Origin of the sequence: Pseudomonas sp. NPDC008258, from assembly GCF_042956345.1 — a bacterium.
In the GTDB taxonomy this organism is placed as follows: domain Bacteria; phylum Pseudomonadota; class Gammaproteobacteria; order Pseudomonadales; family Pseudomonadaceae; genus Aquipseudomonas.
Genome location: NZ_JBIBGE010000005.1, coordinates 1 through 115,343, shown reverse-complemented (window position 1 = coordinate 115,343; position 115,343 = coordinate 1). Strand labels below are relative to the sequence as shown.

Below are 115,343 nucleotides of genomic sequence, written 5' to 3'. Positions count from 1 at the left end.
GGGCAAGCCCGCGAAGAGGCCGGCACAGGCAACAACAAATCAGCTCAACACATACCCCACCGGCAACAACGCCGGCGGCAGTTGCACCTCACCCATCCCCGCCAGCACATCCCGCTCCACGGTCCGCACCATGGCGTCGGTCGGCAAATCGTTCTCATCCCGCCCGAACGGGTCTTCCAGTTCGTTGCCAATCGCATCCAGCCCGAAGAACGTGTACCCCACGATGGTGGTGAACAGCGGCGCCAGCCAACCCAACGGCTCGGCCAGGGCAAACGGCAGCAGCAGGCAGAAGATGTAGATGGTGCGGTGCAGCAACAGCGTGTAGGGGAACGGCAACGGCGTGAACTTGATTCGCTCACAGGTCGCCTGCACCTCGGTAAGGCCTACCAGCCGCTGCTCCAGCAAGCTGTAGCGCCAATCGCTGATCTGCTGCTGCTCTGCCAGCCGCGAGCACTGCTCGCCAATGACGCGCAGGATGCCGTCGCACACGTTGTGCGAGCTGATCGCCTCTGGCCGGGCCAGCCAGGGCCGTGCGGCCGCCAGGTCGTCCTCGTTGCGCAATCGCGCATTCAGCGCATGGGCATAGCCGCACAGGCTGCGCAGCAGTTCGGCGCGCAGGTTCTGGTCGGCAATCACTACGCTTTCGCGCACGAACGAGCGGGTTTCGATAATCAACTTGCCCCACGCCTTGCGGCCCTCCCACCAGCGGTCGTAACAGGCGTTGTTGCGAAAGCTCATGAAGATCGACAACGACAGGCCCAGCAAGGTGAACGGCGTGGCGCTGACCGGGTAGAAAAACGACGGGAAGTGGCGCTCGACCAGCACGATCAGTGCGGCCAGCAGGGTCACCATCAGGCAGCGCAGGGCAATGCGCTTTACGATCGACCCTTTGAGGGTGAACAGCACACGCAGCACATCGGGGTTTGGGTGGACGATCATGGAAATCCAGAGACGGCTGCTCAGCCGCCGGTCATGTTCATGAAGCGCAGGATCTGCACGTCGCCACCGACTTCGAAGTGATGGCGGTAAGGCTTGAGGTGCAATGAATCGCGGATGGCCTTTTCCAGCCGTTCGGCGTTGCCGGGGTGGGCACGCAGCATCTGTTTCAGGTCCACCGAATGTTCATTGCCAAGGCACAGCAGCAGGCGACCCTCCACCGTGAGGCGTACGCGGTTGCAGGTAGCGCAGAAGTTGTGGCTGTGCGGCGAAATGAAGCCGACCCGGGTATTGGCGGATTCAGCCAGGCGCCAGTAACGGGCTGGGCCTTGGGACGACTCGGTCGATTCGACCAAGGTAAATTGTTCAGCCAGCAGCGCGCGGACTTCATCGCTGGAGCAGAACGACTCGCCGCGCTCGTGTTCGCTGATGACGCCCAGCGGCATTTCTTCGATGAAGGTGATGTCCAGTTCCCGATCGATGGCAAAGCGCACCAGGTCGACCAGTTCGTGGTCGTTGCGGCCCTTCAGCACCACGCAGTTAAGCTTGATGCGCTTGAAACCGGCCCGGCGTGCGGCATCGATACCGGCGATGACCTGATGGAGGTCGCCGGTACGGGTCAGTTGCCTGAAGCGCTCGCTATCCAGGCTGTCGAGGCTGATGTTCAGGCGCGACAGCCCTGCGTCGAACAGCGGCTTGGCCAGGCGCCCGAGTTGCGAACCGTTGCTGGTCATGCACAGCTCGCGCAGGCCGGGCAGGGCGGCAATGCGCCCGCACAGGTCGACGATGCCCTGGCGCACCAGTGGTTCGCCGCCGGTCAGGCGGATCTTGCGGGTGCCCAGGGCGACGAAGCGCTCGGCCACCTGGAACAGTTCTTCGAGGCTGAGGATTTGCTGGCGCGGCAGGAACTGCATGTCTTCGGCCATGCAGTACACGCAACGGAAGTCACAGCGGTCGGTGACCGACATCCGCAGGTAGTCGATTTTCCGGTTGAAGCCGTCGATCAGGGCCCGGCTGTTCTGTTCCACGTTCGCGCTCGAATTTCGAAGGGTTGGGACACAACTCCAAGCTATAACCTGGGGGCAGGGGCGTCAAATTGCTTTGTCCGACCGGTTGATCGATAGCCTCTATCATGACTCAGGCCAGGCATTTCAAAGGCGACAGCGCGTCGCGCCATTCGCGGGCATGCCCGCTCCCACAGGTGCAGCACAAGGCTGAGGTTCAAGGTGATCCTGTGGGAGCGGGCGTGCCCGCGAAGGCTGCAACCCCAATTCCGGCCCATGATCGAAACCGCTTATCACGCCGTAAGATCTTTCGATTGGACGCCTCCACCCCACGCTCCATACGCTGGATAAAAGCACCGAAGCGTGAGGAACCATTGCATGAGCCAGGACGAACACATCAGGGACTACAAAGGCGCGGCCGCCGGCTGGGGGGCGCTCAAGAGCGTCACCAAAAGCTGGCTGGGCAGTGAAAACGCCTTCAAGAACCTGCGGGCCATGCTCAAGACCAACCAGAACGGCGGCTTCGACTGCCCCGGGTGCGCCTGGGGCGAGTCGCCGGAAAGCGACATGGTCAAGTTCTGCGAAAACGGCGCCAAGGCGGTCAACTGGGAAGCCACCGGCCGCTCGGTTGACCCGGCGTTCTTCGCTAAATACAGCGTCAGTGCGTTGAAGGACCAGACTGACTACTGGCTCGAATACCAGGGCCGCCTCACGCACCCGATGCGCTACGACGCGGCCACCGACCACTATGTCGAAACCACCTGGCAGGAGGCCTTCGAGCTGGTCGCCAGGCACCTGCGTGCGCTGCAGTCGCCAGACGAGGCCGAGTTCTACACCTCGGGCCGGGCCAGCAACGAGGCGGCGTTCCTCTATCAGCTGTTCGTGCGCGCCTACGGCACCAACAATTTCCCCGACTGCTCGAACATGTGCCACGAAGCCAGCGGCGCAGGCATGTCGGAAACCCTCGGGGTGGGTAAGGGCACGGTGGTGTTTCACGACCTGGAACTGGCCGACGCGATCTTTGTCATCGGCCAGAACCCAGGCACCAACCACCCGCGCATGCTCGAGCCGCTGCGTGAGGCGGTCAAGCGCGGGGCTCAGGTGGTGTGTTTCAACCCGCTGAAAGAGCGTGGCCTGGAGCGCTTCCAGCACCCGCAGCACCCGTTCGAAATGCTCAGCAACGGCTCCGAACCGACCTCCAGCGCCTACTTCCGCCCGGCCTTGGGCGGTGACATGGCGGCCATGCGCGGCATTGCCAAATACCTGTTGCAGTGGGAGCGCGAAGCCCAGGCCAATGGTGAGCCGGCGGTGTTCGACCATGCCTTTATCGCCGAGCACACCAGCGGTGTCGATGACTACCTGGCGGCAGTGGACGCCACCTCCTGGGAGCATATCGTCAAGCAGTCGGGCCTGACCCTGGCCGAAATCGAGCTGGCGGCACGCATGTACCGCAAGGCCGAGCGGGTGATCATGTGCTGGGCCATGGGCGTCACCCAGCACCGCCACTCGGTGCCTACCGTGCAGGAAATCGTCAACTTGCAGTTGCTGCGCGGCAACGTCGGCAAACCAGGCGCTGGCTTGTCGCCGGTACGCGGCCACAGCAACGTGCAGGGCGACCGTACCATGGGCATCGACGAAAAGCCCAAGCCGGCGCTGCTCGATGCCATCGAAAAACGCTTCCAGTTCCGTGTGCCGCGTGCCCATGGGCACAACGCGGTGCTGGCGATCAAGGCCATGGAAGAGGGCCGGGCCAAGGTGTTCGTTGCCTTGGGCGGCAACTTTGCCCAGGCCACCCCGGACACGCCGCGCACCCACGCGGCGCTGCAGAATTGCGCGTTGACCGTGCAGATATCCACCAAACTCAACCGCTCGCACCTGGTTACTGGCCGCGATGCGCTGATCCTGCCCTGCCTGGGCCGGACCGAAATCGACCTGCAGGCCGAAGGGCCGCAAGGCGTGACCGTGGAAGACACCTTCAGCATGGTGCACATCTCCAACGGCCAGCTGCGCCCGCGTTCGCCGCACATGCGCTCGGAGCCGTGGATCATCGCCGGCATGGCCAAGGCCACGCTGGGCAACCAGCCGATCGACTGGGAGTATGCGGTGGCCGACTACAACCGCATCCGTGACATGATTGCCGACGTGATCCCGGGTTTCACCGGTTTCAACGAACGCCTGCATAGCCCGGGCGGTTTCCACCTGGGCAACAATGCCGCCGATCGCAACTTCCGCACCGCCACGGGCAAGGCCCGGTTCATGCCCCACGCACTGCCGGAGGAGCTGATCAACGCCAAGGTGCTGGCGCGCGGCGACAAGCCCGACCTGATCCTGCAGACCTTGCGTTCGCACGACCAGTACAACACCACCCTGTATGGCCTGGACGACCGCTACCGCGGTGTGTTCGGCCTGCGGGAAGTGGTGTTCGTCAACGAGGCCGACATCCGCCGCCTGGGCTTTGAACCGGGTGAGCAGGTGGACCTGGTGTCGCTGTGGGAGGACGGTGTGGAACGGCGGGTTTCTGGGTTCCGCCTGGTGGCGTACGACGTGCCTGAAGGGCAGGCGGCGGCGTACTACCCGGAGACCAACCCGCTGGTGCCGCTGGAGAGTTATGGTGTGGGAACGTATACGCCGACGTCGAAGTTTGTGGCGATCAAGGTCGAGAAAGCCAAGGCGGGGAACCGGATTGCGGCGGTGCTGACTTCGGATTGACGGGTTGCCTGTACTGGCCTCTTCGCGGGCTTGCCCGCTCCCACAGGATCACCACAGCCCTGAAATCTGTGGTGATCCTGTGGGAGCGGGCAAGCCCGCGAAGAATCCAGCACCGATTCAGGAACGGTTCACCGGATAGGCCGTGGTGTATTTCATCTGCTCCATGGCAAAACTGGAGGTGATGTTCGACAGCCCGTCAGTACGGGTAATCAGCTTTTTGTAGAACCGGTCATACGCCGCAATATCCCCCACCACCACTCGCAACATGTAGTCCCAGTCCCCCGACATGCGGTAGAACTCCATCACTTCCTCGAACCCGGTCACGGTCGCGGCAAACTGCTCCAGCCAGGCGCTGTCGTGGCGCTGGGTCTTGAGCTGGACGAACACGGTAAGCCCCAGGCCCAGGCGTTCCGGGTCCAGCAGGGCGACACGGCCGAGGATGTAGCCTTCTTCTTCCAGGCGCTTGACCCGCTTCCAGCAGGGTGTGGTGGACAGGTTGACGGCCTCGGCCAAATCCTTGAGCGAGATCGAGGCATCGCGCTGAAGCAGGGTAAGAATGTGCTGGTCGAAACTGTCCATATCGCGCGCGGGCCGTGTAGAAAAATTTTTCACAGATTACCCCAAGGCCAGAACATTTGGGTTGTGCGATAGTTGCAGCCTTCACTCTGCCAATGGGCCTGACCATGTCCGACAAGCCACGCAATTTCGCCACCCGCACCATTCACGCCGGCGAGCAGTTCAGCGTCGCCGAAAACGCCATTTTCCCGGCCATCGTCACCGCCAGCTCGTTCACCAAGCGCAGCCTGGACGACAAGCCGGAATACTCCTACAGCCGCGTTGGCAACCCTACCCGGCATGCCTACGAAACCTGTGTCGCGGCCCTGGAAGAAGGCGTGGGCGCGGTGGCCTGTGCGTCGGGCGTAAACGCCACGGCAACCGTGCTGGAGTTGCTGCCCAAGGATGCCCATGTGGTGGTGATGAACGGCGTGTACGGTGGCACCTTCCGCATCCTGGAGGACTACCGCAGCCGCACCTCGGGCCTGACCACCACCTACGTCGACCTTAACGACCTTGAGGCGGTTGCCGCAGCTATCAAACCGGAAACCCAGCTGATCTGGATCGAGTCGCCCACCAACCCGTTGCTGCACCTGGTCGACATCAAGGCGGTGTGCGACCTGGCCAAGGCCCGGGGCATTCTCACCTGTATCGACAACACCTTCTGCTCGCCGTGGAACCAGCGCCCGATCACCCTGGGCGTGGACCTGGTGATGCATTCGGCCAGCAAGTACATCGGCGGCCATTCCGACCTGACCGGCGGCGTGGTAGTGGCGGCCAATGATGCCCTGTTGGCACGCTTGCGCCGCATCAGCATGGCGATTGGCGCGGTGCAGGGGCCGTTCGACTGCTACCTGGCCCTGCGCGGCCTGAAGACCCTGGATGTGCGCATGGAGCGCCAGTGTGCCAATGCCTTGCAGGTAGCGCGCTTCCTTGAAAGCCACCCGCAGATCGAACAGGTGTATTACCCAGGGCTGGAAAGCCACCCGCAGCATGAACTGTGCAAACGCCAGATGCGCAGCGGCGGGGCGGTGGTGGCGATGAAGGTCAAGGGCGACCGGGCCGCGCTCAACCGCCTGGTGGAGGCGCTGCAGATTTTTGTGCTGGCCGACTCGCTGGGCGGGGTGGAGAGCATGATCAACCACTCGTGGACCATGTCGCACTGCTCGCTGAGCCCGGAGCAGAAAGGGGTGATGGGGATCAGCGAAAACCTGCTGCGGCTTTCGATGGGGATCGAGGATTATCGTGACCTGATCGAGGATCTGGACGGGGCGTTGAACGCGTTGGTTGCTGTGTAAGGGCTGCTGGCCTCTTCGCGGGCTTGCCCGCTCCCACAGGTATTGCACAGGTCTTCAGGGCAGTGATGACCTGTGGGAGCGGGCAAGCCCGCGAAGAGGCCAGTGAATTCAATACATTTCCATCAGGATTTGGGCGGATGGATGATCCGTTCGATCTTGTCCTTGATCAGCAACCTTTCCTTGCGCAGGCGGTTGACGGCATCGTCGTTGGTGCCGTTGTTTTCGGCGGCAACCACCTCCTTGTCCTTGGCGTTGTATTCCTTGTGCAGCGAGTGCAGCGTCTGGTCCTTGTCAATGAGCGCCTGGAATGCATCAGCGGTAACGTGCAGGTCAGCGAGCAGATCATGCGGAACTGGCATTTCTTCACCTCTGTCAGGGTTGTCGGTAAGGTCCTGACCTCTGAGGATAGCCGTCTTTGCACAGGCTGGTGACGGCTGCCAGGCTGAATGGCAGCTGAACGGCTTTCACGTATTTGATAAAAGACGCCTCTTCACGAAATTGTTACCGTCTTTTTCACGAAAAATTGATGACGCGCTTTCTAGAGTTCGCCCAACTTTCCCACGGTGCCATCCGGCCTGGGGGTTGATAATCACTCTTGATTGCGAACGCTGATGCTCAACTTCAAATCCCTGCGGACTGAATGGGTCACGCTGCTGGCCAGCCTTTACCTGCTGATCGGCTTCAACATGTTCCTTTGGGAGCATCTGCAAGAGGTTGTGCCCCCCGGCCTGTCGGGGTTGTGGCTGAGCCTGGCGTTTGCCGTGCTGATGCTGTTTGCCTTCAACCTGGTCCTCACGTTGTTTGCCTTTCGCTATGTATTGAAACCGTTGCTCATTGTGTTGTTCATGAGTGGCGCGGGCGTGGCTTACTTCATGAACCAGTACGGTGTACTTATTGATGCCGGCATGTTCCGCAATATGGCCGAGACCAATGTTGCAGAAGTACGCGACCTGATGTCGTTCAAGTTTGCCGCGTATATCCTGCTGCTTGGTGTGCTGCCTTCGGTGCTGCTATGGAAGGCGCAGATCGCCTATCGCCGCTGGCACCGCGAGTTGCTCGGCAAGCTGGTGGTCAGTGGCGCCTGCGTGGTGGCACTGGGTTCGGTGGCGCTGGTCAATTACCAGGGCTTGTCGTCGTTGCTGCGCAACCACCACGAATTGCGCCTGATGCTCACCCCCAGCAATATCGTCGGCGCCTCCATCGGTTATGTGAGCGAGCGTGTCGGTACGGCATCGCGGCCGTTCCAGAACTACGGCGAAGATGCCAAACGCGATGTGGCCTGGCAGAAGCACGAGCGCAAATCACTGACGGTGCTGGTGGTGGGTGAAAGTGCGCGGGCAGACCACTTCGGTGTGCTGGGCTATGACCGCGATACCACGCCGAACCTGGCCAAGGAGCAGGGCCTGCTGGCGTTCTCCGATGTGCATTCGTGCGGTACGGAAACGGCCGTCTCGGTGCCGTGCATGTTCTCTGGCATGACGCGCAAGGAATACGATGCCCGTGTAGCGAAGAACCGCGAAGGGCTGCTGGACATCCTTCAGCGTGCCGGCCTGGCCGTGCAGTGGCGTGACAACCAGTCGGGCTGCAAAGGTACCTGCGACCGCGTGCAGTTCATCGATGTCAGCAACCTGAAGGACCCTCAGCTGTGCGCCAATGGCGAATGCCATGACCAGATCCTGTTGCAAGGCCTGGACGAGCTGATTGACAACCTCGACAAGGATACCGTGCTGGTGCTGCACCAGATGGGCAGCCATGGGCCGGAATACTTCAAGCGTTACCCCAGTGGCAGCGAGCGCTTCACCCCTGTGTGCCAGAGCAACGCGCTGAATCAATGCAGCGAGCAGGACATCATCAATGGCTACGACAACACCCTGGCCTACACCGACAAGGTGCTGGCTTCGCTGATCGACACCCTGCGCAGCAAGCAGGACAAGGTCGACACCGCCATGATCTACCTCTCCGACCATGGCGAGTCGCTGGGGGAGTACAACCTGTTCCTGCACGGCACGCCTTACGCGATTGCCCCGGAGCAGCAGAAACACGTGCCACTGCTGACCTGGTTCTCTGACAGCTACAAAGAGGACTTCGGCGTCGATACCGACTGCCTGGCCAAGCTCAGCGATGCCCCGCTGTCGCAGGACAACCTGTTCCACTCCATGCTCGGCCTGTTGCAGGTGCGCACCGAGGTGTACCAGCAGTCGCTGGACATGTTCGCCAGCTGCCGCCCGTGGCTGGCGGCCAAGCGCTGAAGCCAGTCGCGTGTCATCAAGCTTGCGCGGTCCATGTGGGAGCGGGCAAGCCCGCGAACACGGGCGAAGCCCGTGCCATACACCGTGTTGCCTTCTTCGCGGGCGCGCCCGCTCCCACAGGGGCCGCACGCGTATGCAAAACTGCACCACTGATCGATATCAAGGATGGCCCGGGTTTCACCAGCAGTGCCCGCGCCGTATATACTGCGCGCCAATGTTAGTGGGAGAGCCTTGTGGCCATCGAAATTCACTGGATCCGTGACGACCAGAGCCTGGCCGAACACTGCCGCGACTGGCACCAACTGCCCTTTGTCGCCGTCGACACCGAATTCATGCGGGTCGACACCTTCTACCCGAAAGCCGGGCTGATCCAGATCGGCGACGGCCAGCGGGCCTTCCTGATCGACCCGCTGCTGATTGGCAACTGGCAACCCTTGGCCGACTTGCTGGATGACAGCGCAGTGGTCAAGGTGCTGCACGCCTGCAGCGAAGACCTTGAAGTGCTGTTGCGCCTGACTGGCAAGCTGCCGCAGCCGTTGTTCGACACCCAGCTGGCCGCGGGTTACCTGAACCTGGGGTTCTCCATGGGCTATTCGCGGTTGGTGCAGGAGGTGCTGGGCATCGAACTGCCCAAGGGTGAAACCCGCTCCGACTGGCTGCAGCGCCCGCTGTCGGAAACCCAGGTCAGCTACGCCGCCGAGGATGCCGTGCACCTGGCCGAGCTGTTTACCGCCCTGCGCCCGCGCCTGAGCGACGACAAGTACGCCTGGGTGCTGGAAGACGGCGCCGAGCTGGTGGCCGCGTTGCGCCGTGAGGTCGAGCCCGAAACCCTCTACCGCGACGTCAAGCTCGCCTGGAAGCTGGGCCCTCAGCAACTGGCGGTGCTGCGAGCGCTGTGTGCCTGGCGCGAGCGCGAAGCGCGCAACCGCGATGTGCCGCGCAACCGTATCCTCAAGGAACACTCGCTGTGGCCCATGGCCAAGAGCCAGCCGAACAACCTGTCGGCGCTGGCCAAGATCGACGAGATGCACCCGCGCACCATTCGTCAGGACGGTGAATTCCTGATCCAGCTGATCCAGCGCGCTGGCAGCCAGCCTGCCGAGCAATGGCCTCAGGCGTTGCCCGAGCCGCTGCCGATCGAGGCTGCTGGCATCCTCAAGCAGCTGCGTGCCATCGGCCAGGCCGAAGGCGAGCGCCTGGGGATTGCCCCCGAGCTGATGCTGCGCAAGAAAGCCCTGGAAGCGCTGCTCAAGAGCGGCTACCCCAATGGCCCTTATCAACTGCCCGATTCGCTGCGCGGCTGGCGCCGTGAGCGTATGGGCCAGGCCCTGCTGGACAGCCTTGCAGGTGCCGGAGAGACCCGATGAAACGCATTTGCTCGATCTACAAGAGCCCCCGCAAGAACGAAATGTACCTGTACGTGCTCAAGGCTGACGGCCTGGAGCGCGTGCCCGAAGGCCTGCTGCCGTTCTTCGGTACCCCGCAGCATGCCTTCGACCTGGTGCTCACCCCTGAGCGCAAGCTGGCCCGCGAGGACATCACCAAGGTGCTGGAGAACCTCGACAGCCAGGGCTACCACCTGCAGATGCCGCCGGCGGAAGACGAGTACATCGAGCACCTGCCCGAAGAGCTGCTGCGCCGAAACGACCCGGTCTGATCATGCGAGTACTGATTGCAGAGCATGACCATGCCCGGTACGCCGGGCTTTTGCGCGAAGCGGCGCCTGAATTGGAAATCCTCACCAGCGGTGACTCTGCCGAACTGGCCCGTCAGGCAGCGCAGTGCCCGGTGTGGCTGGGCCAGCCGGACCTGTTGGCGAGCCTGCTGCGCCAAGGCCACAAGCCGGGCTGGATGCAGTCGACCTGGGCCGGTATCACGCCGTTGCTGGCCGATGGCCTGCCGCGGGACTATCGCCTGACCCGAGCGGTGGGCATCTTCGGCCAGGTGATGGCCGAGTACATGCTCACCTACATGCTCGGCCATGAGCGCGAGGTGCTGTCGCGCCTGGTCAGCCAGGTGGAGCGGCGCTGGGATGACCGCCCGGGGCGTACGCTGGAAGGGCGCAAGGTGCTGATTGTGGGCACCGGCGACATTGGCCAGCGGGTGGCCGAGTTCCTGCAGCCGTTCGGCGTGGTGCTGTACGGTGTGGCCAGTAGCGCCCGGGATCAGGCGCCGTTCGTCGAAGTGGCGGCGCTGGCCGACTTGCCGCGCATGGTTGGCCAGGTCGACTACGTGCTCAACCTGTTGCCGGATACTCCGGCCACGCATGATTTGTATGACGCTGCGCTGTTCAAGTGCTTCCAGCCGACCACGCTGTTCATCAATGCCGGGCGTGGCGCGGCGGTGGTCGATGCTGATCTGGTCGAGGCCCTGAAGGAAGGGCATCTGGCCGGGGCGGTGATCGATGTGTGCCGGCAGGAGCCATTGCCCCGCCAGCACCCGTTCTGGACCGCCTGGGGGCTGTTGCTCACCGGGCACAGCTCGGCACCCACCTCGCCGGCGGCGATGGTGCGTTTGTTTGTCGAGAATGTGCGGGCGTATGAAGCGGGGCAGGTGTTGCGGGGCGAAGTGGATTTCGCGAAGGGCTACTGATTTGTAGTGCCTGTACCGGCCTCTTCGCGGGCACGCCCGCTCCCACAGGTACCCCACATCCCTCAGGTACTGTGCAATCCCTGTGGGAGCGGGCGCGCCCGCGAAGAGGCCGGTACAAGCAACACAAGGCTTACAGGCTGAAATCACCCTCAGCCGCCAGCTCGCTCAACGGCTTGCGCGGGCTCGGCACTTCACGCGATTGCAGTGCTTCATCCAGGCTGGCCTTGTCACCCAGCTTGCCGATCGCCACCATGGCATGCAGTACATAGCCCTCGGGAATCTTCAGTTCCTGACGGGCCAGGTCCTGGTCGAAGCCGGCCATGCCATGGGTATGCCAGCCGCTGATGCTGGCCTGCAACGCCAGGTGCCCCCAGGCGGAGCCGGTGTCGAAGGTGTGCCACAGCGCGGGTTTTTCTTCCGTAGCACCCGGGGCGGCAAACGTAGTCTTGGAAATGACCAGCACCAATGCCGACGCCTGCTGCGCCCAGCTGCGGTTGAACGGCACCAGCAGGCTCAGGTAACGCTCCCAGCTCGGCGTGTCGCGGCGGGCATAGAGGAAGCGCCAAGGCTGTGAGTTGTACGCCGACGGTGCCCAGCGCGCGGCTTCCAGGAAGCTCAGCAGGGTTTCTTCGCTGATAGGCTCGGCGGTGAAAGCACGCGGGGACCAGCGGTTGATGAACTGCTCGTTGATGGCGTAATCGGCGATGCGGGGGTTGGCGCTCATGACTGCTCCTGCAAACGGACGGGAAACCCGCACGCTACTGCGTCCCGTCGCGACTGACAAGCGGTCTGGCTTTGCCGAAGGCCAGGCTCTAGACTGGCGCCGCCGCGCGCCGTGGCCCCAAGATGAATGCAGGAACCCCGTGTGATGATCGCTGAAAACGCGCCGTTCTGGCGGCGCAAGACCCTCGAACAACTCAGCCCGCAAGAGTGGGAGTCGCTGTGCGACGGTTGTGGCCTGTGCTGCCTGCAAAAGCTCGAGGACGAGGATGACAACAGCGTCTATTACACGCGCATCGCCTGCAAGCTGCTGGACATGCACACCTGCCAGTGCAGCGACTACCCCAATCGCTTCGCCCACGTGCCCGACTGCATTCAGCTTACCCCGGGCAAGGCCGACCAGTTCAAGTGGCTGCCAAGCACCTGCGGCTACCGCCTGGTCAGCGAGGGCAAGGACCTGCCCGACTGGCACCACCTGGTCTGCGGCGATCGCCAGCAGGTCCATGAACAGCGTATTTCCCAGTCGGGGCGTATGCTCAGTGAAGACGATGTGCACGAAGACGACTGGGAAGACCACCTGATCTTCCGTGCCAGCTGACCGGCGCGGCCCGCTGCCACGGGGAAACAAGGAGTTTCTGTATGCGTTGCCAGCTGTTTCTGTTATTGGGCCTGATGGCCAGTTCGCCGGCCTGGGCGAAAAAGGTCGACCTCGACTACCAGGTGCATCTGTTGCCAGCCAGTGGCCAGGCTGAAGTCCGCCTCACATTGGCAGACGGCAGTGCCGTACGCCGCCTCGACTTCGACCTGGGCAAGGCCGGGGCCTACAGCGGCTTCCAGGCTGATGGCCAATGGCAAGTGCAGGGGCAGCGCGGCGTGTGGCAGCCGTCGGCCGGCAAGACCAGCCTCAGTTACCGCGTGCAACTGGACCAGAAGCTCGCCAGCGGTGCCTATTCCTCGCGCATTACCCCACACTGGGCGCTGTTCCTTGGCGACCAGCTGGTACCGCCTGCGCGCCTTGACCAGCAGGATGGCACCGAGCTGGTGGCACGCCTGGCGTTTGATCTGCCTGAGGGCTGGAAGAGCATCGAGACCTCCTGGCCGCGTATTGGCAAGGACAAGTTCCGCATCGACAACGTTTCGCGCCTGTTCGACCGCCCGACTGGCTGGATGCTGGCTGGTGACCTGGGCAGCCGCCGCGCCCGCCTGGGCGATACCGAGGTCACCGTGGCTGCACCGGTGGGGCAGGGCATGCGACGCATGGACAGCCTGACCCTGCTGACGTTCGTGTGGCCGCAGTTGCAGGCCGTGTTCCCACGCAACCCGCCAAAACTGTTGCTGGTGGGTGCCCGTGATGGCATGTGGCGTGGGGCAATGGCTGCGCAGGGTTCGCTGTACCTGCACAGCGCCCGGCCGATGGTGAGCGAGAACGGCAGCAGCCCGTTGCTGCGCGAAGTGGTGCAGTTGTTTGCGCAAATTCGTGGGCGTGATGGCAGTGACTGGCTGGTGGAAAGCCTGACCGACTACTATGCCAGCGAACTGCTGCGCCGCGCCGGTGGGGTGAGTGACGACCGGTACCTGGCCTGGCAGGCACGTCTGAGCAAGCAGGGCGCCAAGGTCACCCGGCTCAAGGGCGACCGCGCAAGCTCCGCCCAGGTGGCACGTGGGGTGATGCTTCTACAGGCACTGGACAAGGAAATTCGTATCCATACCCAGGCCAAGCGTTCGCTGGACGATGTGGTACGCGGGTTGATGCGCCTGCCCAGCGTGAGTACCGAAGACTTCGTGCAGATCAGCGAGAACGTGCTTGGGCGCAAGTCCGAGGTGTTGCAGAGCAAGGCGCTGCGTTAGGTATCTCAATTGCCTGCACCTGCCTCTTCGCGGGCTTGCCCGCTCCCACAGGTACTGCACGGCCTTCCAGGGTTGCGAAATATCTGTGGGAGCGGGCAAGCCCGCGAAGAGGCCGGTACAGGCAATGCATTAGTCAACCGCCAGCCAGCGGATCCTTGCCAGTTACCGTAACCCCTCTGGTCGCCGCCCTGGCACTGGCCTTCAACGCCTCCAGCTCCGCCGCACTGCGTTCTATGTCCAACCGCAACCGGTGATATTCCTGCCGATGCCGCTGCCACCACGCCTTGGTCGAGCAATGCCCGCTGACCCCGCGAGCCACTGCAATCCCCCCCACCACCATCTGCAGCAAGCCGACCAGGCCACCATGGCGCAGCCCCTTGCTGAACATCAATGCGCCACCGGCGAGCGAGCCGACCCGTTCCAGGCCATGGACATTGTGCTGCGACGATTTCGCGTTATGGATATCGAGCATGGCAAGGCCTCCTTGTGAAGTGTATGCAGCTGACCTGCCAACCCCCGCCAGGGTTCAGTCGGTGCGCCGGGCGACATCCCGTGTCGCGCAGAAGGCTCTGCCACGCAGCTTTCAAGGCTGCCAATGTCATTTATGGTCAAGTCCGTGGCGGATCCAGGCAACTTGACCAGCCCCTCGCTGGCGTACCGTGACCGGGCGCGAAGCTCATCCACGCTGGGTTTCGATCCAGGAGCTTCACGTCCCCCCACAAAGAAAACAAAAGCAGGGATCAGGATGACAATGACAAGCGCGAGTGGCGCCGGCAATCAGCTGGCGCAAGGCTTCAAGCAACGCCATGTGACCATGCTCTCCATCGCCGGGGTGATCGGTGCCGGGTTGTTCATCGGCTCCGGGCACGCCATTGCGGCGGCCGGCCCCTCGGCCATCGTCGCCTATGCACTGGCCGGCGCGCTGGTGGTGCTGGTGATGCGCATGCTTGGGGAAATGGCCGTCGCCAGCCCCGATACCGGTTCGTTCTCCACGTATGCCGACCGCGCCATCGGCCGTTGGGCCGGCTTTACCATCGGCTGGCTGTACTGGTGGTTCTGGGTGCTGGTGATACCGATCGAAGCCATTGCCGCTGGCGTGGTACTCAATAACTGGTTCCCGCACATCGATGCCTGGTTCTTCGCCCTGAGCATGACCGTGCTGCTGACCGCTACCAACCTCTTCAGTGTGGCCAAGTACGGCGAGTTCGAGTTCTGGTTCGCCATGCTCAAGGTGATCGCCATCGTCGCGTTCATTGCCTTGGGCGCAGCGGCCCTGGCCGGTGTGTTGCCGGGGCGTGAAGTGAGCGGTCTGCCGCTGTTGCTGGAGCAGCAGGGCGGTTTCATGCCCAATGGCTGGACGGCGATCATCGGCGCCTTGCTGACCACCATGTTCAGTTACCTGGGTACCGAAGCGGTCACCATTGCCGCCTCCGAATCCAAGGACCCTGCGCGCAATATCGCCAAGGCTACCCGCTCGGTGATCTGGCGCATCAGCGTGTTCTACCTGCTGTCGATCTTCGTGATCATCTCGGTGGTGCCGTGGAACGACCCGCTGCTGCCGGTGCAGGGCTCCTATCAGCGGGCGCTGGAAATCATGAACATCCCCTACGCCAAGCAACTGGTAGACATCGTGGTGCTGGTGGCAGTGGCCAGCTGCCTGAACTCGTCCATCTACATTTCCTCGCGCATGCTCTACTCGCTGAGCAAGCGCGGCGATGCGCCGGGCTTCATCCAGCGCACCTCGAAGGTGGGCGTGCCGCGTGCGGCGGTGATCGGCAGCACGCTGATCGGCATGCTGGCGACCATCGTCAACTACTTCGCCCCGGCCGAGGTGTTTGCCTTCCTGCTGGCCAGCTCCGGGTCGATCGCCTTGCTGGTGTACCTGGCGATTGCCTTCTCGCAACTGCGCATGCGCGCCATCCTGCAACGGCAGAACGTGGAGATTGCCTTCAAGATGTGGCTGTACCCGTGGCTGACCTATGCAGTGATCGGCTTCATCATCTTTGCCCTGGGCACCATGTTTGTCATGCCCAAGCACCGCATGGAGGTGTCGCTGACCTTTGCACTGGCGTTGGTGATTTTGGTGTTGGGGGTGATTACCAGCAAGCGGCATGCACGGCGCGAGGCCTTGGCGACCGCGTAACTGGATTTGTGTGAATGAAAGAGAGCCACCTGCCTGCAGGTGGCTTTTTTGCTTGTGCCGGCCCCTTCGCGGGCTTGCCCGCTCCCACAGGTACAGCACAGCTTTCAGCGCCTGCGCCGGACCTGTGGGAGCGGGCAAGCCCGCGAAGTGGCCGGTACATTTTGCACATTTGTCTGATCTGGATAATTACCTGTCCGGTTTGGCAATGCAGCTCCAAGGGTGTTTAATCCCACCCTTGGACCCCGCTGAAACCCCTAAAAACAAAGGCCCAAACTGATTTCACCGTTCATCGAAAATGCTGTAGACACATTGTCTAACAGTGCCCTATAGTCGTTATACAAATAGTAGACATAGCTCTATGACAACAAAGAAGGCCGCCATGAAAGCCACCGTCCAACCACTCGCCGCAGAAGTGCCGCCGGACCGCAAAGCCGTCCTGGCCGAAGCGCTGCGCCGCCGGATCCTCAGCATGGAACTGGCCCCGGGTGCCGTGGTGGACGAACTGGCCCTGTGCGACGAATTTGGTCTGTCGCGCCCCCCTGTCCGTGAGCTGCTGCGCCAGATTGCCGCCGAAGGCTACATCGAGCTGGAAGCCAACCGCGCGCCACGCGTCGCCGCCATGAACCACGAGTCGCTGCACAGCTTCTACGTTGCCGCGCCGCTTATCTACGTGGCCACCACCCAGTTGGCCGCCACCTACGCCAGCACTGAAGAAATCGAAGTGCTCAAAGGCATCCAGGCCCAGTTCCGCCAGGCAATCGAAGAGCGCGACGTGGAAAACCGCGTGCTCTACAACGACGCCTTCCACCTGGAAATCGGCAAGATGGCACACAACGACTACCTGCTGCCGAGCCTGCGCCGCCTGCTGATCGACCACACCCGGCTGGGCAAGATCTTCTACCGCCACCCGACCACCGACGACATGCAGCGCGACCTCGAAATCGCCTGCGAGCAGCACGAGCAGATGATCCAGGCCATCGAACGCCGCGACCCGCAAGCTGCCGGCCAGCTGGTGCGCGAGCACTTCGAGCTGTCGCGCCGGCGCATGGCCGAGTACGCCGCACCGCAAGGGCTGGATGTACCGATCCAGATATGAATTACCAAGGTCAGGCCTCTGGCATTGACCGCCCGTCGACAACAAGATCCAGGTTAGTGAGATGACAAAAATAAGTTCGTTACCTGCCGATGATGCCACCTGTGGCTGGTACCACCTGAGCAAACCGCGTACGCCAAGGCCTGCCCACAGTGGCCACAGCCACGCGCGCTGGGTCGTGGTGGGTGCAGGCTTCACCGGCCTGGCTGCCGCACGCCAGCTGGCAACGAACTTTCCGCATGACGAGATCGTGCTGGTCGAGGCCCAGGAAGTCGGCTTCGGCACCTCCGGGCGCAACGCTGGCTTTGCCATCGACCTGCCGCACGACATCGGTGCCGAGGATTACATCGGCGACATCGACATCGCCAAGACCATCCTCAAGCTCAACCTGGGGGGCCAGCAGTACCTCAAGGACCTGATCGAGCGTTACGACATCGAGTGCCAGTTCCGCCACTGCGGCAAGTACCAGGCGGCCATCGAAGACCGCGGCATTGCCGTGCTGGACGCCTACCGCCGGGGCCTGGACAAGCTTGGCCAGCCCTACGAAGTGATTGAAGGCCGCGACTTGCCCGATCACATCGGCACGGACTTCTACCGCAAGGGCCTGTTCACCCCGGGCACTGCCTTGCTGCAACCTTCGGCATTGGTCAAAGGCCTGGCCGACAGCTTGCCGGCGAATGTTTCGCTGTACGAACACACGCCGATCACCGACGTCGAATACGGCGACAAGGTCGTGCTGCGCCATGCCAACGGCTCGATCACGGCCGACAAGCTGGTACTTACCACCAACGCCTTCGGCATGAGCTTCGGCTTCCTCAAGGGCCGCATGCTGCCGGTGTTCACCTACGGCAGCATCACCCGCCCGCTGACCGAGGAAGAGCAGGCGCGCCTGGGGGGCAAACCCTACTGGGGCGTCATTCCGGCCGACCCGTTCGGCACCACCATGCGCCGCACGGTCGACAACCGCCTGCTGATCCGCAACAGCTTCAGCTACAACCCCGACGGGCGCAGCAACCGCAAGTACCTGGAGCGCTTCGTGGAACGCCACCGCGAGTCGTTTGCCCGGCGCTTCCCGATGTTGCCTGCCGTGGACTTTGAATATACCTGGGGCGGTGCACTGGCACTGTCACGCAACCACATGGGCTTCTTCGGCAAGTTGGCGCCCAATGTGGTTGGCGCACTGTGCTGTAACGGCCTGGGTGTTACCCGTGGCACCGTCACCGGAAAGTTGCTGGCCGACTGGCTGGCCGGTGACAAGAACGAACTGATCGAGTTTCTGCTCAATGCCCCCGGGCCTTGTGCAAACCCACCACAGCCCCTGGTTTCCTTGGGTCTGAACGCCAACCTGATGTGGGGGCAGTTCCGCGCAGGCAAAGAGAGCTGATCGTTACCTGAGTTAGGCCATAGAACATTTTGCGTCGGCGTTAGTTGGCCGGCACGGGCACGGCTTGCCCGAATTTGATGATCGAGATGCGTAGTCCGGTCACCCGGGGCTGAGTGCGGTTTTCAGTTTCGCGGACGCGCTCGCCTTGAAAATGTGCAAGTAGCAGACGTGGTAGGAACAACAATGACAAATCCGAATGTTTCGATTGAAGATGTACCGATCAACAGCTTCCACCAGTTGCTGACCCTGCGTTCCGGTGGCGGCTCGTTCGTCGATGGCTATGTACTGAGCATTATCGGCGTGGCCATGGTGCAGATGTCTGCCGGCCTGGCACTCACCAGTTTCTGGCAGGGCATGATTGCTGCCTCGGCGCTGATCGGCATTTTCTTCGGTGGCTTCTTCGGCGGTTGGCTGACCGACCGTTTCGGCCGCAAGCGCGTGTTCTTCGTTGGCCCGACCCTGTTCATCCTGGCCTCGGTCGCGCAGCTTTGGGTGGAGTCGGCGCTTGCATTGTTCCTGCTGCGGTTCGCCATCGGTATCGCCGTGGGTATCGAATACCCGGTCGCCACCTCTCTACTGGTGGAGTTCCTGCCGAAGAAGAACCGCGGCCCGCGCCTGGCTACCCTGACCGTGTTGTGGTTTGCCGGCGCCGCTACCGCCTACCTGGCCGGTGAGGCCATCCTGCGCCACGGTGGCGACGACGCCTGGCGCCTGGTGCTGGCCAGCGCGGCGGTTATTGGTGCGTTGCTGTTCGCCATCCGCCTGGGTACACCGGAGTCGCCACGCTGGCTGATCAGCAAAGGCCGTTCGGCCGAGGCCGAGCAGGTGATCAAGCGCGTCTACGGCAACGGTTTTTCGCTGAAGAACCTGCCGGAAGAGCCCAAGACCCGCAAGCTGTCGTTCCTCAGCCTGCTGCACTCCGGTTACGGCAAGCGCATGCTGTTCGTCACCATGTTCTGGACCTGCTCGGTGATCCCGGTGTTTGCCGTGTATGCGTTCGCCCCGAAAGTGCTGGGCGCGCTGAACCTGAAAGGGGACTGGGCCTCGATTGGCTCCATCGCCATCACCTTCCTGTTCGTGGTCGGCTGCATCGTCGGCACCCGCCTGCTCAACACCATCGGCCGGCGCACCACGCTGCTGCACAGCTTCTTCTGGTCGGGGCTGGCGCTGCTGGGCCTGGGGGCCTTCAGCAATGGCAACGAGATGCTCATCCTGGTGCTGTTCGGGGCCTATGCGTTGTTCATCGGCGGCGCCCAGGTGCTGCAACTGGTGTACCCCAACGAACTGTTCCCCACCGAAATCCGCGCTGGCGCCGTGGGCGTGGGCACCTCCATGTCGCGGGTCGGTGCGGCAGTTGGCACCTGGCTGGTGCCCATCGCCCTCGACAGCTATGGCATCGGCGCTACCATGTATGCCGCTGCTGCCGTGACCTTCGTCGGCCTGGCCTTCTCGGTCGCCCTGGCCCCGGAAACCCGCTCGCTGAACCTGCAACAAGCTGCTTCGCTTGGCTGAAGCCTTACAACCCACCGCCGCGTGGTTGCGTGGCGGCCTTTACAACACTGAGCAACGCACTGGAGAACCTACCGTGAAATTCGAAGGCATCTACACCCCGGCAATCACTCCGCTGGCTGCGGACGGCTCGATCGACAAGGCAGCGTTTGCCGAGGTCCTCGAATACCTGGTCGAGTCGAAAATCCACGGCGTCATCATTGGTGGCTCCACCGGCGAGTACTACGCCCACACCACCCAGGAACGCATCGAACTGGCCGCCCAGGCCAAGGACGTGCTCAACGGCCGCCTGCCGCTGATCGTCGGCACCGGTGGCATCCGCACCGAAGACGCCGTGGCCTTTGCCCAGCACGCCAAGGAAATCAAGGCCGACGCGCTGCTGGTGGGCACCCCGCCGTATGCGCTGCCAACCCAGCAGGAAATCGCCCTGCACGTTAAAGCCGTCGACGCTGCCGCCGGCCTGCCGATCATGCTCTACAACTACCCGGGCCGCATGAGTGTGAGCATGGGTGAGGAGTTCTTCGACGCCGTGGCCGACGTGAAAAATATCGTCGCCATCAAGGAAAGCTCCGGTGACATGGCCCAGCTGCACCGCCTGGCCATCAAACGCCCGAACATCCAGCTGTCGTGCGGCTGGGACGACCAGGCCCTGGAATTCTTCGCCTGGGGCGCCAAGAGCTGGGTCTGCGCCGGCTCCAACTTCATCCCGCGCGAGCACGTGGCCCTGTACGAGGCCTGCGTGATCGAGAAAGACTTCGACAAGGGCCGCAAGATCATGGCTGCCATGATGCCGCTGATGGACTTCCTCGAAGGTGGCAAGTTCGTCCAGGCCATCAAGAATGGCGTGGCCCTGAATGGCCTGAGCACCGGTGGTGTGCGCAAGCCGCTGTACGACCTGGACGCTGCCGAGAAGCAAGAGCTGCAACGTGTGGTCACCGAACTGAAGGCCACCATCGCCCAGATCAAATAAGGAGGCTGGAAAAATGGCTGAATTGCTGAGCAAGGAACAATACGCGGCCATCGCCGCCGACCTGCAACTGCGCACGAAGGCGTTCATCGACGGGGAATTCCGCGATGCCATCTCCGGTCGCACCTTCGTCACCACCAACCCTGCCACCGGCAAGCAACTGGCTGAAGTGGCCGCTTGCGACGTCAACGACGTCAACGTCGCCGTGGCCGCGGCCAAGCGTGTGTTCGAAGAGGGCACCTGGTCGAAGATGCAGCCGAACGACCGCAAGCACGTGCTGCAGAAGTTCGCCCAGTTGCTGGAAGACAACGCCCACGAGCTGGCCGTGCTGGAAGCACTGGACAGCGGCAAGCCGGTCAGCGAATGCCAGACCGTCGACGTGCCGGAAACCATCCACACCATCCGCTGGCACGCCGAGCTGATCGACAAGATCTACGACGCTACCGCCCCGACCGGCAACGCGGCCGTGACCATGGTGGTGCGTGAAGCCATTGGCGTGGTCGGCCTGGTGCTGCCATGGAACTTCCCGCTGCTGATGCTGGCCTGGAAGATCGCCCCGTCGCTGGCCGCCGGTTGCTCGATCGTGGTCAAGCCGGCCAAGGAAACCACCCTCAGCGCCCTGCGCGTGGCCGAGCTGGCCCATGAGGCGGGCATTCCTGCTGGTGTATTCAACCTGGTGCCTGGCGGTGGCCGTGAAGTGGGCGAAGCCATCGGCCGCCACATGGACATCCCGATGGTCAGCTTCACCGGCTCCACCGACACCGGCCGCCTGTTCCTGAAATACGCCGCCGAGTCCAACCTCAAGCGCATCGTGCTGGAGCTGGGTGGCAAGAACCCGGCCGTGGTCATGAACGACTGCGAAGACCTGGATGAAGTGGCCCAGTTCGTCACCGCGGGTGCGTTCTGGAACATGGGCGAGAACTGCTCTGCCTCCTCGCGCCTGATCGTCCACAAGGACGTGAAGGACGAGCTGCTGAGCCTGATCGCCAAGCACCTGAAAGACTGGAAGCTGGGCGACCCGCTCGACCCGGAAAACCGCCTGGGCGCCATGGTCAGCAAGTCGCACTTCGAGAAGGTGAAGTCGTACCTGGAATACGCTGCCGAGCAGAAGCTCAGCATCGTTCAGGGTGGCGAAACCGAAGAAGGCGTGTTCGTGCAGCCGACCATCGTCGACAACGTCAGCCGCGACAACAAGCTGTTCGTCGAGGAAATCTTTGGCCCGGTGCTGAGCGTGACCAGCTTCGAAACCATCGACGAGGCGATCGAGCTGGCCAACGACACCGTTTATGGCCTGGCCGCCTCGGCCTACACCGGCAGCCTGCGCAACGCGCTGCGCCTGTCGCGGGAAATCCGCGCGGGCGTGGTGACCGTGAACTGCTTCGGCGAAGGTGATGTGACCACGCCGTTCGGTGGCTACAAGGAGTCTGGCTTTGGTGGGCGCGACAAGTCCATCTGGGCCCACGACCAATACACGGAGTTGAAGACCATCTGGATCAACGCTTCGTGATCTGAGCAAGACCGGTGCTGTTCTGACGGAGCTCAGCACCTGGCCGCCCTGCTTACGCAGTGGCGGCCTTTTGTATTACTTGAACTTGGGCCCCGACCGGGTATTCAGCCCCTTGGCCATACGGTCATACAGCACCACATTCACTGTCGCCGCCAGGTTCATGCAACCCTCGGTGGGGATGTAGATGGTCTCTTCACACCACCCCCGCACATCCTCGCTCAACGAGCCATCCTCAGGCCCGAAAATATAGATAGCCCGGTCCGGATGGGTGTATTCCGGCAACGGCCGCGCGCCCTCCACCAGCTCCACCGCCACCGGCGTGCAGCCCAGCGGGATGATGCGTTGCAGGTCATCGATGCCGATCAGTGGAATGTCGTAATGCACGCGCTTGGTGTCGGTGACGAAGTCACGTGCGCGTTCGTAGCGTTTGCCGGTGTAGAACACCGAATTGACGCCATAGCAGCCCGCCGCGCGCATCACCGAGCCGACGTTTTCTGCCGATTTGGGGTTGAACAGGCCGATGCAGCTGTATCGTTTGTTTGCCACGTACCGGGGCCCTTCGCGAAAAAAGCGCGATTATACGGGCTGCCCGGTAGCAGCGGGGGGCGAATCGATGGTCAGTCTTTTTTCAACATGCCCGCCAGTGCGGCGAACGGGTTGTGGGTGGCCTTGGCAATGCTCGGGGTGCTGGTGGAGCCTTCGCTGAAGTATTGCTGGTCGGTGTAACGCGAGTGCTCGTTGTCGTGGCAGTACAGGCACAGCAGTTCCCAGTTGGAGCCGTCCTGCGGGTTGTTGTCGTGGTTGTGGTCACGGTGGTGCACGGTCAGCTCGCTCAGGCGCTTGCCGGCGAACTCGCGGGCGCAGCGGCCGCAGACGTGTGGGTACATTCTCAGGGCCTTGTCGCGGTAGCCCATTTCCTTGTCACGCTTGGCATCGGCCAGGATGCGGTCGAGGCGCGCGGTGGCGGCGGCGGAAGAGGTGGAGCTCATGATGTTTCCTTGGTTCTGATCAGGCAAATGACGGTTATGTCATTGAGTCTAGCGCGCTTGCAGGGCAGGCGGACAGGCGAAAGGTTTGATTTAGGCGTAGCCTGTAGGAAGGTTCCCGACAGGAGGTTGCAGATGTTTCACGCGATCCTCACCGCGCTGTTGATGGCTGGCCTGCCCATGGCCGAAGCCGCAAGCACGCCACCCCGTCTCACTACCCCGGTGCCGGGTGCACCGGGTACGCCCACGCCCACGCCATACCCGCAGATAACCCCGAGTACACCGCCCAAGGCTTATGACAGCCAGCCGGGGGCGCCCTTGTTGCCGCCAATGCCCGTGCCCGGGCCGCCAAAGGACCAGCCATTGCCGGGGTTGCGGCCAGAGCCGCCGAAAGCGCCGGTGCAGGATGATTGAATCAACTCAGCCTGCACCGAATTCCTGTGGGAGCGGGCGAGCCCGCGAACACCGGCAAAGCCGGTGCCAATCACCGCGGTGAATTCTTCGCGGGCATGCCCGCTCCCACAGGAATCGTGCGGTTGCTCAATTCTGGGCTTTACGCCACACCCAGCTCACCAAACACGAACGCATACTCCAGGGCCACATCCTTCAAGCCCTGATACCGCCCGCTCATCCCGCCATGGCCAGCCCCCATCTCGGTCTTGAGCAGCAGCAGGTTGTTGTCGGTCTTGCGCGTACGCAACCGCGCCACCCACTTGGCTGCTTCCCAGTACTGCACGCGGCTGTCGTTGTAGCCCGCCACCACCAGCATGGCCGGATAGGCCTGCGCTTTCACGTTCTCATACGGCGCATACGCCTTGATCCGTTCATACACCTCGGGCTCCTCAGGGTTGCCCCATTCGTCGTACTCGGTCACGGTCAGTGGCAGCTCGGGGTCGAGCATGGTGTTGAGCACGTCGACGAACGGCACTTCGGCAATTGCACAACGGAACAGCTCGGGCCGCAGGTTGAGCACTGCGCCCATCAACAGGCCGCCGGCGCTGCCGCCGCTGATGGCCAGCCGGGCAGCAGTGGTCACGCCCTCGGCGATCAGGTGCTCGGCGCAGGCGATGAAGTCGTTGAAGGTGTTGGGCTTGTGCTCCTGCTTGCCGGCGCGGTACCAGGCTTCACCCAGTTCGCCGCCACCACGCACATGGGCGATGGCAAAGGCCACGCCGCGTTCCAGCAGGCTCAGGCGCGCATGGGAGAACCACGGGTCGAGGCTTTCGCCATAGGCGCCGTAGCCGTACAGGTAAAGCGGCACGGTCTTGCCCAGGTCCTGGCGACGACGCACCAGGCTGATCGGCACCCGAGTGCCGTCCGCTGCGGTTGCCCACAGGCGCTCGCTCACATAGTCATCGGCATTGAATGCCCCTAGCACCGGGGTTTGCTTGAGCACGGCCTGGGCACCTGTGGCCAGCTCCAGCTGACGCACCTGGGCCGGGCGATTGAGTGCTTCGTAGCGCAGGCGTATGCGGCTGCTGGCGAACTCCAGGCTGTCCTGCACGTACAGGCTGTAGGCGGCGTCCGGCAGCTCGACGCGATAAGGCGCCAGGCCTTGCGGGCGTACCTCGATAATTGGCAGGCCGCCTTCGCGCAGGCTCAGGGTCAGGGCGCTGGCATTCAGGCTGAGGCCTTCGAGCATGATCGCATCGCGGTGTGCCACCAGCACCTGCCATTGTTCACGGCTAGGCACCGGGGCAACCGGGGCGTGGTACAGGGCGAAGTTGATGCCGTCCTGGTTGGTGCGGATGAACCAGCGCCACTCGCCGTCCAGCTGGCCATGGTCGGGGAAGTACTCATGGCCTTCGACACGCGGCGCCAGGCAGGTGAACGGCGCCTGCGGGGTTTCGGCGTCCAGTACCCAGGCCTCGCTGGTGGTCTTGCTGTTCAGCAGCAGCACCAGTTGGCGCTCGGAACTGGAGCGGTAGCAATGCAGGAAGAAACGCCCGTCGGGTTCTTCGAAAACGGTCTGTGCAGCGTCGCTGCCCAGCGTGTGGCGGCGCAGGCGCCAGGGCCGGTGAGTGTCGTCCAGTTCGGCGAAGAACAGCGTCTGGCTGTCGTTGGCCCAGGTCAGGCTGCCGTCGCAATCGTCGAAGGGCAGGGCGGTGACATTGCCAGTGGCAAGGTCCTTGACGTACAGGGCGTAGATTTCGTCGCCGCTGGTGTCGAGGCTGTAGGCCAGCAGACGGTGGTCGGGGCTGACGTTGAACGCGCCCAGCGACAGGAAGCCGCCATTGGCCAGGGCGTTGGGGTCGAGCAACAGTTGCTCCCGGCTTTCATCGACGGTGTTGGAATCGTCGGCCGGGCGAGGGCAGCGGTAATGGCGTGGGTATTCGTCGCCAGCGGTGGTGCGGGTGTAGTAGAGGTAAGGGCCCCAAGGGGACGGCAGCGACAGGTCGGTTTCCTGGATGCGGCCCTTGATCTCTTCGAACAGTTGCTCGCGCAACGGCGCCTGGTCGGCCAGGCAGGCTTCCTGGTAGGCGTTTTCGGCCTGCAGGTAGGCGAGCACCTCGGGGGTGTCGCGTTGTTGCAGCCAGGCGTACGGGTCGGCGGCTTGATCGGCTTTGGCAATCGGGGGTTGGGGCTTGGTTGGCATTGAGGATCTCTTGATTGGGGTTGCCTGGGCCGGCCCCTTCGCGGGCTCGCCCGCTCCCACAGGATCACCACAGCCCTCGAGGGGTGCGCAGTACCTGTGGGAGCGGGCGAGCCCGCGAAGAGGCCGGTACAGGCAAACACTGTCTGCGCCCGGAAAAGTGTTTATCATAGGCATCTCTTTGCCTGGCTTGCACGAACACCATGACCGAGAACGACTACACCCTTCTCTGGGGCCTCTACGCTGTTGCCGCCCTGGGCTGCCTGTTGGTGGGCTTCAAGCTGACCGGCTGGATGTGGCGCTGGCTGCGCGAACCGCTGCGGGTGGTGCTGGCGGTGCTGCTGCTGACGCCGACCGTGGTCGACCCGGTCAAGGACAGCTTCGCCCCGGCCATCGCCATCACGGCCCTGGATGTTGCCTTCAAGGTCGGTAACAACGCCTGGCGCGCAGTGTCTGACTTTGCCATGTACGGCATGATTGCCTTTGGCCTGTACTTCCTCTTCGTGCTGCTGCGCTGGCCGCTGGAAAAACGCGCCCGCGAGCGCCGCGAGCAAGCCGAAGCCGCCGCCCAGCGCCAGGCCGCCGAAGATGACCAGCTCGCCGCCCATGCCCCCTTGGCCGCCGAGCGTGGCGACCGTTACCGCGACGACCCACGCCCTGCCGCACCGCGCGGCAATGGCCGGGTCGAGCCCCGTCTGTAAGCGCAGGAGACACGCCTATGTGCGAACTGCTGGGCATGAGTGCCAACGTCCCTACCGATATCGTTTTCAGCTTCACCGGCCTGATGCAGCGCGGCGGGCGGACTGGCCCGCACCGTGATGGCTGGGGCATCGGCTTTTACGAAGGCCGTGGCTTGCGCCTGTTCCAGGACCCGGCAGCAAGCAGCGAGTCGGAGGTCGCCAACCTGGTGCAGCGCTACCCGATCAAGAGCGAAGTGGTAATCGGCCATATCCGCCAGGCCAACGTCGGCAAGGTGTGCCTGTCCAACACCCACCCGTTCGTACGGGAAATGTGGGGCCGCAACTGGTGTTTTGCGCACAACGGCCAGTTGGGCGACTTCAAGGGCCTGGCCAGTTTCTACCGGCCGGTGGGCGACACCGACAGCGAAGCGGCCTTCTGCGACCTGCTCAACCGCATCCGCAGCGCCTTCCCCGAGCCAGTGCCGGTGGAACAGCTGCTGCCGGTGCTGGTCGAAGCTTGTGCCGGCTACCGTGGCCAGGGCGTGTTCAACTTCATGCTCAGTGACGGCGACTGGCTGTTCTGCTTCTGCTCGACCAAGCTGGTACACATTACCCGCCGTGCGCCGTTTGGTGCTGCGCGGTTGAAGGATGTCGACCTGATCGTCGATTTTCATACCGAAACCACCCCCAACGACGTGGTCACGGTGATTGCCACCGAGGCCCTGACCGAGAACGAAACCTGGCACCGCTACGAGCCGGGTCAATGGGCCCTGTGGCGGCACGGCGAATGCGTGGCGCACGGCCAGAGCTAAGGACGCTGCATGTTCAGAAGTTACCTGCGGTTGCTGCTGTTCACCTTTGGCCTGCTGGCCGGTATCCAGGTTCCGGGGCTGGTCAAGGACTATAGCCAGCGGGTCGAGGCGCACCTGTTCGAGTCGCGCGAGGCGCTGGATGGTTTCCGGCAAACGGCCGAGCGCTTTTTCAAGGGCGACTTGCAGGCGCTGCTGCAGCATTACCGCAGCAGTGACGACCCGGTGTTCAACAGTGATGCCAACAGCATCGAAAGCCTGATGATCCGCAACGAACTGCTGGAAAACGAATGGCAGGCGCTGCAAGGGCCGTGGGCGCAGCGAACCTGGCATGTGCTGGTACAGGCCGACCCACAGCTGCGCGAAGAGACGCTGAATGGCTACAGCTATCAGATTCTGCTGGTGCCCGAAGCCGTTGGCTGGGGCGTCGGTGCCGGTTTTGTGCTGGCATTCGTGGTTGAAAGCCTGTTGCTGGGGATTGGCTGGGTGATCCTCGGTGGGCGGCGCAGGGCTGTGAAAGAGAGCTGGCGCTGATTTCTGCGGTAGCTGTGCCGGCCTCTTCGCGGGCTCGCCCGCTCCCACAGGATCATCACAGCCCTTGAGAGCTGTGCAGTACCTGTGGGAGCGGGCAAGCCCGCGAAAGGGCCGGCACAGGCAAAAGCAATCTTTCAGACCAGCACGATCCGCTGCCCCCCCACATCACGCGCGTACCCCTCCAACACCTGCCGGCAAACCCCGACAACCTCATCGACCAACGCCACCCCGGTCTGCCAGGCCACCACCAGCTCCAGGCCCGGCGGCGGTTGCAGCCCTTGCAGCAGCACCAGTTCGCCCCGGCCCAACTCGGCATCCACCAGCGCCGGCGGCAGCGCACCAATGCCAAACCCGTCACGCAACAACCGGGTAATCGCCGCCACCGAGTTCACGCAGTTCAGCCGCGGCGCCTCAGCCCCCGCAGCTTGCAGCAAGCTCAGCACCTCCTGCTGTGGCCGCGAATTTTTCGAGAAAGTGATGATGCGCTCGCGCCCAAGCTCGGCCAGCGATGCGTAGTCCCGGTGCTGGTGCGAGCCGGCAGCCACTACCCAGCCCATCGGATAGCGCGCCAGGTCCAGGCTGCGGATCGACTGCTCACGCAGCAGGTCGGTCTGCAGGATCACATCGAGAAAACCCTTCTGCAGCTGCTCGCGCAGGTTCAGCGCGGTGTCGGCCACCAGTTCGATTTCCACCTGCGGGTAGCGCTCGGTCAGCTCCGCCACCAGCGCGCTCATCCAGGTATGGATCACCGTGTCCATCACGCCGATTCGAATGCGCCCGACCTTGGCCCGATCACTGTCCAGCGACTGCTTCATGGCTTTGGCGGTTTCCAGCATGCGCTCGGCGTATTCCAGTACCTTGCCGCCTTCCGGGGTCAGGCTGACCCCGCGGGAATCGCGCAGCAGTAGCTTCACACCCAGGTCCGCCTCCAGCGCGGCAATGCGGCTGGACACCGAGGCCTGGGTGGTGAACAGCTTTTCCGCCGTCAGGCGGAAGCTCTTGAGCCGGGCGACCCAGACGAATGTTTCGAGGAAACGAAGGTTCATGATCAGTTTTTCTTGTTCCAGACCGGCGGTTTTTCTCGTTGGACGCAAGCGATGCAGCCTCTGAACAATGGTGCCCAGGCCGCGACGCTTAATGTCGCCCATAAAACAATACCAACAAGCCGAGGCATCCATGAACCCCACCGGCGTGCAGCAGCAGGTCAGTTCCCCCCCTTCGTCCGGGCCTTTCGCCTGGTACCGCGATATCGACAAACAGCAACGGCGCACCTTCTGGAGCTGCAAGATCGGCTATGGCCTGGATGGCATGGACACGCAGATGCTCAGCTTCGTCATCCCCACACTGATCATGCTGTGGGGCATCACCACCACCGAAGCCGGGTTGATCCACACCAGCACACTGATCGCCTCGGCCGTGGGCGGCTGGGTAGCCGGCATCCTCTCCGACCGCATCGGCCGGGTGCGCACCCTGCAACTGACAGTGCTGTGGTTCGCCTTTTTCACCTTCCTGTGCGGCTTTGCCCAGAGCTACGAACAGTTGCTGATCGCCCGCACCCTGATGGGCTTTGGCTTCGGCGGTGAATGGACCGCTGGCGCGGTACTGATCGGCGAGGTGATCCGTGCCCAGGACCGCGGCAAGGCGGTGGGCATGGTGCAGTCTGGCTGGGCCATCGGCTGGGGCCTCACGGCAATCCTCTACGCGCTGTTGTTCTCCTGGCTGCCGCCAGAACAGGCCTGGCGCGCGCTGTTCCTGCTGGGCCTGGTGCCGGCGGTGTTCGTGATCTTCGTTCGCCGCCTGGTCAAGGACCCCGAGGTGTATCGCGAGGCCAAGGCAGAAGAAACTGCCGAGGCACCTTCGCACTTCTACGAAATCTTTGCCCCGGGCATGCTCTGGACCACTGTGCGGGCGTCCCTGCTGACCACCGGTGCGCTGGGTGGCTACTACGCCATCACGTCATGGCTGCCGACCTTCCTCAAGAACGAGCGCGGCCTGAGCGTGCTGGGCACGGGGGGCTACCTGGCCATGGTGATCGTTGGCTCGTACGTGGGGTATGTGGTCAGCGCCTACCTGTCCGACCTGCTGGGGCGCAAGAAGAACTTCATCCTGTTCGCCGTGGGCTCGTTCGTCATCGTGCTGCTGTACACGCAAATGCAGGTCAGCGATGGCGTGATGCTGTGGCTGGGCTTCCCGCTGGGCTTTTTTGCCTCGGGCATCTTCAGTGGCATGGGCGCGTTCCTCACCGAACTGTTCCCCACGCGCATTCGTGGCTCGGGGCAGGGCTTCTGCTACAACATCGGCAAGGTCATAGCCGCGTTGTTCCCGTTGATGATCGGCATGCTTGGCCAGAATGTACCGCTGGGCCTGGGTATTGGCGTGTTCTCTGCGGTGTCCTACGGGATTGTCATCGTGGCGGCCTTGAGCCTGCCGGAAACCCGCGGCAAACAGCTCAAGGCGCGGTAAGGTAGGCCTATGGACAACAACAAGGGAGACCACGTGGTGGAACGCCTGCTACTCAATTGCGACATGGGTGAGAGTTTTGGCAGCTGGCGCATGGGCCTGGACGCCGAGGTGATGCCCTACATCGACTGCGCCAACATCGCCTGTGGCTACCACGCGGGTGACCCCGGCATCATGCGCCGCACCGTGGCGCTGGCGCTGGAGCATGGGGTGGCCATCGGCGCGCACCCCGCTTACCCGGACCTGGTCGGCTTTGGCCGCCGCTCCATGGCTTGCAGCCCGGAGGAAATCCGCGACTTGCTGCACTACCAGATCGGCGCGCTGGAGGGTATCTGCAAGGTGCTGGGCGGCCGCGTGGCCTATGTGAAACCCCATGGCGCGTTGTACAACGACATGATGGCCGACCCGCTCAAGCTGCGCACGGTGCTGGAGGCCGTGGCGGCCTACGATAGCAACCTGCCGCTGATGCTCATGGCTACTGCCGACAACCGCGCCGCCCAGGCGCTGGGCGATGAAGTCGGCGTGCCGCTGTGGTTCGAGGCGTTCGCCGACCGCGCCTACACCGCCAGCGGTCATCTGGTGTCGCGACGCCTGCCCGGTGCGGTGCACCACGACCCGGCATTGGTGGTGGAGCAGGCCGTGCGCCTGGCCCGTGGCGATACTCTGGTCGCGGACGATGGCAGTGCCTTGCGCCTGCAGGCCAGTACCCTGTGTGTGCATGGCGACAACGACAGTTCGGTGGCGGCGGTGCGGCAGATACGCCAGGCCCTTGATGCGCTGGAGGCACGATGAAGCTGCGCATCGAAGTGGTGGCCATCGACAGCCTGATGGTGCGCCTGTTCGACCGTATCGACGAGGCCAACATGCCATGGATGCTCGCCGCCAGCCAACGCTTGAGCGCTGCGTTCGGCCAGCATCTGGTTGACCTGGTGCCGTCTTACACCACGCTGATGGTGCAGTTCGATCTGCCGCCAGGCGAGGCGAGGGCGCTGATCACCCAGGCGCTGGACGGTTTGCAGCCAGACACCGGCAGTGGTGGCCGGCGGCATGAGATTCCAGTCTGGTATGACGCCAGCGTCGGCCCGGAGCTGCCCGTTCTGGCGGCCCGCAGCGGCTTGAGTGAAGCCGATGTCATCCGCTTGCACAGCGGGCGCGACTACCCGGTATTCGCTTTGGGCTTCGCCCCCGGTTTCGGCTTCATGGGCCTGGTGGACGAGCGCCTGGCCAGCCCGCGCCTGAGCACACCGCGCAAGCGTGTGGCGGCGGGTAGCGTGGGCATTGCCGAGCGGCAGACGGCAGCGTATCCGGCGGTATCGCCGGGCGGCTGGAACCTGATTGGCCGTACCCCGGTGCGCCTGTTCGACCGGGATCGCGAGGGCTACAGCCTGTTGCAACCGGGTGACCGGGTGCGCTTCGTGCCGGTTTTGCGCAGCGAATTCCTGGCCTTGGGTGGTGATGTGGAGGCGCAGGGATGAAGCAGTTGAAGATCGAGGCCAGTACGCCGTTGTGCCAGTTGCAGGACGCCGGGCGCTTTGGCGTGCGCCACCTGGGCGTGACTCAGGGCGGGGCACTGGACTGGGTGGCGATGCACTGGGCGAACTGGTTGCTGGGCAACCCGTTGGGGGCGCCGGTGGTTGAGGTGGCGCTCGGTGGTTTCAGCGTGGTGGCGGAAGAGGATTGCGTGCTGGCGCTGGCGGGTGCCGACCTGGATGCGCGGATCGACGATAAGCCGATGGCACCTTGGCGCAGCTTTGCCTTGGGTAAAGGCCAGCGGTTGACCCTGAAGCAGCCAAAGCAGGGTGTGCGGGCTTATCTGGCGGCACCTGGCGGGTTTCAGGGCGATGATGTGCTAGGTAGCTGTGCCACGGTCGTTCGCGAAGGGCTGGGCGGGGTCGATGGCCGAGGTGCTGCGCTTGGCAGGGGCCAGATACTGGCTTTCGCGGGTGCATTAGCAAGTTTGCGTGAGGTGCCGGAAACGTTGCGGCCTACGTACGCACAAAAGCCTGTTCTCGACCTGGTGATGGGCGCGCAGATTGGTGATTTCAGCGGTACCAGCCTGTTTGAGGCGTTCAACAGTGACTGGACACTGGACAGCCGGGCCGACCGCATGGGCATCCGCCTGCTGGGGCCGCAACTGGTCTACCAGGGCGTGCCGATGATTTCCGAAGGTATCCCGCTGGGGGCGGTGCAGGTTCCGCCGGACGGGCAACCGATCGTGTTGCTCAATGACCGGCAGACCATTGGCGGGTATCCGCGGCTGGGGGCGTTGACGCCGTTGGCTTTGGCGCAACTGGCGCAGTGCATGCCGGGGGCTGCTGTGCGGTTCAGGGCTGTGGTGCAGGATGAGGCCTGGCGGGAGCAGCAGCACTACATGGACCGTTGGTTGTAAGGCCGCTGGCCCTTTCGCGGGCTCGCCCGCTCCCACAGGTACACCACCGCATTCCGAGTCTGTGGGGACCTGTGGGAGCGGGCGTGCCCGCGAAAGGGCCGGTGCAAACAACATCACTTGGACAAGTAACGCATCCCTTCCTCCAACCCCTGCAAGGTCAGCGGGTACATCTTGTCTTCGATCAGGTCCCGCACCAGATGGGTCGAAGCGGTGTAGTCCCAGGCCTGCTTCGGATACGGGTTGATCCAGATGATCTTCCTGAATTTCTCCATGAACCGCTGTATCCACACATACCCGGCCTCTTCGTTCCAATGCTCCACGCTGCCGCCCGGCTGGGTGATTTCGTAGGGCGCCATGGCTGCGTCGCCGACGAAAATCACTTTGTAGTCGTCACCATACTTGTGCAGCAGGTCGAAGGTGGAATACCGCTCCGAGGTGCGGCGCAGGTTGTTCTTCCACACCGACTCGTATACGCAGTTGTGGAAGTAGTAGTACTCCAGGTGCTTGAACTCGGTCTTGCAGGCCGAGAACAGCTCTTCGCAGACCTTGATGTGCGCGTCCATCGAGCCGCCGATGTCGAACAGTAGCAGCAGCTTCACCGTGTTGCGCCGCTCGGGGCGCATCTGGATGTTCAGCAAGCCTGCGTCACGTGCGGTGTGGTCGATGGTGCCATCGATGTCCAGCTCTTCGGCGGCGCCTTCTCGGGCAAACTTGCGCAGCCGGCGCAGGGCCAGCTTGATGTTGCGCGTGCCCAGTTCCACCTGGTCGTCCAGGTTCTTGTATTCGCGCTGGTCCCACACCTTCACCGCCTTGCCCTGGCGCTTGCCGGCTTCGCCTACGCGGATGCCCTCGGGGTTGAAACCACCCGAGCCAAACGGGCTGGTGCCGCCGGTGCCGATCCACTTGTTGCCGCCGGCATGGCGTTCCTTCTGCTCTTGGAGGCGCTGCTTGAATGCCTCGATCAACTTGTCCAGGCCACCCAGGGTCTGGATCTGTGCGCGCTCTTCATCGCTGAGCGAGCGCTCGAATTCCTTGCGCAGCCAGTCTTCGGGGATGAGAGCCTCGATGTGCCGGTCGAGGTTTTCCAGGCCCTTGAAGTAGGCAGCAAAAGCACGGTCGAACTTGTCGAAATGGCGTTCGTCCTTCACCAGGATGGCGCGGGCGAGGTAGTAGAACTCGTCCATGTCGGCGAACACCACGTGCTTTTGCAGGGCATGGTGCAGGTCCAGCAGCTCGCGCACCGACACCGGTACCTTGGCTGCACGCATTTCATTGAACAGGTTGAGCAGCATGGCCCGGCTCCTGTCAGCGGTTGCCGCGCCGGCTCATGAAGGCCAGGCGCTCCAGCAACTGCACGTCCTGCTCGTTTTTCACCAGGGCACCTGCCAGCGGCGGGATGGCCTTGGTCGGGTCGCGTTCGCGCAGCACGGCTTCACCGATGTTGTCGGCCATCAACAGCTTCAGCCAGTCGACCAGCTCGGAGGTGGACGGCTTTTTCTTCAGGCCCGGCACCTTGCGCACGTCGAAGAACACATCCAGTGCTTCGCTGACCAGCGACTGGCTGATGTTGGGGTAGTGCACGTCGACAATCTGTTGCAGCGTGGTGCGGTCCGGGAAGGCGATGTAGTGGAAGAAGCAGCGGCGCAGGAAGGCGTCGGGCAGCTCTTTTTCGTTGTTGGAGGTAATGATGATGATCGGGCGTTGTTTTGCCTTGATGGTCTCGTCGATTTCGTAGACGTAGAACTCCATCTTGTCGAGTTCTTGCAGCAGGTCGTTGGGGAACTCGATGTCGGCCTTGTCGATTTCGTCGATCAGCAGGATCACCCGCTCTTCGGCTTCGAAGGCTTCCCACAGCTTGCCCTTTTTCAGGTAGTTGCGCACATCGTGCACCTTGTCCACGCCCAGCTGCGAGTCGCGCAGGCGGCTGACCGCGTCGTACTCGTACAGGCCCTGATGGGCCTTGGTGGTGGACTTGATGTGCCAGGTGATCAGGCGCGCGCCGAAGGATGCCGCCAGTTGCTCGGCAAGCATGGTCTTGCCGGTGCCGGGCTCGCCCTTGACCAGCAGCGGGCGTTCGAGGGTGATAGCCGCGTTTACCGCCAGTTTCAGGTCGTCTGTGGCGACGTAGTCGCGGGTGCCTTCGAACTTCATGGGGCTGTCCTCTGTTGTAAGCCTGTGCCGGCCTCTTCGCGGGCATGCCCGCTCCCACAGGAGTTGCACGAACTTCTGGAGCTGTGGGGTACCTGTGGGAGCGGGCGTGCCCGCGAAAGGCCCAACACCTGTTTTCGATTTGTCACCGACTATAACGCGGGCTTAGGCAGCTGAAAACGCAGACCGGGTATTCAGTCCCTGAATGCCCCGTCACGCCCACTCAGTCGGCATCCGGCCCGGGCTGTTCATACCGCGCATTGAAGGCCTGGACAAAGCCGTTACGCAGTATCTGCAAGAACGCCTCGAAGGCGCTGATATCCTGCTTGTGCACGCTGCCGCTGAGCTCCACGCGGGTGGCAAACTGGTTTTTGCGCTGGTTCTTGAGCACGGTCTCGGTGGCCCCTATCAATGCCTCCCACACCGAGCGGAAAAAGCCTTTGTCCATTTCCTGCACATCCTGTTGCCAGTTGAACACGTCCACATCGCGCAGCAACGGTTTGATGTAGCCCGTGAGCCGGCCATTCTCGGCCTGCGCCTCGATCACCAGGTCACCATGGCCAGCATTGAAGTCGAACTTGCCATAGGCGCTTGAAAAGTCATTCAGCCTGCGCAACTCGATGCCCGTGGCGCGCAAGCGGAACTGGAAATCGTCGAAGTCGCTGAACGGGTCGAAGGTGGCACGGCTTTCGACCTTGGCATCGCCCAGCAGCAGGGCGCTGGCGTCCAGGCTGGCGTCGCGCCGGCCCTGTTTGTTGCGCACATTGGTCAGGTTGCGGATGCTGGCGTTCAGCTGGGTGGCCTTGAGGTCGACCGGTGGCTTGGCGTTGAAGTTGCGAAAGGCGAGCACGCCGTTTTCGATCCGCACCTCGTCAAGGGTGATGGGCAGCAGTTTTTCCAGTTGTTGGCGCCAGTCGGTGCCGCGGCCGGTTTGCGATGCCTGCTTGCTACCACCGTCGACGAAGTTCAGTTGCGGGTGCACGAAGGTTACTTCGGCCACCACCGCCTGGTCGTACCACAGCGAACTCCAGCTTACCGAAAGGTCGATCAGCGGTGCGTCGAGCAGTGGCACTGGCACCTTGCCGCTGGTCTTGACGATTTTCAGGCCGTTGATCTGGTACGCGCCGCGCCACCAGGCCAGGTCCACATCGGCCACCTGGCCCCGGTACTCGCCCATGTCGGCCAGTTTGTCGTTCAGGTAGTCGCGCACCAGGTAGGGCAGGGCCAGGTGCAGGGCTACCAGCAGCGCGACCAGGCTGGCCAGGCCTGCAAGCGGCCAGCGGTAACGGGCTCTCATCGGGGCGTCTCCCAAGCAGGTTGTGCGGTTGACCGCAACCTGCCCGGCCGAGTTCGAACAGGCTTTACGGGCCACCGGCCGGGGCTTACCCTTGAGGTCTTTCCCCGCTCTTTTTCATGCCAAGGACCCCTGCCATGAGCCGTATCTTTGCAGACAACGCCCACTCCATCGGTAACACGCCGCTGGTGCAGATCAACCGCATCGCTCCGCGCGGCGTGACCATCCTGGCCAAGATCGAAGGGCGTAACCCGGGCTACTCGGTCAAGTGCCGCATTGGCGCGAACATGGTCTGGGACGCCGAGAGCAACGGCAAGCTCAAGCCGGGCATGACCATCGTCGAGCCCACCTCGGGCAATACCGGTATCGGCCTGGCCTTCGTCGCCGCTGCCCGTGGCTACAAGCTGATGCTGACCATGCCAGCTTCGATGAGCCTGGAGCGCCGCAAGGTGCTGAAGGCACTGGGCGCCGAACTGGTACTGACCGACCCGGCCAAGGGCATGAAGGGCGCCATCGAGAAGGCCAGCGAAATCGTCGCGTCCGACCCGGCCCGGTACTTCCTGCCGGGCCAGTTCGAAAACCCGGCCAACCCGGCCATTCATGAGAAAACCACCGGCCCGGAAATCTGGAATGACACCGATGGCGCAGTCGACGTGCTGGTCGCAGGCGTTGGCACCGGCGGGACTATCACCGGCGTATCGCGCTACATCAAGCACACCCAGGGCAAGGCGATCCTGTCGGTGGCCGTTGAACCTGTTTCGTCGCCGCTGATCACCCAGACCCTGGCCGGCGAGGAGCTCAAGCCTAGCCCGCACAAGATCCAGGGCATTGGCGCCGGTTTCGTGCCGAAAAACCTCGACTTGTCGATTGTCGACCAGGTGGAAACGGTAACCGATGAAGAATCCAAGGCAATGGCCATCCGCCTGATGCAGGAAGAGGGCATCCTTTGCGGTATTTCCTGTGGCGCAGCCATGGCCGCTGCCGTTCGCCTGGCCGAAAAACCTGAAATGCAGGGTAAGACCATTGTCGTAGTACTGCCGGATTCGGGCGAGCGTTACCTGTCGAGCATGTTGTTTGCCGACATGTTCAGCGAGCAGGAAAACCAGCAGTAATCGGCCTTGCCGCTGATCCGGCGCAACAATCGGCGGCCTGGTTTATTGCAAAATCTTCATCAATGCGATCCCGCCCGGGTTGTTTTTACCTCGGCGGGATCGGTTTATGATGGCAGGATGATTTTCAGGAGAGCAGGACGCGCAGCCCTGGCTCTTCCCCAAGGAGTGAAAGCATGACCTTTTCCTTTGCAGCCAAGGCGGGTGTCTTGCTGGTGTTCTTCGGCAGCGTGCTGTTCGTGCACCTGCGCGGCAAGGCCCGCCTGCCGGTGTTGCGCCAGTTCGTCAACCACTCGGCGCTGTTCGCCCCCTACAACGCGTTGATGTACCTGTTCTCGGGCGTGCCGTCCAAGCCCTACCTGGATCGTCAGCGCTTCCCCGAGCTGGATGTGCTGAAGGACAACTGGCAGGAAATCCGCGAAGAGGCCATGCGCCTGTTCGACGAGGGCTATATTCGCGCAGCCGAAAAGGACAACGACGCCGGCTTCGGTTCGTTCTTCAAGAAGGGCTGGAAGCGTTTTTACCTGAAGTGGTACGACAAGCCGCTGCCGTCTGCCGAAACCCTGTGCCCGCGCACTGTGGAGCTGGTCAGTAGCATCCCCAACGTCAAGGGCGCCATGTTTGCCCTGCTGCCTGGCGGTAGCCATCTCAACCCGCACCGTGACCCGTTCGCAGGCTCCCTGCGCTACCACCTGGGCCTGTCTACCCCCAACTCCGATGCTTGCCGCATCTACGTTGATGGCGAGCAATACGCCTGGCGCGACGGTGAAGACGTGATGTTCGACGAAACCTACGTGCACTGGGTCAAGAACGAGACCGACGTCACCCGCGTGATCCTGTTCTGCGACATCGAACGCCCGCTGAGCAGCCCGTTCATGACCCGCATCAACCGCAAGGTCAGCGCCTTCCTTGGCCGTGCTACCGCGCCGCAGAACACCGACGACGAGCGCGTGGGCGGGATCAACCAGGCCTACGCCTGGAGCAAGCGCTTCAGCAACAGGATCAGCGGCCGTGTAAAGCAGTTCAAGCGCGCCAACCCCAAGGCCTACCGCGTGCTGCGGCCGGTGCTGGCGGTGGTGGTGGCTTACGCGTTGTATAGCTGGTTGTTCTGATTACGGTTTGCGTACAGCGCCGAGTAGACTTGGCGCTGTACGCTATCAACCAAGCCCTTCCAGCAATCCATCGGCGCGTACCAGATCGACTATCACCTGCTCATCGACTGCATACACGCCCCTTGATGCCTTCCACACCAGGTGTTTGTCCTGCAAGGCGATGAGTGCTTGCTGCACCCCCGGTACCTCGGCCTTGACTTCGTTTTCGTCCACCCCCGCCTGTTCCATCGCCTTGACGTACAGAGCCAAGGTTGGGGCCTCAAACGGTGCGTATTCGTTACCCTTCAGGCACATGACACGCAGAACAGCGGACTGGATAGGCGTAAGGCTGCGGATCACCTTTTTCAGGTTTGCATCAAGATCCTCCGCTTGCGCCTGAACAAGTTCACGGAAACGTGCGGGAACGGTCTCTGGCTCAATACCGAAGTCGAAGCGGATTTCATCCGCTGCCGCGCCCAGTAGCTCAGGGCGGTAGCCACTTTCCTTGAACAGCTGGAACACCTCTGCCGGGTCGAGTGCGCTGGGGAGGTCGATATTGGCGCAAAGCCAGTCGATGAAGTCCTGATCCAAGGTCGGGAATTGCACCATCGCGGCGCCGAAAAACGCCTGATCCTTGCTATTGCGCAGCATGGCCAGTTTGTCCCGGTTTGAGCCTGTGCAAACGATGCGCAGGCCATGGTGCTTCGAGCTGTTGAGTTCGTCCCGGGCAGCCTTGAGGGCGAACAAGGCTGCTATGCCCTGATCGGTTGTGATTGCGTGCTGCGCCTCGTCAATGATCAAGACGATGATCTTGCGTGACTCATCGGAGAGCGCCACCAAGGCGGTGGTGAGGTCGATATCCTGCCCTAGGCCGATCTTGTCCACGCTGAAATTCAGGCCGCCGACAGTAACCTTCTCCATGCCTGAGGACTTTGCCAGCCGTGTGATGAACCCTTCGTTACGCCCGACCGTCTCACGCACGGTTTCCACGATCACCTGGCCTGGGTCTTTGGTCAGGTCCTTCCACAGGTCGGCATACAACACAATTGCTCCGGCTGCTTCCAGAGCGGGGCGCAGGTCTTCGCGGGCAAAGGTGGATTTACCGGTACGCCTGGGCGCAGCCAGGAACACACCCGAGCTTGCAGCACTGCCTACGGCGACTTGCAGGATCAATTTCGACAGGCGCGATGCGAGCGCTGGGCGGTGATAGACGGATTCCGGCATTTCGGCCTCCCATTTGGATTTATAGCTAATTATAGAGTGATTATAGGGACATTATAGAGGCTCTGGCAGCGACGCTTTATAGGTAATTATAGAACGATTATAGACAAACTATAGAGCAGCTATAGGATAATGCCAGTCAGTCAAGCAATTTGGGGCCGCGTTGCGGCCCATCGCCGGCAAGCCAGCTCCCACAGGTAACGGCGCATGGCTTGAGTTCAGTGCAATCGGTGTGGGAGCTGGCTTGCCTGCGATGGGCTGCGCAGCAGCCCCGGCAGTCTTAACTGACTGGCATTACGCCCCTCAGTCTCTCAAGCCGGCTCCAAGGCCTTCACCACAACCTTCCCACGGCTAAGGTGCACCACTTTGTCCGCCGTATCGAAATACCGGTCATCATGCGAGATCACGATAATGGTCTTGCCCAACCGCTTCAGGTCCGGCAACAGCTCGGTGTAGAACACGCGGCGGAAGGTCGGATCCTGGTCTGCCGCCCATTCGTCAAACACCAGTACCGGTCGCCCGTCCAGCCAGGCATTGACCAGCGCCAGGCGCTTGCGCTGCCCGGTGGACAGGTCGGTGGTGGTGAAGGCACCGTCGCGCACGCTGACCTTGTGGGCAATCTCCAGCCGTTCCAGGTAGCGCGTGGCATCTTCCGGCAGGCTGTGTTCGTGCTCCGGGAGGTCTTCGAACAGGTAGTAATCGGCAAACACGGTCGTAAACAGCTGGCGATAATCGTCCAACCCTTCCGGGCCGATGGCCTTGCCGTTCAAGCGCACTTCGCCGCTTTGCGGGGTGTACAGGCCCAGCAACAGCTTGATCAGCGAGGTCTTGCCGCAGCCGTTTTCACCGACGATGAACAGGATTTCGCCCGGCTCGATGCTCAGGTTGACCGGCCCCACACGGAACGGCTCCTTGCCATCCACCGGCGGGTAGGCGTACTCGACGTTGCGCAGTTCCAGGTGCGCGGTAGCCAAGGCTTCGCGCTTGACCGGGGGTTCCAGCAACAGGTGCGGTTCGGGCGAGGAAAAGCGCTCGGACAAGTCGGCAATGCGGCGGAACGCCACCTGGGCGCGGCCAAGGATCGGCAGGTTGCCGATCAGCGTTTCCAGCGGGCCTTTCATGTACAGCAGCACCAGCACGAAACCGCTCATCACCGCCGGGTCGTTGCTTGGCCACAGCGATTGCAGGGCCAGGGTCAGGCCGATGACCACGAAGAACAGCATCGAGCCCAGGCTCTTGGCCACCACGAAGATGTTGATGGCGCGGATGTGGGTATTGGCAATGAAGTCGGCGGTGCCCTGGATATTGCGCGTCAGCATGGCATGGCGGCGGCGGCGGTCGATGCGCAGTTCCTTGGCGCCTTCGGCAATGGCCGAGTAGTGCTTTTGCAGGTTGTCTTCGGCATCGCGGGCGGCGTTGAAGCCGGCCACGCCTTTTTGCCGGGCGATGTACTGCACGCCGCTGCCGATACCGATGGCTACCAGGGTAATGGCAAAGATCGGCCACGACAGCCAGGCCAGGTAGGCCATGCAACCGGTCACCGTGGTGAGTGAGATCGCCAGCGGGGCGAAGGCGAAGGCAAAGTCGCTGATGGTGTCGACGTCACGGGTCAGCACCGGGATCAGGCGGTGGGTGCGGTAGCGCTCGATCTGTTCGATTGGCGCCGACAGCACCTTGGCGCCCAGGTCCTTGCGCAACCGGGCAATGACCTTCTGGCCCACGTAGTTGGTGCCGCTGTCAGCCGCCACGCTGCTGACCAAGGCCAGCACGCACAGGCCGGCAAAGGCCAGGATCACGCCCTGGCTCATGCCGCCTTCGGCGTGCAGGCCCCGGTTGACGGTGGCCAGCAGGGCAGTCACTGCCAGGCCGCCGACCATGCCCAGCAGCACCGAAACGATTACCGCAGGGCGGTAGGGTTTGAGCAGGGCCAGCAGTTCGCGGATGGCCCCGGGGGAGGAGGTTTTCATGAAACGTGATCTCGCTGGTGAGGTGGGGGCGGGGTCAGCTGCCGAGGGTCAGGGTGCCCTTCATCAAGGTGCTGTGGAACGGGAACGAGCAGTAGAAGCTGTAGTCGGTACCGGCCTTCAGCAGTTTTGTATCCAGGGTGACGCTGTCCTTTTCGCCGCCGCCGATCAGGCGGGTGTGGGCGATCACCCGGGTGTCGCCAGGTTTGACGTAGTCCTGCGCCTCGCCGGCCTTCTGGCCGTCGTCCAGCACGCCCTGCATGTCGGCCTGGGTGCTGAGTACCCAGTTATGGCCCATCACGTTCTTCGGCATGGTGCCAGGGTGGGTGAGGGTGACGGTGAACGAGGTGCAGGCCTTGGGTACGGTGATGGCGGCCTTGTCGAAAGTCATCTGGTCGGTGCCGTGGATTTCCACGGCGCATTGCTCCGCTGACCAGGCGGCCGGGGCCGCAGCGAGCAGGGCGAGGAGCAGAAGCTGGCGAGTCATGTACGGTTCCTGGGCGATAAAGGGGTGCACATCGTTCAGACGAACCGGCACGGTCTCGCTTTACCTGTGTGTGTTGCCCTGGTGAATTTCCCGCAGGCCCGCTCGTTCATCTAGTCAGGCGCCGCCATGGCGCAAAACCCGATTTCGCCGCCAACGCGGCCCTGGCTTGAGGTGACCGTACATGAGTGAACTGCTGAGCTTTGCCATCGAACCTTTGGATGCCGCGCGTGGCAACCTGCCGCTGCTGGTGCGTGCGCCTGAACCGGGCATCGACCTGCTGGAAGCCTTTGCCGAGCTGCAGCCGCTGGTGGACCGGCACCTGCTGCAAGCGGGCGGCATTCTGTTCCGCGGGTTCGAAGTGGCGGGTGCCGAAGCCTTCCGTCAGTTCGCTGCCTCCTTCGGCCACCCGCTGCTCAACTACGAGTTCGGCTCTACCCCGCGCAGCAACGTGACCAAGGGCGTGTACACCTCCACCGAATACCCGGCGCACCAGAGCATCCCGCTGCACAACGAGCAGGCCTACACCCTGGAATGGCCGATGAAGATCTGGTTCTACAGCGTGATCCCCGCCGAGACCGGGGGTGAAACGCCAATCGCCGACAGCCGCGAAGTGTACCGGCGCATGCCGGTGCGTATTCGCCAGCGGCTGGAAGAGAAGGGCTTGATGTACGTGCGCAACTACGGCAACGGCCTGGATGTTGAGTGGTCGCAGGTGTTCAACACCGAAGACCCGCGCCAGGTCGAGGCCTACTGCCGGGCGCATGCCATCGAGTGCATCTGGAAGGATGACGGCGAACTGCGCACCCGTCAGCGTTGCCAGGTGGTGGGGCGGCATCCGGTAACCGGGGACAACGTGTGGTTCAACCAGGCGCACCTGTTCCATGTGTCGAACCTGCAACCGGAAGTGCGCGAATCGCTGATGGACATCGTCGAGGAAGAGGACCTGCCGCGTAACGTGTACTACGGGGATGGTACGACCATTGAAGATGCGTTGCTCGATGAAGTGCGCGGGGTGCTGGACGAGTGCACCATCAGCTTCCCGTGGCTGGCGAACGACGTGCTGATGCTCGACAACATGCTCGCGGCCCATGCCCGCTCGCCGTTTACCGGCAAGCGCAAGGTAGTGGTGGCGATGGCCGAGGGGCATTCCGAGCTGCTGCGCTGACGGTCATTGATTTGCTGGCCCCCGCAGGATCATCCGCGCCCTAAGCAGAGATGCAATCCCTGTGGGAGCGGGCGTGCCCGCGAAGCGCCGCGCGGGCGGCGCTCGATCTAGCAGGCGCTGAAACTGTGATGGCGAACACATTGAGGCCTTCATGCAACCTGAAGCCAATCCCTCACTGCTTCATCCCCAGCTCTGCATCATCCATCAGTGCCTTGGCCATCGCGCTCAGGTAGTGGGCAGCCCAGATCATCATCGGTTTTTCGTCCATCAGGCCGGTGATGGTCAGTTCGCGTACATAGCCCATCAGTTCGGATGATTGCTCGCGGGCGTCGCGGCACGGGATGCCGGGTTCGATGCGAAACAGTGGGTGGGTGCCGTTTTCGCCCTGGTAGAAAGTGGTTTTGCCGACGGTGAATTGAGTGTCTTCTGTTGTCATTGTTGTATCCCCTGAAAGTTCTCGACTGCCTGGACGGGCCTCTTCGCGGGCGCGCCCGCTCCCACAGGAATTATGCAGACCTTGAACCTGCGGTGATCCTGTGGGAGCGGGCAAGCCCGCGAAAGGGCCGGCCCTGGCAACACATTGACCAGCCTTAGTGCAATGGCGTGGGTCCAGCAGGCATCTGCACCTGAACCAGCGCCGACTCAAGCAAAGCCCGCAGCGCCTCCAGCTCATGCATCGAGGTCATCATAAGGATCGAAGCCGGTGATTTGGGTTGAAGCAACAATGCCTGATGCACCACGGTGGCTGCGCATAACGCGTAGTCGGTGGCCTGGATCAGGGTGTCTTCAAGGGAATGGGGGTTGTGGGGTGGGTCGGGGACTACTTTCAGCATGCTTTGGTATCCATTTCTAGGGCCGTCCCCCACTTGCTGTCAAACAGGTAGGTGGCAGCTGTGCACAGGTTGACAGACCGGCGGATACCAGAACCGGCGCACGCGAACGTGCCCCATGCACAGCCACCATAAAGGGCAAAGCCATGCGAGTATCTCGTCGCGGCCTGTCAAAGCCGATCGCTGATATGCAGCGACCCACCGAGACTAGAGCGCTGCCTAAACAGCCGCAACGGAAAACAGGCTGCGAGAGTATCTTTGGGAAATGCCCTACAAGGAAGCTGTCAAATCTGATTTTTTCCCGGTGATGGTCGGTTCGCGGACATAGCTCATCAGTTCGGATGATTGCTCGCAGGAGTCGCGGCAAGACAATTGCTCCGCTGGAACTCCCCCTAAATCAGCCCCCCATGCCTTCGTCTGACAGTTACCGCTCGACTGCCAGGACACCGCTCGACATGAATGCTGATCAAACGCTCAAGCTCGCCCGCCGCTTCATCGAACTCAGCCCCGACAAGCGCCGCCTGTTCCTCAAGGCGCTGCAGGGCGAGGGCATGGACTTTTCCGTGCTGCCGATTGCGCCAGGTGTGGAGGTGGCCGAGCGTGACCAGCTGTCGTACGCCCAGCGGCGCATGTGGTTCCTCTGGCAGCTCGACCCGCAGGGCGCGGCGTACAACTTGCCCATGGCGGTGCGCCTGCACGGTCCGCTGGACCTGCAAGCCCTGCAGCACGCCTTCGATGCCCTGATTGCCCGCTACGAAACCCTGCGTACCCGCTTTGTCGCCGATGGCGATGACGTACGCCAGCAGGTCGATGCCGTCGCTGCCCCGTTGCAGTTGCGCCAGGATGCACTGGCCGAACTGGACGAAAGTGCCCGCCAGGCCGCTGTCGAGGCCATCGCCGAAGCCGAGGCGCTGGCCCCGTTCGACCTGGCCAGCGGCCCGCTGCTACGCGTGCGCCTGCTGCAACTGGCCCCACAGGACCATGTGCTGCTGCTGACCCTGCACCACATCGTCGCCGACGGCTGGTCGATGAACGTGCTGATCGACGAGTTCCTGCGCCTGTACGACGCTGCCGCGGCGGGCACCGACGCCACCCTTGAGCCGCTGCCCATCCAGTACCGCGACTATGCCCTGTGGCAGCGTAGCTGGCTGGAAGCCGGGGAACAGGAGCGCCAGCTGGCTTACTGGCAAACCCGCCTGGGTGACGACCATTCGGCGTTGGAGCTGCCGCTGGACCGCACCCGCCAGGGCCGGCCCAGCTACCGGGGCGCACGCCACGAGTTCCCCATCGCCGCAAACGTCGCCGAGCGCCTGCGCGGTGTGGCCCGCAAGCACAATGCCACCCTGTTCATGGTCCTGCTGGCCGCCTTCAAGCTGCTGCTGCAGCGCTACAGCGGCCAAACCGCAATACGCGTTGGCGTGCCCATCGCCAACCGCAACCGTGCAGAAGGCCAGGGCCTGATCGGCTGCTTCATCAACACTCAGGTACTGCACACCGAGATCGACCCGCTGCTGGACATTGCCGGGCTGCTGCAACGCGTGCGTGAAACCGCCGTGGGCGCGCAAAGCCACCAGGACTTGCCGTTCGAACAACTGGTCGAAGCTCTGGACCTGCCGCGCAGCACCGAAAGCCCGCTGTTCCGTGTGTTGTTCAATCACCAGGCGCAGGTGGCAGATGTGCAGGCCATCGAAACCCGCTCCGGCCTGAGCCTGGCGCCGATCACGCTGGAAAAGCACAGCGCCCGCTTCGATCTGGCGCTGGACACCCACGAACGCGCCGGGCAGTTGCATGCGGCGTTCACCTACGCGACCGATGTGCTCGATGCCGCCACCGTCGAAGCCCTTGGCGAACAGTGGCTGGCCCTGGTGCAAGCGCTGGCCGATGAAACCGCGGGTGCGGTAGGCGAGCTGGCATTGCCGGGCCTGGTCGTTGCCCAAGGTGAGCCGAAGCCAGGCGGGGCAACCCTGCTGGTTCATCAACGCTTTGCCGCTGCCGCCAGCAGCCACCCCCAGCGTATGGCGGTAATGGCCGCAGGCGAGCAGGCCAGCTTTGCCGAGCTCGATGCACGGGCCGAAGCCATTGCCGGCCGCTTGAGCCAGGCCGGGGTGGGGCCGGACACACTGGTCGGCGTACTGGCCGACCGCAGCGTTGGCATGCTCGCGAGCATCCTTGGCGTGCTCAAGGCCGGTGCTGCGTACTTGCCACTGGAGCCTGAGCAACCGGCCGAGCGCCTGGCCTACATGTTGGCCGACAGCGGCACGCGCCTGGTGCTGGCACCGGGTAACTGGCAGGTTGAACTGGCGGATGGCGTGCAGCGCATCGACTGGGCACAAACGGGTAGCGCCGGTGCCGTGCGCCTTGCGCCCGAGCCGGCCAACCTGGCCTATGTGATCTACACCTCTGGCACCACTGGCCAGCCGAAGGGCGTGGCGATCAGCCACGGTGCGTTGGCCAACTACGTCGATGGCATCGCCGCCCGCCTGCCGGTCGAACGCATCCGCAGCATGGCCCAGGTCTCGACGCCGGCTGCCGACCTGGGCCACACCATGTTGTTCGGTGCCCTGTGCGGCGGCCATACCCTGCACCTGCTGTCGCGTGAACAGGTATTGGACGCCGAAGGCTTTGCAACCTACCTGGCAGACCACGAGGTGGACGCGCTGAAGATCGTGCCGTCGCACCTGGAGGCGATGCTGGTGGCTGGCCGTTCGGCGCTGCCAGCGCAATGCCTGGTGCTGGGCGGCGAGGCCATCAGCCCGGGCCTGCTGGGCAAGATTCGCCAGCTGAGCCCGTCGCTCAAGGTGTTCAACCACTACGGCCCGACCGAGACAACGGTCGGTGTGCTGGTCGCCGAGCTTGACGAGCAAGCCCGCCTCGGCCAGCCATTGGCCAACACCCGCGTAGCGGTGCTCGACCATTGCCTGCAACCGCTGCCGGCCAAGGCCAAGGGCGAGCTGTACATCGGTGGCGCCGGCCTGGCCCGTGGCTACCTGAAACGCCCGGCGCTCACCGCCGAGCGCTTCGTCCCTGATCCACACGGTAGCCACGGCCAGCGCCTGTACCGCAGCGGTGACTGGGTACGCCAGGGCAGCGACCTGCAATTTGCCGGGCGCATGGATGGCCAGGTGAAAATCCGTGGCTACCGTGTAGAGCTGGCCGAAATCGAAAGCCGGTTGCGTGCGCTGGAGGGTGTGGCCAACGCGGTGGTTCGCGTGCATGGTCAGGCGCCGCAATTGCAGCTGGCCGCATGGCTGGTGCCGAGCCAGATGCCGACCGACAGCGTGGCCTGGCAGGATTCGATCCGCGCCACCCTCAAGGGCCTGCTGCCCGAACACATGGTGCCAGCCTACCTGATGGTGCTGGAGCACCTGCCGGTCACCGTCAACGGCAAGGTGGACGTCAAGGCACTGCCAGAGCCGGTCGCCACCCAGGTGCTTTACCAGGCACCACAGACCCCGTTGCAAGTGCAGTTGGCACAAATCTGGGCGCAAGTCCTGCAAGTGGAGCAGGTGGGCCTGACCGATAACTTCTTTGCCTTGGGCGGCCATTCGCTGCTGGCCACGCAGGCCGTATCACGGGTGCGCAAGCAACTGGGCGTGGATCTGCCGTTGCGAGCCCTGTTCGACACCGTCGACCTCCAAGCCTTCGCACAAGCGGTAGCCGAGGGCGAGCAGAGTGCCGGGCTGGACATCGAAATCCTTGACCGGCAACAGCCGCTGCCAGTGTCCCGCTCGCAAAACCGCCAGTGGCTGTTCTGGAAGCTGAACCCCGAAAGCCTGGCCTACAACACACCGATGGCGGTGCGCATGCAGGGCAATCTTGACCGTGCAGCGGTGCAGGCCGCGCTGGACGCCCTGGTCGCCCGTCACGAATCGCTGCGCACTGTGTTCGTAGAGGCTGAGGGCCTGCCGTGGCAGCGCATCCTGCCGGCTGCTGCGGTGCCGATCGGCTTCGAAGACATCAGCGGCCAGGACCACGCGGCGCAGATGCGCAAGCTGGAAGCGGAAGCGTTTGTCCCGTTCGACCTGGAGCACGGCCCGCTGCTGCGTGCCCGCCTGTTCAAGGTGGATGAGCAGCAGCACCTGCTGTCGCTGACCCTGCACCATATCGTTTCCGACGGCTGGTCGATGAGCCTGCTGGTGCGCGAGTTTGCCGCTGCCTACAACGCGGCGGCCACCGGCCAGGTGCACGCCATCGAACCTCTACCTGTGCAGTACGCCGACTTCGCCGGCTGGCAGCGCAAGTGGCTGGCCGAAGGGCAGATGCAGGCGCAGATCGATTACTGGAAAGCGCGCCTGGAGGACGACTTCGAGGTGCTCGAACTGCCGGCCGACCGCATTCGCCCGCAGGTCAAGAGCTACCAGGGCAGCCGCTTCGACGTGCGCCTGCCGTTGGCCCTCACCGAGCGTTTGCGGGCACTGGCGGTGGCGTCCAACGCCACGCTGTTCCATGTGTTCCTGGCCGCCTATGCCATCGTGCTGTCGCGCTACAGCCGCAAGGGCACGCTGAACATCGGCGTGCCGGTCACCAACCGCAACCGCCTGGAGCTGGAAGGGCTGATCGGCTTCTTCATCAACGTGGTGGTGGCCCGCATCGGCGTGGACGGCAGCCAGCCGTTCCCGCAGCTGCTGGCGGCCATCAAGGAAACCACCTTGCAGGCTCAGGCCAACAAGGATGTGCCATTCCTGGAGGTGGCCGAAGCGCTGTACCCGGACCGCGACCAGGGCGTGAACCCGTTCTTCCAGGTGCTATACAACCACCTGCGCGACCTGGGCGAGCAGGTGTCCAGCGATGCCCTGCACGGCCTGAGCGTGAAGGAAGTGGACCTGCTGGAGCCGGGCGCGCAGTACGACATTTCGCTGAACACGCTGGAGCGCTCCGATGGCGTGACGGCGTCGTTCAACTATTGCACCGACCTGTTCGACGCGGCGCGCATCGAGCGCATGGCCGGGCACTGGCAGGCGTTGCTGGAAGCCATCTGCGCCGAGCCGCAGCGCTGCATTGCCGAGCTGGACTTCCTTGGCACCGCCGAGCGCCAGCAGTTGACCCATGGCTGGAACCCTGCGCCTCAAGCCACCAGCGGGTTGTGTGCGCATGAGTTGTTTGAACGCCAGGCGCGTGAGCGGCCAGACGCCGTGGCGCTGATTTTCGACGACCAGCAGCTGACCTACGCCGAGCTGGACCGCAGCAGCAACCAGCTGGCGCATCGCCTGCGGGCGCTGGGCGTAGGTCCGGACAGCCTGGTCGGCGTGGCCGTGGAGCGCGGCCTGGGCATGGCCTTGGCGCTGATTGCCATCCACAAGGCGGGGGGCGCCTACGTGCCGCTGGACCCGGACTACCCGCAAGAGCGCCTGGCCTACATGGTCGAAGACAGCAACATCGGCCTGCTGCTGGCCGATGCGCCTTCACGTGATCGCCTGCAGTTGGGCAAGCAGCTGCCTTGCGTGGTGCTGGAGCCCGGCATCGAGTGGCTGCAAGCCTGGCCAGCCGAGCCGCTGGCGAACCTGGCTGCACCGCAGAACCTGGCCTACGTGATTTACACCTCCGGCTCCACCGGCATGCCCAAAGGCGTAGCGATCGATCACCATGCCTTGTCGGTGTTCTGCCAGGTAGCCGGCGATTACTCGCGGTTGAGCCCGGCCGACCGCGTTCTGCAGTTCGCCACCTTCAGCTTCGACGGCTTCATCGAGCAGTTCTTCCCGCCGTTGGCCCAGGGTGCCTGTGTGGTGCTTCGCGACCTGCGGCTGTGGGATACCGCCACCTTGCTGGATGAAATCAACCGCCACGGTGTAACCGTAGCCGACCTGCCGGCCGCCTACTGGCGCCTGCTGGCGCTGGAACGCCGGGCCCCCGAAGCCTACGGCCGGCTGAAGCAGATTCACGTGGGCGGCGAAGCCGTGCCGGAAGACGCCCTGCGCGCCTGGCTGGTGGATGGCCCGCCGGCGGTGCGCTTGCTGAACACCTATGGCCCCACCGAAGCCACCGTGGTCGCCACCACCTATGACTGTTCGCAGATGACCGGGCAGCAGATCAGCAAGGGGGGCGTGCCAATCGGCCGCGCCTTGCCGGGCCGCAGCCTGCATGCGCTTGATGAAGGCCTGGCGCCGACCCCGGTCGGCGTACCCGGTGAGCTGTTCATCGGCGGAGCAGGTTGCCTGGCGCGTGGTTATCACCAGCGGCCGTCGCTCACGGCCGAACGCTTCATCCCTGACCCGTTCGACCCGGTTGGCGGTGGCCGCCTGTACCGCACGGGCGACCTCGGCTGCTACGACGAAAACGGCCAGCTGGCCTATCGCGGGCGGGTCGACCACCAGGTGAAAGTGCGGGGCTTCCGTATCGAGCTGGGTGAAATCGAGCAGTACCTGCGGGCACACCCGGACGTGCGTGAAGCCACCGTGCTGGCCATCGACCTGCCCGGCGGCAAGCAGCTGTGCGCCTATGCCGTACCGGCTGAGGGCCACAGCGGCGACCTGCGCCTGGCGCTGAAGCAGTACCTCAAGGCCAGCCTGCCGGACTACATGATCCCGCCCTACCTGGTGACCCTTCCAAGCATGCCGCTGACGCCAAGCGGCAAGCTCGACCGCAAGGCGCTGCCGCTGCCCGACCCTAACCAGCCGCAGCATGACTACGAGGCGCCGCAGAGCGAGCGCCAGCAGCAACTGGCCAACATCTGGGCGCAGTTGCTGAACGTGGCCCGCGTGGGCCTGAACGACAACTTCTTCGAGCTGGGCGGCCACTCCCTGCTGGCTGCCCAGGCGGTGTCGCGGATCAACGTTGAACTGGGGCTGGATGTGCCCCTGCGGCTGATCTTCAGCCACCCCGAACTGCGCACGTTCGCCCAGGCACTGGACGAGCAAGGCCTGTCGCTTTCCGACGACGGCCTGAGCGATATCGAACAAATGATGAACGCATTCTCAGAGGCCTGACATGGAACTCACTGCAGCACAACGCATTGCCCAACGTTTCGTCGGCCTTCCGCTGGAGCAGCGCCAGCAAATCCTGGAAAAGATGCAGGCCAGCGGCCAGAGCTTCCGCCTGCTGCCCATCGTGCCCGCACGCCAGGGCCTGGCGCACATCCCCCTGTCGTATGCCCACCAGCGCCTGCTGTTCCTCTGGCAGCTGGAGCCCGACAGCCCGGCCTACAACGTGCCGATGGCGGTGCGCCTGAAGGGCGCGCTGGACCAGGCGGTGCTGCAACAGGCGCTGGATGCGCTGGTGCAACGGCACGAGTCGCTGCGCACGCGCTTTGCATCGGATGAGGGCGCGTTCCACCAGGAGATCCTCGAGCACTGCCCGCTGCCGCTGGAGCTGGTGACGTTCGACAGCCCACCCGACGAGGGGGCTTTGAGCGTGGCGGTGGACGCTGCCCTCAAGCAACCGTTCGACCTGCTGACCGGGCCGCTGCTGCGGGTGGCCCTGCTGCGCGTAACGGACGAAGAGCACGTGCTGGTGCTGAGCATGCACCACATCATCTCTGACGGCTGGTCCAGCGATGTGCTGGTGCAGGAGTTCATCCAGCTATACACCGCCCTGGCCGAAGGCCGTCAAGCGCAGCTGCCGGCCTTGCCGATCCAGTACGCTGATTACGCCATCTGGCAGCGCGCCTGGCTTGAAGCCGGGGAAGCAGAGCGGCAACTGGCCTACTGGCGCACGCAACTGGGCGATGAGCAACCGGTGCTGAGCCTGCCGCTGGATTTCGAGCGCCCGGCCACACCCAGCCAGCGCGGCGCGGTGGTGCGCGTGGACATTGCCGGCGAACAGGCCGAAGCCCTGCGCAACCAGGCGCGCAAGGGCGGCCACACGCTGTTCGTGCTGGTGCTGGCGGCCATGGCGGTGGTGCTGTCGCGCTACAGCGGCCAGGCCGACATCCGTATCGGTGCGCCGAATGCCGGGCGCAACCGCAAGGAGCTGGAAGGCCTGATCGGCTTCTTCATCAACACCCAGGTGTTGCGTGTGCAGGTTGACGAGCGCGCCACCTTCGCCGCGCTGCTGGAGCAGGTCAAGGACGTGATCGGCGGCGCGCAGTCGCACCAGGAGATACCGTTCGAACACCTGGTGGATGCTTTGCTGCCTGAGCGCAACCTGGCCCACAACCCGCTGTTCCAGTTCAAGATCAACCAGCACGTGGCCGCCAGCGACACCGGGCGCAAGCGCCTGGGTGCGCTGGAGGTGGAAGGCTTTGCCCGTGACGGCGGCGATGCCCGCTTTGACCTGGCGTTCGACTTCTCTGACAAGGCCGATGGCATCGAAGGCTACTTCACCTACGCCACCGACCTGTTCGAGCAAGCCACCATCGAGCGCATGGCCGGCTCGCTGCGCCAGGTGCTGGGCGCGTTGACCCGCGACCCGCAGCAGGTAATCGTCGACTGCCCAGAGGGGGTGGCCGCGCTGCCGGCTGCCGTGCAGTCTTATCCGCACGGCGACATCCTTGCGTTGTGGCGCCAGGCCATGGCCCAGGGCCAGGCCCATGGCGGCGTGCGCGCGGGTGAGCGGTTCATGACCCAGGCCGGGCTTGAGGCGGCGTCCAACCGCCTGGCCGATTACCTGCGCCAGCGTGGGGTTGGTGCGGGCAACATCGTCGCCCTGTGCCTGCCGCGTTCCATCGAGTGGGTCAGCGCCTTGCTGGCCGTGCTCAAGACCGGCGCGGCCTACCTGCCACTGGACGCCCAGCAACCCCAGGAGCGCTTGCAACAACTGATTGCCGACAGTGGTGCCACAGTGCTGCTGCACGAGCCCGGTGATGAGCGTTTCGCCAACCTGCAAGGCGTGCAGGTGATTGCCTGCGAGCACACCGCCTGGGCAGCCTGTAGCGACAGCCCAGTCGAGGTGGCCATCGCGCCTGAGCAGCCGGCTTACCTGATCTACACTTCCGGCTCGACCGGCCAACCGAAAGGTGTGGTGGTCAGCCACGGCGCGCTGGCCAGCTACACCCAGGCCGTGCTGGAGCGCCTGCAACTGCCGGCCGCAGCCAGTATGGCGATGGTATCCACCCCCGCAGCCGACCTGGGCCATACCGTGCTGTTCGGCGCCCTGGCGTCCGGCCGCTTGCTGCACCTGCTGCCGCAGGAACTGGCGTTCGACCCGGATGGTTTCGCCAGCTACATGGCGCAACACCAGGTGGGTGTGCTGAAGCTGGTGCCGAGCCACTTGCAAGGCTTGCTGCAAGCAGCCCGCGCCGCCGATGTGCTGCCTGCCGAGGTGCTGGTCCTGGGGGGCGAGGCGTGCAGCTGGGGGCTGCTGGAAAAGGTCCGCGAATTGCGCCCGGGCTGCCGGGTAATCAACCACTATGGCCCGACCGAAACCACGGTTGGCGTGCTCACCTTCGAACCCGGGCAGCCTGTACCTGGCTGCCGCACAGTGCCGGTAGGCCGCCCGCTGGGCAATGCCTGTGCGCAGGTGCTGGATGGTTACCTCAACCCGCTGGCGGCGCAGGTTGCCGGTGATCTGTACCTGGGCGGGCGAGGGGTTGCCCAGGGCTACCTGGGGCAGCCAGCGCTGACCGCCGAGCGCTTTGTGCCCGCCGAAGGCGGCACCCGCCTGTACCGCACCGGTGACCGCGCCCGCCTGACCGCAGATGGCCTGGTCGAGTTCGTCGGCCGCGCTGACGACCAGGTGAAAATCCGCGGTTACCGGGTAGAGCCGGGTGAAGTTGGCCGGGTATTGGCAGGCTTGCCGGGTGTCAACGACGCCGTGGTGCTGGCACTGCCGCTGGAAGGCGATGCCGAACGCCTGCAACTGGTGGCCTACGCCGTGGCCGATGGCGGCGTGACCGTGCAGCAGTTGCAGGCGCAACTGCAAGCACGCCTGCCAGACTACATGGTGCCGGCACAGATGCTGTTGCTGGAGCGCCTGCCACTGACCGCCAACGGCAAGCTCGACAAGCGTGTACTGCCGGCACCGGGTGCCGTCAGCCGTGGCTACGTGGCGCCGGAAGGCGAAATCGAGGAGAAGCTGGCCGCTGTCTGGGCCGATGTACTGAAGTTGGAGCAGGTCGGCAGCAGCGACAACTTCTTCGAGCTGGGCGGCGACTCGATCCTCAGCCTGCAAATCATCGCCCGGGCCAAGCGCCAGGGCATCAAGATCACCCCCAAGCAACTGTTCGAGCAACAGACCATCGCCCAGCTGGCCCTGGTGGCCAAGCGCATCGAGGCCAGGCAGCAGGTGGCCGCAGCGGCAGCGGTGGACACCGCCATCAGTGGCGAGGCCGCGCTGCTGCCAGCCCAGGTGCGTTTCTTCGAAATGGATATCGCACAGCCTGCGCACTGGAACCAGTCTGTATTGCTCAAGCCGGCCGACCCGGTACAGGTGCCGCAACTGGAAGCAGCCCTGCGCGCAGTGGTTGAGCAGCACGATGCCCTGCGCCTGCGTTTCATCCAGGGCAACGGCCAGTGGCAAGCCCGCTTCCAGCCACTGGACAATGCGCCGCTGGTGCGCCAGCGCAAGCTGGCCACGCTGGACGAACTCGACGTTGCCGGCAACGAGGTGCAAGCCGGCCTCGACCTGGCGCTCGGCCCGCTGCTGCGCGCCGAACTGTTCGACTTCGCCGATGGCCAGCAGCGCCTGCTGCTGGTGGTTCACCACCTGGTGGTGGATGGTGTGTCGTGGCGGGTACTGCTCGAAGACCTGCAAGCCGCGTACCAGCAGGTACTCAACGGCCAGGCCATCAGCCTGCCTGCCAAGACCAGCCCGGTGAAAGCCTGGGCCGAGCGCCTGGCCGCCCACGCCAGTAGCCCTGCCCTGCAAGCGCAGCAAGGCTACTGGCAGCAGGTGCTGGCCGGCGACCATGCCGAGCTGCCGCGTGACAACCCACAGGGCAGCCTGGACAACAGCCATGCCCGCACCGCCGCCACGCGGCTGGATGCCGAACGCACCGCCAAATTGCTGAAGCAGGCACCGGCCGCCTACCGTACACAGATCAACGACCTGCTGCTGACTGCGCTGGCACGCACCCTGTGCCAGTGGAGCGCACAGGACAACGTACTGGTGCAACTGGAAGGCCATGGCCGTGAAGACCTGTTCGACGACCTCGACCTCAGCCGCACCGTGGGCTGGTTCACCAGCCTGTTCCCGGTGCGCCTCACCCCAGGTCACGATCTGGGCCAGTCGATCAAGGCGGTTAAGGAGCAGTTGCGCGGGGTGCCGGACAAAGGCATCGGCTACGGCCTGTTGCGTTACCTCGGTACAGCCGAAGCGCGTCAGCAACTGGCGGGCGCCGGCCAGGCCCGCGTCACCTTCAACTACCTCGGCCAGTTCGACGCAAGCTTCGGTGGCGAGGCCAGCGCACTGTTCGTGCCAAGTGGTGAAGCGGCAGGTCGCACCCAATGTGCCGGTGCGCAGTTGGGGAACTGGCTGAGCATCACCGGCCAGGTGTACGGCGGTGAACTGTTCCTGGAGTGGACCTTCAGCGCCGACGTTCACCACCCGGCCACCATCGAACACCTGGCCCGCGCCTACGAGCAGGCCCTGACGGAGCTGGTAGAGCACTGCTGCGACGCTCGGCACCAGGGTGTGACGCCGTCGGACTTCCCGCTGGCCGCACTGACCCAGCCACAACTGGACAGCCTGCCGCTAAACGCCGGGCAGATCGCCGATGTGTACCCGCTGTCGCCCATGCAGCAGGGCATGCTGTTCCACACCCTGTACGACCAGCAGGCCGGCAACTACATCAACCAGCTGCGCGTGGATGTGCACGGGCTGGATGTGCTGCGCTTCAAGAACGCCTGGCAGGCTACGCTCGATGCTCATGACATCCTGCGTACCGGCTTCCTCATGCAGGGCGAGCTGGATCAGGCCGTGCAAGTGGTGCGCAAGGCTGTCGAGTTGCCGTTCATCGAGCACGACTGGCGCGGCCAGCCGGCGCTGGAGCAGGCCTTGCAGGCCTTGGCCGAGGGCGAGCGCCAACGCGGCTTCGACCTGGCCGCTGCACCGCTGCTGCGCCTGGTGCTGGTGCGTACGGCTGACGACAGCCACCAGTTGATCTACACCAACCACCATATCCTCATGGACGGCTGGAGCACCTCGCGCCTGCTGGGTGAAGTGCTGCAACGCTATGCCGGTGTGGCGCCTCAGGCGCAGGCCACGCATTACCGTGACTACATCGGCTGGCTGCAAGGCCAGGACGCGGCGGTGGCCGAAGCCTTCTGGAAGGCTCAGCTCGCCACCCTGGACGAGCCGACCCGGCTGGCCCAGGCCATTGCCGGCAGCGCAGGCATCGCCGGCACGGGCTACGGTGACCATCGCCTGGCCTTCGACCGCGAGCAGACTGCGCGCATCGAAACCTTCGCCCGGGCCAACCGGGTCACGGTCAACACCTTGGTGCAATCGGCCTGGTTGCTGCTGTTGCAGCGTTGCACCGGCCAGGCCAGCGTGTGCTTCGGCGCCACCGTCGCCGGCCGCCCGGCCGACCTGCCCGGTGTGGAAGAGCAGATCGGCCTGTTCATCAACACCCTGCCGGTAATCGGCGCACCGCGTGCCGAGCAGACCGTGGCCGAGTGGATCGGCCAGGTACAGGCCGGCAACCTGGCCGTGCGCGAGTTCGAGCACACGCCGCTGTACGACGTGCAGCGCTGGGCGGGGCAGGGCGGTGACGCGCTGTTCGACAGCATCCTGGTATTCGAGAACTACCCGGTGGCCGAGGCGCTGCAACAAGGCGCCCCCGGTGGCCTGCGCTTTGGCGAGGTGGCCGTACAGGAGCAGACCAACTACCCGCTGACCCTGGTGGTGGAACTGGGCACGACCCTGTCGATGCAATACAGCCATGACCGTGCGCTATGGAACGATGAAACCATCGGCCGCCTGGCGGGCTACTTTGCCAACCTGCTGCGGGCGCTGGTGGAAAGCGCCGATGCAGTGGTCGGTGATTTGCCGATGCTGGCCCAGCCTGAACAGCAGTTGATGGTCGAAGGCTGGAACCACACCCAGGCGGCATACCCGGACGTGCGCAGTATTCATCAGCTGATCGAAGCCCAGGTATTCGCCACCCCGGACGCCCCGGCGCTGGTGTTCGGTGAGCAGACCCTGAGCTACGCCGCGCTCAACCGCCGTGCCAACCAGCTGGCGCACAAGCTGCGCGAGCTGGGCGTTGGCCCGGATGCGCTGGTGGGCATCGCCATGGAGCGCAGCCTGGAAATGGTCATTGGCCTGCTGGGTATCGTCAAGGCCGGCAGCGCCTACGTGCCGCTGGACCCGGAATACCCGCAGGACCGCCTGGCCTACATGTTCGAAGACAGCGGCATCGCCTTGCTGCTGACCCAGTCGCACCTGCGCGACAGCCTGCCGATCCCGGCCGGCCTGCGCAGCCTGGACCTGGATGTCGAAGACCTTAGCGGTTTCAGCGACGCCAACCCGAACATCGACGTGGCACCGCTGAACCTGGCCTACGTGATCTACACCTCCGGCTCCACCGGCCGCCCGAAAGGCGCCGGCAACAGCCACCAGGCACTGGTCAACCGCCTGTGGTGGATGCAGAAGGCGTATGGCCTGGACGCCAGCGACAGCGTGTTGCAGAAAACCCCGTTCAGCTTCGACGTGTCGGTGTGGGAGTTCTTCTGGCCGCTGATGACCGGCGCGCGTTTGGTCGTGGCTCAGCCCGGCGCCCACCGCGACCCGCAGCTGCTGGTGGAAACCATCACCCAGCATGGCATCAGCACGCTGCACTTTGTGCCGTCGATGTTGCAGGCGTTCATGACCCATGAAGCGGTCGAGAGCTGCACAAGCCTCAAGCGCGTGGTGTGCAGCGGTGAGGCGCTGTCGGCCGAGCTGGCACGTCAGACCCTGCAACGCCTGCCGGCCGCGGGCCTGTACAACCTGTACGGCCCGACCGAGGCGGCCATCGACGTTACCCACTGGACCTGCCAGCCGGACGAAAGCATCAGCGTGCCGATTGGCCAGCCGATCGACAACCTGAAGACGCACATCCTGGAAGGCAGCCTGCAACCGGCCGTGCGCGGCAGTGCCGGCGAGCTGTACCTCGGTGGCGTCGGCCTGGCTCGCGGTTACCACCAGCGCCCAGCGCTGACTGCCGAACGCTTTGTACCGGACCCGTTCAGCGACAACGGTGGTCGCCTGTACCGCACCGGCGACCTGGCGCGCTACCGCGCCGACGGCGTGATCGATTACGCCGGGCGTATCGACCACCAGGTGAAGATCCGCGGCCTTCGCATCGAACTGGGCGAGATCGAAGCGCGCCTGCTGGAGCTGCCGAGCGTGCAGGAAGCGGTGGTGCTGGCGCAGGACGGGCCGAGCGGCAAGCAGTTGGTGGGCTACGTGGTGCCTGCCGACAGCACGCAGGATGAAGGCGCACTGCGCGACAGCCTGCGTGAGACGCTGAAGGCCGGCCTGCCGGACTACATGGTGCCTGCGCACCTGCTGGTGCTCGACAAGCTGCCGGTAACGCCAAACGGCAAGCTGGACCGCAAGGCCCTGCCGCAGCCGGATGCCAGCCAGTTGCAGGGCGAGTACATCGCCCCGCAAAGCGAGCTGGAGCAGCAGATCGCGGCGATCTGGGCGGATGTGCTGAAGCTGGAGAGGGTTGGCCTGAGCGACAACTTCTTCGCGCTGGGTGGGCATTCCTTGCTGGCCACGCAAGCGGTGGCGCGGTTGCAGCTGGACCTGGGCGCCGAGACGCCACTGGCCTTGTTGTTCCAGACCGACAACCTACGCGACTACGCCGCCGCCGTCAGCGCAACCCGCACTGACCGCTCGGCAGACCTGGACGAGTTCCACGACTTCATGAATGAGCTTGAGGCAGTTTGATATGAGCACCGATAACCGCAACACCGACCTGGTTCACCGCTTCATTCGACTGCCGCTGGAGCAGCGCAAGCTGTTCCTGGACAAGCTGGCGTCCAAGGGCAGCAGCCTGGCGCAGTTGCCGATTCCACAGACGCGCGGCGAGTTCGAACAGTTGCCCCTTTCATACGCCCAGCAACGCCAGTGGTTCCTGTGGAAGCTGGACCCGGACAGTGCGGTGTACAACATCTCTTCGGCCCTGCGCTTCAAGGGCGAGCTGGACCGACCGGCGCTTCAACGGGCCTTTGACACGTTGCTGGCCAGGCACGACGCGCTGCGTACCACCTTCAGCCAACAAGGTGAGCGGGTGGTGCAGGTGGTTCATGCAGCCCCGCCATTGGCCGTGGCCCATGAACGATTGAACGGTACGGGCGAACAGGCCTTGCGCCAGCAGGTGGAGCACGAGGCCAGTCTGGGCTTCGACCTTGAGGCTGGCCCGCTGCTGCGGGTCAAGCTGCTGGAGCTGGATGCACAAGAGCACGTTCTGGTGTTGGTGCTGCACCACATCATCGCCGACGGCTGGTCGATGCCGTTGATGGTGGAAGAACTGGTGCACCTGTACGCGGCTTACCGCGAAGGCGGCGATGCGCAGTTGCCAACGCTGCCCATCCAGTATGCCGACTATGCCATCTGGCAGCGCAGCTGGATGGAGGCCGGTGAACAGGCGCGGCAACTGGCGTACTGGCGCGCGCAACTGGGGGGCGAGGCCCCGGTGCTGGAGTTGCCGACCGACCGCCCGCGGCCAACAGTCAGCAGCCTCAAGGGCGAGCGCCTGGCCATCGACCTGGACCAGCAGCAGGCGCAAGCGCTCAAGCAGTTCGCCCAGCAACAGGGCGTGACCCCGTTCATGCTGCTGCTGGCCAGTTTCCAGATCCTGTTGCACCGTTATTCGGGGCAGTCTGATATTCGTGTCGGTGTGCCGGTGGCCAACCGGAATCGTGTGGAAACCGAGCGCCTGGTAGGGCTGTTTGTCAACACCCAGGTGCTGCGTGCCGAGTTTGACATACAGATGACCTTCAGCGACTTCCTTGGCCAGGTCAAGCAGCGGGTCGTCGAGGCCCAGGCCCACCAGGACCTGCCGTTCGAGCAACTGGTAGAGGCCCTGCAGCCAGAGCGCAGCCTGAACCACAGCCCGCTGTTCCAGGTGATGTACAACCACCAGACCCAGGCCCGGGGCGAGCAGCGCAGCTTGCCGGGCCTGCAGGTAGACGCCGTGGCCTGGGACAACCACACGGCCAAGTTCGACCTGACCCTGGAAACGTTCGAGCACGAGGCGGGTATCGGCGCGGCGCTGATATACGCCACCGATCTTTTCGATAGCGCTACAGTAAAGACCCTGGTCCGGCACTGGCAGAATTTGCTGAGCGCCATCATCCGCCAGCCTGACCAGCGTATTGCCGACCTTGCCTTGCTGGATGCGGCCGAGCAGCAGCAGATCGTCAGTGGCTGGAACGCGACCCAGGCCAGCTTCCCGGATGAACACAGCGTTCATCAGTTGTTCGAGGCGCAGGTGAAGAAGACCCCTGAAGCCCCGGCGCTGATCGTTGGCGAGCAGGCGCTGAGCTATGGCGAGCTCAACCGCCGCGCCAACCGGTTGGCCCACAAACTGCGCGAGCAGGGTGTCGGCCCGGATGTGCTGGTGGGCATTGCAATGCAGCGCAGCCAGGAACTGGTGGTCGGCCTGTTGGCCATTCTCAAGGCCGGCGGTGCCTACGTGCCGCTGGACCCGGAATACCCGCAGGACCGCCTGGAGTACATGCTCGAAGACAGCCAGGCGATCCTGCTGTTGTCGGAAACCAGCCTTGTCTCACGCATGCCCGGGCAGTTCCAGTCGCGCACGTTGTTGATCGACCAGTTGGCGCTGGAAGGCTACCCGGACACCGACCTGGCTTGCGTGACCAGCGCCCGCAACCTCATCTATTGCATCTACACCTCTGGCTCCACGGGCAAACCCAAGGGCGTGCAGATCGAACATCGCAGCGTGGCGGCACTGATCGGCTGGTCGCTGTCGGTTTACAGCCAGGCAGACCTGTGCGGTGTGCTGTTCTCCACTTCTATCTGCTTCGACCTGTCGGTATGGGAGCTGTTTGTCACCTTGTCGGCCGGTGGTTATGCGGTGCTGGCTGCCAACGCCCTGGAGCTGCCGCTGCTGGCAGCCAGGGACCGGGTGCGGCTGATCAACACCGTGCCCTCGGCCATCAAGCAGCTGGGCGAAAGCGGCAGCATTCCGCCATCGGTGAAAACCATCAACCTGTGTGGCGAAGCGCTGAAACAGTCGATTGTCGACGACCTGTACCGCTTGGAGCACGTGAGCGATGTGTACGACCTGTATGGCCCGTCCGAAGACACCACCTATTCCACCTGCACGCTGAGGGCGGCCGGCGGCAAGGCCAATATCGGGCGGCCCTTGGACAACAGTGCGGCCTATGTACTGAGCGGCAGCCTGCAACCTGTTCCGGTGGGGGCGGTCGGCGAGTTGTATCTGGCAGGTGCCGGCCTGGCCCGCGGCTACCTGAAGCGCCCGGGGCTCAGCGCCGAACGCTTCATCCCGAACCCGTTCGATGAGCAGGGTGGGCGTATCTACCGGACCGGCGACCTGGCCCGCTATCGTCTTGACGGTGTGCTGGAGTATGTCGGCCGGGTGGACCATCAGGTGAAGGTGCGCGGTTTCCGCATCGAGCTGGGTGAGATCGAAGTGCGCCTGCAGCAAGAAGCCGTGCGGGAAGCGGTGGTCGTCGCCGTTGACGGGGCCGGTGGCCAGTATCTGGTGGCCTATGTCGTACCGGCCGATGCCGGTGTCATGGGAGACACCGCTGCGCAGTCGGCCCTGCAGGAGCACTTGCGGGCGGCCCTGCGCAAGAACCTGCCCGAATACATGGTGCCATCTTCGCTGGTACTGCTCGACAGGTTTCCGCTCACGCCCAACGGCAAGCTGGACCGCAAAGCGCTGCCGCGTCCAGACCAGGCTCCGCTGGAAGCAAGTCATGTCGCGCCGACTACGCCATTGCAACAGCAGGTGGCAGAAATCTGGGCCGATGTGCTGAAAATCGATCGGGTTGGCCTGAACGACAACTTCTTCTTCCTCGGCGGCCACTCGTTGATCGCCACCCAGGTAACCAGCCGCATCCAGGAGCAGGTGGGGCTGGCGGTGAGCCTGAAAGCGTTGTTCGAAAACCCCGTGCTGGGCGATTACTGCGCGCAGCTGGAGCAGCTCTCGCCACAGGCAGACCCGCTGCAGAGCGAACTGGCTAAATCCCTGGAGGCCTTGAAACGTCTATCTACGGAGGAAATTGAAAAGCTGGTTTCTTAGGAGATTTTTACTGTGCAAGAGCTGCTTGAGTCTGTAAAGCTACTATCCACCAAAGAGCGCCAGGCCTTGGCCGCCTTGCTCAAGCAGCAGGGGGTGAACCTTTATGGAGTCACCCCGATCTTCAAGCGAGAGCCTGGAGGTGCAGTACCGCTTTCCTATGCCCAGCAGCGGCAGTGGTTTCTCTGGCAACTGGACCCCGCCGCGCCTACCTACAACATTCCAGCCGCCTTGCGCCTGCAAGGCTGTCTGGATGTCGAAGCATTGCAGCGCAGTTTCGATGCGCTGATCGCCCGCCACGAAACCCTGCGCACCACCTTCAGTGAGCAAGGGCAGGACACCGTCCAGGTCATCCACCCCAAATACCCGTTGATGCTGCAAGCCCAGGCATTGCAAGGCGCTGATGAGCACGCCGTACTGGAGCAGGTGGAGGCCGAGGCACGGCGGCCGTTCGATCTGCAGCAGGGGCCGCTACTGCGGGTCAAACTGTTGCGCCTGGCACAGGACGAGCATGTGCTGGTGGTGACGATGCACCACATTGTGTCTGATGGCTGGTCGATGCCGTTGATGATCGACGAACTGATGCAGCTATATGCAGGTTACAGCCAAGGCGAAGACGTGCAGTTGCCGGCGCTGCCGGTACAGTATGCCGACTACGCGATCTGGCAGCGCCAGTGGATGGAAGCCGGTGAGCAGGAACGGCAACTGGCGTACTGGAAGGCGCAGCTAGGTGATGATCAACCGGTACTCGAGTTGCCAACCGACCGGCCACGCGCAGCCACCAATAGCCATCGAGGTGCAAGGCACGAGGTGCGGCTTCCGGAGGCGCTGGTGCATTCACTCAAGCAATTGGCCCAGCGCCAGGGCGCGACCCTGTTCATGCTGTTGCTGGCCAGTTTCCAGACCTTGCTGCATCGCTACTCCGGGCAGTCGGACATCCGTGTTGGGGTACCGGTAGCCAACCGTAACCGGGTGGAAACCGAGCGGCTGATCGGCTTTTTCGTCAATACCCAGGTACTGCGCGCCGAGTTCGACCTGCAGATGACCTTCAGCCAACTGCTGGAGCAGGTCAAGCAGCGTGTGCTGGGTGCGCAAAGCCACCAGGATCTGCCTTTCGAGCAACTGGTGGACGCCTTGCAGCCGGAGCGTAGCCTTAGCCATAGCCCGCTGTTCCAGGTGCTGTACAACCACCAGATGCAGGCCAAGGGCAAGCAGCGCAGCGTGCAAGGGCTGCAGGTGGCGGGGTTGAGCTGGGACCATGACACGGCCAAGTTCGACCTTACCCTCGACACCTTCGAATACGAGCACAGCCTTGGCGCCGCCTTGAGCTATGCCACTGACCTGTTTGATGCCGCGACCATCGAGCAAATGGCACAGCACTGGGTAAGCCTGCTTGAGGCCATTGTCCGCCAGCCAGGGCAGCGAGTCGCCGAGTTGCCGCTGATCGGCCAGCAGGTGCAGCAGCAGATCGTGCAGGCCTGGAACCCGGCGCTAACCCATTGCCCGGTAGAGCAGACGCTTCACCAATTGATCGAAGCCCAGGTGGAGGCCGCGCCGGACGCCGTGGCGCTGGTGTTCGGCGAGCAGACCCTGAGCTATGCCGAACTCAACTGCCGGGCCAACCCGTTGGCGCACAGGCTGATCGAACTGGGCGCCGGGCCGGATGTACTGGTCGGCCTGGCCGTGGAGCGCGGCCTGGAAATGGTCATTGGCCTGCTGGCCATTCTCAAGGCCGGTGCTGCCTATGTGCCGCTCGACCCTGAGTATCCGCAAGACCGCCTTGGCTACATGTTCGAGGACAGCGGCATTCGCCTGTTGCTGACCCAGCAGCACCTGCGTAACGGGCTGCCGGTGCCAGCGGGTGTACATACCCTTATGCTCGACGACGAAGCTGGATTGGCCGGCTACAGCGAGGCCAACCCCGCTTGCCAGGTGGGCCCGGATAACCTAGCGTATGTCATCTACACCTCGGGCTCTACTGGCAAGCCCAAGGGTACGCTGCTGCCGCACCGCAACGTGGTGCGCCTGTTTGCCGCCACCCGGCACTGGTTCCACTTCGATGCCAGTGATGTCTGGACCGTGTTCCACTCCTACGCTTTCGATTTCTCGGTGTGGGAGCTGTATGGCGCGTTGCTGTATGGCGGCAAGGCGGTCATCGTGCCCAAGGATGTGGCGCGCTCCAGTGAAGACTTCCATGCACTGCTGGTGCGCGAGCAGGTTACCGTGCTCAACCAGACGCCCTCCGCGTTCAAACCGCTGATCCCGGTTGCCTGCGAGGCAGCCGGGGCGGGTCGGCAACTGGCCCTGCGCTACGTGGTGTTTGGCGGTGAAGCCCTGGAGGTCAGCAGCCTCAAGCCTTGGTTCGAGGCGTTTGGCGACCGCCAGCCGCGCATGATCAACATGTACGGCATTACCGAAACCACCGTGCACGTTACCTACCGGCCTATCACCCTTGATGACCTGCGCAGCGGCGCCAGCAGCCCGATCGGCGAGGTGATTCCCGACCTGTCGTGGTACTTGCTCGACGCCGCCTTGAACCCGATCCTGCCGGGCTGCACGGGGGAAATGCTGATTGGCCAGGCAGGCCTGGCACGCGGCTACCATGGCCGCCCAGGGCTGACTGCCGAGCGCTTCGTTCCGAACCCGTTCGATGACAATGGCGGCCGCCTGTACCGCTCAGGCGACCTTGCGCGTTACCGCAGCGACGGCGTTATCGAGTACATCGGGCGCATCGACCACCAGGTGAAGATTCGCGGTTTCCGTATCGAACTGGGCGAGATCGAGGCGCGCCTGCTCGAACAGCCTGCTGTACGCCAGGTGGCGGTACTGGCGGTGGATGGTGACAGTGGCAAGCAGTTGGTGGGTTATGTGGTGCCTGCCGATACCGGTGTGCTGCAAGGCGCTGAACAGCAGGCACGACTGCGTGACAACCTGCGTGGCGAACTGAAGGCCAGCCTGCCTGAGCATATGGTGCCGGCGCACCTGCTGTTCCTTGAGCAACTGCCACTGACCGGTAACGGCAAGCTCGATCGCAAAGCCTTGCCGGCGCCGGACGCCAGCTTGCTGCAGGGTGAATATGTTGCCCCGCAAAGCGAACTGGAACAGCAGATCGCAGCCATCTGGGCTGACGTACTGAAACTGGAAAAGGTCGGCCTTGCCGATAACTTCTTCGAGCTGGGCGGCGACTCGATCATGTCGCTGCAGGTGGTCAGCCGCGCGCGTCAGCTGGATATTCAGTTCACGCCCAAGGAGCTGTTCCAGCACCAGACTGTGCAAGGCTTGGCGGCGGTTGCCCGGCGTGAGAGCGGTACCGCAATCGACCAGGGGCGGGTAGAGGGCAGCATGCCGCTGACGCCGATCCAGCAGTGGTTCTTCGAGTCAGATATCGTCGCGCGCCATCACTGGAACCAGTCGGTGCTGCTGAGCGGCAACGAGAGACTTGATGAAGGCCATTTGCGAGCGGCATTGCAGTGCGTAATCGAACATCATGATGCCCTGCGCCTGCGCTTCAACCAGGTGGAAGGCGCCTGGCAAGCCGTGTTCGTTGCTTCGCAACAAGAAGTACTGTGGCGCCATACGGTTGCCCATGTCGAGGCACTGGAGCAGGTGGCTGAGCAAGCCCAGCGCAGTTTGAACCTGGAGCATGGCCCTCTGCTACGGGCGGTTCTGGGCGACCTGGCTGATGGTACCCAGCGCTTGCAACTGGTCATTCATCACTTGGTGGTGGACGGTGTTTCGTGGCGTGTGCTGCTCGAGGATTTGCAGCAGGCATACCACGCACTGGCTGCTGGTCGAACGCCGCAGCTGCCGGCCAAGACCAGCGCATTCAAGGTCTGGGCAGAACAACTGCAAAACTATGCAACGGGGTCCGCGTTGCAACAAGAACTGGCGTACTGGCAGGCCCAGTTGGGGGGCGTTGACGATGCATTGCCGTGTGATAACCCGCAAGGTGCCAACCTGGAGCGCCATGCCACCTCTGTGGCAACTTGCCTGGATGAACAATGGACGCACAAGCTACTGCATGACGCCCCTGCAGCCTACCGCACCCAGATCAACGACCTGCTACTGACCGCGCTGGCGCGAGTGATCGGGCGCTGGACGGGTGAGGCGCAGGTACTCGTGCGCCTGGAAGGGCACGGTCGCGAGGACTTGTTCGATGGCATCGATCTGACCCGCACTGTAGGCTGGTTCACCAGCATGTTCCCTGTGAAGCTTAGCCCGCAGGCACAGTGGGCGGACTCGATCAAGACCATCAAGGAACAGCTGCGTGCTGTCCCCAACAAAGGGATTGGTTATGGCGTATTGCGTTACCTGGGAGACGAAGAGGCTCGCCAGGTACTTGCGCAGCTCCCTGCAGGCGAGGTTGTCTTCAACTATCTGGGCCAGTTCGACAGCAGTTTCGATACGGCAACAGGTTTGTTGGTTCCGGCGCAGGAAAGCACCGGCCAGGGCCATGATGACGCTACACCTTTGAGCACTCAGCTAGCCATCAATGGCCAGGTCTTTGCCGGCGAGTTGAAGCTCAACTGGAGCTTTAGTCGTGAACGTTACAAGCCATCTACCGTTCAGCGCCTGGCTGATGCCTTTGCACAAGAACTGAAGGCGTTGATTGAACACTGCTGTCAAGCGCAAAGTCACGGGGTCACCCCGTCGGACTTTCCACTGGCCGGGCTGACCCAGACCCAGTTGGACAACCTGCCTGTAGCCGCTGCACAGATTGCTGATGTCTATCCGCTTTCACCTATGCAACAAGGCATGCTGTTCCACAGCCTGTACGAGGAGGGGAGCGGCAACTACATCAACCAGATGCGGGTTGATGTCGACAACCTTGATACCCAGCGTTTCAAACAGGCATGGCTGGATGTGCTGGCTGCCCATGACATCATGCGGACCGGTTTTGTCTGGATAGATGAGCTGGAGCAGGCGGTGCAAGTGGTGCACAAAACGGTCGAGCCGGCATTCAGCGAGCATGACTGGAGCGCAGAACCGTTCGTGGACCAGTCATTGCAGGCACTGGCTGAGGCTGAGCGTCACCGCGGGTTTGAACTGGCTGATGCACCGTTGGTGCGCCTGGTACTTGTACGAAGCGGCGCAAACCGCCATCACCTGATCTACACCAACCACCATATCCTGATGGATGGCTGGAGCACTTCTCGATTGCTTGGCGAAGTGCTGCAGCGCTATGGCGGGCAGCAGATGGCATCGCAAGGGGCTCATTACCGGGATTACATTGCCTGGCTCAAACGCCAGGACAGCGCGGCTGCCGAAGTCTTCTGGAGGGGGCAACTGGCTGCACTGGAGGAGCCTACCCGTCTGGCCTCTTCCATTGCCCACCGTGGTAATGAGGGCGACAGCGTCTCCGGCCATGCTGAGCAGTATCAACTGTTTGACCTTGAGCAAACCCGGCGCATCGAGGCGTTCGCGCGTGCCAACCGGGTCACCGTGAATACGCTGGTGCAGTCAGCGTGGCTTTTGCTGCTTCAGCGTGTCACCGGCCAGGCAACTGTCTGTTTTGGTGCTACGGTGGCCGGGCGCCCTGCGGATTTACCAGGGGTCGAAGAGCAGATAGGCCTGTTCATCAATACCTTGCCGGTGGTGGGTGCGCCACGCAGTGAACAAAGTGTCGCTCAATGGCTTGAGCAAGTGCAGTCCTGCAATCTGGCGCTTCGCGAATTCGAGCATACGCCGCTGTTTGAGGTGCAACGCTGGGCTGGCCTTGGCGGTGAGGCACTGTTCGACAGCCTGTTGGTGTTTGAAAACTATCCGGTATCACAGGCACTCAAGCAAGCGGCTCCAGGCGGGTTGAACTTCGGCGAGGTGATCAATCGCGAACAGACCAATTACCCTCTGACACTGGCTGTGGTAATGGGCAACAAACTGTCGATCAAGTATGGCTACGACCTTGGATGTTGGTCTGATGAGCACGTGAACAGCATTGCCGGCTACCTCCAGAACCTGCTGCTTGCGATGATCCAGAATGCCGACTCGGCGGTGGGCGACCTGCAGTTGCTGGGTAGTTCCCAGATGCACGTGACGCTCAATGACTGGGGCAGGAGCGCTACCGATTACCCCGCCGGGCAGACTGTCATTCAACAGATTGAGGCCCAGGTTGCGCTTACACCACAAGCGACCGCCGTCATCTTCGCTGAACAGACACTGAGCTACGACGAACTGAATCAGCGCGCCAACCAGCTTGCCTTGCATTTGCGTGAGCGTGGCGTCGGGCCAGAGACTCTGGTTGGCATTGCAATGGAGCGAAGTGCCGAGCTGGTGATCGGCTTGCTGGCCATCTTGAAGGTTGGGGGGGCCTACGTGCCGCTGGACCCTGAGTACCCACAAGATCGCCTGGCGTACATGCTGGACGACAGTGGGGTGACCCTTCTGCTGGTCAATCATCAGATGGCGCACGGTTTCACTGTGCCTGACCACGTCCAATGCCTGCCGGTAGACCTTCTGGCCGCAGCACAGCAGGCTCCAGTGCCGAATCTGCCTTGCCAGGTCTCGCCGCAAAACCTGGCCTATGTGATGTATACCTCGGGGTCTACGGGCAAGCCAAAAGGTGCAGGTATTCATCACCAGGCTTTGTCTGGGCGTTTACGCTGGATGCAGGATACCTATGCGCTGGACCAGGACGATGTGATCTTGCAGAAGACCTCGTTCAGTTTCGATGTGTCTGTGTGGGAGCTGCTTTGGCCATTGACTTGTGGGGCCAAGGTGCTACTTGCGCGTCAAGGGGATCAACGCGACCCCTACCTGCTGATTGACCTGATACGCCAGCATGCCGTGACGACATTGCATTTCATTCCCTCGATGCTGCGAGGTTTCATCGAGGCCGAAGGTGTTGGCGAGTGTCAGTCCCTGAAGCGTTTGTTCAGTGGGGGAGAGGCATTGCCACCCGAGTTGCTGAACCAGGCGTTGCAGTGCTTGCCCCATGTTGCAATCCACAACCGCTATGGCCCAGTCGAGGCGACCATCAATGCCACCCATTCCGGGCGCCTGAGTCAGCGGCAAGGTGATGTGGAAATCGGTCGGGTGCTGCCAGACACTCGCATTCATATTCTCGACACGGGCTTGGGCCCGGTACCTCAAGGTGTTTGTGGTGAGCTGTACATCGGCGGGGCTGCTCTGGCACGTGGCTATTTCCGTAAAGCACAGCTCACTGCTGAACGCTTCATCCCGGACCCGTTCGATCCTGTTGGGGGGCAGCGCCTCTACCGCACCGGCGATCTGGCACGCTTCCGTCCAGATGGCGTGGTGGAGTATGCGGGCCGTATAGACCATCAAGTGAAGGTACGGGGTTTCCGGATTGAACTGGGTGAAATCGAGGCCGGTTTGCAGGCACAGGATGCTGTGCGTACGGCGTTGGTGATTACGCAGCCGGGTGTATCAGGTAATCAGCTGGTCGCGTATTTGATACCGGTCGAAGAGCAGGTGCTGGACAGTGCAGCCTCTCAGGCTGTGCTACGCGAGCAGATACGAAGTGACTTGAAGAATCAACTGCCGGATTACATGATCCCGGCACACATGCTATTCCTCGCTGGCTTCCCCTTGACGCCGAACGGCAAGCTGGATCGCAGGGCTCTTCCGCAGCCCGACGCGAATGTGCTGCAAGGCGAGTACATCGAGCCGAAAACTGAACTTGAACGACAGATAGCAGCGATCTGGGCCAGTGTACTGAAACTTGATCAAGTCGGCCTGCTGGACAACTTCTTCGAGTTGGGTGGTGACTCGATCATTTCCTTGCAAGTGGTAAGCCGAGCACGCCAGGCAGGCATTCACTTCAGCCCGAAAGCGCTATTCGAGCAGCAAACTGTTCAAGGTGTGGCAGCTGTCGCCGAAAGCAAACACCACAACGCTCAGGAGCAGGAGCCGCTAGCAGGCAGCCTGGTGTTGACACCCGCCCAGTGGGCGATTCTGGGCAGCGTTGCGCGGGCACCTGAGGCAGTTTCCCTGGCCAGGCTGGCACCGGCGCAAGCATTGGATACGGGCTATCTCAACGCTGCATTGCATGCGCTCCATGAACGCCATGATGTATTGAGACTGCGCTTTGAAGTCGTTGAGGGTGAGTGGCGAGCAGCATTTGGCGATGTGCCAACCGCTCTGCTCCATACGCGTGAAGTTACCGATAGCTCGGCACTGGAGCAGCTTGCCGAAGAGCTGAAGTGCGATATTGATCCAGCACGTGGCATCTTGATGCGTGCCGCCTTGGGCAGATTGCCAGACGGCAGTCAGCACCTGTTGATTGCCGGTCATCCAGTAGCGATCGATGACAACTCCTGGCACATACTGCTGCAAGACCTGCAGTCCCTTTACGATTGCCTGGCAAACGGGGCGCCTTTGCTGCAGCCTGGCCAGGGAGCATCGTTCAAGGCTTGGGCGCAGCACTTGCAAGCTGATGGCGCACGTGCGCAGGGGCATCGCGATGAATGGCAAGCGCAGTTGCCCGGGACCTGCAAGGTGCTACCTCGTAGGGCGATGGGGGATGCGCGAGCGAGCTTGTCGCAACGCATCCGCATGAAGCTGGATCGACATTGGACGGGCATGCTGCTGGACCAGGCCTTGGCCTCCAGCCATACCCGCATGAGTGAGGTGCTGCTGATTACCTTGGCACGGGTTATTGGCAGCCTCACAGACCAGGCTGACATCGTGTTGAGCCGGCAGGGCAGCCTTCGCGAAGGGGCTGTCTGCAATCTGGACGTGAGCCGTGCAGCAGGTTGTTTCAGCATTTTCCAACCCGTGAAAGTGAGCCCGCACGGCGAGCTGCAAAGTGCTTTCAAAGTCATCAAAGAGCAATTGCGGTCGGTACCCGATGACGCCGTGCTGCATGTGCACGAGGACGGGGAGTGTTCAACGGCATTGGAGCGCTTACTGCAAGGTAACGTGTTGTTTAACCACCGTGACTGGCCGAAGTCGTTCGATCAGGAGTATGGGGTATTTGGCAAGGTATCATTGAACTTTGCCAGGCCAACCCATGATCTGGTGGTGGACAGTGAGGTGGCCGATGGTCAGCTGTTGCTGAACTGGACATTCAACAGTTCGGCCTATGAGCCGTCGCTTGTCCAACAGTTGGCCGAGCAGTACGTCGATGTGTTGAAGGCAATTGTCAGCCACTGCTGTGATTCAGCGCACCTGGCCGTGGTGCCTTCGGACTTCCCTCTGGCCAAGCTGAGCCAGTCGCAATTGGACAGCCTGCCGGTTGACGTGGCGCAGGTCGCAGAAATCTACCCTTTGTCACCGATGCAGCAAGGCATGCTGTTCTACACCTTGCAGGGGGCAGAGGCTGGCTTGTACATCAACCAGACTGCCGTTTCGGTCGAAGGCCTGGATATCGAGCGTTTCGCTGAAGCATGGCGGCAAGTGATTGCACGCCACGACATCCTGCGCACCGGGTTCTGGTCTGCGGCCCAGTTGAAAGAGCCTTTGCAGGTCGTATCACGCCGGGCGACATTGCCTTTGCGAGTACTCGACTGGCGGGCACATGAGGTTAACCGGCAGGCGTTGAAGGCGTTGGCTGAAGAAGATGCGATGAAGGGTTTTGACCTGGGTTGCGCGCCTTTGATGCGAATGACATTGGTGCGTCTTGCCAATGGTCAACTGCACCTTATCTGGACGCGACACCATATTCTTATGGATGGCTGGAGCGATTCCCGGCTGCTGGGTGAAGTGTTGCAAACCTATCATGGGGACGCTGTCGACAGCCCTGTTGCACAGTTCGGCGGTTACATCCGTTGGCTGACCGAACAGCCTCAGGATACCTTGGAGCATTTCTGGAGCGCCAAGCTTCGCTCACTTGAAACCCCCACCTTGCTGGCAGATGCGATAACCCCGCGTCCTCAAGGTAACGAAGAAGGGCATGCTGCGTTGTACTTGCGCTGGGATAGCCAGCAAACCGGTAGATTGCGCGAGCAAGCCCAACGTATGCGGATCACGCCGAATACGTTGATCCAGGGGGCATGGTTGCTGCTGTTGCAGCGTTATACCGGGCAACCCACCGTTTGCTTTGGCGCGACGGTGGCCGGGCGCCCAGCCGGCCTGCAGGGGGCAGACGAAATGCTGGGCTTGTTCATCAACACGTTACCGGTAGTACAAGCCCCAACCGCGACACAGCGGGTAAGTGAATGGTTGCATCAATTGCAGTCTTGCAACCTGGAGTTGCGTGATCATGAACACGCCGCGTTGGCCAATGTGCAGCGTTGGGCCGGGCGACCAGGGCAGCCGTTGTTCGATAGCATCGTGGTGTTCGAGAACTTCCCGGTCGATGAGCGCCTGCAGCAAGGCAACGATGCCACATTGCAGTTCGGCGACGTGAGTGCCCGTGGCGTCACCAACTATGCCATGGACTTGGCCGTGGAACTGGGCGCGACCCTGCAGGTTGAGTTCATGTATTTGCGCAGCCGATTTACCGAAACAGCCACTGAAACATTGCGCGGCAGTTTTGAAAGCCTGCTTGCTGCGATGCTGGAAAATCCTGATGCGATGCTTGGTAGCCTGAACATGCTGACGACGGCTGAGGCCGAGCATGTACGCTTACGCAATCGGCTTGAGGCATCCGCGATTTGCGAACCGCTGCTTTGCGAGCAGATCACCAGGCATGCTGTCGAGCGGCCGGATGCCATGGCTGTCATTTGTGGCGAGCGGCAGTTGACCTATGGCGTGTTGAACGAGCGTGCCAACCAATTGGCACATCACCTGATTTCCTCAGGGGTGCGCCCTGAGAGCTGTGTAGGCATTGCCCTGGAACGTTCGGTGGACGTCATTGTGGCGTTCCTGGCGGTGATGAAGACCGGCGCGGCCTATGTACCACTGGACGTCGATTACCCTCAGGAGCGGTTGCAATGGATTGTAGAAGACGCCGCCATGCACCTGCTGATCACCAGCAGTGGCCTTCGTCAGCGCTTTGCGCAGGTTGAGTGCTGTGTCGAGCTGGACAGGGCGTGTTTCGAGCATTTGCCTGCGGCCGCTCCCGCTGTGCAGATGAGCCGGGACAATCTGGCCTATCTGATCTACACGTCCGGCTCCACGGGTAAGCCCAAGGGGGTAGCGGTCAGTCATGAACAAATTCGCATGCATTGCCAGGCGATTGCCGGGCTGTATGAAATGGACCAGACAACCCGGGAACTCCTGTTCATGTCATTTGCCTTCGATGGGGCACAGGAACGCTGGCTGACCACGCTATCTGTTGGCGGTTGCCTGGTTGTGCGCGACAACCGATTGTGGACTGCGGAGGAAACCTGGCACACGCTGCATCGTCAACGCATCGATGTTGCCTGTTTCCCGCCTGCATACCTGCAGCAACTGGCCGAGTTTGCCGAGAGCCAGCAGCAACCCGCGCCGGCCGTGAGGGTGTATTGTTTTGGTGGGGATGCCGTACCGGATGCCCTGTTTGAGCAGGTCAAGCGCGTACTACGCCCGCAATGGCTCACCAACGGTTACGGCCCCACGGAGACAGTAGTGACTCCGCTATTGTGGAAGGTGCCTGGGCATGAGGCTTGCGAAGCTGTTTATGCGCCAATTGGCGATCGGGTCGGATCGCGTACCTTGCACGTGCTCGATCACGACCTCAACCCGCTCCCGGATGGGGTGGCGGGGGAGCTCTACATCGGTGGGCATGGCGTGGCACGGGGTTATCACCAGCGTGCGGCACTGACCGCCGAGCGTTTTGTTGCGGATCCATTCGGCCGGGGTGGGCGACTTTATCGAACAGGCGATCGGGTGCGACGCCGTGCCAATGGCATCATCGACTTTATAGGGCGCCTGGACAATCAGTTGAAAATCCGTGGTTTCCGTATCGAACCCGGTGAAATCGAAGCACGCTTGCGCAATTTGCCTGGCGTTCGTGACGCTGTCGTCGTGGCGCGTGAAGTGGCTACCGGTAAACAGTTGATTGGCTACGTGGTGACCGGGGGGGCTGATGCCAGCGCGCAGCAGTTGCGTGATGCACTGCGTGGGGACTTGCCGGACTATATGGTGCCCGCGCAACTTGTGCTGTTGCCGACATTACCACTTACACCCAATGGCAAGATCGACCGGCAGGCACTGCCTGCGCCCGAGTTTGTCGGGCAGCGCGAACATGTGGCTGCACGTAACGCGGTTGAACAGGCTTTGGTCGAGATCTGGCAGGAGGTACTTGAGGTGGAGCGTGTGAGCGTCGAAGACAACTTCTTCGAGCTGGGTGGCGACTCGTTGCGGGTACTGAAGATGTTGTCAAACGTACGCGCCCGGCAACTGCCTGTCGAGTTGAAACTACGTGATGTGATTACCCGCCCGACCATTGGCGAATTGTCCGGGTATGCCGCGAATGAGGCAAGCCTGGACCCGCTTCTGCTGCTCAACAGCAGGGTTGCCCATACAACACCGTTGTTTTGCCTGCACGCCGGTTTTGGCACGGTGTTCGATTATGAGCCGCTGGCTCGCCGCCTGGAGGGGCGTTGTACAGTCTATGGCTTGCAATGCCGTATGTTGCTCGATCAAAACTGGGTAGATGATTCGATACAGTCCATGGCTATTGATTACGCTCAATACATACGCCAGAAGCAGCCGTGCGGGCCCTACCACCTGGTCGGCTGGTCGCTGGGTGGCACTCTGGCGATCCTGGTGGCGAGAGAGTTGGAAAACCAGGGGCAACAGGTGGCGTTGTTGGGCTTGATCGACAGCTTCATACCGGTCGACGAGCCTGCTGTACCTGCGCCAGACTGGAGCGATGACCTGCACGCCTTCCTTGGTGTGATGCTGGGAACACCGGCGCAGCAGCATGCCTTGCCATCGGTTGCCGCCGATACCGACAGGGCAGCACTGGAAGTGCTGATCGACGATATGCGCCTGGCATACCCCTCTCAGTCGGTTTACTCCGGCATTAGTAGCGGGGAGTTGGCACAGACTTTCGTGGTGGCCATGAGGCTCAAGTTGCTGTCGCAACAGATGGTTTCGTTGCCTGACACGCGTGTTGCCGCATCGTGCTGGTGGGCGGGGGACCGAGGTGATCGGGTGCGGGTAGCTGGCAGCATGTTGCATGTTGCCGTCGATGCCGGGCACTTCGACATCCCAAAGCACGCCGATGTCCTTGACGGCGTTGTTGCGGGTGTGATGCTCAAAGACACCGTTAACGATTAAGGTTGTCACTCTGTAATGAAGCCCTGTGTTGCGCCCGAGCCGGATCGCATCACAGGGCTTTTTTACGGCTCCAGGTTTTCCCAATGAAGAAAGTCAGCACTGTGTTGGCGCAATGTGGATGACTGGGAGCGGGGTGAGTTGAGGGCGGGAGGGTCGAGCGAATGATTTTGGGCCTTGCAGTACTGCCCAGTGTGGACAGTACTGCAGTGCTGACAGGAGGGTCAGAAGATGGATTCAGCAGGCGTGCCGATCAGAAGTCATAGCGCAGGTTCAGCATGGTGTTGCGAGGCGCACCATAGTGGCCATAGCTACCGGCAAAACCTGCATAGTATTTTTCATCGAACAGGTTGTTGACGTTGACCGTGGCAGACAAGTGATCATCGATCTGGTAGCGCGCCATCAGGCTGGCCACAGCGTAATCGTCCTGGGTAACTTTACCGTTTAGCCGGGTGAAGGTAAGCGATGCATTCGAGTTCCAGTTGACCCCACCGCCAATTGTAAGCTTGCTCCATTCGTTAGGCAGGCGATAGGTGGTCCAGAACCGGAAGGTATCGATGGGCAGTTGAGTATTCATCCGGTTGCCGTCGGCATCTTCGGTTCGCGAATGGCTGTAGCCAGTTTGCACGTTCCAGCCAGGCGCCAGTTCACCAGAGAGCGCCAGGTCGATACCTTTGGTTTCAGCGCCGTCCACCGCTTTCGAGGCCGTGATATCTGGGTTGGTTATGACCGGTACACCGGGAAGTTCCTCTGCAACGTTATCCCGTTGGACCAGGAATACAGCAGCGCTGGTATTCAGCCGGCCATTGAAAAATTCCCCTTTCCAGCCCATCTCGTAGTTTTTGCCGACAACCGGATCCAGTGTCTTGCCACTTTCATCCTGGGCAGTCTGTGGTTTGAAAATGTCGGTATAGCTGACATACACGGATTGTTCCGGGGTCAAGTCATAAACCAGGCCCGCATAAGGTGTAACCACGCCGCGCTCGGTCATATCGTACCGAGTCGGGGCGTTGCCGTTGAGCGGTGTCAGGTTGTAGTGGTAGTTGTAGTTTGTTGCCCGTGCCCCGAGGATCAGATGCAGCTCATCGGTCAGATTAAGGCGAGTAGCCAGGAAATAACCAGTCTGTCGGGTAGAGATCCTGAAGTCCTGGAAGGGATTCAGTTCGTCATCGCCAGGCTTGGCCATCTCGTTGTTCCAGTTGTAGAAATCGATGGTCTTGGTGGACGTGTTGGCTTCATTGTGCTGGTTGAGGTAGTCCAGATAGTTGAAGCCGGTGATCAGTTCATGGGTCTGGCCGAAGAGTTCAAATGGCCCCTGGAGGGTAATGTCCATGCCCTTCTGATATTGTTCGGCAGATGCCTTGGTCGGAATGATCGTGGCAGCACCGGTTGCCTGGTTGATGTACGCCGCGCCGGTACTGGTGCGGTAACGGGCCGAGAAGGTATCGCGATCAACATCCATGTAGTTGGCGGCGACTTTCAATTGCCAGTCGTTGGCCAGTTGTTGTTCGAGGTTGATGGTGTAGTTGGTGGTTTCGATGTCTTCGTAACCCCAGCGCGCGCCAGAGCTGGTAGAGCGGGAAAAATGGGTAGGCTGGCCATTGGTAAACATCAGCGGTACACCCGGCGCGCCAGTGGACTTGTACTTCTGGTGGTCGATGCTGAAGCGTGCCAGGGTCGAGTCAGTCAAATCGGCTTCGATCACCCCATAAACCAGATTCCGTTCCTGGTTGTACCAGTCCATGAACGTATGGTTGTCCTGCCTGGCAGCGACGAAGCGGCCACGGACATTGCCGTTCTGGGTCAGCGGGCCGGAAATGTCTGCTTCAGCACGGTAGAAATCCCATGATCCTACGCCGCCTTGGATGTACGACTTGAACTCGCGTGTCGGGCGCTTGCGAATCAGATTGACCACGCCGCTGGGGTCGCCTGCGCCGGTCATGAGGCCCGTTGCACCCTGGATGATTTCCACTCGGTCGTACAGCGCCATGTCCAGCAAAGTGCTGGGCATGTTGCGCGTCTGGTTCTCTTGGGTGGTAGTCACGCCATCAATCTGATAAGTGTTGATTGCGCTACCGCGAGAATAGATGTTGAAGCGTTCACCGCCATCCTGAGACATGGTGATGCCCGGCGTCTGGTTCAGCACGTCGGTCATGCTCGCCAAGTGCTGGTCGTCCATACGTTGGCGTGTGATGACCGTGATGGTTTGCGGTGTTTCACGCATCGACAGATTCATCTTGGTCGCAGTGCTGGTGATTCCCGTGGTGTAGGAACCGGTGCCTTCGGTAGTGGCGCCAAGGCCAGTGCTATTGACGTTGGTCGCCGAAAGCTCGACCTGGCCATCCTTTGCAGCTGAGCCTCCCGTCACGGTCACGGTGTTTCCGTCGATCTGGTAACGCAGGCCACTGCCACCGAGCAGAATGCGAAGCGACGTGGCGAGGTCATGCCGCCCCTTGAGCGCAGAAGAACGCACCCCACTAATATCCTCGGGGCTATACAGCAACTGGGTATCCGTCTGCTTGGCCAGCGTCTGCAACGCCGAATTCATCGACTGCGCAGGAATATCCAGGGTCCACTCCTGCGCCTGCACCTGCGCCACCAGTGCACCGGACAGGGCCAGGCCCAAGCCAATGCGCGACAGTGCACGCTGGGGGCGAAGGGAGTGACGGATCAGTAACGCTTTGGCAAGCGGGTTGAGCGGGCCGGGCAAGGACTTGGACATCTATTGCGGTCTCGTTGGCAGATGGGTTTTTTTAATGTCAGCTATAGGACGCAGCACCCGTAAAAAACCGGAACGATTCTTATTGGCTGTTTTTTTCAGCGGTACTGCGCCAACCACGTCACAACTTCACAATTCGCGTGCTACGCGAAACCCGAGGAAGTCGCCGCGGGTGGTCTTGAGGCGGTCGTTGCGGTTGGCCGAGCGTGAGAAGATCGGCGGTTCGCCCCAGTCGTTGCCACGCATGTGCGCGCGGATGCATTTGGGGTCCTGGATCCAGGCGCTGCCGTCGCTGGGGGCGCCTTCGTAGCTTTCGTGGTAGCAGTCGGCAACCCATTCGTAGACGTTGCCGTGCATGTCGTACATGCCGAAGGCATTGGCCGGATAGCTGCCCACCGGGGCGGTGTAGGTGTAGCCATCGCGGGGGCCGTAGGTGTTGGCGTGCTTGCTGATTTCGTACTTGCCCGGCTCGTCGAAGGGGAAGGGGAACGGCCCGGTCGAACCGCCACGGGCGGCGTATTCGCGCTCGGCCTCGCTGACCATGCGGTAGGGCTTGCCGGTGGCCTTGGCTAGCCACTGGGTGTAGGCCTGCACTTCGTCGTAGTCCACGCATACCGCCGGTTGGCGGGGGCCTTGCTTGTAGCTGGGCTTGCTGGCCTCGCACCAGCGGCCGGGGCGGTCGTCACCGCTCTTGATGACGGTGCCGGTGGCCTTGATGTAGGCGTCCAGTTCGGCGGCGGTCACCTGGTAGCGGCTCATGGCGAAGGGCTTGGCGAAGGTCACGGTGTGCAGCGGGCCCTCGTCGGGCTGGCGGCCGACTTCGTCGTCGGGGGCGCCCATCACATAGTTGCCGGCCGGCAGCACGACCATTTCCGGGCAGTCCTTGCAGTCCTTGAATACATCACCGGGCTTGGCGGCGTGGGCATAGGCGCTGACCAGCAGCAGGCAAGTGATCTGGGCTGGCCGATGGAGCCAGGTGGATACGTTCATCGATGGTCCTCGAAACGGGAGAATGCGTGCAGCGTTTCGCATTCAGACGAGTCGGGGTGGTGGAAAATTAACCAATGGCAGTGTGGGCGCAATTCTTGCGGCCGGCGCGATCACTGTGGGAGCGGGCAAGCCCGCGAAGCAGGCGACGCGGTTTATGGCACCGGCTGCGCCGGTGTTCGCGGGCTTGCCCGCTCCCACAGGTTCCGCGTTTCTAGAATGACTTAGGCAGTGGTTGCCAGCCATGTGGCACCGGGCTATAGTCCAACCCACTGTTCTCTTCCCGAAGACCTGCTCATGCCAGCCAGCCCTTCCACCACAAGCTTTGCCAGCGCGCCAGTCGCGGGCATGGTCGTGCGTGGCAGCCAGCAGCCGGCCATGATCAGTCACTACCCACCACCTGTCAGTGGCGTTGTAGGCGGCGTAGCTCCGCCTCCTTGCGTGGTCGTGCTGGGCTGATCGGCTTCAGGCCGCATCCCCTCGCACACGCAACCTACTGAACACGGTCGGCTACTTCCCTCGCTGAAGCGCACGCCGTCCGTTTGGCTTATCTGCCTATTATCAGGTGGCAATACATGTCTGTTTTCAACAAAGCATCCGTGGCCTCGGCGGCCACTACCAGCCTGTTCGTCCTGCTGTGGAGCAGCGGGGCGATTGTCTCCAAGCTGGGCCTGGCGCATGCCAGCCCGTTCGCCTTCCTGCTGTTGCGCTCGGCGTTGGCCCTGACCGGCCTGCTGCTGATCGGCCCGTTGCTGGGGCTGCGCTGGCCGCGCAGCCGTGGGGCCATCCTGCGTGCCCTGGGCACCGGGTGTGTGCTGCTGGGCGCCTACCAGATCTTCTACTTGCTGGCGCTCAACACCCATGTCACCCCTGGCGTCATGGCCACGGTGATGGGGGTTCAACCCATCCTGACCGTGGTGCTGATGGAGCGGCAGCGCTCCTGGAGCCGTCTGTTCGGCCTGGGGCTGGGGTTGGGTGGGTTGATCATGGTGGTGTATCAGGGCATCAACCTGGGCGGGGTCTCGTTGGCGGGGATGCTGTTTGCCTTGCTGGCGCTGGCCAGCATGACGTTGGGTTCGATCCTGCAGAAGCGCATCACCGACAACCCCATGGGCACGCTGCCGCTCCAGTACCTGGCAGGCTTTGCAATGTGCGCGCTGTTCGCGCCTTTGCAACCGCTGCAGGTCGAGTGGACGGGCGGCTTCGTCGGGGCGCTGCTGTGGATGGGCCTGGTGGTCTCGCTGCTGGCAACGCTGCTGCTGTATCGGCTGATCGCCAAGGGCAATCTGGTCAATGTCACCAGCCTGTTCTACCTGGTGCCGGCAGTGACCGCAGTGATGGACTTGCTGATCTTCGGTAACCGCCTGGCACCGCTCAGCCTGCTGGGCATGGGGCTGATCGTGGTGGGCTTGTTGTTCGTGTTCCGCAAGCCTGCTGCGCGCCTGGCCGAGGCGTAGGCCCTAGCGGAACTCTTCGGGGATGGTGTGGCGCAGTACGCCTTCCTCGAAGTCCAGCAGGCCGGCCTCGCGCTGGGTGAGCAGGTAGTAGAGCAGGGTATCGAGCGAGCGCTGCGACGTTACTTCGACTGCCAGCATCTTCACCGCCTGCTCGGTTTCGCAGTTACAGCCGAAGTCCTGCAAGGCTGCGCGTACCTGGTCCAGGGTTTCCGGTGGTTTGACCACCACCCGGAACACCGAGCTGGCGCTGCTGTGGCGCAGTTCGGCGAACCAGGTCTCGCCGGCTTCTTCACGGGTGCCGATCACGTCGCCCGGCGCGATGCCGTAGACGTGGAAGGGAATGTTGTCGACGGCATAGCCGCCTTCCACAGCCTTGGCCCACAGGCCCTCGACCGAGGCCGGTGGGTAGCCGGTCTCGTCCTGTTCCAGGCGGAACAGGACTTTCTTGTACGCGTTGCTCATCGTGTACCCCGCTTCAGCTGCGCGCCGGGCGCAGCACCAGCCACAGTGCCACGCCAATCAGCAAGCCGCCGTACAGGTGTGCCATCGACAGCGGCTCGTCCAGCAACCACGCCCCCCACAATACGCCGAATACCGGGATCAGGAAGGTTACGGTGCTGGCCTTGACCGGGCCGATTTCTTCCAGCAGGCGGAAGTACAGGATGTAGGCGAACGCCGTGCACAGCAGGCCCAGGCCCAGCAAAGACAACCACACCTGCCAGCCACCCCAGCTGGCGGGCGGCTGGCTGATTGCGCTCCAGGCGAACAGCGGGCTCAGCAACAGCGTGGCACCAAGCATGCTGCCCAGCGCCGACAGGCGGCTGTCCAGGCCACTGATCCAGCGACGGGCAAGAAAGCCCGCAAAGCCGTAACAGGTGGTGGCCGCCAGGCAGGCGAGGGCGCCTTGCAGCAAGGCCATGTCCAGCGCTACCGGGCCAGCGCCGCTGAGGATGCCGACGCCAAACAGGCCCAGGAAGATGCCGCACAGCTTGGGCAGGGTCATGGGCTCACGGAAGAACAGCATGCCGATCAGCACGCCCATCAATGGCGTGGTGGCGTTGAAGATGGCCGAGTAGCCGGCAGGTAATACCTGGGCGGCGACGGAATAGAAGGTGGCGGGGATACCGGAGTTGATCATGCCCAGTATCAGGCAGGCGCCGAGCTTGCCCTGGAAATCCCAGCGCACGCGGGCGGCGGCGAGGATGGCGACCAGGCCCAGGCAGGCGATGGAGACGCGGAAAAAGGCGGTCGGTACCGTGCCCAGCTCGGGGGCGATGATGCGCATGAACAGGAAGCTCGCCCCCCAGACGGCGGCGAGGGTCAGCAGGCGGGCTAGGGCGATGGGGCTCACAACGGTCTCCGGATACAGGGCAGGGCGCGAGTGTACGTTACTGGGGCGGGGTGGTTCTTGTGCTTTCTTGCGGTGTAATCCTGCACTGGCCTCTTCGCGGGCGCGCCCGCTCCCACAGGTTTTCTGCAATGCTTGGCCCTGCAGTACTCCTGTGGGAGCGGGCGTGCCCGCGAAGAGGCCGGTACAGGCACCGTAGTTCGAACAAGCCGACTAAGCTCTGTATCTCAACCCTGCACCGAGGCGCCCCGCATGACCCAGCACTGGCCTGCCGGCGAGATCGCCCGGATGATCCTCGATGGCTTCGACGACTACCGCGAGCATTTTCGCCGCATCACCCTCGGCGCCCGCGAACGCTTCGAACAGGCGCGTTGGCAGGATTGCCAGCGCGCAGCCGCCGCGCGCATAAACCTCTACGAAAAGAAGGTAGGCGAGGTGAACGGCTGGTTGCGTGATGCGTTCGATGACGAGGTGCTGCTGGAGGTCGGCCAGTGGCCTCTGGTGAAAAGTGCCTACATAGGCCTGATCGACCCACGGCTGGACGATGAACTGTCGGAAACCTGGTACAACTCGTTGTTCTGCAGCCTGTTCAGCCATGACCAGATCAGCGACGGCTGCATGTTCATCCACACCACCCGGCCATCGATTCGCAGCCACCAGCGCGCTGCGCAAACCAGCACCTATCGCCCCGATGGCAACCTCAAGGGCCTGCTACGGGCGATCTTCGCAGACTACGCGTTCGCCTATGGCGACCTTGAAAGTGATGTGTCACGGCTTGAGGAACAACTGCGTGACAGCCTGCCGGACTGGGTGTGCAAGGACCCGACGCTGGCGGTGGAGCTGTTTTCGCCGGTGCTGTACCGCAACAAGGGCGCCTACCTGGTCGGCCGGCTGTACAACAGCGATGAGCAGTGGCCGCTGGTGATCCCGCTGCTGCACCGTGAAGGGCATGGCATAGAGGCCGATGCGCTGATTACCGACGAGGCCGAGGTATCGATCATCTTCTCCTTCACCCGCTCGTACTTCATGGTCGATGTGCCGGTGCCGGCGGAGTTCGTCAACTTCCTCAAGCGTATCTTGCCGGGCAAGCACATTGCCGAGTTGTATACCTCCATTGGCTTCTACAAGCATGGCAAATCGGAGTTTTACCGGGCGTTGATCAACCACCTGGCGGGCAGCGACGACCGCTTTGTCATGGCGCCGGGTGTGCGTGGCATGGTCATGAGCGTGTTCACCCTGCCGGGCTTCAACACGGTATTCAAAATCATCAAGGACCGGTTCTCGCCCTCGAAAACCGTCGACCGCGCCACGGTGATCGACAAGTATCGGCTGGTGAAAAGCGTCGACCGGGTGGGGCGCCTGGCCGATACCCAGGAGTTTGCCGATTTTCGCTTCCCGCGGGACAAGTTCGAGCCGGAGTGCCTGGCCGAGCTGCTGGAGGTGGCGCCGTCGACCGTGGCGCTGGAGGGGGACACGGTGCTCATCCGCCACTGCTGGACCGAGCGGCGCATGACGCCGCTGAACCTTTACCTGGAGCACGCCAGCGAAGGCCAGGTGCAAGAGGCGCTGGAAGACTATGGCCTGGCCATCAAGCAGTTGGCTGCGGCGAACATTTTCCCGGGTGACATGCTGCTGAAAAACTTTGGCGTCACCCGCCATGGCCGGGTGGTGTTCTATGACTATGACGAAATCAGCTTCCTGACCGAGGTGAACTTCCGCCATATCCCGCCGCCGCGTTACCCGGAAGACGAGATGTCGGGTGAGCCGTGGTACTCGATCGGCCCGCATGACGTGTTCCCCGAAGAGTTTCCACCGTTTCTGTTTGCCGATATCGGCCAGCGGCGGTTGTTCAGCCGCTTGCATGGGGAGTTGTATGACGCGGATTACTGGAAGGGGCTGCAGGCGGCTATTCGGGAGGGGAAGGTGATTGATGTGTTTCCGTATCGGCGCAAGGCCCGGTGAATGTTTGGCCTGTCCGGGCCCTATCGCCGGCAAGCCAGCTCCCACAGGATCACCACAGGCTCAGGCATTGTGGGTTACCTGTGGGAGCTGGCTTGCCGGCGATAGGGCCCGGACAGGCAACCAGAGACTTCAGCCTTTTAGGCATTTCAATTCACTGAAGTCGGTGCGTACCTTACTCAACTTGTCTTGTAAAAACCGCCGCTGCTGCGGCGTACTCTGCTGCACCAGATCCACCAGTAAACTCCGCGCCTGCCGCTCGGTATTCTGAAACGCTGAGCGGTACTCAGGCGTCCACAAGCTCTCCTTGCGCTGTAACAGCGTGGCCAGGCGCGGCTCGAAGCTGGCATCGTTGCGCTGGTTCATCGCCAGTAACAATTGCTGCTGCCAGTGGGCACGGTTGGCAATCCATTCGCGGTTCTGGTCGCCCAGCGCCTGCGACCAGGCTTGTACCCGCTGTTTCTGCACGGGCGTAAGCTCGCCCAGCCAAGGCGTCAGGCGTTTCTCCATGCGCTCGGTTCGGCGGGCGATCTGTTTGGCCAGCGGCGTATCCACATACTTCTTCTGCCGTTCGCTGATGTCGTCGCGGAAGGCAGCGCGCATCTCCGCTACCTGGGTGTCGCTCATGCCGCGCAACAGCTCGGTGGCCGATGGGGTAATTTCCTCGGCTACCCGGCCAATCGCCTCGCGGGCTTCACGGGTACGTTGCTGCAAGGCCTGGTCGGTCACCTGGTCGTCGGCGACCATGCCGCGTACCCGGTCCAGCCAGTCGAGGTAGCCGGGCAGCTGGGTCTTGCAGTGCCAGGCCAGGTGCTCGCGCAGGCGGTCGTCGAGCAGGGTTTTCTGCTCGCGGTTCATGTCCAGGTAGTCGCCGAGCGACCACGGCACCAGGCGGTCGAGGTTGCGGTAGGCCAGGTCGATGCGGCTGCAAGCGGCCAGTGCCACAGCGAAGCCGATGGCGATAAGCAGGGCTTTGGGCAGGCGTACAGGCATGTGCTGTTCCTTGCAACGGTGGCCAATCGGTAGAGGTAAGGGTAGCCGCAGGGTTCCATCGCATCGCTGCAATCGCGGTTTCCTTCCATCGGCAATATCACTATTATTGCGACTAATTCTTATCCGCATCGTTACAAGGATGGTTGCGTGTACAAGGTCCCGCCTGCGCCGCACGATGACATGCACTGCCTGTACCGCGACCACAGCGGCTGGCTGCAAGGCTGGCTGCGCCGGCGCCTGGGTGACCGGGAGCGGGCGGCGGACCTGACCCAGGACACCTTTGTGCGCCTGATCGCCAGCACGGTGGCCCACCCGTTGCGCGAGCCGCGCAATTTTCTGGCGACGGTGGCCAAGCGGGTAATGGTTGATCACCTGCGTCGACGGTCGCTGGAGCAGGCTTATCTGGAAGCGATGGCCCTGGAGCCGGAACTGGTGGAGGCGTCCCCGGAGCACCGGGTAGTGCTGCTGGAAACACTGTTGCAGCTTGATGCCATGCTCGACGGCCTGAACCACAAGGTGCGCCAGGCGCTGTTTCTTTCCCACCTCGAGGGCTTGAGCTACGCCGAAATCGGCGAGCGCCTGGGCGTGTCTGTCAGTTCGGTGACCAAATACATCGCCAAGGCCACCGAGCAATGCCTGCTGTTCGCACTGGATGCCGAGCTGTGAGCCCGGCGCAGCAACGCCAGGCACTGCGTGATGCGGCGCAGTGGCATGCCCGCTTGAATGCGGGAGCGGACTACCCGGCGCTGTATCAGCGCTGGCAGGCCTGGCATCAAGGCGACCCGGTGCACCAGTGGGCCTGGCAGCGACTGGAGGCGTTTCACGCCGAGCTGCGCAGCGTACCGGCGACCGTGGCAAAGCGGACGTTGGCGGTGGAGCCGCCGCTGGCGGGCAGGCGCACTGTGCTCAAGGGGCTGGTGCTGGGCCTTGGTGTATCCGGCCTGGCGTGGACTGGCTACCGGCAGACGCCGCTTTGGCTGGCCGATGTGCGTACTGCTACGGGTGAGCGGCGCCAGCTGCGGTTGGAGGATGGCACCCAGCTCACGCTGAACACGGCCAGTGCCGTGGACATTCGCTATGACCACCAGCAGCGCCTGATCATCCTGCGTGCGGGCGAGATCATGGTGACCACGGCCAAGGATGCACGGCCACTGAGTGTGCGCAGCCAGCAGGGCGAGATGCGAGCGTTGGGCACGCGCTTTGTTGTTCGCCAACTGGACGGGCAGACCGAACTCGACGTACTTGAACACGCCGTTGCTGTGCGCAACCGGCCAGAGGCCGAGCCGTTGCGGGTGGAGGCGGGTATGAGCCTGCGCTTTGGTTCAGGGCCGCTGCCCGCGCCACAGGTGCTCGACCCCAACCGCGCCGAATGGGTCAATGGCCGGCTGGTGATCGATAACTGGCCGCTGAGCCGGGTGCTGGATGAGTTGCAGCGCTATCGCCCAGGCTTTATCGAGTGTTCGAAGGAGGTTGCGCACTTGCGCATTTCTGGGGCCTTCCCGCTGGACGATACGGGGCGTGCGCTGGAGGCGATTGCCCAGGCGCTGCCGGTGCGCATCGAGACCCGTACGCGGTTTTGGGTAAGGGTGCGGCCTTTGGCCTGAAATTGGGGCTGCGTCGCAGCCCTTCGCGGGCTTGCCCGCTCCCACAGGGGTTGTGCTTGCCCCGGGACTGGCGCAGGACCTGTGGGAGCGGGCAAGCCCGCGAAGGGGCGCAAAGCGCCCCAAATGGCGGCAGATGATTTTTTAAAAATATTTCTCGTTTGCATTGTCGGTTTTCCAGTTTCACACGACCCCTCCTGCAAACCGCCAACACAGGCCTTTGAAGGAGCCCACCATGCATCGCCGCGTTACCCCCCACAGCTACCCCATAAAACCCCTCGTTGTTGCCATGTTCAGTGCTGCCTTGCTGGTGCAAGCCGGTGTGATTGTCCCCCTGAGTACTGTCGGGCAGGCCAGCGCAGCAGAGGCCACACGCAGCTACACCATCGCCGCAGGGCCACTGGGTGCAGTGCTCAGCCGCTTTGCCAGCGATGCCGGGGTGGTGTTGTCGTTCGAGGCCGAATTGACCCAAGGCAAGCAAAGCCAGGGGTTGCAGGGGACGTACAGTGTCGAGCAAGGTTTCGCACGGTTGCTGGCGGGGAGTGAGTTGCAGGTGATGGCTGCGAGCAATGGCAACTACGTGCTGCTGCCTCGCTCGAAGGATGGCGCGCTTGAACTGGGTGCTACCAGCATCAATGCATCGGGTTTGGGGGCTACCACGGAAGGCACTGGGTCTTATACGACCGGGTCGACCAGTACGGCGACGAAGATGAATTTGTCGATTCGTGAGACGCCGCAGACGATCACCGTGATCACGCGACAGCGCATGGATGACCAGCACCTGGCAAGCATGACTGATGTGCTCAACCAGACGCCGGGTATCACCATGTCCCAGGACGGCGGCGAGCGTTTCAACATCTACTCCCGTGGCAGTGCGATCAACACCTATCAGATTGATGGCGTAACCACCACGCAGGAGAACCAGACGCGCAATATGCCCAGCACCTTGTTGGACATGGCCCTTTATGATCGGGTCGAAATCATTCGCGGCGCTACCGGCCTGATGACCGGCGCTGGCGATCCGAGTGGTGTTGTCAACCTGATCCGCAAGCGACCGACCCGTGAGTTCAAGTCTCACATTCAGGCAGGTGTTGGCTCCTGGGATTACTACCGCGCCGAGGCGGATGTTTCAGGGCCGCTGACAGACAGCGGTAATGTGCGTGGCCGATTCGTTGCGGTAAAACAGGACAACGATACGTTCATGGACTGGTACAGCCAAAAGCGTGATCTGGTCTATGGCGTGGTTGAGGCAGACCTGAGCGACACCACCGTTGGACGCTTCAGCATTGACCGCCAGAAGTATAGGGCCGATGGGGGACCGGGCGTTCCCATGCTGTTCAGTAACGGCCAGCCTACTGATTTTTCTCGCTCAAAAAGCTCCGGCGCACGCTGGATGTACGATGAAATAGAGACCACCAATTATACCTTCGGTCTTGAGCAAGAACTGGCCAACGACTGGCAGTTCAAGATCGCTGGCAACTACATGGATGTGGATCGCGATACTGATTCCGCCTATTTGCGTACGACAACAAACGTTGCCTATATCAACCAGGCAACCGGTGCAGTACCGATCATCCCGGCCAGGGCCAAGGCCACTCAGACCCAGAAAGGTGTCGATGTCACGCTTCAAGGTCCATTTGAGCTGCTGGGGCAGCGCCATGAACTGATCATGGGTTACAACTTCCAGGATTACGAAAACCAGCACGACGAATCCGACGCGCCTTCTACGACGATTGACTATTACAACTGGAACAACCAGATGGCGAGGCCAGCTGACGACAGTTACGTGCCCTTTCTGGACTACAACGTTGCTACGCGTCAGAGCGGGTACTATCTGGCAGGCAGGTTCAACGTCACTGACGACTTGCACTTCATTCTTGGTGCCCGTGTTTCCAAGTACAACTACGATTATTCGCTGAATGTGCTGACCAGCACCACCCGGACCCTGCCAACCAAGATCCGCGAGAATGGCGTTGTTACCCCTTATGCCGGCATCGTCTACGACCTGACGGCTGAGCAGTCTGTCTATGCCAGTTATACCGACATCTTCAAGCCACAATCCTCGGAAGATGTTTCCGGGCAGACGCTCGAACCTGTAGTTGGCAAAAACTACGAACTGGGCTGGAAAGGAGAATTTTATGAGGGCCGCTTGAATGCCAATGCGGCCGTCTACTTCATCCAGCGTGATAACTTCGCAGTCGAAGATGGCACCAACGAGACACCCAAACATACCCAGGCCTACCGGGCCATTGATGGTGCAGAAACCAAGGGGATTGACCTTGAACTGTCTGGTGAGGTGCTGCCGGGTTGGAACATCCAGACAGGCTACAGCCATTCACGCACGGAAGATTCCGATGGCAACCGTCAGAATACTCAGCTTCCTATGGACACCTTCCGGCTGTGGACGACTTACCGCTTTCAGGGTGACTGGAACAAGCTGACCATTGGCGGTGGTGCAAACTGGAACTCGAGTTCGTCCCTGTCTTATGTACGCTTGAACACGCGCGTGACGCAAGACGACTACACCGTTGCCAGCCTGATGGCCCGCTATCAGATCAATGACAACTTGTCGGCTACGGTCAACGTGAACAACCTGTTTGATGAGAAGTACTACGCAGGTATGGCCGGTAGCTACGCCCACTACGGAGCCCCACGTAACACCATGCTTAACCTGCGCTACGATTTCTGATCCAGCGCCCCAGAGCGTCAAGCAAAGCGGGGCAACCGTCCGGAAGCTTTGACACCACCCCGTGTCTGTCTGGAAAATAGCCCCCTTGTCTTGAGGAACATCAGAAATGGCTCTGCTTGGGCGTTACAACAGTTTGCAAATCGTGAAGCACGTGGACTTCGGTCTGTACCTGGACGGCGGCGCCGATGGCGAGATCCTGCTGCCCGGGCGCTACATCCCGAAAAACGCCGAGACCGAGGTGGATGACTGGCTGAACGTGTTCATCTACCTGGACAGCGAAGACCAACTGATCGCCACCACCGAGAAGCCCAAGGTGCAGGTGGGCGAGTTTGCCAGCCTCAAGGTCAAGGACATCAACGGGGCGGGCATCTTCCTGGACTGGGGCCTGTCCAAGGACCTGATGATGCCGTACTCGGAAGAAGCGCGGCAGCTGAAGATCGGCGATTACTGCGTGGTGCACGTCTACCTCGACAAGCGCACCCGCCGCATCACCGCCACCTCACGCCTGGACCGCTACCTCGACGTTACCCCAGCCGACTACAAAGCCGGGCAACCGGTGGAGTTGCTGGTGGCCGGCGAAACGCCGATGGGCTTCAAGGCCATCATCAACAACCGCCACTGGGGCCTGATTCACAAGAACGAGGTGTTCAAGTTCCTGCGTTCGGGCATGCACGAAAAGGGCTTTATCAAGGAAGTGCGCCACGACGGCAAGATCGCCCTGAGCCTGCAACCGGTGGGGGCGGCCCTGGCCGACAGCCTGCAAGAGCAGATCATGGCGCGTCTGGAAGCTGAAGGTGGAGTGCTGGGCGTGTGCGACAAGAGCGACCCGGCGCTGATCAGCAAGCTGTTCAACGTCAGCAAGGGCAACTTCAAGAAGGCCATTGGCGGGTTGTTCAAGCAGGGCCTGATCGTCATCCATGACGACCGGATCGAAAAAGCCTGATCAGGCCTGCACGAAGTTGCGGAAGTCCAGCTGCTCGCCACCCGGACGGGTGTCGCGCAGCAGCGAGTCGCGGTCGGCACTGAGGGCCAGGCTGATGGTGGAACGGCGCTTGCCGGGCTTGCGCACTTCCATCTGCTCCAGGTGAGCCTTGAGGAAGTTGGTGGGCACCTTCAGGTGCTGCAACTCATCGCTCTCTGGCGTGTGCAGCAGCAGGTTGACCCAGTCGGCCTGGCCCTTGCCCAGCAGTGCCACAGGCACTTCGAACCACCACAGGTTGCGTTTGTTGTCCAGGATGGCGAACAGCGTGTTGCTGCTGGTGAGCACCGGGCGAGCCAGTGCTTCGTTGCGCCGGGCGATGGCGGCGGGTTTGTCGAGTTTCATGCAGGTTCCTGCGGGTTGAAGCCATGAAGGCCTGCATTGTGAGGGGTGGCACTGGGCGGGGCAAGGTTTGTGACTCGCAGGCCCCCACCGACTGAACATTCTCCCAACCCCAAGGTCAGTTATTCAGGCATCACCCAACTGGTGTTCTTGAATTGAGAGGGCTCGTTCAATGAAAGAGTGGGAAGTCATCTTTGCCGATCAGAAAGGCGAACCGTCCACCATGACGTTGCGGGCCGAGCACTGCCCCAGCGAAGAGGACGCCGCGCGGGCCATCCGTTCGCACCTGTTTCCGGTGATGGACGAGCTGGACCTCAACGACTTCCAGGACCGCACCATTTCCCCTACCGCCCGCTGGCTCAAGGAGCATAGCGGGGTGACCATCACCAGCATTCACGAAGCACACTGACCCACACGTTTGCGTGCTGCCTTTGCAGGCACTACGCTGGTGGAAGGTGCCTGCCTATTCTGCGGGTTGGCACCGTTTCAATTCGCGTCTTGCATCAGCTCGAACTGCCCGGCCAATGACTGCCGGCAGGTGCGTAGTGCACGGAAAGTCTATCCATTGCTTTATTCAGGAGGACGTTTCATGAGCAGCCAGAACGACGATATCAGCAGCAGCGTCCTGCGCCAGATGAAAGCAGGCGGTTTCGACTTCACCCAGATCCACCCCATCGAGTTCTATGCCGTATTCCCCGACGAAGCAGGGGCCCGCCGTGCGGCCGGGCAGTTTCGTGGTGAATCGCTCAATGCCCAGGTGACGGAGCTGGGCGACGGTGCCTGGCACCTGGAATTGAGCAAGGTCATGTATGCCACGTATGGGGGCATTGGCGACTTTGAAGATGCCTTCGAGCAACTGGTGACCCCTTATGGCGGGGAGGTAGAAGGGTGGGGGGTCAAGCACGAACGGCCAATAGCCTGAACGTCATGTGTTTTCTTCTTCGCGGGCTCGCCCGCTCCCACAGAGGACTGCACAGGCTTCAAAACCTGTGCAGTCCATAATGTGGGAGCGGGCGAGCCCGCGAAGAAGCACACACTGCTCTCAAGGCCTGCGCCCAGCCATATGCCCCAGATAGGCCAACACCGCATCCAGTTCTTGCTCACTCAACACACTCTCCGCAAACCCCGGCATTTTTGCCTGTGGCCACTGCCGCAGGCTCTGCGGGTCGCGAATCAGCTTGCGCAGAAACGCCGGCTGGAAGTATTCGGTCGGGTTATGCGGCACATTCAAGTCCGGCCCCACCTGCGCATCCCCCGCGCCGTTGAGCCGGTGGCACGCCAGGCAGTTTTGCTGGAACAAGGCAAAACCCTGCCTCACCGGGCTGTCGGCCGGCAACTTCGGGTCGGGTAGCAGCGCCGGAAAACGCTGCTCGACCGGTGCCAGCTTGCGCAGCGTGGAAATCTGGAACGGCCACTGCTCCGGGCGAATGCCGCTGGCCTGCGGTGCAGTCCATACCAGGTAGAACGGCCCCGCACTTGGCTTGCCCTGGGCCAGCGGCGGCCACGGCTTGCCCGGGTCTTCCACGGCCAGCCAGGCCTGTGCCGGCCCTTGTTGCAGCAGTGGCGCAGCAGGCATTTCGGCAGCAAAGCCATCCAGCGCCACAGCCTGCAAGTGGTCGCTGGCACTCACACCCACCAGCAGCGTGGCCAGCGGCACTGCCCGATAATGCATGGGGCGCTTGTAGGAAACGTCCTGGTCGATGCTGATATCCCGGGCCTGCGGATGGCCGAGCAGTTCGGCACTGCTCCACTGGCGCGTGCCGGCGCCCAGCTCCAGGTGCAGTTGCGCCGCCGACAGTGGCAGGCTGAGGAACAACGGCAGGCTGAGGAACAACGCTAACAGGGCCAGGCAGTGGCGCATGGGCAAACTCCAACCATCAAGGCTGGCAGGTTACCTGTGCACTGCCCGTTGGCGCCACCGCCACTGTCAGCCGAACAAACGTGTCAGGTTCGGCAAGATCAGCAGTAAAGTCGTAGCGAAGAGAATGAGCCCAGCTTGGCGAATTTTCGATTGTCTGAACATGGCGGACCGCCTTCTTGTTGTTATTCCTGAATACCCGTTGGCTTCCTTGTCGCGCTTCGGGTCGATCGCAGTGGCACGGTGCGGTGCCTGAACTGCCTGCCTCTTGAAAGTGGATATACAACCAACAGTAGGGTGTGCGTCATCCATGTTTCAGAACCCTTTGTTCTAATTGTTCGGGTAGATGATTTCGTTTTGCTATGAGGCCATGTGCCAGCCGGCTGGCATGCTCTGTCTAGACAGTGGCGCAAGTGCCAGGCGGCAGGCGACGAAATGTGACCGTTCGTCAGTGCAGCCTACTTGCTTGTACGTGCCTTTCGCGTCAGTCTCTACAGCAGATTCCCACCCATGTCGTTCAGGACTATCCCTATGTCGTTACGCGTCTGCATCCTTGAAACCGATGTCCTGCGACCGGAGTTGACCGCGCAGTACCAGGGCTACGGCAGGATGTTCGAGCAGCTCTTCTCGCGTCAGCCGATCGCTGCCGAGTTTTGTGTGTACAACGTGATGCACGGCGATTACCCCGCCGACAATGAAGTGTTCGATGCCTACCTGGTAACGGGCAGCAAGGCCGACTCGTTTGGTACCGATGCCTGGATCCAGACGCTCAAGGCCTACCTGCTGAAACTGTACGAACGGGGCGAAAAGCTGCTGGGTGTGTGTTTTGGCCATCAGTTGCTGGCGTTGACCCTGGGCGGCAAGGCTGAGCGTGCCGACAAGGGCTGGGGCGTGGGCATCCATCGCTACTCGCTGGCGGCCCATGCACCGTGGATGGACCCGGAAGTGTCGGAGCTGACGTTGCTGATCAGCCATCAGGACCAGGTGACCGAATTGCCGGAGGGAGCCACGGTGATTGCTTCCAGCGATTTCTGCCCGAATGCGGCGTACCACATTCGTGACCAGGTGCTGTGCTTCCAGGGCCACCCGGAGTTCGTGCACGACTATTCCCGTGCGCTGCTGGATGCGCGCCAGGCGTACCTGGGGGATGAGGTGTATCACAAGGCGGTGGCCAGTTTGGCCACCGAGCATCAGGGCGACCTGGTGGGGGAATGGATGATGCGCTTTATCCAGCAGTCGGTGAACAAACACGACGCGGCATAATGGCCGGGGGCTGCTGTGCAGCCCAATCGCCGGCAAGCCAGCTCCCACAGGATTGCACTGCCTTTCAGGCCTATGGATACCTTGTGGGAGCTGGCTTGCCGGCGATTGGGCCGCAAAGCGGCCCCGGCATTCTACAGCCAGCCCGACTTCTTGAAGCTGGCATACAACCCCGCACACCCCGCCGCAATCACCCCCAGCACCGCAAAATACCCGTAATGCCAGCTCAGCTCCGGCATGTTCTGGAAGTTCATCCCGTAAACCCCGGCAATGGCCGTGGGGAGTGCCAGGATCGCCGCCCAGGCTGCGAACTTGCGCTGCACGATGCTCTGGCGGGATGACTCCAGCAGCATGCCGATCTCGATGGTCTGGCTGGCGATGTCGCGGATGCTGGCCAGGTCTTCCATCTGCCGCGTCACGTGGATCTGCACATCTTTGAAATACGGGCGCATGTTCTTGTCGATGAACGGGAAGCTCAGGCGCTGCAACTCTTCGCTCACTTCCACCATGGGCGCCACATAGCGGCGCAGGCGCAGGATGTCGCGGCGCAGGCTGTGCAGGCGGCGGATGTCGTCTTCCTGGAGCGAGCCGCCGAGCACGCTTTGCTCCAGTTCTTCGATCTCGCCATGAATGGCCTCGCTGACCGGCTGGTAGTTTTCGGTCACGAAGTCGAGCAGGGCGTACAGCACGAAGTCCTCACCGTGCTCCAGCAGCAAAGGCCGCGCCTCGCAGCGCTGGCGCACCAGGGCGTACGACTTGGAGTGGCCGTTGCGGCAGGTGATGATGTAGCCGTTGCCGGCGAAGATATGGGTTTCGATGAACTCCAGCTTGCCCTCGTGACGCACCGGCGAGTAGGTGACGATGAACAGCGCGTCGCCGAACGTTTCCAGCTTTGGCCGGCTGTGCTTTTCCAGGGCGTCTTCGATGGCCAGTTCGTGCAGGTTGAACTGGCATTGCAGGTTGGCCAGTTCCTCGGCGTTGGGCTCCTCCAGGCCGATCCACACGAAGTGCCCGGGCTTGCGCGCCCACTCGCTGCCTTCGTCGATACTGATGTTGGTGACCTTTCTGCCGGCGCTGTACACCGCCGATGCCACGACTCGCCCCATGGTTGCCCGCTTATTCCGGTTGAACACGGGTTACAGCTTGGGCCGTACCCGGCCCAAGAGCAACCCGCATCAGGCCAGCTCGTGTTCCATGCGGTCGATGCACTGCTGCATCTGCTCCCGGCACTGCTCGATCAGCGCGGGAATGTCCTGTTGGGTCATGCCGGCGGTGGCAATCGGCGGCAGCGAGCGTACGACAACCGTGCGCTGGCGCCAGCTGTTCAGGTTCATGCGCCTGGCATAGCGGCTGACGCACACCGGCACGATCGGCACGCCGGCCTCGATGGCCATGTGAAACGCGCCTTTCTTGAAGGCCAGCAACTGTTCGCCAGCGTTTCGCGTGCCTTCAGGGAAAATCCAGATCGAGGTGTCGTCTTGCAGCACCTGGGTGGTCTTGTGCAGCGCCTTGCGCGCCTGGTACGCGTTGTTGCGGTCGATCAGTACGTTGCCGCCCAGCCAGAACAGCTGGCCGAACAGCGGCACCCAGCGCAGGCTTTTCTTGCCGATGGCCACGGTACGCTGCGGCACCACCTGGCCGATCACGAACAGGTCGTAGTTGGACTGGTGGTTGGCAATGATCACGCAACCGGGCGGCTGGTCCCACAGCGGCCCGACCTCGGCCTTGACCTTGATGCGCATCAGCCAGGTGGCCGGCCGGCTGTAGAGGTGGGCGAACAGGCGGCTGTTGTCGGGGTTGAAGGGGCGGCACAGGCCAATGACCAGGCCCACGGCGCCAACGACAAGAAAGTGCAGCGCCAGCAGAAGCATGCGCAACGAATAAAGCATGGTACGACTCACACCAGACAGTCGCCGGGCAGTGTACGGGTGTGCACTGGTTGGGGCAAACCTCGTTGTGAGCCTGTGCTGGCCTCTTCGCGGGCTCGCCCGCTCCCACAGGGATCGCGCTGTACCTGTGGGAGCGGGCGAGCCCGCGAAAGGGCCGGTGCGGGTCAGCCCATATGGTGCTGGTCCAGCTCGATCGCCTTGTCCAGCGCCTCCAGCAATGCTTTACGCACCTTCAGCTTGGTATTCTTGTGCGCCAGCATGTTCAGCTTCTTCAACTCCCGCGCCGCCGCCAGCGCTGCGTCCTGCAACTGCTCTGCCGGCACCACCTTGTCGAGGAAACCGGCATCCACGGCCGCAACCGGGTCAAATACCTCGGCATTGATCACCGAACGGTGGAAAGCCGAGCGACGCAGGCGATCACGCGCCAGTTCGATGCCGGCATGGTGCATGGTCATGCCGATCTGCACTTCGTTCAGGCACACCTTGTACGGCCCTTCAACGCCAATGCGGTAATCGGCCGACAGCAGCAGGAACGCACCCTTGGCCACGGCATTGCCCGGGCAGGCGACCACTACCGGGAACGGGTGCGACAGCAGGCGACGGGCGAGAGTGGAGCCGGCCGTGACCAGGCTGATGGCCTCTTTCGGGCCGCTGGTCATCACCTTGAGGTCGTAGCCGCCAGACAGAATGCCCGGCTGCCCGGTAATGATCACCACGGCACGCTCTTCAGTAGCACGGTCAAGCGCGGCGTTGAAGGCAGTGATGACGTCCGGCGAGATGGCGTTGACCTTGCCGTTGTTCAGGGTCAGGGTGACGATGCCGTCTTCGGCGTGGTAGGTAATCAGCTCGCTCATGGCAGAGTCCTTTTGTTGGCGTGGCGAAGACGTTACCCAGCGCCAGAGGCCAGGTAAAGCAGCAAGGCTGACTGGTCGGTCAGCGTTCACCGGGGCTCAAATGCAAATACATGAAAAAACTGAAAAAAATGCTTGCCAAAGGAAAGCGCTTTCACTAAATTAGCGCACCTCGACGGGCCGCACGGCTTGAAGAGAAACGGTGAAGTGTCCGAGTGGTCGAAGGAGCACGCCTGGAAAGTGTGTATACGAGAAATCGTATCAAGGGTTCAAATCCCTTCTTCACCGCCACATTCTACGAAGAGCCCCCGCGCTGAAAAGCCGGGGGCTTTTTGTATTTGGGCCATTGCCGCAATGCCCAAAGGCTGCCGCGATCCCTGTGGGAGCGGGCTTGCCCGCGAACACCGGCAGAGCCGGTGCCATACCCCGCGTCGCTTTCTTCGCGGGCAAGCCCGCTCCCACAGGGGCCCGCAATAAGCCTAGAAGCTGACCGAAGCCGACAGCCGAGCAGTACGTGGCGCGCCCTGGAACAGGTAGTTATCCCCCAGGTAATCCCCCACATCGCGCCAGTAGCGCTTGTCGAACACGTTGTCCACGGTCAGCCGCAGCACCGTGTCATACCCGCCAATGCGCGTACGGTACCGGCTCCCCACATCGAACACGGTATACCCGCCAACCTCCACGTTCCCCGTCTGGCTTGCATACTTGCTGGCGCTGTAGCGCGCACCGCCCAGCAGTGCCAGGCCCGGCACCGCAAGCGTGTACTCTGCGTGTAGCGCCGCCCGGAACCTGGGCACGTTGATCGCCTGGTGGCCTTCATAAGCATCAGTACCGCTGTTTTGTACCCGCGCCCGAATGGCCGCAGCACTGGCTTGCACTTGCAGCTTCGAAGTCACCCAGCCGCTGGCACCTAACTCAAGGCCGGTGTTCTTCTGCTGGCCTTGCTGCACGTAGGTAAAGTTGCCGGCCCCGTCCGGGCGGGCGTATTGGTAGGCCTGGCGGATCTGGAACAGCGCAGCGCTCAAGCTCAGGCCTTGCCAGTCGTGCTTGACGCCCAGCTCCAACTGGTGGGAGGTGGTAGGCGCAAGGATCTCGGCGGCGTTGCTGGCAAACCAGGGGGCCGTGCCGCCGGCAGACAGGCCCTTGGCGTAGCTGGCGTAAACGGTGGTGTCCGGCTGCGGCTTGTAGATAAGCGCCGCATTGGGCAGCACCTCGTATTGACGGGTATGGCGCCCGGCAACACCGGTTTCGTCCCAGGTCTTTTCATCCAGGCGCACTGCGCGGGCGCCAAGCACGGTCTGCCATTGCTCGTTGAAGCTGATGCGGTCGTTGACGAACAGGCCGTACTGACGGCTGTCCAGCCGGCGTTCGCTGGCGCCGACGGGTTTGTCGGACGGGTCGAAGGCAGGGGCGCCGGTGTAGATGTTGCCGGTACCCAGCCACTCGTTGTAGTACGGGCGCTGATCCAGCGTGCGCCGTTGCGCACTGGTGCCCACGATCAGATCATGCCCCACGCCCAGCGCATCGAAACGCCCGTTGAGCATGGCCTGTGCCTCATCGGTGCGGCGGGTGTCATCGGGGCTGCGGAAATCGTAGATGTCGTAGTCGCCATTGCTACCGAAGAACGCGCCTTCGCTCGAACCCCAGGCGAACGCGCTGTAGTCGTCGATCACCACCTTGCTGCGCGACGCGCTCAAGGTGCCGGTCCAGGCCTCATTGAAGCGGTACTCAAAGCGCCCACCCAGGTTCAGCGAGTCGTTCTGCACCGGCTTGGCCCAGTGCTGGTAGGCCAGGCGGTCGTCCGGGTCGATGCCGTGAGGCACCTCGGTACCGCCCAGTAGCTGATAACCCGGTACCGAGCGCTGTTCGCGGTGCTGGTATTCGGCATCCAGTTGCAGGGTGGCATCCGGGCTTATCTGCCAGTCGAAGGCCAGCGAGGCAAAGTCGCGCTTGCCGTCGGCGTGGTCGACGTACGAGCGGATGCCTTCATGGGCCAGGTTGGCGCGCAGGCCGAACTGTTTTTCGCTGCCGAACCAGCCGCCCAGGTCGGTGGCCAGGTAGCGTTCGCCTTGTTCGTTGGTCGACATCGTGACGCTGCGCACATCCTCGGCGCGCTTGGTCACGTAGTTGATCAGGCCGCCCGGCTCCGACACGCCGCTCTGCAAGCCGGACAGGCCCTTGAGCAGTTCCACCTGTTGCTTGTTCTCCAGCGCCACGTTCTGCTCGCCGGCGATGGTCTGGCCATTGATGCGGTAGCTGCTGGCGGCATTCAGTTCGAAGCCGCGAACGTTGAAGTTTTCGTAGTAGCCGATGGGGGCATAGCTTTCGCCGACCGAAGCGTCGCTTTGCAGCACTTCGCTGAGCTTGCGTACCTGGCGGTCTTCCAGCAGTTGCTGGCTGAACACGCTGACCGAGGCGGGGGTGTCGAGCAAGGGCGCGGGCTGGAAACCGCCCACTGCGGCCTGGCGGGCCTGGTAGCCGTCCTGGGTGTAGGTGTCGGACACCTGCAACGGGGTCAGTAGCACGCTGGCTTCGGCATGCAGGTTCGGGCAATGCAGGGTCAGGCCCAGGCTGAGCAGGCTCAGGGGCAGGCGGGGGTGACACGGAGGCATGCGGTGGGGCTCCTGGGGCGCGACACCTGTGGCGGCCTCTTCGCGGGCTTGCCCGCTCCCACAGGGACCGCGCCACACTCAAGGGCAGCGCTGTTCCTGTGGGAGCGGGCAAGCCCGCGAAGAGGCCGGCACAGGCCATGAAAAAGGCGGCATCTTAACAGCCGCCTTGAGCATAAAACGATCCGGGCCCCGCGATATTCAGTCCTGGTTGGCGGGCCGCTTGTGCTGCCGCCAACTGTCATCGATCTTCGACCAGGTCTTGCCGTCGGTAATGGCCATGAGTTTGCGCCCATCCTTGAACGTGGCGAGGAAGGTGGCTTCTTCCTCCTTGCCTCCCAGCCACAGCCCCGCCAGCAACCCCACCGGGCCAGCCACCAGGGCGCCAGCCACGCCCCAGCCCAGGGCGGTGCCCAGGCTGCGACTGGATTCCAGGCTGGCCAGCCTGAGGTCGCTGATACGCGCCAGGGAAATGCGCTCGCCCGGGGAGGGGCTGCGCGGGGTCTTGAGTGTGAGCGATCCATTGCGATACTCGCCTTCACCTTGCAAGAAATCGCCGGATTGCACCGTGAGTCTTGTCATAAAGTCATCCTGTCAGGAAAGGGCATTGTCCAGCGCCTACTGAGCGCTGACCGGGCAGGCAAGTCAACGACCATGCGACGGAGGGTAGTGTGGTGCGATGTCGCGCTGGCGCCGGTCAGGCCACCCTGCGGTTGGCGAGCGCCCAGGCCAGTAACGCCAGCCCGCCAATCACCAGCCCTGCCACCACGATGCCCATCCAGCCCTGGTGCTGGAACAACTGCGTGCCAAGCAACGACCCCAATGCCCCGCCAATGAAGTAGCAGGTGATGTAACCGGCATTCAGCCGCGTGCGGGCCTCGGGCCGCAGGGCAATCACTGCATTCTGGTTGCTCACGTGCACCAGTTGCACCGCCAGGTCGAGCATGAGCACGCCCAGCAGCAGGGCAAGCAGCGACTGCTGGGCAAACCCCAGCGGCACCCACGACAGCAGCAACACCACCAGGCCTACGGTGGTGCCCAGTGAGCCCTTGCCGCGGTCGGCCAGGCGCCCGGCCCAGTTGGCCGACAGCGCGCCGGCCGCCCCGGCGAGGCCGAACAGGCCGATGACTGCATCTGAATAGTGATACGGGCCGCTGGACAGCAGGAAGGCCAGGGGTGTCCAGAACAGGGCGAACAGGCTGAATGCCAGCAAGCCGAGCAGCGAGCGCAGGCGCAGCACCGGCTCTTCAAGGAACAGGCGGAACACCGAGCCGATCAGTGCCGGGTACTTCAGCCCGGCATGGCTGTGGTGTTGCGGCAGGCTGCGGTACAGCGCCACGGCGGTGAACGCCATCAGCACGGCGGCCAGCACATAGATGGCGCGCCAGCCGCCCAACTCGGCCATGAAGCCCGCTGCGGTACGTGCCAGCAGGATACCCAGCAACAGGCCGCTCATCAGCGTGCCAACCGCACGGCCACGCATATGCGGCTCACTGAGCGACGCGGCCATGGGCACGAGGATCTGCGCCACCACCGAGAACAGCCCGGTAAGCGCCGTGCCAAGGATCAGCCAGGGCAGGCTCGGTGCGCAGGCACTGATGACCAGGCCCAGGGTGGCAATGGCGGTCATCACGGTGATCAGCCGGCGCTGCTCGAACAGATCCCCCAGCGGTGCCAGCAGCAACAGGCCGGCGCCATAACTGAGTTGCGCAGCGATGACGATGCTGCCGGCGCTGGCAGTGCTCAAGCCGAACTGTTCAGCGATGCTGTGCAGCAACGGTTGGGCGTAGTAGTTGCTGGCCACGGCCAGGCCGGTGGCGGTAGCCATCAGCAGGATCAGGGCGCGGCTGAGGGTGGGAGCGTTCATGCGGTTCTCGTGGCGGGCAGTAGTAAGTGGGAGGATTATCAGGAAGTGTCTGGCATGACACCAATGTATAGTTTTCAACTTGTCCATCTTGAAAGCAGATAGATGAATGAACCTCAAGCAGCTCGAATACGCCCTTGCCGTCGCCGACATGGGTAGTTTTACCCGGGCGGCCGAGCGCTGCCATGTGGTGCAGTCGGCGCTTAGCCATCAGGTGGCGCGGCTGGAGACGCAGTTGGGCGTCAGCCTGTTCGAGCGAAGTTCGCGACGGGTTCGCCTGACCCCTGCCGGCGAGGCTTTTGTGCTCAGCGCCCGGCCGGCGGTGGAAGCGGCCCGGCGCATTGCCGATGACGTGGCGGCGGCTTGCCGGCCGTACGCAGTTGGCGTTGGCCGACCTGGCGGACGAAGTGCTGGTGGACTTTCCCGAAGGTACCGGGGCACGGCGCCAGACCGATGAGGCGTTTGAGGCGGTGGGGTTGCAGCGTCGGGTGCAGTTTGAAATCGGGCATGTGCGTTTGGTGGAGAAGTTCGTGCAGCGGGGCATGGCAGTTGGCCTGGTGCCGGAGCGGGTGGCCCAGGGCATCGAAGGTGTGGCGGTGGCGTGGGTAGTGGATGCGCCGGTGCGGCACCTGTATGCCGTGTGGTCAGCCAGCCCTACGCCGGCTGCCCGGGCTTTTCTGGAGGTGATGGAGCAGAGCCTGGAACCTGAAAAGGTTTGAGCCTGTACCGGCCTCTTCGCGGGCTTGCCCGCTCCCACAGGGGCCGCAGTGCGCTCAAGCTGGATGCGGTCTTTGTGGGAGCGGGCAAGCCCGCGAAGAGGCCGGCATAGGCCAACCCTTCAATCAGGCTGCAAACCCACCATCCACAGTCAGGCTTGCCCCGGTGATATACCCGGCTTCAGGCCCCGCCAGATACGCCACGAAGCTGGCAATCTCATCCGCCTCGCCATACCGCCCGATCGCCATCATCGGGATCAGGCTCTCGGCAAACTCGCCGCTGGCGGGGTTCATGTCGGTGTCCACCGGCCCCGGCTGCACGTTGTTCACGGTAATGCCCTGTGGTCCCAGGTCACGCGCCATGCCGCGGGTCAGGCCAACCAGCGCCGACTTGCTCATGGCATAGGGCGCGCCACCGGCAAACGGCATGCGCTCGGCGTTGGTGCTGCCGATGTTGATGATGCGCCCGCCCTGGCCCATGTAGCGCGCTGCGGCCTGGCTGGCAACGAACACGCTGCGCACGTTCACCGCCAGCATGCGGTCAAAGTCGGCCAGGTCGAACTCGGTGACCGGTGCCACCGCCAGTACCCCGGCGTTGTTGACCAGGATATCCAGCCTGCCGAAGGCTTTGACGGCGTCGTCCACCGCCAGTTGCACGGCCGCGGCATCGGCACTGTCAGCCCGCAGGGCCAGGGCCTTGCCGCCGTTTTCGGTAATCTCCCGGGCCAGTTCTTCTGCGGGGCCGGCGGAGCTGACATAGGTGAAGGCCACCTGTGCACCTTCGCGGGCCAGGCGCCGCACGATGGCTGCACCGATGCCGCGGGAACCGCCCTGAACCAGGGCTACTTTGCCTTCGAGTGTAAGTTGCTTGGACATGCTGATCTCCTGCTGGAAGCCAGGCCGAAATGCCTTGGATGGGCGCAGTATCGGCGCTTGATTACCTGCTGATAAGATGGCAATCACTATCTGCAGAGTAAACCTTTGGTTGCTGATCATGGCCATGGAATCGTTTAACGCGTTGGAATGCTTCATCCGCAGTGCCGAGGTCGGCAGCTTTGCCGAGGCCGCCAGGCGCCTGAGCATTACCCCGGCCGCCGTAGGCAAGCACGTTGCCCAGCTGGAGGCGCGCCTGGGCGTGCGGTTGTTCCAGCGTAGTACCCGCAAGCTGACCTTGACCGAGGCGGGGCAGCGTTTTCTGGGTGAAGTGAGCGACAGTTTCCGCACCATCCAGTACGCGGTGGCCAACCTGGCCAGTGCCGAGGGCCAGCCGGCGGGTTTGTTGCGGGTGAGCATGGGCACGGTGTTCGGGCGGTTGTACGTGTTGCCGTTGCTGGGCGAGTTCTTGCGCCGATACCCGGCCATCACCCCGGACTGGCATTTTGACAACCGCCAGGTGGACCTGATCGGCCAAGGCTTCGACGCTGCGATTGGCGGTGGTTTTGAACTGCCGCCTGGCGTGGTGGCGCGCAAGCTGACCCCGGCGCACCGGGTACTGGTGGCGGCGCCAGCCTATCTACAGCGGCACGCGCCGATTGCAGACCCGGAGGTGCTGCAACGCCACGACGGTATCCTGATCCGTTCACCGCAGACGGGGCGGGTGCGTTCGTGGCCTCTGACCAGCCGCTGGCAGGCGCAGCAGCCGTTGCAGTTGCGCCAGGCGATGACCATGAGCGACTCGGACGCGGCTTGTGTGGTGGCCGAGCAAGGCCTGGGGATTGCGCTGGTGAGCCTGCCGTTTGCCGTGCCTTACCTGCAAAACGGGCGGCTGCAGCGGGTTTTGCCGGACTGGTATGTGGATGACGGGCATATCAGCCTGTATTTCGCCGAGCACAAACTGATGCCGGGCAAGACCCGGGCGTTTATCGATTTTGTGGTGGAAAAGTTCGCGGAGCAGGGGTTGGCGGGGCGGTTCGATGCCTTGCAGGCCCTTTAGCTTTGTATCGCCTGAACTGGCCCTTTCGCGGGCAAGCCCGCTCCCACAGGTACAGCGCTGTCCTCAGGCTTTGCGCAATCACTGTGGGAGCGGGCTTGCCCGCGAAGAGGCCCGCTCAGGCAACATCAACAATGAACAATACCTGCGCGCCCAGGCTCACCTCATCATCAATCTTCTCCCACAGGTACAGCGCTGTCCTCAGGCTTTGCGCAATCACTGTGGGAGCGGGCTTGCCCGCGAAGAGGCCAGTTCAGACAACATCAACAATGAACAATGCCTGTGCGCCCAGGCTCACCTCATCATCAATTTTCTTGCCCATCAGTTGCTGCCCCAGCGGCGAGCGCGGGGTAATCACGGTCACCAACCCGTCGCCCTCGCCAATCTTCAGGCCTGCCGCTTCCGGCCCAAGAAACAGCCGGCGCTGGCCGCCGTCTTCATCTTCCAGGCAAACCAGATTGCTGATCTGCACCCCGCGCGCCGGGTCATAATCACGCAGCAGCAGTTGCTGGTAAATCAGCAACGCCTGGCGGATCTCGGCACTGCGCCGGGCCTGGCCGGTGGCCAGGTACGAGGCTTCCAGGCCCAGGGTGTCGTACTTGTTCTCGGCAATGTTCTCTTCGGCGGTGGCGGCTTCGTAGGCGGTTTGCGCCGCACGGGTCAGCACGTCCAGGTCATGCGCAAGGGTGGCGACGATCTGCGCCAGCAAGTGGGGCTTGTCCATGGTCAATAACAGAACTCCAGCACGTTGGCCTGGCTTTTATCGGTGGGCGCCGTGCGGTTCTGCTGCAGCCAGAACTGGCACTTGGGGCTGTTGAGGTTGCGCGGGTTGCCCTGGGCAGCTTCAGCGGCCTGTTGCTGTTCTTGCTTGTGCAGGATGTCCTTGTAGCGGTCGAACATCTCGGCTTGAGCATCCCTGGCCGGGGCTGCTGCCTGCGCCGGTGCTGGCTGATAGACGCTGGGGGGCAGGGCCTGGGCCAGCGGCTGCACCTGCTGCGGCCAGAACAGCAGCGCCAGCCAGGCACTCGCTACAATGGCCACCGCGCCCAGCCACAGGCCAAAGGCAACGCACAGGATCAACGGCAACGGCTTGAGGGTGATCTTCAGTTCACGGTGGCGGGGCATGGCAGCCTCCTGGCAGGGTCGGTCAGGGTGCATTGTCGCATGCGCCTGGGCATTTTTCCGCGCAGGTGCTTTTGTCTGCGACAATTTGTGCGCAGAATTCGCGGTTTTTGCACCCGCACAGGAGGGGCACATGAAAGCCACCTGGGACATCTTCTGCAGTGTCGTCGATAACTACGGTGATATCGGCGTGACCTGGCGCCTGGCCCGGCAGTTGGTGGCCGAGCATGGCCTGGCGGTGCGCCTGTGGGTGGATGACCTCAACGCATTCACGCCCCTGTGCCCAGAGGCTGATGCCACCTTGGCGCAGCAGTGGCAGCAGGGCGTGGAGGTGCGCCAGTGGCCGGCGGCCTGGTTGCCGGTAGCGCCGGCCGAAGTGGTGATTGGCGCGTTCGCCTGCCAGTTGCCGGCACCTTACGTAGAAGCCATGCGTGCCTGCGCCACGCCGCCGTGCTGGCTGAACCTCGAATACCTCAGTGCCGAGGACTGGGTGGAGGGCTGCCATGGTTTGCCTTCGCCGCAGCCCGGTGGCCTGCGCAAGGTGTTTTTCTTCCCCGGCTTTACCGAAAAGACCGGTGGCCTGCTGCGTGAGGGCTCGCTGCTGGCACGGCGTGACGCATTCCAGCAGGGGGCACGGCAGGCCTTCTTGCACAAGCTTGGCGTAAACCCCGAAGCGGGGGCGTTGCTGGTTTCGCTGTTCGCCTACGAAAACCCGCAGTTGGGCAACTGGCTTGATGCCCTGGCCACCGGCGAGCAACCTTGTCATCTGCTGGTGCCGCAGGGGCGCATCGTCGCGGGGCTCAGCCAATGGCTTGACGAGGCAACGCTGCCAGTGGGCAGCGTGCGCAAGCGAGGGGCGCTGACCGTGCAGGTATTACCTTTCGTCAGCCAGGACGACTACGACCGGTTGCTGTGGAGTTGCGATTTCAACGCTGTACGTGGCGAAGACTCGTTCGTGCGTGCGCAGTGGGCCGGGCAGCCGATGCTGTGGCACATCTACGTGCAGGACGAAAACGCCCACTGGGAAAAGCTCGAAGCGTTTCTCGCGCATTATCGACGCGGCTTGTCAGACGATGCCGATGCCGCCCTGCTCGGGCTGTGGCGTGCCTGGAACATGAATCGCGACATGGGGCAGGCCTGGCAGGCGGCCCGCCGGCATTGGCCAGAACTGCAGCAGCATGCCCGGCTTTGGGCGACGCGACAGGCCGCTCAGCCGGACCTTGCCACAGCGCTAGTACACTTTTGCCGAAATTCGCTATGATACGCGGCCTCGATTTTTATAAATCCATCCAGATTCGGATACTTCGTAATGAAAACTGGTAAAGAACTGAAACCCGGTACCGTGCTGCGCATCGACAACGACCCGTGGCTGGTTCAAAAAGCTGAGTTCACCAAGTCGGGCCGTAACAGCGCGATCATGAAGACCAAGCTGAAGAACCTGCTGACCGGCTACAAGACCGAAACCGTATACGGTGCGGACGACAAGCTGGACGACGTGATCCTGGATCGCAAAGAAGCGAGCCTGTCGTTCATCAGCGGTGACTCGTACACCTTCATGGACACCACCGACTACACCATGTACGAACTGAACGCCGAAGACATCGACGCCGTTCTGCCGTACATCGAAGAAGGCATGGAAGACATCTGCGAAGCCGTGTTCTTCGAAGGCCGCCTGGTATCGGTTGAACTGCCGACCACCATCAGCCGTCAGGTTGTCTACACCGAGAACGCTGCTCGCGGCGACACCTCGGGCAAGGTCATGAAGCCTGCCAAACTGAAGAACGGTACCGAGATCCAGGTTGCCGACTTCATCCAGATCGACGAGTGGATCGACATCGACACTCGCGACAACAGCTTCAAAGGCCGCTCCAAGAAGTAATCCTTCTTGTGAAACGCAAAAACCCGGCCTTGGCCGGGTTTTTTTGTGCCTGTGATTTACACGGTCACGTGCAGGCGTACATCCACATTGCCGCGGGTGGCGTTGGAGTACGGGCACACCTTGTGCGCTTTTTCCACCAGCCCTTCGGCATCGGCCTGGGCCAGGCCCGGCAGGTTGATGTGCAAGTCGATGTCCAGGCCGAAACCGCCCGGGATCTGACCGATGCCCACCTTCGCGGTGATCGAGGCATCTGCCGGCAGGGTCTTCTTCTCTTGCCCGGCTACAAATTTGAGTGCGCCGATGAAGCAAGCCGAGTAACCGGCGGCAAACATCTGCTCAGGGTTGGTGCCGTCACCGCCAGCGCCGCCCAGTTCTTTAGGGGTGCTCAGGCTGACAACCAGCTTGCCGTCGCTGGATTTGGATTTGCCGTCGCGCCCACCGGTGGAGGTAGCTTCTGCGATGTACAGCGGAGTGACCTTTTGCATCTGGAGCCTCGCTAATGTGCTGTGCGCTTCCTGTTCGGGACGGCGCGGGTTGGTGTGGGATTTAAATTAGCGCGCAATTAGTTTGCGCACAAGATAAATCTTCGCCGCTCATCCGAACGGCCATGGCACAGCATAGCTGTCAGAGGTTTTTTTGCAGGTTCTCGCGCAGGTTCAGCAGCTCGGCCTGCAGTTGCTGCAACTGCTCAAGGCTTCGCCCGCTGGCCTTGAGAATGCACTGTGGCACCTCTTTGGCTTGCTGCTGCAGGGCACGGCCTTTGTCGGTCAGCTGTACCATCACCACGCGTTCGTCTTCGCGGCTGCGGTTGCGTTGCAGCAGGCCTTCGCTTTCCAGGCGCTTTAGCAGCGGGGTCAGCGAGCCGGGGTCGGTGAGCAAGTGCTGGCTGATTTCGCCCACGGTCAGGCCGTCGCGCTCCCACAGCACGAGCATGGCCAGGTACTGCGGGTAGGTCAGGCCTAATGCTTGCAGCAGCGGCTTGTAGACCTTGGTCATCAGCAACGAGGTGGAGTGCAGGGCGAAGCAGACCTGGTTGTCCAGCAGCAGCTCGTCACAGGAGGCTTGGGTGTCGGCGTTCATGCAGGTCCTTGAAGGTAATAATGGATAATTCTGGCTCGCTGATCATTAGTGCGCGCATTACTCGCGCAGTTCACTGCGCAAGGCCAGGTCCCAGGGTGGCACCGGGCTGAAGCGGCTCTTGAGGAATTCGAGCAGCAAACGGCTGCGAGAGTTCGTTTCATGTTCCAGGCGTAACGCGTAAATGCCGCTGGACTCGGCTGCGGGCAGGCCGCCGTCGCAAAACAACGGTACCAGTTCGCCGCGCAACAGGTATTCGCTGATCAGCCAGGTGGGCAGGTGGGCAACCCCTAAGCCGGCGAGGGCGCCGAACAGCAGGGTTTCGGCATTGTTGGCGGCCATGCGCATGCGCGCGGGGCGGTACAGGCGGGTTTGCCCGGCCACATTGAAGCGCCAGGCGAACGGCGGTGCCAGGCCGTCCCAGTCCAGGCCGTCGTGCCCGGGCAGTTCGCTGGGGCAGGTGGGCATGCCGCGGCTGGCCAGGTAGGCGGGGCTGGCACAGGCAATGCGCACCATGTAGGCCAGCGGTGTGGCGACCAGGCGAGTGTCGGCCAAGGGGCCGGCGCGTAGCACCAGGTCGACCTCGCCCAGGTGGCTGCCATGCAGGTCGACGAAACTGTCGATCAGGCGCAACTGCACGTCCAGGCCTGGGTAGGCCACCAGGAAGTCGGCGATGGCCGGGGCCAGGTGGCGACGGCCGAACGCGGCCGGGGCGTCGATGCGTATCAGCCCTTCCGGCGCGTTGCTCAGCGATACCGCCTCGGCCCGGGCCAGGCGCAGTTCCTCGATGATGCGCCTGGCCCGTTCGGCAAACGCATTGCCCGCTGGAGTGGCGCGCACCGCGTGGGTGCTGCGGGTGAACAGGCGGCTGCCGACGGCGTTTTCCAGGTTGTCGATCCGCCGGGCTACGGCGGACGGGGTCAGTGGGTGGCGACGGGCGGCGGCAGAAAAGCTGCCGGTCTCCAGCACATCGAGGAACAGGCTCAACTGGTCGGTAAGGGTATCGGGGCTCATGGCTGCCTTGCTTTTGCGAAAAACGCACAGCCATTGTGCGCTGCTGTGCGTTTCCCTGCCAGCCTGCAATCGTTAGCATGCTCGCATTATGCAAACAGGCGGATGAGGCCCTGATGATCGAGTGGTTGTTGTATATCGTGCTGGGTGCCGCCCTGGGCACCATGGGGGGCTTGTTCGGTATTGGTGGCGGGCTGATTGCGATTCCGGCGTTGGGCGTGTTGTTTGGTCTGGACCAGCAACTGGCGCAGGGCACGGCGCTGGTGATGGTGGTGCCGAACGTGCTGCTGGCGTTGTGGCGTTACCACCAGCGCAACCGTATCGAGTTGCGCCATGCGCTACCGCTGTCGGCGTGCAGCTTCCTGTTCGCCTGGTTGGGTTCGATCTGGGCGGTGGGGCTGGATGCGCATTCAATGCGTTTGGGTTTTGTCGGCTTTCTGGTGGCGCTGGCGGTGTGGAACGTGGCGCGGATGTTCATGAAGGTGTCGCCGCCCAGCGCCGAGCTGCGTTATGCTTGGCCGTGGTTGGGCGTGCTGGGCAGTTTTGCCGGCACCATGGGCGGCTTGTTCGGGGTGGGCGGCGCGGTGGTGGCCACACCGATCCTGACCAGTGTGTTCGGCACTACGCAAGTGGTGGCGCAGGGGTTGTCGCTGGCTTTGGCCGCACCGAGTACCTTGGTGACGCTGGTGACGTATGGGGTGCACCACAGTGTTGACTGGAGCGTGGGGATTCCGCTGGCTGTTGGTGGGCTGCTTAGCATCAGCTGGGGGGTGAAGCTGGCTCATGCGTTGCCCGAGAAGGTATTGCGGGCGATGTTCTGTGTGTTTTTGGTGGTGTGTGCGGTGATGCTTGGTTTCGAACTTTGAGAATTTGGGGCTGCTTTGCAGCCCATCGCCGGCAAGCCAGCTCCCACAGGTACCCCACAATGTTCGGGCCTGTGATAACCCTGTGGGAGCTGGCTTGCCGGCGATGGGGTGCGGAGCGCCCCCGGCTTACTTGAACCCTTCAACGATATAATCGGCCATGCAGTCAGTAATCGGTGAAGGGTTCTGCGTGCTGCGCACCAGCATCACATTGGCCACTGGCAACTGCGGCAGCCCATCCTGTTCTCCCAATATGCGGATGTTGCCGCCAACCAGGCTCTGCAACTGCGCAGTCACCGCCAACCCCGCCGTGACAATGGCAAAGATCGCCGCCAGGCTTGGGCTGGTATAGGCAATGCGGTAATCGATGCCCTGAGCCTCAAGCGCATTGCACGTCCAGGCGCGGCAGAAACAATCGGTGTTGAACAACGCCACAGGCATTGGCCGTTGCTCTTGCGGGCAAAAGCCTTCGGCGGCGGCCCACACCAGGCGCTCCTGGCGCAGCAGCTGGCCAATCTCGTTGCCCGGCTCGCGGGTGACGATGGTCAGGTCCAGGTCCTGGCGCAGCATCAGCTGTTTGGACGAGTCGCAATGCACCTCCACTTGTACCAGCGGGTAGGCCTGGGCAAAGCTCGACAGAATGGTCGGCAAAAAGCGCATGGCGTAGTCGTCCGGCGTGCCGATGCGCACCAGCCCGACCATGTGCGGCATGCGCAGGGTGTTGAACACCTCGCCATGCAGTTTGAGAATGCGCCTGGCATAGCCCAGCAGCACCTGGCCTTCGGCGGTGAGCCTTACCTGGCGGCCGTCACGCTCGAACAGCTGGCGTTGCAGAATGTCCTCCTCCAGGCGTTTCATCTGCATGCTCACCGCCGACTGGGTGCGGTTGACCACTTCGCCGGCGCGGGTGAAGCCGCCTTGCTCGGCGATGGCGACGAAAGTGCGCAGTACGTCCGCATCGAGGCTCTGGTACTGGGACATTGCATCAATCTCCGAGATGCATGGCATCAGAAACATTCGTTGGATTGATCTTAAGCCCGGCGTGAGACTGAAGCCATCCAACACGGAGGGCTTCACGATGAAAGGTCATGTCAGCAGCATCCAGCAACCTGCCTTCTCCCTGAACCACCTGTGGCATGCGGCCCTGCAGCGCCCGGCGCGCTGGCTGCAGCTGTACCGCCAGCGTCAGGAGCTGGCCCGCCTCAGTGATGCGACCTTGCATGACCTGGGGTTGAGCAGGGCGGATATCCAGCAAGAGGCCGAGCGGCATTTCTGGGATGATCCGCTGCGTAAATAGGCTGGGTTTGTCGGTGGGCTTACCGGCCTGTTCGCGGGCACGCCCGCTCCCACCGGTACTGCACAGCGCTCAAGTCTTGTGCAAAACCTGTGGGAGCGGGCGTGCCCGCGAATGCTTTTAGCGCCGCACCTGCTTGAGCGTCTCGGCAATCAGGAACGCCAGCTCCAGCGACTGATCAGCATTCATCCGCGGATCACAGTGCGTGTGGTAACGATCCGACAACGCATCCTCGGTTATCGGCCGAGCGCCGCCAATACATTCGGTAACGTTCTGCCCGGTCATCTCGATGTGAATGCCGCCGGCATGGCTGCCTTCGGCCTGGTGCACCTGGAAGAACTGCTTCACTTCATCCAGGATCTGCGCAAAATCGCGGGTCTTGTACCCACTGCTGGCCTTGATGGTATTGCCATGCATCGGGTCTGAACTCCACAGCACCTTGCGCCCCTCGCGCTCAACGGTGCGGATCAGCCCCGGCAGGTGGTCGCCGACCTTGCTCGCGCCCATGCGCACGATCAGGTTCAGGCGCCCAGGGTCGTTGGCCGGGTTCAGCGTGTCGATCAGGCGGATCAGCTCTTCGGGGTTCATGCTCGGGCCGACCTTGACCCCGATCGGGTTGTGCACGCCACGCAGGAACTCCACATGGGCGCCGTCCAGCTGGCGGGTGCGGTCGCCAATCCACAGCATGTGCGCCGAGCAGTCGTAGTAGTCGCCGGTCAGGCTGTCCTGGCGCACAAAGGCTTCTTCATAGTTCAGCAGCAGCGCTTCGTGGGCGGTGAAGAAGCTGGTTTCGCGCAGTTGCGGTGCGCTGTCCAGGCCGCAGGCGCGCATGAACGCCAGGGTTTCGTCGATGCGGTTGGCCAGTTGGTGGTACTTGTCGGCCAGCGCCGAGTTGGCGATGAAATCCAGGTTCCACTTGTGCACCTGGTGCAGGTCGGCAAAACCGCCCTGGGCGAAGGCGCGCAACAGGTTGAGACTGGCGGTGGCCTGGTGGTAAGCCTGTAGCAGGCGCTCCGGGTCGGGAATGCGGCTTTTGGCGTCAAAACCGATGCCGTTGACGATGTCGCCACGGTAGGCGGGCAGGGTGATGTCGCCAATGGTTTCATCGCCCGAGGAGCGTGGCTTGGCGAACTGGCCGGCCATGCGCCCAACCTTGACCACCGGGCAACCGGCAGCAAAGGTCATGACAATGGCCATTTGCAGCAGCACCTTGAAGGTATCGCGGATTTTTGCCGCAGAGAATTCGGCAAAGCTCTCGGCGCAGTCGCCACCCTGCAACAGGAAGGCACGGCCTTCGGTTACCTCGGCAAATTGCCGGCGCAGCTCACGTGCCTCGCCCGCAAACACCAGCGGCGGGTAGCTGGCCAGGGTCTGTTCAACCTTCAGCAGGTGCGCGGCGTCGGGGTAGGTCGGTTGCTGCTGGATCGGCAGGGCGCGCCAGCTGTCAGGGCTCCACGGTTGGTTCATCTCGGGCTCGGTCTTGTAGGTTGTAGGCTTCAGGCCATGGTAACAGTTGGCGCTGCGCTTGTTGCATCCAGGGTGTTGGCGGACAATGCGCGTTTTGCGCGGGTGGGTGGTGAGCATGACGGCGGAACGGGAAGAGCGGCTGCTGGCGCGAGTGGAGGATGCCTTTGGCGTCATCAGCGTGTATGAAGTAGACGACTACCGCTTTCTGGAATTCGGCGATGCCATCGAGCAAAGCTGTGTGTTCACGGCCGACCCCAGCTGGCTGGAGTACGACTATACCCGCGCCATGCTGGTGGGCGCGCTGTGCCATGAACAGCCGGAGAGCGCGCTGTTTCTTGGCCTGGGTGCCGGCACGCTGACCCAGGCGTGCATGAAGTTCCTGCCGCTGGAAGACATCGAGGCCATCGAATTGCGCCCGGATGTACCGCGCCTGGCCATGGAACACCTTGGGCTGGATGACGACCCACGGTTGTACGTGCGCATTGGTGATGCCATCGAGTTGCTGCCCACGGCAGAGAAGGCCGACCTGCTGTTCGTCGACCTGTACACCGATCACGGCCCGGGCGTGGGGCACCTGGCGTGGAATTTCCTTGAGAACTGCCAGCAACAGCTGAACCCGGGTGGTTGGCTGGTGATCAACCAGTGGGCCACCGATGATGGCAAGCCGCTGGGTGCGGCATTGCTGCGCGGGCTGTACCACCGGCATTACTGGGAGCTGCCGGTGAAGGAGGGCAATGTGATCTTGCTGGTGCCGGCGGACCTTGAGCAAACGCTGGACCTGGAAGGGCTGCGGGCCCGGGCCGGGGCGCTGGCGCCGCGGTTGGGTTATAGCCTGGAAGGGTTGATCCGCGAGATTCGGCCGGCTACCTGAAGACCGCGGCGCCTGCTCCCACAGGATATTCGCCACCCTTGAGTTCGGTGGTATCCCTGTGGGAGCGGGCGAGCCCGCGAAGAAGGCAATGCGGTTTCGCAGGCAGGAATCGTTTCAGCGACTGTTTGATGGTGGCCTGATACTGGCCTTGTCTGGCGAAAATATTCCTCACGTCCCTGCACGATTTCGGGTATAGTACGCGCCGGTCTTTTAGCGGACCTCAAAATCAGGTGGTGCAAATCCTCCGAGTCCAGCTTCGGCTGCACGTCCGCTAGGCGGACCTTCCCAAGTATTCTTTTTCAATCGTTTTCGCAAATCCCCGCCGCCAAAGCTGCCTGGGTGACCTGACGGTCTTTCAAGGCATGTGCAGCTTTGGAGCATGGGTCTTTGCGGATGCACCTAGAGGCAGACCCATGACCCAGGAAACCGGCGGCTTCGCCGCTCTCGATCTTAATCCGAATATTGTTGCTGCCGTTCTGGCTACCGGCTACGAAGAGCCGTCCGCCATTCAGCAACAATCGATCCCGATCATCCTCGCCGGTCATGACATGATCGGCCAGGCGCAGACGGGCACCGGCAAGACCGCTGCCTTCGCCCTGCCGATCCTCAACAAGATCGATGTGAGCAAGCGCGAACCGCAAGCCCTGATCCTGGCGCCAACCCGTGAGTTGGCGCTGCAAGTTGCTACCGCTTTCGAAACCTACGCCAAGCAGATGCCGGGCGTGAACGTGGTTGCCGTATACGGTGGCGCCCCGATGGGCCCACAGCTGCGTGCAATCCGCAATGGCGCGCAAATCGTCGTGGCCACCCCGGGCCGCCTGTGCGACCACCTGCGTCGTGACGAAAAAGTCCTGTCGACCGTGCAGTACCTGGTACTGGACGAAGCCGACGAGATGCTGAAGCTGGGCTTCATGGACGACCTCGAAGTCATCTTCGATGCCATCCCGGCTACCCGTCAGACCGTACTGTTCTCCGCTACCCTGCCGTCGTCGATCCGTTCGATCGCCGAGCGTCACCTGCGTGAGCCCAAGCACGTCAAGATCCAGAGCAAGACCCAGACCGTTACCGCGATCGAGCAGGCCCACCTGATGGTCCACGCCGACCAGAAGATCCCGGCTGTGCTGCGTCTGCTGGAAGTGGAAGAGTTCGACGCGCTGATCGCCTTCGTGCGTACCAAGCAAGCCACCCTGGACCTGGCCGCCGCGCTGGAAGCCAAAGGCTACAAGGCTGCTGCACTGAACGGTGACATCGCCCAGAACCAGCGCGAGCGCGTAATCGACTCGCTCAAGGATGGCCGCCTGGACATCGTTGTTGCCACCGACGTTGCTGCCCGTGGCCTGGACGTGCCGCGCATCACCCACGTGTTCAACGTTGACATGCCGTACGACCCGGAATCCTACGTGCACCGTATCGGCCGTACCGGCCGTGCCGGTCGCGAAGGCCGTGCGCTGCTGCTGGTTACCCCGCGTGAGCGCCGCATGCTGCAGGTGATCGAGCGTGTTACCGGTCAAAAGGTAGCCGAAGCCCGCCTGCCGAATGCCCAGGCCGTGCTGGATGCCCGCATCAAGAAGCTGACTTCGAGCCTGGCGCCGCTGGTAGCCGAAGCTGAAGCCACTCACGGCGACCTGTTCGACCGCCTGACTGCCGACCTGGGTTGCAGCGCGCGTGCCCTGGCCTCTGCCCTGTTGCGCAAGGCCACCAATGGCCAGGCGCTGGACCTGGCGGCGGTAGAGCGTGAGCAGCCGCTGGTGCCAGGCGTTGGTGCCCCACGTGGCGAGCGTACCGAGCGTGGTGAGCGCAGCGAGCGCCCTGACCGTAGTGACCGCGAGCGCCGTGCGCCGATGCCGCTGGCCGAAGGCCGCGTGCGTTGCCGCACCGCCCTGGGTGCCCGTGACGGTATCGCTGCCAAGAACCTGCTGGGCGCGATCCTCAACGAAGGTGGCCTGGCCCGTGACGCCATCGGCCGTATCCAGGTGCGCGACAGCTTCAGCCTGGTCGAGCTGCCGGAAGACGGCCTGGAGAAGCTGCTGTCCAAGCTCAAGGACACCCGCGTGGCTGGCAAGCAGCTGAAGCTGCGTCGCTACCGCGAGGATTGATCCTGGCGCAATAAAAAATCCCCGGCTTAGGTCGGGGATTTTTTTGGTTCTTCACGGATTGCCGGGAAAGTCATTCTTGATCTTCATGAAAAAGAACTCGCTGTCCCGGTAGCCGTAAGCCATCCGCTTGATCACCT

The 115,343-nt window shown here is 62.7% G+C and carries 84 protein-coding genes, 1 tRNA gene and 2 pseudogenes; 48 read left to right on the top strand and 39 right to left on the bottom strand.

The features are described from left to right. Positions 1–39: 39 nt before the first annotated feature. On the bottom strand, positions 40–939 hold the full coding sequence (locus tag ACFY9W_RS05600) for a bestrophin family ion channel (RefSeq protein ID WP_391126904.1): 900 nt from the start codon (positions 937–939) through the stop codon (positions 40–42). A gap of 20 nt (positions 940–959) precedes the next feature. Further along, positions 960–1,964, bottom strand: a complete 1,005-nt coding sequence (gene moaA / locus ACFY9W_RS05595; protein ID WP_391126901.1) for a GTP 3',8-cyclase MoaA — start codon at positions 1,962–1,964, stop codon at positions 960–962. Positions 1,965–2,318: 354 nt separating this feature from the next. On the opposite strand from moaA, the gene ACFY9W_RS05590 reads away from it, so the two are divergent. After that, the gene (locus tag ACFY9W_RS05590) at positions 2,319–4,649 is read left to right on the top strand and encodes an FdhF/YdeP family oxidoreductase (protein WP_391126898.1); all 2,331 of its coding nucleotides are present in this window, start codon (positions 2,319–2,321) and stop codon (positions 4,647–4,649) included. A 117-nt stretch (positions 4,650–4,766) separates the two neighbouring features. Here ACFY9W_RS05590 and ACFY9W_RS05585 read toward each other — a convergent pair whose 3' ends face one another. After that, a complete protein-coding gene (locus ACFY9W_RS05585) occupies positions 4,767–5,228 on the bottom strand; it encodes an Lrp/AsnC ligand binding domain-containing protein (RefSeq protein ID WP_391126895.1) in 462 nt (153 codons plus the stop codon). Positions 5,229–5,320: 92 nt separating this feature from the next. Between ACFY9W_RS05585 and ACFY9W_RS05580 the strand changes: the two genes are divergently transcribed. Then, a complete protein-coding gene (locus ACFY9W_RS05580; RefSeq protein WP_391127212.1) occupies positions 5,321–6,502 on the top strand; it encodes an aminotransferase class I/II-fold pyridoxal phosphate-dependent enzyme in 1,182 nt (393 codons plus the stop codon). Positions 6,503–6,624: 122 nt separating this feature from the next. On the opposite strand, the gene ACFY9W_RS05575 is transcribed toward ACFY9W_RS05580, so the two are convergent. Next, positions 6,625–6,861: a DUF465 domain-containing protein gene (locus ACFY9W_RS05575; RefSeq protein ID WP_391126892.1), complete on the bottom strand. Its 237-nt coding sequence runs from the start codon at positions 6,859–6,861 to the stop codon at positions 6,625–6,627. A 252-nt stretch (positions 6,862–7,113) separates the two neighbouring features. Between ACFY9W_RS05575 and ACFY9W_RS05570 the strand changes: the two genes are divergently transcribed. The 4 genes from ACFY9W_RS05570 to ACFY9W_RS05555 all read left to right on the top strand — a co-directional run bounded on the left by ACFY9W_RS05570 (position 7,114) and on the right by ACFY9W_RS05555 (position 11,343). Continuing rightward, positions 7,114–8,751, top strand: coding sequence for a phosphoethanolamine--lipid A transferase (locus ACFY9W_RS05570; RefSeq protein ID WP_391126889.1), 1,638 nt, complete (start codon positions 7,114–7,116; stop codon positions 8,749–8,751). Between the two features lie 233 nt (positions 8,752–8,984). Beyond that, complete coding sequence (gene rnd / locus ACFY9W_RS05565; protein WP_391126886.1) at positions 8,985–10,118, top strand: ribonuclease D; 1,134 nt, start codon at positions 8,985–8,987, stop codon at positions 10,116–10,118. Continuing rightward, positions 10,115–10,408 (top strand): YcgL domain-containing protein, encoded by a 294-nt coding sequence (locus ACFY9W_RS05560; RefSeq protein WP_391126883.1) that lies wholly within the window; start codon positions 10,115–10,117, stop codon positions 10,406–10,408. The genes rnd and ACFY9W_RS05560 overlap by 4 nt, the downstream gene beginning before the upstream one ends. Before the next feature lie 2 nt (positions 10,409–10,410). Continuing rightward, positions 10,411–11,343: an NAD(P)-dependent oxidoreductase gene (locus ACFY9W_RS05555; protein WP_391126880.1), complete on the top strand. Its 933-nt coding sequence runs from the start codon at positions 10,411–10,413 to the stop codon at positions 11,341–11,343. A gap of 130 nt (positions 11,344–11,473) precedes the next feature. On the opposite strand, the gene ACFY9W_RS05550 is transcribed toward ACFY9W_RS05555, so the two are convergent. Beyond that, positions 11,474–12,067: a nitroreductase family protein gene (locus ACFY9W_RS05550; protein WP_391126877.1), complete on the bottom strand. Its 594-nt coding sequence runs from the start codon at positions 12,065–12,067 to the stop codon at positions 11,474–11,476. A 144-nt stretch (positions 12,068–12,211) separates the two neighbouring features. On the opposite strand from ACFY9W_RS05550, the gene ACFY9W_RS05545 reads away from it, so the two are divergent. Further along, a complete protein-coding gene (locus tag ACFY9W_RS05545; RefSeq protein WP_391126874.1) occupies positions 12,212–12,661 on the top strand; it encodes a YcgN family cysteine cluster protein in 450 nt (149 codons plus the stop codon). Between the two features lie 41 nt (positions 12,662–12,702). Next, complete coding sequence (locus ACFY9W_RS05540) at positions 12,703–13,911, top strand: hypothetical protein (protein ID WP_391126871.1); 1,209 nt, start codon at positions 12,703–12,705, stop codon at positions 13,909–13,911. A gap of 133 nt (positions 13,912–14,044) precedes the next feature. Here the strand turns inward: ACFY9W_RS05540 and ACFY9W_RS05535 are convergent, their stop codons facing one another. Next, complete coding sequence (locus tag ACFY9W_RS05535) at positions 14,045–14,383, bottom strand: DUF2892 domain-containing protein (protein ID WP_391126868.1); 339 nt, start codon at positions 14,381–14,383, stop codon at positions 14,045–14,047. A 273-nt stretch (positions 14,384–14,656) separates the two neighbouring features. Between ACFY9W_RS05535 and gabP the strand changes: the two genes are divergently transcribed. The 6 genes from gabP to ACFY9W_RS05505 all read left to right on the top strand — a co-directional run bounded on the left by gabP (position 14,657) and on the right by ACFY9W_RS05505 (position 22,514). Further along, positions 14,657–16,054 carry a GABA permease gene (gene gabP / locus ACFY9W_RS05530; RefSeq protein ID WP_391126865.1) on the top strand — a complete coding sequence of 466 codons (1,398 nt, stop codon included), beginning with the start codon at positions 14,657–14,659 and terminating at the stop codon, positions 16,052–16,054. 379 nt (positions 16,055–16,433) lie between these two features. Next, positions 16,434–17,150: an FCD domain-containing protein gene (locus ACFY9W_RS05525; protein WP_391126862.1), complete on the top strand. Its 717-nt coding sequence runs from the start codon at positions 16,434–16,436 to the stop codon at positions 17,148–17,150. Between the two features lie 61 nt (positions 17,151–17,211). Further along, positions 17,212–18,531: an FAD-dependent oxidoreductase gene (locus ACFY9W_RS05520; protein WP_391126859.1), complete on the top strand. Its 1,320-nt coding sequence runs from the start codon at positions 17,212–17,214 to the stop codon at positions 18,529–18,531. 183 nt (positions 18,532–18,714) lie between these two features. Next, a complete protein-coding gene (locus ACFY9W_RS05515) occupies positions 18,715–20,043 on the top strand; it encodes an MFS transporter (protein WP_391126856.1) in 1,329 nt (442 codons plus the stop codon). Positions 20,044–20,116: 73 nt separating this feature from the next. Beyond that, a complete protein-coding gene (locus ACFY9W_RS05510) occupies positions 20,117–21,010 on the top strand; it encodes a dihydrodipicolinate synthase family protein (RefSeq protein WP_391126853.1) in 894 nt (297 codons plus the stop codon). Between the two features lie 13 nt (positions 21,011–21,023). Next, positions 21,024–22,514, top strand: a complete 1,491-nt coding sequence (locus ACFY9W_RS05505; protein WP_391126850.1) for an aldehyde dehydrogenase family protein — start codon at positions 21,024–21,026, stop codon at positions 22,512–22,514. A gap of 75 nt (positions 22,515–22,589) precedes the next feature. Here the strand turns inward: ACFY9W_RS05505 and ACFY9W_RS05500 are convergent, their stop codons facing one another. Beyond that, complete coding sequence (locus ACFY9W_RS05500; protein WP_028693028.1) at positions 22,590–23,060, bottom strand: RNA methyltransferase; 471 nt, start codon at positions 23,058–23,060, stop codon at positions 22,590–22,592. Positions 23,061–23,131: 71 nt separating this feature from the next. Then, entirely contained in the window at positions 23,132–23,503 is a 372-nt protein-coding gene (locus ACFY9W_RS05495; protein ID WP_016488597.1) for a YajD family HNH nuclease, read from the bottom strand. 132 nt (positions 23,504–23,635) lie between these two features. Between ACFY9W_RS05495 and ACFY9W_RS05490 the strand changes: the two genes are divergently transcribed. Then, positions 23,636–23,914 (top strand): hypothetical protein, encoded by a 279-nt coding sequence (locus ACFY9W_RS05490; protein WP_391126845.1) that lies wholly within the window; start codon positions 23,636–23,638, stop codon positions 23,912–23,914. Between the two features lie 139 nt (positions 23,915–24,053). Here the strand turns inward: ACFY9W_RS05490 and ACFY9W_RS05485 are convergent, their stop codons facing one another. Then, positions 24,054–26,096: a prolyl oligopeptidase family serine peptidase gene (locus ACFY9W_RS05485; RefSeq protein WP_391126842.1), complete on the bottom strand. Its 2,043-nt coding sequence runs from the start codon at positions 26,094–26,096 to the stop codon at positions 24,054–24,056. Positions 26,097–26,296: 200 nt separating this feature from the next. On the opposite strand from ACFY9W_RS05485, the gene ACFY9W_RS05480 reads away from it, so the two are divergent. Genes ACFY9W_RS05480 through ACFY9W_RS05470 form a run of 3 tightly spaced genes read left to right on the top strand, consistent with a single transcriptional unit; the run spans position 26,297 to position 28,116 of the window. Next, positions 26,297–26,794, top strand: a complete 498-nt coding sequence (locus ACFY9W_RS05480; RefSeq protein WP_391126839.1) for an MFS transporter — start codon at positions 26,297–26,299, stop codon at positions 26,792–26,794. 17 nt (positions 26,795–26,811) lie between these two features. Further along, positions 26,812–27,585: a class II glutamine amidotransferase gene (locus ACFY9W_RS05475; protein ID WP_391126836.1), complete on the top strand. Its 774-nt coding sequence runs from the start codon at positions 26,812–26,814 to the stop codon at positions 27,583–27,585. Positions 27,586–27,594: 9 nt separating this feature from the next. Next, the gene (locus tag ACFY9W_RS05470; protein WP_110740198.1) at positions 27,595–28,116 is read left to right on the top strand and encodes a DUF2937 family protein; all 522 of its coding nucleotides are present in this window, start codon (positions 27,595–27,597) and stop codon (positions 28,114–28,116) included. A 134-nt stretch (positions 28,117–28,250) separates the two neighbouring features. Here the strand turns inward: ACFY9W_RS05470 and ACFY9W_RS05465 are convergent, their stop codons facing one another. Continuing rightward, positions 28,251–29,162: a LysR substrate-binding domain-containing protein gene (locus tag ACFY9W_RS05465; RefSeq protein ID WP_391126832.1), complete on the bottom strand. Its 912-nt coding sequence runs from the start codon at positions 29,160–29,162 to the stop codon at positions 28,251–28,253. A gap of 130 nt (positions 29,163–29,292) precedes the next feature. Between ACFY9W_RS05465 and ACFY9W_RS05460 the strand changes: the two genes are divergently transcribed. Genes ACFY9W_RS05460 through ACFY9W_RS05445 form a run of 4 tightly spaced genes read left to right on the top strand, consistent with a single transcriptional unit; the run spans position 29,293 to position 32,965 of the window. Next, positions 29,293–30,579, top strand: a complete 1,287-nt coding sequence (locus ACFY9W_RS05460; protein WP_391126829.1) for an MFS transporter — start codon at positions 29,293–29,295, stop codon at positions 30,577–30,579. 9 nt (positions 30,580–30,588) lie between these two features. Beyond that, the gene (locus ACFY9W_RS05455; protein WP_391126826.1) at positions 30,589–31,368 is read left to right on the top strand and encodes a 5-oxoprolinase subunit PxpA; all 780 of its coding nucleotides are present in this window, start codon (positions 30,589–30,591) and stop codon (positions 31,366–31,368) included. Continuing rightward, positions 31,365–32,051 (top strand): 5-oxoprolinase subunit PxpB, encoded by a 687-nt coding sequence (gene pxpB / locus ACFY9W_RS05450; RefSeq protein ID WP_391126823.1) that lies wholly within the window; start codon positions 31,365–31,367, stop codon positions 32,049–32,051. The genes ACFY9W_RS05455 and pxpB overlap by 4 nt, the downstream gene beginning before the upstream one ends. Further along, on the top strand, positions 32,048–32,965 hold the full coding sequence (locus ACFY9W_RS05445) for a 5-oxoprolinase/urea amidolyase family protein (protein ID WP_391126820.1): 918 nt from the start codon (positions 32,048–32,050) through the stop codon (positions 32,963–32,965). Before pxpB ends, ACFY9W_RS05445 begins: the two co-directional genes overlap by 4 nt. Before the next feature lie 113 nt (positions 32,966–33,078). Here ACFY9W_RS05445 and ACFY9W_RS05440 read toward each other — a convergent pair whose 3' ends face one another. The 3 genes from ACFY9W_RS05440 to ACFY9W_RS05430 all read right to left on the bottom strand — a co-directional run bounded on the left by ACFY9W_RS05440 (position 33,079) and on the right by ACFY9W_RS05430 (position 36,410). Next, positions 33,079–34,257 carry a VWA domain-containing protein gene (locus ACFY9W_RS05440; protein ID WP_391126817.1) on the bottom strand — a complete coding sequence of 393 codons (1,179 nt, stop codon included), beginning with the start codon at positions 34,255–34,257 and terminating at the stop codon, positions 33,079–33,081. Between the two features lie 13 nt (positions 34,258–34,270). Further along, on the bottom strand, positions 34,271–35,116 hold the full coding sequence (locus ACFY9W_RS05435) for a MoxR family ATPase (protein WP_012273667.1): 846 nt from the start codon (positions 35,114–35,116) through the stop codon (positions 34,271–34,273). A gap of 220 nt (positions 35,117–35,336) precedes the next feature. Continuing rightward, on the bottom strand, positions 35,337–36,410 hold the full coding sequence (locus tag ACFY9W_RS05430; RefSeq protein ID WP_391126814.1) for a DUF748 domain-containing protein: 1,074 nt from the start codon (positions 36,408–36,410) through the stop codon (positions 35,337–35,339). Between the two features lie 134 nt (positions 36,411–36,544). On the opposite strand from ACFY9W_RS05430, the gene cysK reads away from it, so the two are divergent. After that, positions 36,545–37,519: a cysteine synthase A gene (gene cysK, locus ACFY9W_RS05425; protein ID WP_391126811.1), complete on the top strand. Its 975-nt coding sequence runs from the start codon at positions 36,545–36,547 to the stop codon at positions 37,517–37,519. Positions 37,520–37,692: 173 nt separating this feature from the next. Further along, the gene (locus ACFY9W_RS05420) at positions 37,693–38,628 is read left to right on the top strand and encodes an aspartyl/asparaginyl beta-hydroxylase domain-containing protein (RefSeq protein ID WP_391126808.1); all 936 of its coding nucleotides are present in this window, start codon (positions 37,693–37,695) and stop codon (positions 38,626–38,628) included. A 45-nt stretch (positions 38,629–38,673) separates the two neighbouring features. Here the strand turns inward: ACFY9W_RS05420 and ACFY9W_RS05415 are convergent, their stop codons facing one another. The 3 genes from ACFY9W_RS05415 to azu form a co-directional block, all read right to left on the bottom strand. Beyond that, positions 38,674–39,651, bottom strand: a complete 978-nt coding sequence (locus tag ACFY9W_RS05415) for an ATP-binding protein (RefSeq protein WP_391127209.1) — start codon at positions 39,649–39,651, stop codon at positions 38,674–38,676. 488 nt (positions 39,652–40,139) lie between these two features. Further along, complete coding sequence (locus ACFY9W_RS05410; protein ID WP_391126805.1) at positions 40,140–41,795, bottom strand: cyclic peptide export ABC transporter; 1,656 nt, start codon at positions 41,793–41,795, stop codon at positions 40,140–40,142. Positions 41,796–41,829: 34 nt separating this feature from the next. Next, positions 41,830–42,279, bottom strand: coding sequence for an azurin (gene azu, locus ACFY9W_RS05405; protein WP_391126802.1), 450 nt, complete (start codon positions 42,277–42,279; stop codon positions 41,830–41,832). Between the two features lie 181 nt (positions 42,280–42,460). Between azu and ACFY9W_RS05400 the strand changes: the two genes are divergently transcribed. Then, the gene (locus tag ACFY9W_RS05400) at positions 42,461–43,444 is read left to right on the top strand and encodes a TauD/TfdA family dioxygenase (RefSeq protein WP_391126799.1); all 984 of its coding nucleotides are present in this window, start codon (positions 42,461–42,463) and stop codon (positions 43,442–43,444) included. A gap of 172 nt (positions 43,445–43,616) precedes the next feature. On the opposite strand, the gene ACFY9W_RS05395 is transcribed toward ACFY9W_RS05400, so the two are convergent. Both ACFY9W_RS05395 and ACFY9W_RS05390 read right to left on the bottom strand, forming a co-directional pair. Continuing rightward, positions 43,617–43,880 (bottom strand): DUF3077 domain-containing protein, encoded by a 264-nt coding sequence (locus ACFY9W_RS05395; RefSeq protein WP_019473937.1) that lies wholly within the window; start codon positions 43,878–43,880, stop codon positions 43,617–43,619. Between the two features lie 154 nt (positions 43,881–44,034). After that, positions 44,035–44,277, bottom strand: coding sequence for a hypothetical protein (locus tag ACFY9W_RS05390; protein WP_391126795.1), 243 nt, complete (start codon positions 44,275–44,277; stop codon positions 44,035–44,037). Positions 44,278–44,729: 452 nt separating this feature from the next. On the opposite strand from ACFY9W_RS05390, the gene ACFY9W_RS05385 reads away from it, so the two are divergent. Genes ACFY9W_RS05385 through ACFY9W_RS05370 form a run of 4 tightly spaced genes read left to right on the top strand, consistent with a single transcriptional unit; the run spans position 44,730 to position 75,478 of the window. Continuing rightward, positions 44,730–51,197, top strand: coding sequence for an amino acid adenylation domain-containing protein (locus tag ACFY9W_RS05385; protein ID WP_391126792.1), 6,468 nt, complete (start codon positions 44,730–44,732; stop codon positions 51,195–51,197). Position 51,198: 1 nt separating this feature from the next. Then, on the top strand, positions 51,199–59,025 hold the full coding sequence (locus ACFY9W_RS05380) for an amino acid adenylation domain-containing protein (protein ID WP_391126789.1): 7,827 nt from the start codon (positions 51,199–51,201) through the stop codon (positions 59,023–59,025). Between the two features lies 1 nt (position 59,026). Next, positions 59,027–62,371, top strand: coding sequence for an amino acid adenylation domain-containing protein (locus ACFY9W_RS05375; protein ID WP_391126786.1), 3,345 nt, complete (start codon positions 59,027–59,029; stop codon positions 62,369–62,371). 12 nt (positions 62,372–62,383) lie between these two features. After that, positions 62,384–75,478, top strand: coding sequence for a non-ribosomal peptide synthase/polyketide synthase (locus tag ACFY9W_RS05370; protein ID WP_391126783.1), 13,095 nt, complete (start codon positions 62,384–62,386; stop codon positions 75,476–75,478). Positions 75,479–75,728: 250 nt separating this feature from the next. Here the strand turns inward: ACFY9W_RS05370 and ACFY9W_RS05365 are convergent, their stop codons facing one another. Further along, entirely contained in the window at positions 75,729–78,197 is a 2,469-nt protein-coding gene (locus ACFY9W_RS05365) for a TonB-dependent siderophore receptor (protein WP_391126781.1), read from the bottom strand. Between the two features lie 126 nt (positions 78,198–78,323). Beyond that, on the bottom strand, positions 78,324–79,184 hold the full coding sequence (locus ACFY9W_RS05360; RefSeq protein WP_391126778.1) for an SUMF1/EgtB/PvdO family nonheme iron enzyme: 861 nt from the start codon (positions 79,182–79,184) through the stop codon (positions 78,324–78,326). A gap of 294 nt (positions 79,185–79,478) precedes the next feature. Between ACFY9W_RS05360 and ACFY9W_RS05355 the strand changes: the two genes are divergently transcribed. Then, positions 79,479–79,640 (top strand): hypothetical protein, encoded by a 162-nt coding sequence (locus ACFY9W_RS05355; RefSeq protein WP_391126775.1) that lies wholly within the window; start codon positions 79,479–79,481, stop codon positions 79,638–79,640. 116 nt (positions 79,641–79,756) lie between these two features. After that, on the top strand, positions 79,757–80,638 hold the full coding sequence (locus tag ACFY9W_RS05350; RefSeq protein ID WP_391126771.1) for an EamA family transporter: 882 nt from the start codon (positions 79,757–79,759) through the stop codon (positions 80,636–80,638). Positions 80,639–80,641: 3 nt separating this feature from the next. Here the strand turns inward: ACFY9W_RS05350 and ACFY9W_RS05345 are convergent, their stop codons facing one another. Both ACFY9W_RS05345 and ACFY9W_RS05340 read right to left on the bottom strand, forming a co-directional pair. Continuing rightward, positions 80,642–81,100, bottom strand: a complete 459-nt coding sequence (locus ACFY9W_RS05345) for a DUF4265 domain-containing protein (protein WP_391126768.1) — start codon at positions 81,098–81,100, stop codon at positions 80,642–80,644. A gap of 13 nt (positions 81,101–81,113) precedes the next feature. Beyond that, a complete protein-coding gene (locus ACFY9W_RS05340; protein WP_391126765.1) occupies positions 81,114–81,989 on the bottom strand; it encodes an EamA family transporter in 876 nt (291 codons plus the stop codon). A 249-nt stretch (positions 81,990–82,238) separates the two neighbouring features. On the opposite strand from ACFY9W_RS05340, the gene aceK reads away from it, so the two are divergent. Beyond that, the gene (gene aceK, locus ACFY9W_RS05335) at positions 82,239–83,948 is read left to right on the top strand and encodes a bifunctional isocitrate dehydrogenase kinase/phosphatase (protein ID WP_391126762.1); all 1,710 of its coding nucleotides are present in this window, start codon (positions 82,239–82,241) and stop codon (positions 83,946–83,948) included. A 129-nt stretch (positions 83,949–84,077) separates the two neighbouring features. Here aceK and ACFY9W_RS05330 read toward each other — a convergent pair whose 3' ends face one another. Next, positions 84,078–84,938: a DUF6279 family lipoprotein gene (locus ACFY9W_RS05330; RefSeq protein ID WP_391126759.1), complete on the bottom strand. Its 861-nt coding sequence runs from the start codon at positions 84,936–84,938 to the stop codon at positions 84,078–84,080. Positions 84,939–85,085: 147 nt separating this feature from the next. Between ACFY9W_RS05330 and ACFY9W_RS05325 the strand changes: the two genes are divergently transcribed. The 4 genes from ACFY9W_RS05325 (at position 85,086) to ACFY9W_RS05310 (ending at position 90,171) form a co-directional block, all read left to right on the top strand. Continuing rightward, complete coding sequence (locus tag ACFY9W_RS05325; protein ID WP_391126756.1) at positions 85,086–85,604, top strand: sigma-70 family RNA polymerase sigma factor; 519 nt, start codon at positions 85,086–85,088, stop codon at positions 85,602–85,604. Continuing rightward, positions 85,601–86,542 carry a FecR domain-containing protein gene (locus ACFY9W_RS05320; RefSeq protein WP_391126753.1) on the top strand — a complete coding sequence of 314 codons (942 nt, stop codon included), beginning with the start codon at positions 85,601–85,603 and terminating at the stop codon, positions 86,540–86,542. Before ACFY9W_RS05325 ends, ACFY9W_RS05320 begins: the two co-directional genes overlap by 4 nt. 232 nt (positions 86,543–86,774) lie before the next feature. Then, the gene (locus ACFY9W_RS05315; RefSeq protein WP_391126751.1) at positions 86,775–89,228 is read left to right on the top strand and encodes a TonB-dependent siderophore receptor; all 2,454 of its coding nucleotides are present in this window, start codon (positions 86,775–86,777) and stop codon (positions 89,226–89,228) included. Between the two features lie 106 nt (positions 89,229–89,334). After that, complete coding sequence (locus ACFY9W_RS05310) at positions 89,335–90,171, top strand: S1-like domain-containing RNA-binding protein (RefSeq protein WP_391126748.1); 837 nt, start codon at positions 89,335–89,337, stop codon at positions 90,169–90,171. Here ACFY9W_RS05310 and ACFY9W_RS05305 read toward each other — a convergent pair whose 3' ends face one another. After that, positions 90,172–90,552: a hypothetical protein gene (locus tag ACFY9W_RS05305; protein WP_003254641.1), complete on the bottom strand. Its 381-nt coding sequence runs from the start codon at positions 90,550–90,552 to the stop codon at positions 90,172–90,174. 169 nt (positions 90,553–90,721) lie between these two features. On the opposite strand from ACFY9W_RS05305, the gene ACFY9W_RS05300 reads away from it, so the two are divergent. Together ACFY9W_RS05300 and ACFY9W_RS05295 are read left to right on the top strand one after the other, a co-directional pair. Next, positions 90,722–90,958, top strand: a complete 237-nt coding sequence (locus ACFY9W_RS05300) for a hypothetical protein (RefSeq protein WP_391126745.1) — start codon at positions 90,722–90,724, stop codon at positions 90,956–90,958. A 180-nt stretch (positions 90,959–91,138) separates the two neighbouring features. After that, a complete protein-coding gene (locus ACFY9W_RS05295) occupies positions 91,139–91,471 on the top strand; it encodes a ribonuclease E inhibitor RraB (RefSeq protein WP_391126742.1) in 333 nt (110 codons plus the stop codon). A gap of 120 nt (positions 91,472–91,591) precedes the next feature. On the opposite strand, the gene ACFY9W_RS05290 is transcribed toward ACFY9W_RS05295, so the two are convergent. Then, a complete protein-coding gene (locus ACFY9W_RS05290) occupies positions 91,592–92,410 on the bottom strand; it encodes a c-type cytochrome (RefSeq protein WP_391126739.1) in 819 nt (272 codons plus the stop codon). A 528-nt stretch (positions 92,411–92,938) separates the two neighbouring features. Here ACFY9W_RS05290 and ACFY9W_RS05285 point away from each other — a divergent pair. Next, positions 92,939–93,670 carry an amidotransferase gene (locus ACFY9W_RS05285; RefSeq protein ID WP_391126736.1) on the top strand — a complete coding sequence of 244 codons (732 nt, stop codon included), beginning with the start codon at positions 92,939–92,941 and terminating at the stop codon, positions 93,668–93,670. Positions 93,671–93,801: 131 nt separating this feature from the next. Here ACFY9W_RS05285 and ACFY9W_RS05280 read toward each other — a convergent pair whose 3' ends face one another. The 3 genes from ACFY9W_RS05280 to ACFY9W_RS05270 form a co-directional block, all read right to left on the bottom strand. Further along, positions 93,802–94,773 carry a CorA family divalent cation transporter gene (locus ACFY9W_RS05280; protein ID WP_391126733.1) on the bottom strand — a complete coding sequence of 324 codons (972 nt, stop codon included), beginning with the start codon at positions 94,771–94,773 and terminating at the stop codon, positions 93,802–93,804. A gap of 69 nt (positions 94,774–94,842) precedes the next feature. Beyond that, a complete protein-coding gene (locus ACFY9W_RS05275) occupies positions 94,843–95,556 on the bottom strand; it encodes a 1-acylglycerol-3-phosphate O-acyltransferase (RefSeq protein WP_391126730.1) in 714 nt (237 codons plus the stop codon). A gap of 164 nt (positions 95,557–95,720) precedes the next feature. Next, positions 95,721–96,410 (bottom strand): crotonase/enoyl-CoA hydratase family protein, encoded by a 690-nt coding sequence (locus ACFY9W_RS05270; protein ID WP_391126728.1) that lies wholly within the window; start codon positions 96,408–96,410, stop codon positions 95,721–95,723. Between the two features lie 198 nt (positions 96,411–96,608). On the opposite strand from ACFY9W_RS05270, the gene ACFY9W_RS05265 reads away from it, so the two are divergent. Next, positions 96,609–96,698: transfer RNA gene (locus ACFY9W_RS05265), tRNA-Ser, on the top strand. 188 nt (positions 96,699–96,886) lie between these two features. Here the strand turns inward: ACFY9W_RS05265 and ACFY9W_RS05260 are convergent. The 3 genes from ACFY9W_RS05260 to ACFY9W_RS05250 all read right to left on the bottom strand — a co-directional run bounded on the left by ACFY9W_RS05260 (position 96,887) and on the right by ACFY9W_RS05250 (position 100,883). After that, the gene (locus ACFY9W_RS05260; protein WP_391126725.1) at positions 96,887–99,019 is read right to left on the bottom strand and encodes a TonB-dependent siderophore receptor; all 2,133 of its coding nucleotides are present in this window, start codon (positions 99,017–99,019) and stop codon (positions 96,887–96,889) included. 198 nt (positions 99,020–99,217) lie between these two features. After that, the gene (locus ACFY9W_RS05255) at positions 99,218–99,598 is read right to left on the bottom strand and encodes a hypothetical protein (protein ID WP_391126722.1); all 381 of its coding nucleotides are present in this window, start codon (positions 99,596–99,598) and stop codon (positions 99,218–99,220) included. A gap of 115 nt (positions 99,599–99,713) precedes the next feature. Then, positions 99,714–100,883, bottom strand: a complete 1,170-nt coding sequence (locus tag ACFY9W_RS05250; protein ID WP_391126719.1) for an MFS transporter — start codon at positions 100,881–100,883, stop codon at positions 99,714–99,716. 106 nt (positions 100,884–100,989) lie between these two features. Between ACFY9W_RS05250 and ACFY9W_RS05245 the strand changes: the two are divergent. After that, positions 100,990–101,599 (top strand): annotated as a pseudogene (locus ACFY9W_RS05245) (LysR family transcriptional regulator). A 123-nt stretch (positions 101,600–101,722) separates the two neighbouring features. Here the strand turns inward: ACFY9W_RS05245 and ACFY9W_RS05240 are convergent. After that, complete coding sequence (locus ACFY9W_RS05240) at positions 101,723–102,472, bottom strand: SDR family oxidoreductase (RefSeq protein WP_391126716.1); 750 nt, start codon at positions 102,470–102,472, stop codon at positions 101,723–101,725. A gap of 118 nt (positions 102,473–102,590) precedes the next feature. Here ACFY9W_RS05240 and ACFY9W_RS05235 point away from each other — a divergent pair, with 118 nt between their 5' ends. Continuing rightward, positions 102,591–103,529, top strand: a complete 939-nt coding sequence (locus ACFY9W_RS05235) for a LysR substrate-binding domain-containing protein (protein ID WP_391126713.1) — start codon at positions 102,591–102,593, stop codon at positions 103,527–103,529. A gap of 250 nt (positions 103,530–103,779) precedes the next feature. On the opposite strand, the gene ACFY9W_RS05230 is transcribed toward ACFY9W_RS05235, so the two are convergent. Next, entirely contained in the window at positions 103,780–104,250 is a 471-nt protein-coding gene (locus tag ACFY9W_RS05230) for a transcription elongation factor GreAB (RefSeq protein WP_391126710.1), read from the bottom strand. A 2-nt stretch (positions 104,251–104,252) separates the two neighbouring features. Then, positions 104,253–104,651 (bottom strand): hypothetical protein, encoded by a 399-nt coding sequence (locus ACFY9W_RS05225; protein WP_391126707.1) that lies wholly within the window; start codon positions 104,649–104,651, stop codon positions 104,253–104,255. A 130-nt stretch (positions 104,652–104,781) separates the two neighbouring features. Here ACFY9W_RS05225 and earP point away from each other — a divergent pair, with 130 nt between their 5' ends. Together earP and efp are read left to right on the top strand one after the other, a co-directional pair. Then, positions 104,782–105,909 (top strand): elongation factor P maturation arginine rhamnosyltransferase EarP, encoded by a 1,128-nt coding sequence (gene earP / locus ACFY9W_RS05220; protein ID WP_391126704.1) that lies wholly within the window; start codon positions 104,782–104,784, stop codon positions 105,907–105,909. A gap of 48 nt (positions 105,910–105,957) precedes the next feature. After that, complete coding sequence (gene efp / locus ACFY9W_RS05215) at positions 105,958–106,527, top strand: elongation factor P (protein WP_391126701.1); 570 nt, start codon at positions 105,958–105,960, stop codon at positions 106,525–106,527. A 56-nt stretch (positions 106,528–106,583) separates the two neighbouring features. Here efp and ACFY9W_RS05210 read toward each other — a convergent pair whose 3' ends face one another. The 3 genes from ACFY9W_RS05210 to ACFY9W_RS05200 all read right to left on the bottom strand — a co-directional run bounded on the left by ACFY9W_RS05210 (position 106,584) and on the right by ACFY9W_RS05200 (position 108,618). Next, on the bottom strand, positions 106,584–107,012 hold the full coding sequence (locus ACFY9W_RS05210; protein WP_391126698.1) for an Ohr family peroxiredoxin: 429 nt from the start codon (positions 107,010–107,012) through the stop codon (positions 106,584–106,586). A gap of 139 nt (positions 107,013–107,151) precedes the next feature. Beyond that, complete coding sequence (locus ACFY9W_RS05205) at positions 107,152–107,607, bottom strand: MarR family transcriptional regulator (RefSeq protein WP_391126695.1); 456 nt, start codon at positions 107,605–107,607, stop codon at positions 107,152–107,154. Positions 107,608–107,664: 57 nt separating this feature from the next. After that, entirely contained in the window at positions 107,665–108,618 is a 954-nt protein-coding gene (locus ACFY9W_RS05200; protein ID WP_391126692.1) for a LysR substrate-binding domain-containing protein, read from the bottom strand. A 113-nt stretch (positions 108,619–108,731) separates the two neighbouring features. Here ACFY9W_RS05200 and ACFY9W_RS05195 point away from each other — a divergent pair, with 113 nt between their 5' ends. Beyond that, entirely contained in the window at positions 108,732–109,481 is a 750-nt protein-coding gene (locus ACFY9W_RS05195) for a sulfite exporter TauE/SafE family protein (RefSeq protein ID WP_156859408.1), read from the top strand. A gap of 126 nt (positions 109,482–109,607) precedes the next feature. Here the strand turns inward: ACFY9W_RS05195 and ACFY9W_RS05190 are convergent, their stop codons facing one another. Continuing rightward, positions 109,608–110,459 (bottom strand): LysR substrate-binding domain-containing protein, encoded by an 852-nt coding sequence (locus ACFY9W_RS05190; protein ID WP_391126688.1) that lies wholly within the window; start codon positions 110,457–110,459, stop codon positions 109,608–109,610. Between the two features lie 97 nt (positions 110,460–110,556). Between ACFY9W_RS05190 and ACFY9W_RS05185 the strand changes: the two genes are divergently transcribed. Further along, the gene (locus ACFY9W_RS05185) at positions 110,557–110,775 is read left to right on the top strand and encodes a DUF1127 domain-containing protein (RefSeq protein ID WP_012271115.1); all 219 of its coding nucleotides are present in this window, start codon (positions 110,557–110,559) and stop codon (positions 110,773–110,775) included. Positions 110,776–110,892: 117 nt separating this feature from the next. Here ACFY9W_RS05185 and ACFY9W_RS05180 read toward each other — a convergent pair whose 3' ends face one another. Then, positions 110,893–112,239, bottom strand: coding sequence for a class II 3-deoxy-7-phosphoheptulonate synthase (locus ACFY9W_RS05180; protein WP_004575935.1), 1,347 nt, complete (start codon positions 112,237–112,239; stop codon positions 110,893–110,895). A gap of 115 nt (positions 112,240–112,354) precedes the next feature. Between ACFY9W_RS05180 and ACFY9W_RS05175 the strand changes: the two genes are divergently transcribed. Further along, positions 112,355–113,110, top strand: a complete 756-nt coding sequence (locus ACFY9W_RS05175; protein WP_391126685.1) for a spermidine synthase — start codon at positions 112,355–112,357, stop codon at positions 113,108–113,110. Positions 113,111–113,489: 379 nt separating this feature from the next. Next, positions 113,490–115,206, top strand: a pseudogene (locus tag ACFY9W_RS05170) (DEAD/DEAH box helicase). Positions 115,207–115,343: the final 137 nt, after the last annotated feature.

Coding starts and splice junctions, on each gene's coding strand:
- ACFY9W_RS05600 (WP_391126904.1), bottom strand. CDS start 939: ATGATCGTCCACCCAAACCCCGATGTGCTGCGTGTGCTGTTCACCCTC.
- ACFY9W_RS05590 (WP_391126898.1), top strand. CDS start 2,319: ATGAGCCAGGACGAACACATCAGGGACTACAAAGGCGCGGCCGCCGGC.
- ACFY9W_RS05585 (WP_391126895.1), bottom strand. CDS start 5,228: ATGGACAGTTTCGACCAGCACATTCTTACCCTGCTTCAGCGCGATGCC.
- ACFY9W_RS05580 (WP_391127212.1), top strand. CDS start 5,321: ATGGGCCTGACCATGTCCGACAAGCCACGCAATTTCGCCACCCGCACC.
- ACFY9W_RS05575 (WP_391126892.1), bottom strand. CDS start 6,861: ATGCCAGTTCCGCATGATCTGCTCGCTGACCTGCACGTTACCGCTGAT.
- ACFY9W_RS05570 (WP_391126889.1), top strand. CDS start 7,114: ATGCTCAACTTCAAATCCCTGCGGACTGAATGGGTCACGCTGCTGGCC.
- ACFY9W_RS05560 (WP_391126883.1), top strand. CDS start 10,115: ATGAAACGCATTTGCTCGATCTACAAGAGCCCCCGCAAGAACGAAATG.
- ACFY9W_RS05555 (WP_391126880.1), top strand. CDS start 10,411: ATGCGAGTACTGATTGCAGAGCATGACCATGCCCGGTACGCCGGGCTT.
- ACFY9W_RS05550 (WP_391126877.1), bottom strand. CDS start 12,067: ATGAGCGCCAACCCCCGCATCGCCGATTACGCCATCAACGAGCAGTTC.
- ACFY9W_RS05545 (WP_391126874.1), top strand. CDS start 12,212: ATGATCGCTGAAAACGCGCCGTTCTGGCGGCGCAAGACCCTCGAACAA.
- ACFY9W_RS05540 (WP_391126871.1), top strand. CDS start 12,703: ATGCGTTGCCAGCTGTTTCTGTTATTGGGCCTGATGGCCAGTTCGCCG.
- ACFY9W_RS05535 (WP_391126868.1), bottom strand. CDS start 14,383: ATGCTCGATATCCATAACGCGAAATCGTCGCAGCACAATGTCCATGGC.
- gabP (WP_391126865.1), top strand. CDS start 14,657: ATGACAATGACAAGCGCGAGTGGCGCCGGCAATCAGCTGGCGCAAGGC.
- ACFY9W_RS05525 (WP_391126862.1), top strand. CDS start 16,434: ATGAAAGCCACCGTCCAACCACTCGCCGCAGAAGTGCCGCCGGACCGC.
- ACFY9W_RS05520 (WP_391126859.1), top strand. CDS start 17,212: ATGACAAAAATAAGTTCGTTACCTGCCGATGATGCCACCTGTGGCTGG.
- ACFY9W_RS05515 (WP_391126856.1), top strand. CDS start 18,715: ATGACAAATCCGAATGTTTCGATTGAAGATGTACCGATCAACAGCTTC.
- ACFY9W_RS05505 (WP_391126850.1), top strand. CDS start 21,024: ATGGCTGAATTGCTGAGCAAGGAACAATACGCGGCCATCGCCGCCGAC.
- ACFY9W_RS05495 (WP_016488597.1), bottom strand. CDS start 23,503: ATGAGCTCCACCTCTTCCGCCGCCGCCACCGCGCGCCTCGACCGCATC.
- ACFY9W_RS05490 (WP_391126845.1), top strand. CDS start 23,636: ATGTTTCACGCGATCCTCACCGCGCTGTTGATGGCTGGCCTGCCCATG.
- ACFY9W_RS05485 (WP_391126842.1), bottom strand. CDS start 26,096: ATGCCAACCAAGCCCCAACCCCCGATTGCCAAAGCCGATCAAGCCGCC.
- ACFY9W_RS05480 (WP_391126839.1), top strand. CDS start 26,297: ATGACCGAGAACGACTACACCCTTCTCTGGGGCCTCTACGCTGTTGCC.
- ACFY9W_RS05475 (WP_391126836.1), top strand. CDS start 26,812: ATGTGCGAACTGCTGGGCATGAGTGCCAACGTCCCTACCGATATCGTT.
- ACFY9W_RS05470 (WP_110740198.1), top strand. CDS start 27,595: ATGTTCAGAAGTTACCTGCGGTTGCTGCTGTTCACCTTTGGCCTGCTG.
- ACFY9W_RS05465 (WP_391126832.1), bottom strand. CDS start 29,162: ATGAACCTTCGTTTCCTCGAAACATTCGTCTGGGTCGCCCGGCTCAAG.
- ACFY9W_RS05460 (WP_391126829.1), top strand. CDS start 29,293: ATGAACCCCACCGGCGTGCAGCAGCAGGTCAGTTCCCCCCCTTCGTCC.
- ACFY9W_RS05455 (WP_391126826.1), top strand. CDS start 30,589: ATGGACAACAACAAGGGAGACCACGTGGTGGAACGCCTGCTACTCAAT.
- pxpB (WP_391126823.1), top strand. CDS start 31,365: ATGAAGCTGCGCATCGAAGTGGTGGCCATCGACAGCCTGATGGTGCGC.
- ACFY9W_RS05445 (WP_391126820.1), top strand. CDS start 32,048: ATGAAGCAGTTGAAGATCGAGGCCAGTACGCCGTTGTGCCAGTTGCAG.
- ACFY9W_RS05440 (WP_391126817.1), bottom strand. CDS start 34,257: ATGCTGCTCAACCTGTTCAATGAAATGCGTGCAGCCAAGGTACCGGTG.
- ACFY9W_RS05435 (WP_012273667.1), bottom strand. CDS start 35,116: ATGAAGTTCGAAGGCACCCGCGACTACGTCGCCACAGACGACCTGAAA.
- ACFY9W_RS05430 (WP_391126814.1), bottom strand. CDS start 36,410: ATGAGAGCCCGTTACCGCTGGCCGCTTGCAGGCCTGGCCAGCCTGGTC.
- cysK (WP_391126811.1), top strand. CDS start 36,545: ATGAGCCGTATCTTTGCAGACAACGCCCACTCCATCGGTAACACGCCG.
- ACFY9W_RS05420 (WP_391126808.1), top strand. CDS start 37,693: ATGACCTTTTCCTTTGCAGCCAAGGCGGGTGTCTTGCTGGTGTTCTTC.
- ACFY9W_RS05410 (WP_391126805.1), bottom strand. CDS start 41,795: ATGAAAACCTCCTCCCCCGGGGCCATCCGCGAACTGCTGGCCCTGCTC.
- azu (WP_391126802.1), bottom strand. CDS start 42,279: ATGACTCGCCAGCTTCTGCTCCTCGCCCTGCTCGCTGCGGCCCCGGCC.
- ACFY9W_RS05400 (WP_391126799.1), top strand. CDS start 42,461: ATGAGTGAACTGCTGAGCTTTGCCATCGAACCTTTGGATGCCGCGCGT.
- ACFY9W_RS05395 (WP_019473937.1), bottom strand. CDS start 43,880: ATGACAACAGAAGACACTCAATTCACCGTCGGCAAAACCACTTTCTAC.
- ACFY9W_RS05390 (WP_391126795.1), bottom strand. CDS start 44,277: ATGCTGAAAGTAGTCCCCGACCCACCCCACAACCCCCATTCCCTTGAA.
- ACFY9W_RS05385 (WP_391126792.1), top strand. CDS start 44,730: ATGAATGCTGATCAAACGCTCAAGCTCGCCCGCCGCTTCATCGAACTC.
- ACFY9W_RS05380 (WP_391126789.1), top strand. CDS start 51,199: ATGGAACTCACTGCAGCACAACGCATTGCCCAACGTTTCGTCGGCCTT.
- ACFY9W_RS05375 (WP_391126786.1), top strand. CDS start 59,027: ATGAGCACCGATAACCGCAACACCGACCTGGTTCACCGCTTCATTCGA.
- ACFY9W_RS05365 (WP_391126781.1), bottom strand. CDS start 78,197: ATGTCCAAGTCCTTGCCCGGCCCGCTCAACCCGCTTGCCAAAGCGTTA.
- ACFY9W_RS05360 (WP_391126778.1), bottom strand. CDS start 79,184: ATGAACGTATCCACCTGGCTCCATCGGCCAGCCCAGATCACTTGCCTG.
- ACFY9W_RS05355 (WP_391126775.1), top strand. CDS start 79,479: ATGCCAGCCAGCCCTTCCACCACAAGCTTTGCCAGCGCGCCAGTCGCG.
- ACFY9W_RS05350 (WP_391126771.1), top strand. CDS start 79,757: ATGTCTGTTTTCAACAAAGCATCCGTGGCCTCGGCGGCCACTACCAGC.
- ACFY9W_RS05345 (WP_391126768.1), bottom strand. CDS start 81,100: ATGAGCAACGCGTACAAGAAAGTCCTGTTCCGCCTGGAACAGGACGAG.
- aceK (WP_391126762.1), top strand. CDS start 82,239: ATGACCCAGCACTGGCCTGCCGGCGAGATCGCCCGGATGATCCTCGAT.
- ACFY9W_RS05330 (WP_391126759.1), bottom strand. CDS start 84,938: ATGCCTGTACGCCTGCCCAAAGCCCTGCTTATCGCCATCGGCTTCGCT.
- ACFY9W_RS05315 (WP_391126751.1), top strand. CDS start 86,775: ATGCATCGCCGCGTTACCCCCCACAGCTACCCCATAAAACCCCTCGTT.
- ACFY9W_RS05310 (WP_391126748.1), top strand. CDS start 89,335: ATGGCTCTGCTTGGGCGTTACAACAGTTTGCAAATCGTGAAGCACGTG.
- ACFY9W_RS05305 (WP_003254641.1), bottom strand. CDS start 90,552: ATGAAACTCGACAAACCCGCCGCCATCGCCCGGCGCAACGAAGCACTG.
- ACFY9W_RS05300 (WP_391126745.1), top strand. CDS start 90,722: ATGAAAGAGTGGGAAGTCATCTTTGCCGATCAGAAAGGCGAACCGTCC.
- ACFY9W_RS05295 (WP_391126742.1), top strand. CDS start 91,139: ATGAGCAGCCAGAACGACGATATCAGCAGCAGCGTCCTGCGCCAGATG.
- ACFY9W_RS05290 (WP_391126739.1), bottom strand. CDS start 92,410: ATGCGCCACTGCCTGGCCCTGTTAGCGTTGTTCCTCAGCCTGCCGTTG.
- ACFY9W_RS05285 (WP_391126736.1), top strand. CDS start 92,939: ATGTCGTTACGCGTCTGCATCCTTGAAACCGATGTCCTGCGACCGGAG.
- ACFY9W_RS05280 (WP_391126733.1), bottom strand. CDS start 94,773: ATGGGGCGAGTCGTGGCATCGGCGGTGTACAGCGCCGGCAGAAAGGTC.
- ACFY9W_RS05275 (WP_391126730.1), bottom strand. CDS start 95,556: ATGCTTTATTCGTTGCGCATGCTTCTGCTGGCGCTGCACTTTCTTGTC.
- ACFY9W_RS05270 (WP_391126728.1), bottom strand. CDS start 96,410: ATGAGCGAGCTGATTACCTACCACGCCGAAGACGGCATCGTCACCCTG.
- ACFY9W_RS05260 (WP_391126725.1), bottom strand. CDS start 99,019: ATGCCTCCGTGTCACCCCCGCCTGCCCCTGAGCCTGCTCAGCCTGGGC.
- ACFY9W_RS05255 (WP_391126722.1), bottom strand. CDS start 99,598: ATGACAAGACTCACGGTGCAATCCGGCGATTTCTTGCAAGGTGAAGGC.
- ACFY9W_RS05250 (WP_391126719.1), bottom strand. CDS start 100,883: ATGAACGCTCCCACCCTCAGCCGCGCCCTGATCCTGCTGATGGCTACC.
- ACFY9W_RS05240 (WP_391126716.1), bottom strand. CDS start 102,472: ATGTCCAAGCAACTTACACTCGAAGGCAAAGTAGCCCTGGTTCAGGGC.
- ACFY9W_RS05235 (WP_391126713.1), top strand. CDS start 102,591: ATGGCCATGGAATCGTTTAACGCGTTGGAATGCTTCATCCGCAGTGCC.
- ACFY9W_RS05230 (WP_391126710.1), bottom strand. CDS start 104,250: ATGGACAAGCCCCACTTGCTGGCGCAGATCGTCGCCACCCTTGCGCAT.
- ACFY9W_RS05225 (WP_391126707.1), bottom strand. CDS start 104,651: ATGCCCCGCCACCGTGAACTGAAGATCACCCTCAAGCCGTTGCCGTTG.
- earP (WP_391126704.1), top strand. CDS start 104,782: ATGAAAGCCACCTGGGACATCTTCTGCAGTGTCGTCGATAACTACGGT.
- efp (WP_391126701.1), top strand. CDS start 105,958: ATGAAAACTGGTAAAGAACTGAAACCCGGTACCGTGCTGCGCATCGAC.
- ACFY9W_RS05210 (WP_391126698.1), bottom strand. CDS start 107,012: ATGCAAAAGGTCACTCCGCTGTACATCGCAGAAGCTACCTCCACCGGT.
- ACFY9W_RS05205 (WP_391126695.1), bottom strand. CDS start 107,607: ATGAACGCCGACACCCAAGCCTCCTGTGACGAGCTGCTGCTGGACAAC.
- ACFY9W_RS05200 (WP_391126692.1), bottom strand. CDS start 108,618: ATGAGCCCCGATACCCTTACCGACCAGTTGAGCCTGTTCCTCGATGTG.
- ACFY9W_RS05195 (WP_156859408.1), top strand. CDS start 108,732: ATGATCGAGTGGTTGTTGTATATCGTGCTGGGTGCCGCCCTGGGCACC.
- ACFY9W_RS05190 (WP_391126688.1), bottom strand. CDS start 110,459: ATGTCCCAGTACCAGAGCCTCGATGCGGACGTACTGCGCACTTTCGTC.
- ACFY9W_RS05185 (WP_012271115.1), top strand. CDS start 110,557: ATGAAAGGTCATGTCAGCAGCATCCAGCAACCTGCCTTCTCCCTGAAC.
- ACFY9W_RS05180 (WP_004575935.1), bottom strand. CDS start 112,239: ATGAACCAACCGTGGAGCCCTGACAGCTGGCGCGCCCTGCCGATCCAG.
- ACFY9W_RS05175 (WP_391126685.1), top strand. CDS start 112,355: ATGACGGCGGAACGGGAAGAGCGGCTGCTGGCGCGAGTGGAGGATGCC.